This window comes from Mycobacterium sp. E136 (genome assembly GCF_001666865.1).
Classification (GTDB): Bacteria; Actinomycetota; Actinomycetes; order Mycobacteriales; family Mycobacteriaceae; genus Mycobacterium.
In genome coordinates this window covers 1-86087 of the sequence record NZ_LZJE01000318.1, presented here as the reverse complement: position 1 = coordinate 86087, position 86087 = coordinate 1, and the positions used below count along the sequence as shown (strand labels likewise).

Genomic DNA, 86087 nt, shown 5'->3' with positions numbered 1-86087 from the left:
GACGAACACACCCACCGCAACGCCGGAAATACCGACCATCGCATCGCCGCTTGACATAGGAGCAATGCACGCTCGCGCAAACGGGCGGGAAAGTCGAGTGGAAACTGGATGACCTGCGGCGTGATAGCCTCTACGCGGATGTTTATCTACATCCGTTCAGAATGAGAGAAGTTGAAAAAGTATGGCACAGGGAACTGTGAAGTGGTTCAACAGCGAAAAGGGCTTCGGCTTCATCGCTCCCGACAGCGGCGATAAGGACGTCTTCGTCCACTACTCGGAGATCCAGGGAAATGGATACCGGTCGCTGGAGGAGAACCAACGCGTCGAGTTCAATATCGAACAGGGCGCCAAAGGACCTCAGGCAGTCGGCGTAAGCGCCGTCTAAGCTTGCACGATCGACAGTGGGCTGGTGGGAATCCCCACCAGCCCACATCTCGTTTATCGGGGGAGAATAAATGAAGCGAGAGGTCGCCGCCGAACTCGAGGTCGAGGTCACCGAGCCGACGGAACTGGAGTTCCAGATCGCGGTGGCACCGCATCCGAACGCGGAAGTCTCCGAGAATCTTTCGTTCATTCTCGACGGTGAGCCCGTCGAACCGGTGGAGATCAGCGGTGTGCACGGCAACCGTCTACACACGCTGCCGGTGGACAGCGGGACACTCACCGTGAACTACGCCGCGACGATCGTCGGCCGCACCGAACCCGCGCCGGTCACCGACTACGACCGGCTGGCGTACCTGCGCCCGAGCCGATACGCCGAAGCCGACAAGTTCTACGGCTTCGCCGCAACGGAATTCGGCAGCTATGCCGACTCGACGACCCTGCTCGAGAAGGTGTCCTCCTGGGTCGGCACCCGCTTGAACTACGTCCCCGGCTCCAGCGATCCGATCGACGGCGCGGCCGACACCCTGCTGGCCGGCGAGGGCGTGTGCCGCGACTTCGCGCACCTGGTCGTCGCGCTGCTGCGGGCCGTCGGCGTTCCTGCCCGGCTGGTGTCGGTGTATGCGCCCGGACTGTCGCCGATGGACTTCCACGCCGTCGCCGAGGCCCTCATCGAGGGCTGTTGGCGGGTCGTCGATGCGACGCTGCTGGCACCCCGCCAGTCGCTGGTGCGCATCGCCACCGGTCGCGACGCCGCCGACACCGCATTCCTGACCAACCACCGGGGCGCGATCACGTTGAACACGCTCTCGGTCACCGCGGTGGTCGACGGCGACCTGCCCAACGACTCGATCGACCAGCTGGTGTCGATCGGCTGACCAGCGGCGTCGACACCGCCACCGGGCTGCCTCTACACTGGCCACAACGCCGACGCCCTGCGTCGTCTCCGTTGATTTCGGCCGGTGGTCCGTGATCACGACGGGTTCACCCACGAGCCCGCCCCACCACCCCGAACGCCCACAGGACTTCTCTTGGCCATCACCGACGTCGGTGCGTACACCCATCTGACCGCGGCGGACATCGAAGCCCTCGGCGCCGAGCTCGACGCCATCCGCAGCGATGTCGAAGACTCGCTCGGGCAGCGCGACGCCGCCTACATCCGCCGGACCATCAAGTTTCAACGTGCGCTCGAGGTGTTCGCTCGTGTGCTCATCGGCACCAGCCGGTCCCGCACCGGCTGGCTGGTGGGAACCGCCGCGCTGGCGTACGCCAAGAGCGTCGAGAACATGGAGATCGGCCACAACGTCAGCCACGGCCAGTGGGACTGGATGAACGACCCCGAAATCCATTCCGGCACATGGGAATGGGACATGGTCGCGGTCTCCGCCCAGTGGCGGTACTCGCACAATTACCGCCACCACGTGTTCAGCAACGTCGTCGGCGTCGACGACGACCTCGGCTTCGGCATCATGCGGATCACCCGCGACATCCCGTGGCGACCCGTACACCTGCTGCAACCGCTGCGAAACCTGTTGTTGGCGAGCATCTTCGAATGGGGGATCGCGCTGCACGGCGTTCACTCCGAGCGTGACCGCGCGGAGGGTGACACCGAGCAGGTGACCCGCGAGAGAAAGATATTGGGGCGCAAGATCGCGCGCCAGGCCGTCAAGGACTACGCGCTGTTCCCGGCGCTGAGCGGACGGCGATGGCGCCGCGCACTGGGCGCCAACGTGGTCGCCAACCTCCTGCGCAACCTGTGGGCGTATGTCGTAATCTTTTGCGGTCATTTTCCCGACGGCGCCGAGAAGTTCACCGCCGACGTGATCAACGAGGAGAGCCGCGCGGAGTGGTATCTACGCCAGATGCTGGGCGCCGCCAACTTCAAGGCCGGCCGGCTGCTGGCGTTCTCGAGCGGCAACCTGTGCTACCAGATCGAACACCACCTGTTTCCCGATCTGCCGAGCAATCGCCTGGCGCAGGTCGCGGTACGGGTCCGGGGCGTCTGCGAGAAGTACGGCCTGCCCTACACGTCCGGATCGCTTGTGCGCCAGTATCTTCTGACGCTGCGCACCATTCACAAGCTGGCGCTACCGGACGAGTTCCTGACGGCCACCAGCGACGACGCACCGGAGACGGCGTCGGAACGCAAGCACGAAATCCGGCGGGCGTCCTAGGCTTCAGTCGCGGCGCAAAACCCGCTGCAACAAACCCGGGCGCGCTGCGGGTGCCCGGCGCGGCGAGTACGGCCACGGGTTGTTGCGTTCGGGCACCGACTCAGCACGCGCCTGTTTGAGCTGTGTGCGTAGGTGCTGTCGCAGGTCGTGCAATTCCGGGTCGGTCCACCGGTTGCGGGCCTCGGCCGGGTCGTCGGTCAGGTCGTACAGCTCCCACTGGTCGTCGAGCGGTGACGTCCGGTAGGCCTCGCCGCCGATGCCGTTGGCCGCGAGATGACGGACCCCGGGCTCGGTCCACGTCGCGGGATCGTCGAACGTGCGGACCAGCTTCCACAGATGGCCCTGACCGCCGGCTTCGTCGACGCGAACCACGAGGCCCTCGAAGTTCGACGCGACGTGCGCCGGTATCCGAATGCGCAGCGGTGCAGGCGGATTCGTTCCTAGCTTGATCTTGCGCGCCAGACCCGACGCGCCGGTGTCACCCTCGAGCACGTTGTCGCGGGTCATCAGGTACACCGCCCGCGAATCGTCGGCCTGCGCGCCGTCCACGACGGGCATCAGGTTGCGGCCCGGCAGGTCGTGCACCTCGGAGAAGGATTCGGCCAGCTTCGCCGCAGCGGCCTCGACGTCGACACCCGCGGCGCCCAGCAGCGTCGGCACGATGTCCACGTGCGACGTCGGCGCCGTCACCGTCCGCGGTTCGGTCGCGTGCTCGCCGATCCGGGCCACCACGAACGGCACCCGCGTCGCCTCGTCGTACAGGTTGAACCACTTCTGATGCAGCCCGCCGTGCGCGCCGAGCAGGTCGCCGTGGTCCGACGTGCGGACCAGCACCGCGTTCTCCGAACCGCCCTCGGTGACCGCGCGCCGCACACGGTCGATCGGGTTGTCGACCTCGGCGTGCAGCCGGTAGTACAGGTCCCGGTAGCGCTGCGCCTGCCGCGTGTAGGTGCGGTCGATCGCCGGCGCCGGACCGTAGCCCGAGTAGTAGGCCTCGCGGAACGCGATCTGCGCGGCGGGTTTGGTGGACAGGTCCTCGTCGGCGGTCGGCGCCTGCGGCACCGACGGCGGGTCGAGCGGCGACGGGTGCACCGGGCTGCGTCGCTGCCACGCGGGGAACAGCACGATGTCGTGCGGGTTGACGAAGCTGGCCACCAGCAGGAACGGCCGCATCGCGTCGACGTCGCCCGCGCGGCGCCGGTCGTAGCGGTCCCGCAGCCAGGCCACGACCCGGTCGGCGATCAGCGGGTCGCGCCGGATCCCCGCGTTCGCCAGCGGTGCGCCGTGCGGCTCCGGACCGACCCAACCCGAAAAACCGTAGGGTGCAAGTGGATCGGCGTCGAGATAGCGCTGCACCGCCTTCGGGTCGACGACGCCCACGTCGTCGTTGGTGGCCAGCGGCTCACCGGTGGCGGGGTCGGTCAGGTCGGCATGCGAGATGTGCCACTTGCCGTCGTAATGGGTGTCGTAACCGGCCGCGCGAAACCAGTTGCCCAGCGTCGGCACCTCGTTGGGGCGGAGCCAGCGCATGCGGGAGTCGTCGGCGGTCTTGCCGATCCCGTCGGTCTGGGTGACACCGTGCAGGTCGGGGTACTGGCCGGTGAAGATCGTGGGGCGGCTCGGCACGCAGGCCAGCGAGCCCGTGTAGTGCCGCGCAAAGCTCACGCCGTGCTCCTCGAACCACTTGCGGCCGGTCAGCGTGTCCCGGCGCCAGGCGAGGACCTCGGGCGCCTCGTACGGCGGCACCGCGCGCTCCTCGTCGGTCATCACGATGATGATGTCGGGTCGGTTCGTCATCGGGTGTTCTCCAATCGCTTCGCCAACGCGGCGAGCATGGTGTCGGATCCGCGGGCCAACGCCTGACCGGTCAGGCGTTCGACGAGCTGCTGCGTTTTGCCCCTGCCCTTGCGGACGATGGTGGTGATCGTCACGATCGTCTCGCCGCCGCTCGTCGGCTCCAGGGTCCAGCGGTTGCTGATCGTGCCCAGGACCTTAGGCAGACCCTCGATCTCGTACGCGAGGACGTACTGCGGATCGCATTCGGTGATGGTCTCGACCAACGTGTTGCGGCCGATCTGCACACGCCGGGCGGTGCCGACCAGCGCGCCGTCGGGCCCGTGCGTCAGGATGCAGGAGTGGTCGACGTCGGCCCATGAGGCGATGGCGCCGAAATCGGCGAGCATTTCCCAGATCTGCGTCGGGCTCGCCGCGATCACGCGGCTGCGGTCGAGTTCGGCCACAGCCCCACCGTACGTGAAACTGACGTCGCCGTCAGGTAATCTCGCGTCGTCGCGGATTGCGGTGTGGTAACCGAACTCTCAGCCACCGTGGTCGCGCTGGTTGCACAATGTCGTACCGGCTAGCCGGAAAGAGCGCGCTTTCCTGTAGACGCGCACGTCGCGCGTCCCTACCGTCGGACGGCATGAGCAACATCCTGCAGGTCGGGCCGATGATGCCGACGCTGGCGCAGAGCCTGCGCGACGACTACGGCGCGGTCGTGCTGCTCAGCGACCCGGGAGAGCGCGAGCCGTTCCTGAACGAGCACGGCGACGAGATCACCGCTGTCGTGACGTCGGTGGTCGGCGGGGCGGACGCGGACCTGATCGCCGCGCTGCCGAACCTCGCGGTGATCGTGAACTTCGGCGTGGGGTACGACTCCGTCGACATCGATGCCGCCGTCCGGCGCGGGATCGTGGTCAGCAACACCCCTGACGTGCTGACCGACGCCGTCGCCGACACCGCCGTCGGTCTGATGATCGACACGCTGCGACAGTTGTCGGCCGCGGACCGGTTCGTGCGCGCGGGCCGCTGGCCTACGGGGATGTACCCGCTGACCCGCGAGGTGAGCAACTCCCGCGTCGGCATCCTCGGGCTGGGCCGGATCGGGAGCGCGATCGCCAAACGGCTCAACGCGTTTGGCTGTGAGATCTCGTATCACAACCGCCGTCCGGTCGCCGACTCGCCGTACCGTTACGCCGCGTCGGCCGAGGAGCTGGCGCGCGGCGTCGACGTCCTGATCGTGGCGACCGCCGGCGGCGGCGATACCGCGAACCTGGTCGACCGGGCCGTGCTCGACGCGTTGGGCCCCGACGGGTACCTGATCAACATCGCCCGCGGCAGCGTGGTCGACGAGCAGGCGATGGTCGAGGCGTTGACGTCCGGACGGCTGGGCGGGGCGGGTCTGGACGTCTACGCCGACGAGCCGCACGTCCCCGAGCCGCTGCTCGGGCTCGACAACGTCGTGGTGCTCCCGCACGTCGGCAGCGCAACGGTGCAGACCCGCGCGGCGATGGCGGCGTTGACGTTGCGCAACTTGGACAGCTTCTTGAAGACGGGCCGGTTGGTCACCCCGGTGCCCGGGTGCCGAAAGTCGTGAAAATGACGGAAATCGCCCTGATTGCATCATCTTTGCGACGCTCGACGCCGGGGGGCTACCCCGTATGCGCCGGTGGCCGCGGCAGCGCGTCGCGGTATGCGTCCTCATAGTCCTCGATGCCGGACTTGACCAACGGATCGAGCCCGCCGAAGTAGTTGCTGAGGGCGGTCCGGAAGTCGGTGAAGTTGTCCTCGAGCGGGTTGAGCCGGCCGGTGTCCGGATCGATCAGGCCTGCCTCGGTGAAAAAACGCGGATCGCCGATGTTGTTCTCGAGCAATCGCTGCGCGACGGCGTACTGCAGTGCTTCGGAACTCTCCTGCGCAATGTAGGTCGGATCGTTGGGCACCGGGGCGTCTCCGACGAAGATCTGCTGCAACGGGTCGACCGGCATCTTGCCGTTGAAGTCGAGAAGTGCTTTGACACCCGGGATTTCGCCACCGAGCGACTTGGCGAGGTCGAACCACTGACCGCGGCTCTCATACGCTTTGACGTCTTGCAGGTTGCCGTACTTGATCGCGTCGTTGTCGGCGACGTTGGCTCCGGAGTCGATGAGCCCGCGCAGCGTGCCCGCTGATTGCAGGTCCGCGGTGTCGACCGTGCCGCCGTCGATGATGGACTGCTGGAAGTTCTCCTGGTACTGCAGGCCGTTGAGGTAGGCCTGGCTGTTGAGGGTCGCGGCGGCTTGGGGATCGGTGTCGATGACCGCGAACAGGTCACGGGTGAGCGGCATTTCGGGATTCTTGAGGCTCTCGAGCGGCTCGAATCCGCGGCTGTTGTCGAGCGGGTTGCCCAACATGTCGTCGATGTAGGGCTTGTTCGCCTCGGCGAGGGCGCGGGTGAGCTCGGGGTTGACCTGTCCGAGCGACTGGCCGTCGGTGCCTGGGATGTCGAGCAATCGCGGCGAGTTTCCTCCCGCCCACTGGTCCACCGCGTGCATCGTCTGCCCGTTCTGCTCGGCCTGGAACAGCTGGGTGGGGTCGGTCAGGTCGGTCGGGACCGCACCGGTGCCGTGGAGCAGATTGCCTGCCGCCGCGCCGTTGTCGGCCCACTGGTGGGTGAACAGGTCCTCGATGAAACCGTCGTTGGCGGTGTTGCCGTCCGCCCCCGCCAGCGCGTCGTGCACGGCCATCGGGTCGCGTCCGGCCGCGCTGAGCATGTCCTGAACGGCCGGGTCGATGAGACGTTGCCCCAGGTCGATGTTTTCCTTCCAGGCGATATCGGGGGCGTCGTGCATGTTCTGCAGGATCTGCTCGGACTTGTCCAGCAGCGCATTGTCCAGCGCGGTGCCCTGCTGCAGTTTGGCGTCGCCGGCGGACACGATCGCGGCCACATCGCGGTATTCGTCGAGATGCGGGAACGGCTTGTACCAATCGGGCCACTCGAGGGTCGGGTTGCCCTCCTCGTTGGTCCCGGCGGTGGGCGCCGTCGGCCCCCGCAACGGCGCCTCGAACGCTTCTCGAATGCCCGACGGCAGGTTCTGCACGCCGCCGCGGGTGGGCACGAATCCGGCGTCGCCGGGTTTGGCGTCGGGATCGGCGCCGACGACGGTGATGTTCCCGTTGGACACCAGCTGCAGCGCGTCGGCGACGCGTCCGCCGTTCGGACCGAGCTTGTCGATCATCGCGCGAATCTCGGCCGGGCTCTTGCCATCCAGCGACCGCGACAGTTGGTTCAGGTAGTCCATCTGGCTGGCCGGCAGCACCAGCTCGCCGCGCGCCAACGCCTCCTGCTCCTGCGGGGTCAGCGTGGTGTTCTCCTCCAGACGCGCGAGCTCCTCGGGGGTGAGCTCCCCGTCCTGCAGCGACTCCCCATCGGCGCTGCCCTGCTCGGCGGGGGTGTCGGGGTCACCGCCGGTGGCCGCGGACAAGACCCGGGCGAGGTCGCCGTCGACCTCCTCAGCGGCGGCCAGCACCGCCACCGCGCGGTTCTCCACCTCGGCCATCTTCTTCTCCAGCTGCGCGATCTCCTCATCCGTCCAGCCGGTCGTGTCGGGGGGAGTGACCGTGCCGGTGTTCAGGTCGAGCTGCACCGCCGGCGCCGCGGCCGCGTAGTCGATGAGGTTGGTGAGGTCGTTCTTGACCGAGCGGGCGTCCGCGGCTGCGCGCTGAGCGCCCAGCGACACCAGGATGGCCTCTTTCTGCGTGATGTCGAGCTTGGTGGCCGACTGCGCGATGGCCTGCTGCGCGGTCTCTGCCGCCTGGCCTTTCCACGTCCCGAACACCGAGAGGTTGCGCAGCGCCTCGGCCGTCTCCCCGCTGGTGCGGGCGCGGTGGGCCGCCGCCTTGGAGACCTCGTCGATCTGCTCGGGCTGCCAACGCTGGACGTCGGCCAACGTCATCCCCACGGGTCAGAGGCCCATGGTGCCCAGATTCGATCCCGCAGAGTCGATTTCGGTGGCGGCATTGTCATCGGTGCGGACGTATTTCGCCGCCGCCGAGCTGAGGTCTTCGGCGTGTTTGACCAGCCCGCTGTAGTGCGCGGCGGACTCTTGCTCCCACTTCGCGATGGTTGCTGAGAGCCCCGCGGCGCTGGTGCCGATCCAGCCGGTCTGGGCGGTGCCCATGCGCTCGTGGGCCGTGCCATGCGCGGACCTCAGGCCGTCGGCGGCCGCGTTGACGTGGTCGGCGGCCATCCGTACCTCGAGCGGGTCGACCCGCAGTTCTTCGCTCATACACCTTTCCAAACGCTCGCAGGCGGTCCAAGTGTTTGCTGGCCAACCCTACCATCGCCGCGACACCCCCTAATGCACTAATTTCGGAGGCCCGGGGGAGTGCGCGGGCCTTTAGAGCGAGTTTGCTAGCTCAACCGAGCGACGAGCGCGTCGGTGACCTCCGAGGTCGAGGCCTGACCGCCCAGGTCTCCGGTTCGGGTCTGCGGGTCGGCCAGCGTCGCCTCGACGGCGGCCATCACGTCATCGGCGGCTTGGGTGTGCCCGAGGTGCTCGAGCATCAGCGCCGCAGACCAGACCGCGCCGATCGGGTTGGCGATGCCCTGTCCGGCGATGTCGGGTGCCGACCCGTGCACGGGTTCGAACATCGACGGGTACTGCTTGGTGGGGTCGAGGTTGGCCGACGGGGCGATGCCGATCGAGCCGGCCACGGCGGCGGCGAGGTCGCTGAGGATGTCGCCGAACAGGTTGGAGCCGACGACGACGTCGAATCGCTGGGGCTGCAGGACGAATTTCGCGGCCAGCGCGTCGATGTGCTCGCTGTCGAGCTTGACGTCGGGGTAGTGCGACGCCCTTTCTGCGACCACCTCGTCCCAGAACGGCAAGGTGTGCACGATGCCGTTGGATTTGGTCGCCGACGTCACGTACTTGCGGCGGGTGCGGGCGAGTTCGAACGCGAAGTCGGCGATGCGGCCGACGCCGTTGCGGGTGAAAACCGATTCCTGGACCGCCATTTCGTCGGGGAAGCCGCGGTTCAGCCGTCCGCCGATCTCGCTGTACTCGCCCTCGACGTTCTCGCGGACCACGACGAAGTCGACGTCGTTCGCCGTGCGCAGCGGGCTTGCGACGCCGTCGAAAACGCGGATCGGCCGCATGTTCACGTATTGGCGGAACGCGCGGCGGATCGGGATGAGCAGGCCCCACAGCGAGACATGGTCGGGCACGCCCGGCCATCCGACCGCGCCGAGGAAGATGGCGTCGAACTTGCTCAGCGTGTCGATGCCGTCGTCCGGCATCATCGCGCCCTCTTCGGCATAGCGCTGACACGACCAGTCGAACTCGGTGTAGGACAACGAAATCGCGTGCTTGCGCGTCACGGCGTCAAGCACCGCCCGCGCCGACGCGATCACCTCGGTGCCGATTCCGTCGCCGGGGATGACGGCGATTGACGATGAGCCGCTTGCGCGAAGAGCATCAGACTCGGTCATGTACCCAATCCCAGAAGGCTGATCATCAACGGCAACAGAATGATGATCAGGATAGCGCCCGCGATGTCGAAGGTGACGCCGGAGCGGATCATCTTCGTGATCGGCACGACGCCCGAGCCGTAGACGATTGCGTTCTGCGGCGTGGACACCGGCAGCATGAAGCCGAACGACGCCGCGAACGTCGCCGCCAGTGCGGGCACGAACGGGTTGACGCCCGCGGCCACCGCCACGGGGATCACGATCGGGACGACCACCGCGGCGGATGCGGTGTTGCTGGTGGTTTCGGAGACGATGATCGCCAGCACGACGGCGAAGATGGTGATCGCGATGCTGCTGGTCAGGCCGAGCGCGTCGTTGACGGAGGTGCCGATGGTCTCGGCCAGCCCGGTCGACGATATCAGCGAACCGAAGATGATGCCGGTGCCGAACAGGATGATTGTGCCCCAGTCGATTTCGGCGGCGTCCTTCCAGCGCAGCGTGAATTCGCGGCTCTTCCAGTCGGTCGGCAGCAGGAACAGCAGCGACGCGCCGAACACCGCGACGACACCCTCGTCGAGGCGGTCGCTGACGAACTCGTATGCGTTGGACTCGGTGCCGGTGATCAACGCGACCACGCCGGGCAGGATCCACAGCGTCACCGTCACGGCGAACGCGATCAGTGTGTTTTTCTCCGCCCGCGACAGCGAACCCAGCTTCTCGCGTTCGCTGGCCACATACTCGGCCACCCCGTCGATGCGTTTGATCTCGGGTTTGTTGAGCCGCAACATGATCAGCGCCAGCAGCAGGAACATCACTAGGCAGATGGGGATCGCCATCACCATCCACTGGCCGAAGCTGATCCGCTCGCCGGTGGCCTCTTCGATGAGCCCGCGCCCGATCAGGTTCGGCGGGCTGCCGACCGGCGTGAGCAGCCCGCCCACGCTGGCGCCGTAGGCGAGCATCAGCATGAGCGCGGCGCCGACCCGCAACCGTTGCGGGTCGAAGTCGGCGTCGACGTCTCCGCGCTGCTGAAGCAGTTTGGCGATGACGGACAGGATGCCGATCGCGGTCGGCAGCAGCATGGCCACCGTCGCGGTGTTCGAGACGAACGCCGACAGCAGGCATGTGATCGCGCCGAACGCGATGATGACGCCGGTGGTCGAGCGGCCCGCCCGCGGCAGGGCCAGGATGCGGAACGCGAAACGCCGCGCCACACCGTGTTTGAGCATTGCCTGGGCGAGGATGAAGGCGCCGATGAACGTGAAGATCGTCGACGACCCGAACGGGCCGAGCACGTCGTCGACCGGCGCGACTCCGAGGAACACCGCCACCGCGACGCCGAGCAGGCCGCCGATCGGGATCGGCACCGCTTCGCTGATCCACAGCGCGATCACGCCGAGCAGGACGGCGCCGAGCACCTGCTGTTCCCGCGGGATGTCGAGCGGCAGGACGAGGAAGACGACGGTCAGCAGCGGGGCGAGGAACAGGCCGATCGTGCGGCGGCCCTTCTCGAAGCGTTCCTCTCGCGGCGAGAGTCGCTGTTCGCCCAGGCTTCGGTACGTCGCGCTGCCGAGTAGTGCCTTGTCGACGTCGGTCGGCGTGACCTGGTTCTCCGCAGTCATCACAGGCTCCGTCCACCCGGGTGGCGTGTGCGCTACACCACAGTCGCTGGGAGGAGTGCCCTGGACTCAGGCGACGCTAAACATTGAGCGAAGCGGCCGGGGGCGGCCGCACCCTGGGGTGAGCGCACAGCTAGGTACGGTTTGGCACCCGAAATTTGTACAAGGATGAGCGCTCGCGGCCAATTAGGAGTTGCGGAGGCGGCGCGCCAGACCCGAGGCGCGTACCGCCCGGCGCTCGACGGCGGCGCGCACCGAGGCCGCCGGTCCGACGACGCGGATCTTCTTCTTGGCCCTGGTGACAGCGGTGTAGAACAGCTCGCGACTGAGCAGCCGCGAATCCTCCGGCGGCAGCAACACGGTGATCTCGTCGGCCTGGCTGCCCTGCGACTTGTGGATTGTCATGGCATGCATGGTTTCGACGTCGGCGAGCCGGCTGGTCGCGAACTCCAGCCGCTCGGTGCCCGCGATGACCGCGCGCAGCACGCCGTCGCGCAGCACCGTGACGCCGGTGTCGCCGTTGTAGAGGTTGAGCCCGTAATCGTTCGCCGTCACCAGGACTGGCCGCCCGGCGTACCACGTCGACCAGATCGGTTCGCCGGTCAACTCCGACAGCCACCGCTCGACCTGGTGGTTCCAGTACCGCACCCCGAACGGGCCACGGCGATGCGCGCACAGCAGCCGGTGTTCGGTCAAGATGGCCAACGCCGCGTCGGCGTCGCCGAGAATCGCCGCCGTGCGCAGCGCGATCGCGTTCGGCACCAACAACTTACGAAGGTGTTCGGACGGCTCCTCGGTGTCGACCCACTCGATGTGCTCATCGCCGGCGCGCAACACGTCGACGACGGCGTCGGCGTCGCCCGCGCGGATCGCGGTGGCCAGTCGGCCGATCGACTCGCCGAACCGGTGCGACGTCTTCAGTTCCGCGATGCGACCGGTGCCGAGACCGTCGACCAGGTCCGCCAGTACCGCACCCGCCTCGACCGAAGCCAGCTGGTCCGGGTCGCCGACCAGGATGAGCCGCGCTTCCGGCCGCACCGCCTCGAGCAGTCGCGCCATCATCGTCAGCGACACCATCGACGTCTCGTCGACGACGATCACGTCGTGCGGCAACCGGTTGGCGCGGTTGTGGCGGAACCGCGCCGACGTGTCGGGGCGGCTTCCGAGCAGCCGGTGCAACGTCGTCGCGTGCAGGCCGGACAGTGCCTCGCGGTCGGACGCGTCGAGCTTGTCGACTTCCAGTTGCACCGCCTCCTGCAGTCGCGCCGCCGCTTTCCCCGTCGGCGCCGCCAACGCGATCCGCAGCCGCGTACCGCTCGCGAGCAGGGCCAGCAGGCGCGCGACCGTCGTCGTCTTACCCGTGCCCGGACCGCCGGTGAGCACCGTCAACCCTTGCGACAGCGCGACTTCCGCGGCGGCGCGTTGCTCCTCGAAGCCCGGCGGGAACAACCTGTCGAGATCGGGCACCGGCTGGGCCGGCCGGGCGGCGGTCATCCGCAGGATGTCGTCACACACCTGCTGTTCTTCGAGCCAGTACCGGTCGAGGTACAACAGGTCACCGTCGACGTGCAGCACCGGCGGTTGCCCCGTCAGCGGGTGCTCGGCGATGGCGGCGAACCAGTCGCCGATCGCGGGCCACGGCAGCCCATCGAGGCCGACCTGCTGTTCGACGGTCCGCAGGTCCAGGCACACCGACCCGTTGCGCAGCGCGCGCACCGCGAGCGCGACCGCGAGCTCGACCCGGTCGTCGGGCGCCTTGACGAGCTCACAGAGCCGTTGCGCGACATGCACATCCGACGCATCGAGGACCTCTGCGTCGGTGAAGGTTCGCAACAGTCCGGTCGCGCTGACCGCCCGCCGCCATTCCACGCTGGTCACGCCGCGGCCCTCCCGGAGTCGAGCAGATCCGACAGCGCGGCGATCAACACCGTGGGAGGTTGCCAGCTGAACACACCGGCGGGATGCCCGTCCTCGGTCGGCGTGTCCGGCCCGCACATTCCGCGCAGGAACAGATACAACACGCCGCCGAGATGCCGTTCGGGCGCGTAGTCCGGCTGCCGCCACCTTAGGAAGCGGTGCAGCACAACGCTGTACAGCAGGGCCTGCAGCGGGTAGTCGGAGTGCAGCATGGCCTCCGCCAGCCGCGGCCGCGAATAATCCGCCGCGGTCAATGGCCGGTTCGGATCGCCGAGCCAGTTGGTCTTGTAGTCGACGACGAGATAACGACCGTCGACCCGCAGCACCGCGTCCACCGAGCCCGACAGGTATCCCTTCAGCGGCTGCGGTCCCAGGCCCGCTCCCGTCAACCGTTGCGCGTACGACGCCAGCGGATCGTCCGCGGGCAGGTGCGCACGCAGCAACTCACCCACCTGGCTCAGCCGGATGTCGGGTCCCGACGCGCGCAGATCCCCGCCCGCCAACGGGAATTCGAAGTCCATCTCCCGCATCCGGTCGCGCAATCCGATCTGACGCAGCGTCGTATCCCCGGCCAGCGGTCCCAGAGGCGTGTCGTGCATCGGCACCATTGCCGCCGCCAGCTCGGCGGCCTCGACGTCGACGGGCCACCACACCGAATGCTCACGGACCCGGGCCTCCAGCTCCGCGGCGAGGTCGGCCGCGAACGGGTCGGCCGTCTCGAGCACGGCGTGCACCAGCGAGCCGAATTTCGCGCCGGTCGGCAGCTCGGCCATCGGCGACGGCACGTCCTCCCCGACCGCCTCGGTGGTCAGCGGAATCTCGGCGACCTCGTCGTCGAGTTCGACCGTCTCGGGCTCGCTGCTGACCGGTCTGGCCTCGACCGCGCGGATCAACCCGCTGTAGGACGTCCGGCGCCACGCCGTGTCGATGGGGCGATGGAAGTGCCGGGCAGCGACCTCCGCGGGCACGGCGGGCTCTTGGGGTGCACGCCGGGGGCGCGGCGCCGAGTCCTCGATCGCGGGGCCGCCGACGGCCTCCCACTCCTTGAACCGCGCCATCGCCTCGTCGTCGGAAACCTTGCCGGGCACAACGACATCCGGCACCATCGGCTCACCCGGGCGCCGGCCGCGCAGCAGCCGCGACAGCCCGCCGTTGGGTTCGTCGCGCGACGGCGCCCACCAGGCGACCAGCTGCGACTGCGCACGCGTCATCGCCACGTACATCAGGCGGCTGTCGTCGCTGGCGTCCTCTTCGCGCCCGACCTTCGACACGGCGTGGAAGTCGGGGCTGTCGTTGCCGCCGATGTGCAGGCATCTGGTGTCGCCCTCGTGGTAGAGCACGATGTCGGGCTCCCACACATGGCGGTTGAACGCGAACGGCAGATAGACGACTGGAAACTGCAGGCCCTTCGCGACGAACACCGTCATCACCTGAACCGCCGCGGCGTCGTTGTCGAGGCGGCGGAACCTTTCCGCCGCGCCGCTGCGCTCCTCGCGCTGGCCCCGCAGCCAGTCCCGCAGCGCCGGCAACGTGAAGTGCTCGCGGTGCGCGGCCTCCTGCAGCAGCTGCGTCATGTGGGCCAGGTCGGTCATCTGGCGCTCACCGTTGCGCCAGGACAACACGCGATCGCCCATGCCGGCGAGTTGTGCGGCCTCGAAAATCGCCGCCACCCCGCGCTCGCGGGCGTGACCCGCCCACTCCCGCAACGTCTCTGCGATGCGATCGGTCAGCGGGTCGCCGCCCGCGACGAGCGATTCGGCGGTTTCCCCGAAGAACATGGTCGCGGCCGCCGCACGCACGACGCCGGGCCGGTGCGGCTGGTCGAACGCCTCGAGCAGCGCCAGCCAGTCCTCGGCGGCGTCGGAGTTGAAGATGTCGGAGTCGCCGGTGTACACCGCGGGAATGCCCGCGTCGCACAGCGCCCGGTAGCAGACCCGGGCGTCGCGGTGGTTCTCCACGATGACCGCGATGTCGCCCGCCCCGAGGCGGCGACCGTCGAACGTCGCACCCGCATCGATCAGCGCGCCGATGTCGGCCGCCAGGTCCTTGGGGATGTGGGTGCGCAGCTGGTCGATCGGAATGACGCCGGTTCCGCTGCGGCCCAGCGTATTCCGGGAGACGACGCGCAGCCGGAACGGATCGTTGCACGGCGCTCCGGTCAGCCGCGAGCCCGTGTGTCTGGCGGCGACGTCGTGTACGACGATCTTCTCGTGGCCCAGTTGGGCACCACGCAGCACCGCCTGCAATCGCGTCACCAGCGCCTCGTCGCTGCGCCAGTTGGTGGCCAACGTCTTCTGAACGTCGGCCTGGGAGGCCGCGCTCAGATAGGTGACGATGTCACCGCCGCGGAACGCGTAGATCGCCTGCTTCGGATCGCCGATGAGGATCAGCGTCGACCGTTTGGTAAACGCGCGGTCGATCACCCGCCACTGCACGGGATCGGTGTCCTGGAACTCGTCGACCATCACGATCGGCCAGCGCTGGTGCATGCGCAGCTGCGCCGCAGAGTCGTCGGCGTCCAGCGCGTCGGCCAACCGGCTCAGCAGGTCGTCATAGCCGAGGATGCCTCGCTGCCGCTTTCGCTTGTCCAGTTCGTCGAGAACGCCTTTCGCGAACCGTATGCACACGGCGGCACGGGTATCCGGTGCGGGGTCTTCCGGCCGCAGCTCCGTCGCGGGATGCTCGACGACCTGCTTGGCCAGCCGCAGCGCATCGGGATAGGTCAGCAGCGGGTTGTCGCGCTCACGGCCGAAGTGATGCAGGTAGAGATCGTCGACGATCTCGGTGACGAGTTCCTCGAGGCTCTCGACGAGCGTGACCCGCGAGTCGCTGTCACCCGCCACACCCAGCGATTTGAGCACCAGCTGGCAGAACTGGTGGGTGGTGGCGATCGTCGCGGCGTCGAACGCGGCCAGCGCATCCCGCAGACGGCGTTCGCGTTCGGCGACCTGCTCAGCGGTGCCGTCGAGCAGGTGCTCGACGATCTCGTTGACCTCGACGCTCGACGGATCGATGAAAGCCTGCACCGCGTCGACGATCTGGCGCCTCACCCGATCGCGCAGTTCCTGACTGGCCGCGCGGCTGAACGTGATCAACAGCATCTGGTCGAGCGTGGCGACGCCCTCGGCGAGGTAACGCGTGACGAGCCCGGCCAGCGCGAACGTCTTCCCGGTCCCTGCGCTGGCCTCCAGCACCGTGGTCGAACGTTCGGCGGGCAGCTCGCCCAGCAGATCGAAGGGTTCCATCACGTCTCCAGCGCCCGCAGCATCGGCAGCCACAGCCGAGCCGAGTGCGAATCCAGCCCTCGCTCGACGAGGTGCTTCAACCACGTGCCCTTGCCGAACGCCAGCTGGTATGCGGGTTCGTCCTCCTCGCCGGGGTACATGCCGGACCGCCACTTGAAACCTGCGCGCTGTTCGGGATCGCCGTGGCCGTGCACGGCTTCGGCCCAGGCGTAGGACGTTTTCACCGGCAGCGGAAGCGGTTCGCGCCGGCCCCGGTCGTACATCGCCACCAGATCGGCGAGCAACTCGCGCGCGTGCTCCGATGGCCTGCCCATCGACTCGATCCGCGGCGTGGTGCCGCGGCGGGCCCGGCCGATGCTGATCGCCTTCCACTCGCGGCCGGGGTCGTGAGCGAACAACGCCAGCAACGGAATCCACGGCTGCAGCAGATGGCGTCCGTCGAGCTTGGAATAGGTGACCGAGACCAGCCGCTCACCATAGACGGGTGTGACGGTGCCGGTGACCCGACGTCCGGCGCCGATCTCGACGTCGATGTCGACCGCGGTCGGGTCGGCGCCGCGGTATGGCCGTGCGGCGTCGGCGATCAGCGACGCCTGGTCGCAGATCTCGTTAGCGCGGCGCCAGCCGAGGTGGCCGGGCGGCAGGGTGCCGCGTCGCCACTCGGCCTGGCGGGCTTGATCGGGTTCCATACCGCTCAACATGTCTCGCAGCATGCGGTCGCCGACCGTCCACTCCTCGAGCGCATCGATGTCGACGGGCATCGCGTCCTCGACGCCGTCGACCTCCCACGGCAACGTGTAGTCCAGGGCGCGGAAGAACCCCTTCACGGGATCGCGGAAGAACGCGACCAGGTCGGCGAGCACGACGTCGTCGGGCGGGGGAGCGGGCAGCGGGCCGGAGACGAACTTCGGCCGCTCGGCCCGTTCGGCGGCGCGGGTGAGCGCCGCGCGCTTGACCGTGGAGTCGAACGTGAACGGCACGCCCGGAATCAATTCCCCGGGAATGACATTGCGGGTGTCGAACGGCTGCAGCGGATGCTTCACCATGATCGCATTGCGGACTGGGTGCTCGGTGGTGCGGTCGAGGGTGTCGAGCAGCTCTGCGAGCGGGACGGCCGGCGGCCGTTCCTGACCGGAGTACTCGTTCGCTCCGGTGTAGGTGATCACCAGTGTCTCGGTGGCCGCGCCGATGGCGTCGAGCAGCAATTGCCGGTCCTCGGAACGGATGTCACGCTCACCGGTCATCGGTTCGCGGGCGAGCGCGTCGTCGCCGTCGACCACGCCCAGCCGCGGGAACACCCCGTCGTCGAGGCCGACCAGGCACACAACGCGGTGCGGAACCGATCGCATCGGGACCATGGTGCAGACCGTCAGCGTGCCGGTGCGGAAGTTGGCGCGGGTGGGCCGGCCGGCAAGGTGGCGATCGAGCAGTGCGCGCACATCGGAGAGCCGCATCGCGGTGTGGGCGCGGGTACCCGCCGTGGCGAGCACGTCGGCGAATTCGCGTTCGAGTTGGGCGGTCTGCCAGACGTCGTCGTCACTCACGCGGGTCAACAGGCCGATGCTGTCGGTCAGCGCCTGCAGCCACTGAGCGAGCGGCCGTGTGCCGGTCAGGGATTGAACGGCACAGCGCAGGCGGTCGACGTACTCGGCGAGTTGGCCCGCCAAGTCGACCCGGTTGCTGCTCACGTCGTCGAGGGGCAGCGTGGTGTCGATCCAGGCGTGCGAGTCGTCGGACATGGCCACCCCCGCCAGCACCCGGTCGATGCCGAAACGCCATGTGTTCTGGACGAAGTCGACACCGTAGGGTTTGCGGTGCTCGGTGTCGAAGCCCCAGCGGATGTTGGCCTGCCGCACCCAGCGGGTGATGTCTTCGAGGTTGTCGTCGGTGAAGCCGAAGCGGGTCCGCACCGGCGCGGCCTGCGCGAGGTTGAGCACCTCGCTCGAGGTGGCGCGGCCACCCGCCAACGCGAGCAGCTGAGAGGCCACGCCGAGCAGTGGATTGGTCTGCACGAGCGACCGATCGGCGAGGCGGACGCGCAGCTGGTGCGCCGGATGCACCCCCGTGATCATGTCGCCGAGGCCGAAGCCCGCCACGATCAGGGGCGCGTAGGTCTCGATATCCGGGCACATGACGAGGATGTCGCGCGGTTCGAGGGTCTCGTCGTCGGCCAGCAGACCGAGCAGCACCTCGCGGAGCACGTCGATCTGGCGGGCCGGTCCGTGGCAGCTGTGCACCTGTACCGAGAGGTCGGTGGCGTTGTGCGCCCGGCCTTGCGGCCGGATCGCATTCGCCGTGATGTCGGACTGCAGCCACCCGAGGAGGGTGTCCGGGCGCTGCCGGCCGCCGAGGTATTCGTCGGTCCGCGGATCACCCGGTAGCGCGCGCTGCAGTTCGCGAAGGTCACGGCCGAGCGTGGCGAGCAGGGGATGGCCGACCCGGCGGTGGCTGTCGTCCTTGCGACGGGGGATCTGGCCGTGCGACGCCTTGAGTTGCCGCCACAGATCGTCGCTCGGGTGCGGCAGCCACAGGTGCAGGTCGTGGTGAGTGGAAAGCGCGTCGAGCAGTTCGATTTCGGTGCTGGGTAGCCGGGTGTGCCCGAACAGCGACAGGCGCTCGGGCAGGTCGGTCTGTGAGTCACGCAGCCGCGCAACGGTTTTCGCTTGCCGTACGTGCGGGGTGTCCGCGCCCACGCATTCGATGAGCGCGCGCCACAGCGGCGGCTGCCAAGCGAGGTCGGCCGGGATGTCGCCGTCGGCGCCGTTCTCCCAGTCGATCAGCAGCTGTGGACGTTGGCGGGCGTAGGAGGCGAACAGCCCCGCGAGCCTGCGAGCGACGGCGTAGCGCCGGCCCTGGCGTAATTCTCTCTCCTCGCCGGCTTCGAAGTGGCCGAGGTGCGTGGCCAGCGGTTTACACCAGTCCTCGGGGCAGGCGGCGTCGATGACCTCCATCAGCGGCCAGACCATCGCGTCGGGCGACCACACGTCCTCACGCTCGGTTCCGGTCAACTCCGCGATCAGCGAGCGCGGATTGCGGAACGCGATACCGGCGCAGACGCCGTCGGCGCCGGAGCCGCGTCCCAGCACATGGCTCAGCCGCTGGCTCAGCCAGCGCTCGACCCCCTTGGCCGGCACGATGACCAGCTCCTCGGCGAACGGGTCCGACAGCGGATGACAGAGCAGGGCGCCTAGCCCGTCGGCGAGAAGATCGGTGCGTTCGGCCCGGTGGATGTGAAGCGCCATCGCCGCCAACGATAGGTCGTGGGTCCGACGCGGACGGGGGTTTACCGTGGCGGTGGACGTTTGCAAGCGACCGAGCGAGGGAAAGCCAAGTTTCGATGATTCGTTCGATGGCCGCGATGATGACGATGGCCGCCAGCGCAGCCGCCTGTCTTCCGATGGTCGCGACACCGGTCGCGGCAGCACAGCCGACGTGTGGCCCCGACCAGGACGACGCGATACGCCTCGCGTTCGCCCAACTGCCGTTCGAACCACTCACCGGGGCCCCATGGGACAGCACACCGGTCGACAGCAACTACGACCCGTGTTCGGAACTCTCCACCATCCTCGTGACGACCGAGGGCGGCACCGGAAGCTCGCCCGTGCAGGCCCTGCTGTTCCATCGCGGCGAGTACGTGGGAACGGGGACGTCCAAGGCGTACGGCTTCACCTCACTGGACTCCGCGGCCAGCAGCGACGACATGGTCGTGCTCAATTACAAGGTGCCCGGCGAGTGCAACGCCTGTGCGCCCGCGGCGATTCACAGCGCGCGGTATCGCTGGAACGGCGACCGGGCCGTGATGCTCGACCCGCCGCCACCGACGGCTTGAGGAAGGAGCATGAGGTGAGCGAAACGACGTCACCGCGCCTGGGCCCGAACTTCCATGAGGCGCTGGGGTTCGCCGCCGAACTGCACCGCACCCAGACGCGCAAGGCCTCCGAGGTTCCGTACGTCGGCCATCTTCTGTCGGTCGCCGGGCTGGTGATCGAGGCCGACGGCACCGAAACCGAGGCGATCGCCGCTCTGCTGCACGACGCCGCCGAGGATCAGGGCGGTGACGCGACACTTGCGACGATCGAAGAGCGCTTCGGCCCAGAGGTTGCCGGCATCGTCGAAGAGTGCAGCGATACGGTCGTGACGCCGAAGCCGCCGTGGCGCGAGCGCAAGCAGAACTACATCGAACACTTGAACACGGCCTCGGACAGCACGATTCGCGTGTCGATGGCCGACAAGCTGGATAACGCCAGGGCGATCCTGCGCGACCTGCGTCGCTTCGGCCCGAAGGTGTGGCAGCGCTTCACCACCGATGACCCGCACGAGCATCTGTGGTACTACCGCTCGCTGCTCGAGGTGTACCGGCGGCGCAGCGACAGCTGGCTGGTCGACGAACTGTCCCGCGTCATCGAGACGCTGGCCGAGGAGATCGGCCCCCCGATCGCCGCTACCGTCTGAGGTATGAGCGCACGCGACACGGTGTGGATCTCGGCGGCCGAGGTGGCGCGGCGAATCGATGCGGGTGAACCGCTGACGCTGTTGGACGTGCGTTGGCAGCTCGCCGAGCCCGATGGCCGCGCCGCCTACGAACGGAGACATCTGCCCGGGGCGGTGTACGTCTCGCTCGAGGACGAGCTGAGCGATCACACCGTCGAAGGCCGTGGACGGCACCCGCTGCCGTCCGGGACCGCACTCCAGGCGGCCGCCCGTCGCTGGGGCGTGCGAACCGGGGTGCCGGTCGTGGTCTACGACGACTGGAACCGCGCCGGATCCGCACGCGCCTGGTGGGTGCTGACCGCGGCCGGCATCGACGACGTCCGCATCCTCGACGGCGGCCTGGCGGCGTGGACGAGCGCGGGCGGTGCATTGCAGACAGGGCCGATCGAACCCGAACCAGGCGACGTGACCGTCGCCCACGACGACCTGTACGCCGGTGCTCGCCGCACGGTCGCCGCCGACGCGCTGCTGGAACCGGGCAAGCTGGTGCTCGACGCGCGGGCGCCCGAACGGTTTCGCGGCGAGGTCGAACCGGTCGACCCGGTGGCCGGGCACATCCCCGGAGCGGTCAACGTGCCGAGCACCCGCCTGCTGACTGACGACGGCACGCTGCTTTCCGACGCCGACCTGGCCCGGGTGTTCGAGGATGCGGATGATGACGCCGCGGTGTACTGCGGGTCGGGGGTGACGGCGGCGGTGACGATCGCCGGCCTGGCCGCCGCGGGAGTTGACGCCGCGCTGTTTCCCGGTTCGTGGTCCGAATGGAGTTCGGACCCCTCGCGCCCGGTGGCGCGCGGATCCGACTGACGCAGACATGGGGAGGCCCTCCCGGGATACGCCGCCCGGGAGGGCCTCTGTGGAGGTGAGCGCTTGTGATCAGCGGCGGTAGTCCGGCTGGACCCGCTGCAGGTGGTTGATGCCGTGGTTGCGGTGGGCACCGGTGGGCGGGTGGGCTTTGACGTTCGGGGTGGCCACGAGGCCCGGCCGCGGGGTGGTGTCCTGCGTGTAGGTTCCGGCGTTGGCGGCTCCGGCGAAGCCGAGGGCCCCAGCCAGGATTCCGGCTACAACGACCGGCAGGGCGAAGAACTGGGCGATGCCGCGGGTGGTGTTGGTGTTCATTGCGATCTCCTCGTTGAGTTCGTCTTGTTCGTTTCTCTGCCGGTGTTCCGGCGATGACTCAAGAGTGCTGGACCGCGGGGCTTCTGTATGTCGACCGACCGGAGGTTGAACCGGACGAATTGTGTGTCCACCGATCGGGGGATACGTCCTAAGCTGCAGGAGGCGGACAGGAGCACATATGGACGTTCTGCGCACACCCGACGACCGCTTCGCGAACCTCGCCGGTTACCCGTTCGCGCCGCACTACGTCGACGTCACCGCGTCCGACACGGAGCCGCTGCGGATGCATTACGTCGACGAAGGCCCCGCCGACGGCCCGGCCGTCGTCCTGCTGCACGGCGAACCGACGTGGAGTTACCTGTACCGCACCATGATTCCGCCCCTGGCCGCCGGCGGCTTGCGGGTGCTGGCGCCCGACCTCATCGGATTCGGCCGTTCCGACAAGCCCTCTCGCGCAGAGGATTACACCTATCTACGCCACGTCGAGTGGATGACATCCTGGTTCACCGCGCTCGACCTGCGCGACACCACGATCTTCGTGCAGGACTGGGGATCGTTGATCGGGCTGCGCATCGCCGCGGAGCAGGGCGAGCGCATCGCGCGCGTCGTCGTCGCCAACGGCTTCCTGCCGGCCGGACAGAACAGCGCGAACCTTCCGTTCCGGATCTGGCGCGCATTCGCGCGTTACACGCCGGTGTTTCCGGCCGGACGCATCGTCGCGATGGGCACGGTGACAGACGTGCCGGCACGCATCCGCGCCGGATACGATGCGCCGTTCCCAAACAAGCGCTTTCAGGCCGGGGCCCGCGCGTTCCCCGCCTTGGTGCCGACGGAACCAGACGATCCCGCGTTACCGGCCAACCGCGCGGCGTGGGATGCGCTGGGGCGCTGGGAGAAACCCTTCCTGTGCGTCTTCGGCGCGAAGGATCCCATTCTCGGCCGCGCCGACCGGCCGCTGATCGAGCACGTCCCGGGCGCGTCCGGCCAACCCCATGCCCGCATCAACGGCAGCCACTTCGTGCAGGAGGACTGCGGCCCCGAGCTGGCCGAGCGAATCCTGCAGTGGCGCACCTAGCCTCGGGTGACGGTGTTCCTCGACGACACGTTCACCTCGGGGTCGCCGGAGTGGTAGATCACCTGGTTGTCGAAACCTGACGCGCCGATCTCGTCGGCGCTGTCGATGCTCACCTGATTTTCGACGCCCGACACCGTCACAGTCAGGCAGTGACCGAGCAGGGTCACCGTGTTGTTGACCCCGCTGACGGTGATGTTGCTGCCATTGCATTCGACGGTTTCGTTCCGCTGGACCCCGGAGACGCTGTAGTTCCCGCCGGCGGGCGCGACGGCGACCTTCGGTTCGTCGCTGGGCAATTGAGTGGGCAGGACGACGGTCGGCGCCCCGCGCGAGGGGCCGATCGTCACGCTGCCGCCGCGGGGATCGTCCCCGGCGGCGATGGAAATGCCGGGGCGACCAGTGATCTCCTCCGTCTTCGAGTTCAGCGTCCACACCAGCGCACCGATGCCCGCGACGATGAACACCGCCACCGCGGCGACGAGTCCGAAGATCAACCCGAGTGGTGCGCCGCTCTTCGTCGGCCCGGGCGGGAAGGACACGCCGAACGGAGGCGCGCTGTACGGCGACTGCGGGGGATAAGGCTGGTGCGGCGGTCCGTACACCGGCGGGGGCAGAGCCGACGCCTGGTAGTCGTCGGCGCTCCGCTGCGATGTGCCCAATTCGACGGCGCCGTGATCGGCCAGCGGTTGCTCCAGCTGCCGGATACGCGCCTCCGGGTCGTCCTCGGGGTTCATGCGCAGATGGTGCCATAACGTCGTTTGCGCCGCCTGGATACCGGCAACCCGGCACCCATGCTCGGAAAGCTGCGATCAACCGTCGTCGACTGCAAGGATCCGATGCGGCTCGCCACCTTCTACGCGGGCGTTCTCGGCGGCGACATCGTTAAGGAAGACGACACCTGGGTGGTGCTCACCGATCCGCAGGGCAGACGACTGGCGTTCCAATACTCACCGGAGCACGAGCCGCCACGCTTCCCCGATCCGCACGGTTCGCAGCAGTTCCACCTCGACATCCAGGTCGACGACCCGGACGCGGCCGAACACGAGGTGCTCGACCTCGGCGCCACGCGGGTGGCCGACGCCGAGGAGGATTCGAAATTCCGGGTGTTCCGCGATCCGGCGGGGCACACGTTCTGCCTCGTCTGGGGCATCTCCGACTAGCCCCGGCGGCAAATCGCCGGCGCGAGGTTATCGGAGCGCCGAAGTTGGTACTCAGGACCCGTGGTGGCTCCAGGGTTTGTAGCCGTCGGCAGCGGTCCGGCCGGGGTGAGCGCTGCGGAAACGTTCCGGAGCAAACACCCGGACATCCCGGTGCGCATCCTGACCACCGACCCGGCGCTGCCGTACGCGAAGCCGCCGCTGAGCAAGGACTTTCTCTGCGGTCGCGACACCAACCTCTCGCTGCACAGCGAGCGGTGGTTCGAACGCAACGCCGTCGACCTGATCCGGGGAATCACCGTCGACCGCATCGACGTCGACCGCCAGGAGGTGGTGACGGCGGGCGGTCAGCGTTACCCCTACTGGCATCTCGTGCTCGCCTCCGGCTCCGTCCCGGTGCGGCCGCCGATCCCCGGTGTGGAATCGACGTTGACGCTGCGCTCGTTCGCCGACGCGGTCGCGCTGAAGATGGCCGCCCGGTACTCCGACTGCGCCGTGGTGATCGGCGCCGGACTGATCGGCTGCGAGGCCGCGTCCTGCCTCGCCGCGCGCGGGGTGGCCACGATGGTCGTCGCCGCCGAACACGTCCCGCTGCAGCGCAGGTTCGGCCTCGAGGCCGGGGAACGCGTTGCGAAGCTGCTGTCGGACAACGGTGTTCGGTTCGCCGGCGAGACGACGGTGGCCGCGATCGAGGACACCCGCGTGGTGCTGGGCAGCGGCGAGGCCGTCGACGCCGACCTCGTGGTGTGCGCGACCGGGGTCCGCCCGGACATCCGCCTTGCCGAGAACGCCGGCCTGCAGGCTCGCGACGGGCGCATCGTCGTCGACGAGCACATGCACACCTCGGCGCGCAACGTGTACGCCGCGGGCGATGTGGCGCTGGCGCACAACGTGACCGCCGGCCGGCGGATCCCGGCCGAACACTGGCGTGACGCCGCGCATCAGGGCCACGTCGCCGGCCTGACTGCGGCCGGCTTCCCCTCGGCGTGGGACACCGTGCCCGGGTTCTCCTGCACCATCGGCACTTCCGTGCTCAAGTACCGCGGGTGGGGCGTCGGCTTCGACAGTGCCCGGTTCGTAGACCACCACACCGGATTCACGGTCTGGTACGAGTCGGGCGGCGACGTCGTCGGGGTGCTCACCCTCGACGCCGACGACGATCACCGCCGCGCGGGGGAACTGCTCACCGGTTCAGGCTGACGCGAGCCCGTGTTCGAGCGCGTACATGCTCGCGCCGATCCGGTTCGAGACGCCGATCTTGGCGTACACATGCTCGACGTGGTTGCGCACGGTCTTCTCGCTGAGCACCAGCTTGGCCGCGATGTCCTTGTTGCTCGCCCCCTGTGCGACCAGGCGCAACACCTCGACCTCGCGGGCGGTCAGCCCGTCGGGCCGCGGCGCACGCCTGCCCGACGCGTGCCCGGATGCCTGCAGCACCGCGTCGGCGGCGGCGGAGTCCAACTGCCCCTTCGACACCCGCTCCCGCAGTCGTCGGGCCGCGCCGGCGGGTCCCAGCGCCTCCCGGTAGGGGCGCGGTTCCAGCGCGCTCTGATAACTCACCGCGCACGCCAGCAGCCGATCGGGCATCGCGAGCTGTCGCGCGGCCAGGCCCCGCGTATACCCTGAGCCGTCGAGACATTCGTGGTGGTTGGCCGCGACTGCCGCGATCTCCTTCAGGGCCGGTACCTGCGAGAGAATTCGCTCGGTCAGATACGGGTGCAGCCGCATCCGCTCGAACTCCGCCATGCTGAGCGTGGCCGGTTTGGACCAGACCTGGTTCGAGACACCTATCCGGCCGAGGTCGTGCACGTACCCTGCGCGCCGCGTCGTCGCGACCGCCTCCGGATCGAGCCCTAGCACCTCGGCGGCGGATGCGGCCAAATCGGCTACCGCGCGTGAATGCCCGAGCGTGAACGGGCATTTGAGGTCGACGAACTCACCCAGCGCCATCAGCAGCGTGTCGAGCGCGTCGCCGTCGAGATGTGTTTCGCGATCGGGTGCATACCGCAGCGCTGTCGCCCACGCGTCTCCGGTGGACGGCACCGACAGGATGTCGTCCGGATCGGCGACGAACGCGTCGACGACCACAGGGTCGAACTGTCCGCCGCGCCTGCTGCGCGCCATCGCCACGGCACCGTCGACGCCGTACTCGCGTTGGTGTACCTCGACCATGTCAGCGACCTGAGCCACCCGCATCTCGATCGGTATCCCATCGCCGGAGGCGCCGGTCGGCAGCCCGCCGCCGTCGTAGCGTTCGAAGGTGTGGCGCAGCGCATGCTGCACGTCGGTACCGAGGCCGATGTGTTCGGCCAGCAGCCCGGCCGACGTGCAATGCGAGTGGATCAGCTGCGAGATGTGCCCGCGCGCATTGGCATACAGCGTCGCCGCCGTCTTCAGTCGGGTGAGCAGCGACTCACCGCGACCGAGGTTGGTCAGCAGGAAGCGGTGGTACGGCAGTCCGGACCAGTCGACGAGGTACGAGCTACGTCGCACCGCGATGTCATCGCCGAACCACCGGGCGTACTCATGTGAGTCGGCGTGACAGCCGATCCACATGATCAGCGTCGTGTAGTAGATGCAATCGCGCTGTTGTGCAGTCAGATTCAGGCGGTCAGCCAGCCGTGTCGCGATCAACGCGGATCGCAGCATGTGTTCGGCCGGCTGTCCCAGCCCGAGGTCGACGGCGACCGACAGCGCCGCGAGCACTTCCGCCCGGGTCGGAAGATCCTGTGGGGTGCGAGGGCCGGCCACAGCCCGATTCTGCACCGTCGGCATGGCCGGATCAGCCCGTTAGGTCAAGACGGCCGGCATCGCGGTGGCGTGCGACGTCGAACGCCTCGAACAGGCCCTGGGCCACCACGCAGATGCCGCGCTGCGGAAGCTGGAAGTCGGCCAGGTTGCCCTGCACCGGATGTGGACCGACGGGGCCGAGGTCGACGCCCTGCACGACGGCCGACGAATCGACGACCGCCCACACCCGCCGTGGCGCGATGCGGAACTCCTGACCGTTGGGCAGGTTGCCGGTCAGCCGCATCCTGCCGATGCCGAGCGCCGGTCCGACGATGCGGCTCATCACCCGCAGCATCCGACGGTTGCGGGCGGCGGCGGCAGGTATGTGCGACCCGATCGCGCTCATCAGCCGCGTGCCAGGGGTCGTGCCGATGTCGACACGCCAATCGAGCACTCCCGCAATGGAAATCGCGAGCGACCAGGGTGTCAGCCACTCGGCGTCGATGGCGCACACGACCGGATCGATCGGTGTCGCCGAGCTGAAGTACCGCGAGCAGCTCTGCGGGCCGGGTGTGGTGGCGTAGAAGGTCCACACGCCGTCCGGTGTGCGGTGCCACACCGATTTGTAGGCAGGCGAGAACGACGTCTCGGGGAAGTCGCGGTAGGCGAGGTAGTGGCCGTTGGCGAAGGGCAGTCCCATGACGCCGAAGCCGACGACGCGCTCCTCGTCCCCGTCGGGCAGGGGCATGGTCTTGGTGGCGGCCGCGAGGGCCTGTGGTGTTTTGGTCATGGTCGTCATCGTGTGGCACCCGGCCGGCCGCTCACATGGGGCAAACGCCCCAAAATCGCTAGGGGACGGGGCGCAGGCCCGCCAGCAGCGAGCGCACGCCGAGGCGCCACCGCTGTTCGATAGAGGGCGCGGACGACCCCAGCCACCGCCCGAGTTCCTGGACCGCAAGGCCCTGCGCGAGCGCCAGCAGCACATGGGCGATGTCGGCGACGTCGCCGGCCAGTAGCCCCCCGTCGACGCAGCGCTGGATGCGGCCCGTGAACGCCTCACGCACCGAGGCGCCGGCCGCCGCTTCATCGGGTCCTGGCTCGAGTTCGGCGAACGGCCGCGCGAACATCAGCTGGGCGAGCCACGGGTACGACCGGCAGAACGACCGGAACACCGGCACCAGCCGTTCCAAGTCGGCGAGCGGATCGTCGGTCAGCGGCACCGTCTCCAGCTCGGCGCCCAGCAGCCGGAACCCCTCGAACACCATCGCCCGCAGCAGCCCGGCCTTGTCGGAGAACAGCTCGTACACCGCGGGCACCGAGGTGCCCGCCCGCTCGGCGACCCGTCGCGTGGTGAAGCCGGAGATCCCTTCCTCGGACAGGGTCGCGACCGCCACGTCCAACAGGTGGTCCCTCAGTTCGGGCGTGCGTTGCTTCGCCCTCGGCATCGGACCGACCTAGCCGAGGCTGAATTCGGTTGCCAACCCGTCTATTCCGGCGCGGATGGCCTGCAGCGCGGATTCCCGGGCCTTCAGCTTGGTCCCGACGTGCGCGCCGGCGTGCACCGTGTTCGCGAGCTCCGTTGCGACCTCCTGCGCCCGCGGAAGCACACGATCGGCCTCGACGATCTCGTCGAGCCAGCCGCCGTTGACGGCCTCGTCGCCGACGAATGTCGACGCGAGCGCCGCGCCACGCTGATAGACCGCGGGGGTCAATCGGAACCGCATGATCTCCAGCGCGGCGATCGGAATCGTCATGCCGATCGCCACTTCGATCGCCTGGCAGCGGGTCTTCGGCTGGCCCACCCGGTGGTCACCGGACAGCAGCAGAAAAGACCCCATCGCGATGGCCGGACCCGTTGCGGCCATGACCACCGGGACCGGGAACGTCAGGCACCGAACCGCGAGCTCGAATCCGCCCGCGAGCATGCCGTGGGCGGCCTGCGCATCGCCGGACTGAAACACGGTCAGGTCGAACCCGCCGCTGAACACACGCCCGTTACCCGCGATCACGACCGTCTTGGCGGCGTCCTTCTCGGCGCGGTCGAGCGCCTCGTTGATCGCGGTCTGCATGGTTGGGCCGAGGACGTTGACCTTGCCGTCGTCCAGGGTGATCGTGGCGACGGAGTCGGTGAGTTCATAGCCAACGAGGTTGCTCATCGCTTCTCCTTTGAATGCGGCGGCTAATCGTATCGATGTTACGAAACCTCGCTACGAATGCCAAGACACTGGGGTAGCCCTCTACGCGCGACGTCTGGTCGCCACATTTCTACCGTGGAGACAGCCCGGCAGCGAGGGGTTGCCGGGCTCAACCGCACGGCGTGTCAGGCGATCCGGTGCCGTGCCGTATTGGTCTTGAGGATCTGCGTGTGCGCTTCCTCGAACTCGGCGTCGATGTCGACTGGTCGACCGGGCGCGACTCCGTTGCGCGGCTTCCGTTGTGGGCCTTCGGATTCCGTTCGGTACCGGTCGCGCAGTTCGTCGACCGCGGACCGCACGCGATTGATCTCTTGGCGCAGCACGTCTTCGCGGCTCTCGCCGGCCGCGTACTGGTAGTAGGTCAGCAGGTGGCGCAGCAGTTCAAGCTTCTGCTTCTCCTGGCGGGCCAGGTCGTGGGTGGTCAACAGCTCGAGTCGCTCGACCGGGTGCAGCGTGGACCAGTCCAGCACCGCTGTGGAGCGGTAGCGGTGGCGGGAATCCTTCTTCTTGGCCTGCCCGTGCCGGTCGTAGTAGGTGATGGCGCCGTCGAACCGGGACGCGATGGCCTCGCCGAGCTCGCGACGGTCCAGCGCCGAATCCCAAACGATGCGCCATTCCTGTCCCGGTGCCAGATAAGGGATTTCGGCAGGCAGGTTCAGCGGGGCGATGTCGACGTAGCGGTCGTCGTAGACGTTCTCGTACTTGGCCACTGTCGGAGGATGTGCGAAGTCGAACCGGATGTTGTAGGCCGGTGTGCGACCGAAGTTCTTCACCACGAGCTCGATGAGGTGCCAGTCGTTGGCCGCCGGTTCCATGAACATCGCCACGTTGGGCTGCATCAGCTCTTCGCTTTGGCGCCGAACCCGCTGATACTGCCGCCACGCGTACACCAGCGCGGCTATGCCCACCGCGACGGCGAGCCAGGCGGCCAGCGCCGTCCACATACCGGCCGAGAGGCCGAGAACCCCATCCGAATCCACGCACCGCTGTATATCACGCAGCAGCAGATCCCACAGCCTTTGCTAATTGGCATGGGCGTCGATTAGACGGCTGGCCGGGAACGATCGTGACCGGCGGACATAGGGTCACACCCGGGTCGCCGGGCTCAACTCTCCGATATTGCTGACCAGCTCGCCGAACGAGGCCTCGAGTGACGCGTCGGCGACGATCGGCGGCGTATGCGCGACCTGGACCAGGCGCTCACCGCGCGCCGCCCAGTCGAGGTCGGACCACGTCACGCGGGCCGGCAAGCGCTTCCAGTACTGCGGATGGTCACGCAGATACAGCTCGACGCTGGCGTGCACGGCGGCGTCCTGGGGAAGTCTGCGGATGGAAATCGTGTGGGCGGTCTCTGCGAGCGCGTCGTGCTGCCCGGGGGCGGGCAACCGGTCGATGCGCTCGTCGGACATCGCCAGACCCGCGGCGATCCCTCCGTCGACCACCCAGTCGAAACTGACTTCGGCCAACTGCCTGCAGGCTCCCGGTCCGCCGGCGACGTCACAGTGGGCGCCGCGGAACCAGACTTCCTCGACGCGTTCCGACGCCGAGGTCATCAACGGTTCACCGGGCCGCCCGTCGATCGCGACGGCGTGCCTGCCGGATTCGACGTTCGACATCGGGGCGGGCGCCGACCGGCGTGTGAAGCCGGGTATGCGCACCGCGTCCCAGAGACCCAAAAAGCGTACCGAGACGGGGATTTCGCGTTCGGGGGCAAGTTGTGCAGCGATCCGCGTGACGCGTGTCCAGTCCTGTTCGGTTCGACCCGTCCGCGGCAGCGCGTACGCGTCCAGCACGAAGTCGGCCAACTCGGGCAGGATGCCGACGGTCGCGAGCAGCCGGGTCAGGGACTGGGCGCAGTAACCGCCGCGACCGACGCCGAAGAGGTAGATCGAGTCCCCGGGCTCCCAGCGGTCGACCAGAAAGCGGTACGCCTCAGCGATGGCTCCGCGAGCGCCCTCGGCCGCGTCCTTGAAGGGGTGTAGCGGGGAGCCGTGATTTGCTGAGAGTCCCGGGTGATACCAGGCGACTTGATCGGGGCCTTCGTCGAGCGATTGGAAAAGTCGGAGCGCGTTCGTGGCGATTTTGGGTTCGGACTGTCCACGATTGCGGTCGAAACACAGCACTAGCTTCTTCATCTTGGCCCCCCGGCCCGAATATTTGACGCTAGGATTTACAAGTTTGCCCCCACGCGGCTCTCTTGTCTAGAAATTCGAGGTCCCGGTCTGGTACGCCACAGACACGTGCGAACACCTCAGGGTGCAGACCGTCGGCCGAATTCATGTCGCAGTTGCCGAACGGTGGTGCACCCTCCGGTAGTCCGCCGCCACATCCGGTGCCGTCGGTGTACTGATGGGCCACCTTGCCCGGATACGGCGGATTGCGGCCATAGGCGGCGACCACGAGGCGCAAGCCCGGTGGTTTTTGGGGCCACAAGGAGTTCAGGTCGCCGACGTTGCCGTAGCCGATCACCTTCGCGGCGCTGCCGACGAACTTCCCGACCTCGCGGTGGGTCGCGTTGATCTCCGTCGAATGGTTGCCGCGTAGCTGTCCGCCCCATGACTCCACGTCGAGCATGACCGCCATCTTCGGGTGGGGAGTGCCGACCTGATCCCGGAACGTGTCCACGGTTTCGCGCCAGTTGGGCCGCCACACGAAGTACACGATGAAAAACGCCAGGCGCCCATTGTCGGCGTTGCGGCGACACCAGTCATAGTTGTTGCGCCACCGGCGATCTCGATACGTCCCGTCGTTGGAACGGATGCACAACACCGGATACGGATAGCTGTCATCGACGCCGACCTGCCACTCCGACACGTCGGCATACAGCGTGTCTGCCACGCCCGCCAGTCTGTCGCAAAGCTACGACAGCGGGATCTGCACACCCGCGCTGAGCGGATCGGCATGAACCTCGACGAAGTCCGGCACCGTTCCCGGTGGCACGTCGTACGCGAGACCGACCTGCGCCTCGGCGCCGGACGGAATCTCGACGAATCCGCCGCCGACGTAGAACGTCGCCTCGTCGTCGATGGAGTAGACGGTGTCGGCGGCGTGCAGCTTCTGCAGGGTGCCGAGGAACTGCGCGGTGGTGTCGCTGTTGTTGACCAACGACAGGCGCACGACGACGTACTCGCCGGTCGCGGTCTTCTCGACGGGAGCCTCTGTCGACGACACCGTCGTCCCGGTCTCGACATCGACCAGCGTGAACGACAGCGCTCCGTCGACGGTCGCCGCTCGGGCCGGCGGCAACACGTCGGGGGTGGGGGCTTCGGCCGCTTCCGCCTCGTCGGCGGCAGTCGTGGTCGCTGCTGTGGTGGTGTTTGTTGATGAGGTGCTCGCGGCGCCGGCGGCGATGTCGTCGGCGTCGTTGAGGTACACCCCGTAGACCACCGCGGCGATCAAGACGAGCAGCAGCGCACCGCAGGCGGCGAGGTAGCCGGTCAACAGCCTGCGGGTGTCGTTGGCCGACGGCGGCGGGGCGGGCTGCGATCCCAGATCCGGCGAGCGCTGCTCGGTCCATGTCGAGCCGTCCCAATACCGTTGGCCGCCAGCGCCGTTGGGGTCGGGATACCAGCCGGCGGGAGTGGGTGGCGTCGTCATCGCAAGCGGTCCTCCCGGTACGCGCCGCCGGGGCGCCCAGCAAACGGGAGGATAGCGCAGCAACGCTCGGACCGGCGTCTTTTCGTCAACCGGACCCGGTGCGGGTGAAGGTCAGCCGCCCATCAGCATGCGCCACTGGTCGAGGTTGCTCGCCCGGTAGACGTAGTTGGTCTGGCGCACCTCCGACAGGTACGCGCTGGGCGCGGCGGAGTACCAGTGGCCGGGGAACACCGTGGGGTCGCCGGAAAGCTTCGCAAGGGCCTGCAAGCTGCGGAACATGTCGTCGGCGTTGCCGCCGGGGAAGTCAGTGCGACCGCACCCCTCCAGGAACAGGGTGTCGCCGGCGACGAGTCGCCCGTCGAGCAGGAAGCATTGGCTGCCCGGGGTGTGGCCGGGCGTGTGCAGTAGTTCGATGTCGATGTCGCCGACCTTGACGACGTCGCCGTGCTCATGCGCGGTCAGCTCGCTGCGGGCGATTCCGGTGACCTTCGAAACCCAGTCCGCCTCAAGCTGGTTGACGTGTACCGGCACGCTCGTGCGTTCCAGCAGTTCGGCCAGCCCCTTGAGCTCGAAGCCCATCATCGAGCCACCGACGTGGTCGGGGTGGTGGTGGGTGACGAGCACGCCGGACAGCCGCATGCCGTCGGCCTCGAGCGCATCGACGAGATCGCCTGCGGCGTAGGCGGGGTCGACGATCACGGTGTCGCCGGTCTCGCGGTCGCCGATCAGGTAGGCGAAGTTGCGCATCTGCTGGGCGATCATGTCGCCGGACGCGAAGTCGCGACCCGACAACAACTGACGGAAGTAGAGCCGATCCAAAGCCATGCCGTCAGCGTATCGGCGGCTCAGTCCTGGCTGCGCAGCCGCACCATGCGGATGGTGCTGCTCTCGTCGAGCTCGACGAGGTCGGTGTGCGAGCGGAGGAAGTCGCTGAACGAGCGGAACCCGAGCGACTTCTCCGAGAACGACGGATCCATCCGCTTCATCTGCGCCTTGACCGCCGAATTGTGCAACCAGTCGGAGTCGTCCTTGCCGTGCGCGATGCGCAGCGCCCGCTCGAGCAGCGCGGTGGCCGCGGCCTTGGGGTCGGGAGCCTCGGGCTCCTGCTCGGCGTCGGCCTTTGTCCGGCGTCGCTTCGGCGCGTCCGACTGCACCGCGGGAACGCCGGGCAGAGCGTCGTAGGAGACGTACTCGTCGCACGCCGCGGTGAGTGACCGGCTGATCGATCCGGTGATGCCGATCCCGACCACGTAGCGGCCGAGGCGCTTGCACCGCTGCGCGAGCGGGATGTAGTCGGAGTCGCCGGCCACGATCACGACGTGGGTCAGGTCGGGCAGCCGGAACATGTCCTCGACCGCGTCGACCGCAAGCCGGATGTCGGCGCCGTTCTTGCTGTACGCGGCGGCCGGAAAGAGCTGCACGAGATCGACGGCGCGGCCGACCAGCTGATCGCGGTAGTCGGCGTTGACGTCGGTCGACCAGTCGGCATAGGCCTTGGTCAGCACCAGCGTGCCGAACGACGACGCGAAGTCGATGATCGCGCCGACGTCGACGACCGCCTGCGTCAGCCTGCCCGGGTGCTTGTGGAAACCGGCGGCCTTGTCGCGTTGGAACGAGTTGCGCCCGTGGATCTGGTCGTAACGCGAGATCACGATGTTGTCGAAGTCGAGGTACACCGCCACGCGGGTCGCGCCGGGTTCGGTCACTGTTCCGTCCTATCACTCGGGGGCTAGAGTCGGGCGGTAGCGGTTGAGGTGATCAGCGGTTTGGCGCGGGAATCGGCGAGACTGTACCCTCTTTAAGGCTCGCGCCATGGTGCGCGGACCTCGAAGTAGGCAGGCCCCCTTAGCTCAGTCGGCAGAGCGTTTCCATGGTAAGGAAAAGGTCAACGGTTCGATTCCGTTAGGGGGCTCGGTGAGCGGGCGGACATCCGCCCGGATCCCGGGGCGGTGTAGCTCAGCTGGTTAGAGCGCACGACTCATAATCGTGAGGTCGGGGGATCGAGCCCCCCCACCGCTACAGGCAACATCGAACGCGTAGACGAAGGACGAAGAACGTGGCCTCCAGTACCGACGTACGGCCGAAGATCACTTTGGCTTGCGAGGTGTGCAAGCACCGCAACTACATCACCAAGAAGAACCGCCGCAACGACCCGGACCGGCTCGAGATCAAGAAGTTCTGCCCGAACTGCGGCAAGCACCAGCCCCACAAGGAATCGCGCTAAGACGAGTCACCCCGTGGGCGTCGCCCGGGTTGACTAGGTAGGTTCACTAACTGTGTCGTTGTCCGAGCGGATCGTCGGGATGCGGTATCGCTACCCCGACCACTACGTTGTTGGCCGCGAGAAAATCCGCGAGTTCGCGGTCGCGGTGAAGAACGACGATCGCGCGTTCTTTGACGAAAACGCCGCGGCCGAGCTCGGCCACGAGAGGCTGCCCGCGCCGCTGACGTTCACCAGCGTCTTCGGTTACATGGCGCAGGTGTCGTTCTTCGAGTACGCCGGAGTCGCGATCAAGGACGCAAAGATCGTGCAGGTCGACCAGGTGGTCAAGTACGCCAAGCCGATCTTCGCCGGCGACAAGCTCTACTGCGACGTGCATGTCGACGCCGTGCGGCAAGCCCACGGCACCGACCTCGTCGTGCTCAAGAACATCGTCACCAACGAAGCCGGTGACGTCATACAGGAGACATTCACGACCCTCGCGGGTCGGTCGGGTGACGGAGAAGAGGGTTTTTCAGATGCCACTGCGTGAGTTCGCCTCGGTGAAGAAGGGCGACGAGCTCCCCGAGAAGGTGATTCCGCTGACCCGGCAGGATCTCGTCAACTACGCCGGGGTGTCCGGTGACCTCAACCCGATTCACTGGGACGACGACATCGCCAAGCAGGTCGGCCTGGACACCGCAATCGCGCACGGCATGCTGACCATGGGCCTGGGCGGCGGATACGTGACCGAGTGGGTCGGCGATCCGGCCGCGGTCACCGAGTACAACGTGCGCTTCACCGCTGTCGTACCGGTTCCCAACGACGGTATCGGCGCGGAGATCGTCTTCAACGGCCGCGTGAAATCCGTTGAGCCCGAGACGAAATCGGTGACCATTGCCCTGTCGGCCACCACCGGTGGCAAGAAGATCTTCGGTCGCGCGGTGGCCGTCGCGAAGCTGGCGTAACCGTGGCACTGAAAATCGACATCAAGGGAATGGTCTGGAAGTATCCCGAGCCCTATGTGGTGGGTCACGAGCAGATCCGCCAATACGCCCGTGCCGTCAAGGCCGAGGATCCGCAAAGCCACAGCCTGGAGGCGGCCAAGGCGTCGGGTCACGATGCGCTGATCGCTCCGCCGACCTTCATGTCGATCTTCGCGGTGATGATCCAGCGCCACTTTTTCCAGCACAACGACGTGGGCTTCGAGACCATGCAGATCGTGCAGGTCGACCAGAAGTTCAAGTTTCACAGGCCGATCAAGGCCGGCGATGCGTTGACCGGCACGCTGTACATCCAGTCGGTGGACGAACGCTTCGGTGCCGACATCGTGACCACCCGCAATACGCTGGTCGATCAGCACGGCGAGCTGGTGATGGAGTCGTTCACCACGTTGATGGGCCACGAGGGCGACAACTCGATCTCGGCCGGCTGGGACCCGGAGACGGGGCAGGTCGTGCGCAAGCCCGTCGTCCATGATTCGTCGGACGATCCCGACGCGGGTGAGGTGAACGGCGCGGCGTCCGCTTAGTCAGCGGTCGCAGTGTCGGTGGATTAGTAACTCGGACGGGTGGCGCGCTACACTCGGACCTCGGGGTTTTCCCAGTCCAGCGCGCTGTCCATCGGTTTGAAGATCTGCCGATCGGGGAGCGCGCGAATTGTGTGAGCCCCGAACGGGTGGACTCTCGCAGTGTCACCCTGAAGGGGCGTAGCTCAACTGGCAGAGCAGCGGTCTCCAAAACCGCAGGTTGCAGGTTCAAGTCCTGTCGCCCCTGCTCAAACTGAATACTCGACACAGTGTGGACACTGGAAGGTGACCCACAAACCAGATGACCAGACGAGGGAGCATGCGGTGAGCGACGAGCGCGACGGTGCGGGCTCCGACACCGACAACGGCCGCGGCGCTGTCGTGACCCGGCCCGCCCGCCCGTCGGGGAAGCGAACCCGGAGGGCAGCGGTCGGTGAGGACGCCGGCGAGGCTGTCGACCTGTCGACCGGCACCGCGGCTGCACCCACGAAGAACGGCTCGGGTGGCCGCAAGAAGACCGCCAAGAAGCGCGGTGACGGTCCCTCGCGAAACCCCTTCCTGTTCGTCTGGAACTTCCTGAAGCAGGTCGTCGCCGAGCTGCGCAAGGTGATCTGGCCGAACCGCAAGCAGATGGCCAGCTATACCGGCGTGGTGCTGCTGTTCCTGGCCTTCATGGTGGCGATGATCGGCGGCGTCGACTTCGGTCTGGCCAAGCTGGTTTCGCTGGTGTTCGGCTGACGAGTACGCGCGACGGATGAGAATTCTGAGAGGACTGACAAGTGACTAGCTTCGAGGGCGATACGCCTTCGGCCGAGAGCGTTGACCTGATCGACGAGACGACTGGGGCGACGACCGACGCGACCACCGATCCCGCGACCGAGGATGCCGACGTCGCCGGTGACGCCGTCAGCGACGAGGCTGCCACCACCGGGGACGCCGCCGGTGAGGCGCCCGCCGATGAGGCGGAGGCCGAGCCCGAGGAAGAGGATCCGGCGGTCGCGCTGAAGAAGGAGCTGCGCACCAAGCCCGGCGACTGGTACGTCATCCACTCCTACGCCGGTTACGAGAACAAGGTGAAGGCCAACCTCGAGACCCGCGTGCAGAACCTCGACGTCGGCGACTACATCTTCCAGGTCGAGGTGCCGACCGAAGAGGTCACCGAGATCAAGAACGGCCAGCGCAAGCAGGTCAACCGCAAGGTGCTGCCCGGCTACATCCTGGTCCGCATGGAGCTCAACGACGAGTCGTGGGGCGCGGTCCGCAACACCCCGGGCGTGACGGGCTTCGTCGGGGCGACGTCGCGGCCGTCGCCGCTGTCGCTCGACGACGTCGTGAAGTTCCTGCTGCCGCCCGCCGCGGCGAAGAAGCCGGGCAAGGCCGCCGCCGCCTCCGGTGCGGCTGCCGCCGAGACCGGGGGCATCGAGCGCGCGCCGATCGAGGTCGACTTCGAGGTCGGCGAGTCGGTCACCGTCATGGACGGGCCGTTCGCGACGCTGCCGGCCTCGATCAGCGAGGTCAACGCCGAACAGCAGAAGCTCAAGGTGCTGGTGTCCATCTTCGGCCGCGAAACACCTGTCGAACTGACCTTTAACCAGGTCGCCAAGATCTAAGCCCGGCGATTCGTGCACGCCTAGGAGCGCCCAGCGCAACGAGATGTGCACAAATCGCAGAGAAACGAGAGAGGAAACACCACACCCATGGCCCCGAAGAAGAAAGTCGTCGGGCTGATCAAGCTGCAGATCCAGGCCGGGCAGGCCAACCCCGCCCCGCCGGTCGGTCCGGCGCTCGGCCAGCACGGCGTCAACATCATGGAGTTCTGCAAGGCGTACAACGCCGCGACGGAGAACCAGCGCGGCAACGTCATCCCCGTGGAGATCACCGTCTACGAGGACCGCAGCTTCACCTTCAACCTCAAGACACCGCCCGCGGCCAAGCTGCTGCTCAAGGCCGCCGGTGTGCAGAAGGGCTCGGGCGAGCCGCACAAGACCAAGGTCGCCAAGGTGTCCTGGGATCAGGTGCGCGAGATCGCCGAGACCAAGAAGGAAGACCTGAACGCCAACGACATCGATCAGGCCGCCAAGATCATCGCCGGCACCGCCCGGTCGATGGGCATCACGGTCGAATAAATCGACCGGATCCCGTGGGAGAGCTGGCATCGGCTCGGCATGAGCGCTCGCGCGAAGAGCGTTCAGAACAGACCACAACTCAGCAACTAGGAGATACGAATGAGCAAGACGAGCAAGGCATACCGCGAAGCCGCCGAGAAGGTGGACCGCAGTCGGCTGTACACGCCGCTGGAGGCAGCGAAGCTGGCCAAGGAGACCGGGTCGAAGAAGCAGGACGCGACCGTCGAGGTGGCGATCCGGCTGGGCGTCGACCCGCGTAAGGCCGACCAGATGGTGCGCGGCACCGTCAACCTGCCGAACGGCACCGGCAAGACCGCCCGCGTTGTGGTGTTCGCGGTCGGGGACAAGGCCGAGGCCGCCGAGGCCGCAGGTGCCGACGCCGTCGGTAGCGACGACCTGATCGAGCGGATTCAGGGCGGCTGGCTGGACTTCGACGCGGCGATCGCGACGCCCGATCAGATGGCGAAGGTCGGTCGCATCGCGCGCATCCTGGGCCCGCGTGGCCTGATGCCGAACCCGAAGACTGGCACCGTGACGCCGGACGTCGCCAAGGCCGTGTCCGACATCAAGGGCGGCAAGATCAATTTCCGCGTCGACAAGCAGGCCAACCTGCACTTCGTGATCGGCAAGGCCTCGTTCGACGAGAAGGCGCTGGCGGAGAACTACGGTGCCGCGATCGACGAGATCCTGCGGGCCAAGCCGTCGTCGTCGAAGGGGCGCTACCTGAAGAAGGTCGTCATTTCGACGACCACCGGGCCGGGGATCCCCGTCGACCCGTCGGTCACGCGTAACTTCGCCGAGGCGTAGGCGCGAGAACGTTTGCGGTGAAGCCCTGAGTCGGCGTCGGCGTCACCTAGCAGTCGATGTCGTATCGCAGCGGCTGCACGCCGCTGGGCCTTAGCGTCGGGAACGCCCGCTTCGCAGGGTGCGGTAGTCATCCTGGCATGGGTTCGATCCAATCATGGAGGACACCAGGCGTCTTGGTGGGGTAACTGCTCTGTCGGCACGTCAGCGAGCCGATAGGCGACGGCGACTCCGCGACCTGCCCCTGCCGCCGCAGCAGGTCGCGCGCGGGGAGCCGGGAGGAGGGATTTCCTCTCGCAAAAAGTTCGCTGTTCGGCCGTGACAACCGTCACAGTTTGATAAAAGTTGACCCATGCGTAAGTGTGTTCGGGTCATTTTGCTTGCATTGCTGGGCCTGCTGAGCACCGCGGTGCTCGGCACCCTGACCGCCGTGATGGCGGCCGTCAGTCTGGCCGCCACCGCGCTCATCGTGCCTGGCACTGGAACGCCGGACGCGAACCTGGTTGACAAATATCGGGAAAACTTCCGCGATTACTACATGCAAGACACGGCGTGCACCAACGACATGAACTGTGCCCCCAACAACACGGGCGATCCTGCGAACGAAGGCATGCTGGGCATCAACTATCCCGCATCATTCTGGCCGATTCCGTTGCCCGGCTGGTGTCCCAACTTGTCATGCGACACGTTCGACGTATCGGTTGGCAAGGGCGTGGACAACCTGGACGAGGCGCTGCAGGCTCTGCAGGATCTCGGCTACGACGGCGACATCGTGATCGCCGGTTATTCTCAGGGCGCCCGGGTCGCCACCATCGCGAAGATGCAGTTCGCCAGCGGCCAATGGGATGACCTGCTCGATCAGGTTGATTCGGTGGAGTTCGTCTTCATCGGCAACCCGAATCGGCCCAACGGTGGCATCCTGTCGCGATTTGGGGCCCTTGGGCACATCCCGATCCTCGACGTGACGACCGGTCAGCCCACACCCACGAATGTCGGTATCCCGACCGAGGACTGGGCGATCCGGTGGGAGGGCATCGCGGATTTCCCGCAGTATTTGCTCAACCCACTGGCGGTCGCCAACTCGCTCCTCGGGTTCTACTACGACCACGGCACGTATCTGGCGACCAACGAGGACAGCGATCCCGGAGAACTGCCAGCCGGTTATGACGTCGATACATGGCGGGAGATCACGTCGCATCCTGAGCAGTATCCGGGCATCGTCGATATACAGAAGTTCGGCGACACCACGTACTACACCGTCACGCCGAAGGTGTTGCCGCTCGTGCGGCCGCTGCATTCGATCCCGCTGATCGGCAAGCCGATCGCGGACCTGATCGAGCCTGCTTTGCGAGTGATCATCGAGGAGACGGGATACAACCGCAACATCTCATTCGGACAACCCACCGAGATCGGGCTTCTGCCGATCTTCAACCCGATCACGCTCTTCTTCAAGCTGGTCCCGGCGGTGTTCGTGGGCATCAACAATTTCCTCGCGAACTTCGGCTTGACCAAGGAGATCCCGCTCTCGCCGACCACGCCAGTGCCGGCCATCAATGGCGAGGAAGAGGACGACACCGACCTCACTCTGTTGGCCGGGGACAAGCTCGACGGATCATCCACTGCCAAGCTGGCGCTGATGCAGCGCAAGGGCGAGACTACCGGGGTCGATAACGCGAAGACGTTGATCGCCAACATTCAACCTGAGGGTGGTCTGACGCTGACCGAGGGCAACGAGTCGTTGGTCGTCGAGGGTAATGAGACCCCGGCAATCGAAGGCAACGAGTCGCCGGTCGTCGAGGGTAATGAGACCCCGGCAATCGAAGGCAACGAGACGCCGGTGATCGAGGGCAACGAGACGCCGGTGATCGAGGGCAACGGGACCCCGAGCCTCGAGGGAGCGGTCGGTTCCGAAGAGCCGCAGCAGACGGTGCTCGGGCAAACGCGAAACGGGAACGGTGAGGCTCTGGGCGAGAAGAACCTCGGCATTCTCGGCAAGGATCCCGAAGTCAAGAAGGACCCCGGCAAGAACTCGAACTCCGCGCAGAACCGCGTCGATGCCAACGGGCGTGGTGCGTCTTTGAGCTTCTCGCCGAACACCCCGGGCGTGGGTGCGAAGACTGGTGGCGAAGAAGCCAAGCAGACGGATCCCTCAGTGACTCCCGAATCTCCCAAGCCGCCCGACGGCGCAGAGAACTCCGACGACTCGCAGGACTCCCAACCGGCCGCGGCCTGATCTCGGCACGCTCAGGCATCCCGGCAATCGAGTCTGTGCGGACGCATGTTCGCTGTATGTCACGATTGGGCGCGTGAGGGGCATCATCCTGGCCGGCGGAAGCGGCACGCGTCTGCACCCCATAACTCTGGGCGTGTCGAAGCAACTGGTGCCCGTCTACGACAAGCCGATGGTGTACTACCCGCTCTCCACCCTGATGCTCGCCGGAATACGGGACATCCTGGTGATCACGACGCCTCACGACGCGGACGGCTTCGAACGTCTGCTCGGTGACGGATCGCGATTCGGCGTATCCATCTCCTACGCCAAGCAGCCGTCCCCGGACGGTCTGGCACAAGCGTTCACGATCGGCGAGACGTTCATCGGAACCGACACGGTGGCGCTCGTGCTCGGCGACAACTTGTTGTACGGCCCCGGATTGGGGAGTCAACTCAAACGATTCACCACCATTGACGGCGGCGCGATTTTCGCCTACTGGGTAGCCGAACCGTCCGCGTACGGCGTGATCGAGTTCGACGACAACGGCTTGGCGATTTCACTCGAGGAGAAGCCGGATCGGCCCAAGAGCAACTACGCCGTTCCGGGGCTGTACTTCTACGACAACGACGTCGTCGACATCGCACGGAAACTGAAGCCGAGTGCACGGGGCGAATACGAGATCACGGATGTCAATCGTTGCTATCTCGAGCAGGAACGGTTGCAGGTGCACGTGCTGCCACGCGGAACCGCTTGGCTGGACACCGGCACCTTCGACCAGATGACCGACGCCGCCGAGTACGTACGCACCATGGAGAGGCGCACCGGTCTGAAGATCGGGGCTCCCGAGGAGATCGCCTGGCTGCAGGGATGGATCACCGACGACGACCTGCGGGAGCGAGCTGAGCCGTTGGTGAAGTCGGGCTACGGCACGTATCTGTTGAGCCTCCTGGAGAGAGGACGCTGATGACGCGACTCCTCGTCACCGGTGGGGCGGGTTTCATAGGCTCGAATTTCGTGCGGTACATCATCGACCACACCGACCATCACGTCACGGTGCTCGACAAACTCACCTATGCCGGCAACCGCGCCTCGCTTGCCGGATTGCCGGATGACCGAATGACGTTCGTGCACGGCGATATCGCGGATGCGCCTCTCGTCGACGACTTGTTCACATCGGTCGATGCAGTCGTGCACTATGCGGCCGAATCCCACAACGACAGTTCGCTCGATGACCCGGAACCCTTTCTGCACACCAATCTCGCCGGTACCTTCACCCTGCTCGAGGCCGCGCGCAAGCACGGCACACGCTTCCATCACATCTCGACCGACGAGGTTTACGGAGATCTCCCTCTTGACGACCCGCGCCGCTTCACCGAGCAGACGCCGTACAACCCGTCGTCTCCGTACTCGGCGACCAAGGCTGGCAGCGATCTGCTTGTTCGTGCCTGGGTCCGATCATTCGGTGTCGCCGCCACCATTTCGAACTGCTCGAACAACTACGGCCCCTATCAGCACGTCGAGAAGTTCATTCCGCGACAGATCACCAACGTGCTCAGGGGAACCCGGCCCAAGCTGTACGGCGAGGGTCGCAACGTGAGGGATTGGATCCACGCCGACGACCATTCCTCGGCGGTACTGACCGTCCTCGAAAGAGGCCGTATCGGCGAGACATACCTGATCGGCGCCGACGGGGAAAAGGACAACAAGACCGTCATCGAGATGATCCTCACCCTCATGGGCCGACCCGCCGACGCCTACGACCGTGTCACCGATCGAGCTGGCCACGACCTGCGGTATGCCATCGACTCCACCAAGTTGCGCGAGGAACTCGGCTGGCAACCGCAATACCAGGACTTCGAAAAGGGTCTTGCCGCAACGATCCAGTGGTACCGCGACCATGAAGACTGGTGGGCACCGGCCAAAGATGCCACCGAGAGCTTCTACGCCCGGCTGGGTCAGTGAAGAAGGCTGCGAGTGACTGAATTCGGTAAACCCATGCGCGCCATTACAACTCCCATACCGGGTTTGGTCGTGTGGGAGCTTTCGGTGCACGGTGACAACCGGGGGTGGTTCAAGGAGAACTGGCAGCGTGAGAAGATGGTCGCGCTCGGGTTGCCCGACTTCAAGCCCGTTCAGAGCAACGTGTCGCTCAACGAGAGCGAAGGCACGACCCGCGGGATCCACGCCGAACCGTGGGACAAGTTCATCTCCGTCGCGACCGGTCGGATCTTCGGGGCATGGGTCGATCTGCGGGACGGCCCCACGTTCGGCACCACGTTCACGACCGAAATTGACCCGTCCAGAGCGGTTTACGTTCCTCGCGGCGTCGGTAACGCGTTCCAGAATCTGGAGCCGAACACCGCCTACATCTACTTGGTGAACGATCACTACTCGCCCGACGGGCAGTACACATCGCTCAACGTCGCAGATGAGACCGTCGCCATCGACTGGCCGATTCCGCTGGAACGTGCGGAGCTGTCTGAGAAGGACCGCGAGAGTCCCCGTCTGGCGGACGTCAAGCCGATTCTTCCGCGAAAAACCTTGGTGCTCGGTGCGGGCGGCCAGCTGGGCCGGGCACTCCGCGACGAATTCGCCGAGGCGTCCGAAGTCGAATTTGCCGAACGCGCCGACATCGACCTCACCGTCGCCGGTATCGAATCCGCACGCCGCTGGCGCGAGTACGAGACCATCATCAACGCCGCGGCCTATACGGAGGTTGACGCTGCCGAGACTCCCGAGGGCCGAGCGGCGGCGTGGGCAACCAACGTCGCGGGCGTGGCGGCGCTGGCGCGTACCGCGTCCGACAACAACATCACCCTGGTGCACATCTCCAGCGACTACGTCTTCGACGGCAGTGCCCCCGACCCTCACCGGGAGGACGACCCGGTGTCACCGCTCGGCGTGTACGGCCAGACCAAGGCCGCCGGCGACCTGGCCGTGGCGACGGTGGATCGGCACTACATCGTGCGCACTTCCTGGGTGATCGGAGAAGGCCACAACTTCGTGCGCACGATGCTGTCGCTGGCCGAGCGGGGGGTGAACCCATCCGTCGTCAGCGACCAACGGGGCAGGCTGACCTTCACATCCGAGATCGCCAAGGCGATCCGCCACCTGTTGGACAGCCGGGCGCCCTATGGCACGTACAACGTCACCGGTTCGGGATCGGTGACGTCGTGGGCCGATGTCGCGAGACGGACATTCGAACTCGCCGGTCATGATCCGAGCCGAGTCACCGATGTGACCACAGAGCAGTACTTTGCCGACGCCTCGAAGCCCGTGGCGCCCCGGCCGGCCAACAGTGTCCTCGACCTTGCGAAGATCCAGTCGATCGGTTTCGAGCCGGCCGATGCGGACGAGTATTTGGTCAACTACATCCAACGCTCCACCGGAGCTCGCTAGAGCTCAACGATTCTCGCCGAAGACACGCCCGAGCTCGGCCCGCGACCGGATTCCGAGCTTCCGGTATATCCGAGCCAGGTTGGTCTCGACCGTCTTCGGGCTGATGAACAGCGCAGTTGCCACGTCCTTGGTCGTCATTCCCGACGCGGCGAGCTCGGCGACGCGGAGCTCCGACGGTGTCAGGCCCATGCTGCCGTTGCTCGACGCGCCTGCCCGCGCGATCTCGGCGCGCGCCCGCCGCGCCCACAGCGGCGTACCCAACTCTTCGAACACACCCAAAGCCTCGGTCATCGTCGTGCGCGACGCCTCCTTCTGGCGCTGACGACGCTGTAACTGGCCGAGCAGCAACAAGGTTCGGGCCCGCTCGAACGGCATCGGCAGACGCTCGTGGTGCGTCAACGCCACCCGCGCCATGTCTGCCGCCTCGTCGACGTCGCCCCGCGCGGCCAGCCACAGACTGCGGCACCGCGCGCCCATCGCCAGCATCCACGGCCTGTCCAACAGACGGCCGTTGGTTTCCAGCGCGTCGATCATCGGCTCGGTTTCGGCGGCGCGGCCGAGCGCGACCATCGCCTCCACCGCGTCCGGCACGAAACCCACCGTGATGATCTCGGTACCGGGCAGGAACGGGAACCGGTCGACCATCGGCTGCAAGATCTGTAGCGCCTGTTCGTAGTTGCCCAGCGAGACCTCCAGGAACGCCAGGCTGATCGACGCCCAGTCCCCCAGACGCGGAGAACCACAAAGCTCGGCGAGCTCGATCGCCCTTCGTGCGACGTCGCGGGTCTCGTCCTGTCTGCCCGCGTATGCCGCGACCGCCGACTGGATGGTCTTGGCGACCACGCGCATGTGCTCGCCGCCGAGTTGTTGTGCCCGCTCGACGGTTTCCTCCGCGATACGGGTCGCGTCGTCATAGCGTCCCCGCCAGATCTCGATCAGCGCGCTGAACACCGCGACGAAGATCAGGTCGGTTTCGGCCCCCCGTTCGAGGCAACGCTGATGGACGAAGGCCATCTGTTGCATCGCCTCGTCCAACCGCCCGACGAACGCCAGCAGCAGAGCGTAATTGGCCCTGGCGCGGAACGCGATCGGCGCCTCGCTGCTGTGGTCCTGCAGCGCCAACGCCCGCCGGATGCCCGCCCAATCGACCCCTCGGCCACACATGCACGCGATGTTGGTGCGCACCGCCAGAACCTGGCTGGTGAGATCCGCGATCCCGACATCTTCGGCGTACGCCGCCGCCCGTTCCGCGCTCTGCAGCGCTGCGCCGAACTCCCCGGCGTTGAGACGCGCATAAGCCAACAACAGCAGCGTCCGCACGCGCACCTCGCGGTCACCCTCGTCGTGTTCGAGCGCCTGCTCGAGAAGGCCGACCGCATCGGTGAAGCTGTTGTGTTGAATCCGCATGGTGGCCAACAGATTCAGCGCCATGGCCCGGTGTACGCCACTTGGTACTCGCTCGGTCACACCGTCGAGCAGCGAACGGGCACGCTCCAAGTCACCCGCGTGCAGATAGTGGTCGGCGGCGCGAATGCGCCGCGGTGGTATGTCACCGCCGAGACCGATTGCCAGCTCGAGCATTTCGGCTGCCGCGGCGGGGGCACCGCGCGCACTGGCCGACTCCGCCGCGGTGTCCAACGCCTCCAACGTCACCGGGTCCGCACGAGCCGCGGCCAGCGCCATATGCCTGGCGCGCGACTCGGCGAGCACCACCGACTCCGCCATCGACCGGTGCATCGCGCGTCGCTCACCGGGTTTGGCGTCGGTGTAGACGCTGCGCGCCAGTAGCGGATGCGAGAACGCGACGGCGTCACCGTTGATCGTCACGATGCCCTTGTTCGCGGCCTCCGTCAGCAACTCGGCGGTGCGCTCGACGGTGCTGTCCGTGACGCGCGCCAACAGGTCGACGGTCGGGGCGGCCTCGCATGCGGCGGCCAGCAGCAGGACCTGCGTCTCCGGCTCGAGGCGGCCGATCCGTCTGCGCATCAACTCCGCCAGCGTCGCAGGTAGGACCGACTGCGAACCCCCCGCGTCGATTGCCCGCGCCAGCTCGAGCGCGTAGAACGGGTTGCCGCCGGAGATCTCGGCAATCCGGACCATCGTCGGTCGGGGGAATGTCCGGCCGAGCCGCGTCGAGATCAACGCGTGCAGGCCGCCGAGGCTCAGCGGGCCGACATTCACCCGGCGCACATCGGGCGAATCGCCCACCCGCAGCCAACCCGCCGCACCCGGGCCCTCGTGTTCGGCGCGTTCGGTGACCAGCACGCCCACGTGACCGCTGAAGCGTCTCGCGGCGAAGGCCACCACGGCCTGACTCGACGGGTCGAGCCATTGCACGTCGTCGAGAGCGACCAGCACCGGCCCGTCGTCGCAGAGCCGCCCGACGGCGGCGGTGAACGCCGCGGCCACCGCGCCCTGGTCCGTCGGCGGACCCTCGCTGTCGGCCCGCAAAAGCACGCGGTCGACAGCGAGACACTGCACATCCGGCAGGCCGACGAAGACATCAGAGGGAATGTCGCCAAAAAGATCGGCGACGGCCGCATACGCGAGGGTTGTCTCGGCCTGCCCGGCCCGCGCCGTCAGAATCCGGAAGCCGCGATCACGTGCCGTCGATATCCCTGCGAGCCACAGGGTGGTCTTCCCGGCTCCGGCGTCGCCCTCGAGGACCAGGGCAGAGGGTCCGCTGTCGACGGATTGCAGGAAATCGCTCACCGCCCGAGATTCCGCCGGACGCTCGATTACGCCGGACACCAATGACCACACCCCTCATCGACAGCAAATATGAGGATAGTCCGCCGGCCCGCCGGATCGTAGTCCCGGGGCCCAGGGATGTGCGGTTAAGAGATGTGCCCACCCGCAATGTCAGGTTGTGAGGGGACCTTCGGCAACGTCAGAGCGGTGACACCGGATCCGAGTCCCGACCTGAGCGGACAGCCGCTGATGCGGTGCGCCTGCAGCGAGGCAGGTCCGGGACACGAGCTCCCGCGAGCCGGCGCCGAAGACGCCGTAGAGCACCTCGTCGCTGGGAACGGACAGCGTGATCAGCAGCTCGATGGGAGTGCCCTCGTCGGTGGCGAGGGCCGCCGCGGCGTCGAGGCGCGACACCAGATCCTCGACGGACTGCTCACTGAGTTCCGGCAGGTACCATTCCGCCAGGTAGCACGCGGACTCCCCACTCCCGCTCATCTGTCGAACGGTAGCGACTCATCCCGTCGAGCGAATCGGGGATTTCCCTACGTCTTGTCCCTTAGGCGGCGACGCCGGGCTTCAGGTACGTCACGAGGCTGACGTCGATGCCCTCGTCGATGAAGTACCACTGGCAGCCCTTGAGGTACTTCATGTAGCGCTCGTAGTTCTCCTCGCCGGCGGCCGCGATTGCGGCGTCCTTGTTCCGTTCGAGGCGATCGGCCCAGATGCCCAGCGTCTTGATGTAGTGGTTGCGCAGCGAGATCGCCTCGGGCACCTGAAAGCCCGCCTTCTCGCCGTGGTCGATCATCATTTGCGTAGTCGGCAGGCGGCCACCGGGGAAGATCTCGGTGATCATGAACTTGATGAAGCGGGCCATCTCGAAGGTCAGCTTCTTACCGCGGGCGGCCAGGTCATACGGGTGGTAGCCGACGCTGCTCTGGATCGTCATCCGGCCGTCGTCGGGCAGGATGTCGAAACACGTCTTGAAGAAGTCGTCGTAGCGCTCGAAACCGAAGTGCTCGAACGCCTCGATCGAGACGATGCGGTCGACGGGGGAGTGGAACTGCTCCCAGCCCTCCAGCCGGACGTCGTAGGTGCGCTGCGTGTCGACCTTGCTCAGCAGCTGATTGCAGTAGGCCTGCTGATTCTTCGACAGGGTCAGCCCGATCACGTTGACGTCGTACTTCTCCATCGCGCGCTGCAGGGTCAGACCCCACCCGCAGCCGACCTCCAGCAACGTCATACCGGGCTTGAGGTCGAGCTTGTCCAGGTGCTGGTCGACGTTGGCGACCTGCGCCTCCGACAGCGTGGCATTCGGGCCGGTGAAGTATGCGCAGCTGTACTTGCGCGTCGGATCCTGAAAGACGCCGAAGAAGTCGTCCGACAGGTCGTAATGCGCCTGGATGTCCTCGAAATGAGGCCGCATATCCTTCGTGCCGGTTGAATTGTCAGACATATTTCCCCTGCTTGGCCTTTCCCAATGCGTGACGCGAACTCGCACGTCGTCACGTGATGATCTGGTCATACACACTATCGGTCGGTGCGAGCCAGACCCTAATTCGGCAGGCCGCCACTCCGGCGGCAATTCGCGCGGCCGATTTACTTCTGCAGCGTGAACTGGTTGACGTCGATGTATCCGACGCGGAAACCGTGCGCGCAGCCGGTGAGGTAGTGCATGTAGCGGTCGTAGACCTCTTGTGACTGGACGGCGATCGCCTCGTCCTTGTGGGTCTCCAGCGCCGCTGCCCAGCAGTCCAGGGTGCGGGCGTAGTGCGGCTGCAGGCTCTGACGGCGGGTCAGCTCGAAGCCGGCCTTCTCGGCGTGCTCCCCAACCAGCTCGATCGTCGGCAGGTAACCACCGGGGAAGATCTCGGTGAGGATGAACTTGACGAACCGGGCGACCGAGAAGGTCAGCGGCATCCCCTGTTCGGCCATCTGCGGCAGCGTGAGCGCGGTGATGGTGTGCAGCAGCATCACCCCGTCATCGGGCAGCACGCGGTGAGCCATGGCGAAGAAGTCGTCCCAGCGGTCGCGGCCGAAGTGCTCGAACGCGCCGATCGACACGATCCGGTCGACGGGCTCGTCGAACTGCTCCCAGCCCTGCAGGAGCACGCGCTTGGAGCGGGGGCTGTCCGATTCGGCGAAGACCTTCTCGACATGGGTGTGCTGGTTCTCGCTCAGGGTGAGGCCGACGACGTTGACGTCGTACTTCTCGACTGCCCGCAGCATCGTCGAGCCCCAGCCGCAGCCGACGTCGAGCAGCGTCATGCCGGGCTCGAGACGCAGTTTGCCCAACGCGAGGTCGACCTTGGCGCGCTGGGCCTCCTCGAGCGTCATGCCGTGACGCTCGAAGTAGGCGCAGCTGTAGGTCTGCGACGGGTCCAACCAGAGCCGGAAGAACTCGTCCGACAGGTCGTAGTGCGCCTGGACGTCGGCGAAATGCGGCGTCAGGTTTCGTGTTGCGGCCATCGTGTGCCTTTCTGGGCGGAATCAAAGCTCGCGTCGCCTGTGACGTGTCAAGCCCGAAGCACTCGCAACGAATGTACGCGCCGCCGTTGCCGCTGACCAGTCGAGCGAATGTTTGCGGAGGCGTCAAATAGTTGCCGCGAAAGTGGTTTTCAGCTCGCCGATGATGTCATCCCACAGCGGCTCGGGAAGTTCGTGCCCCATACCGTCGAACAGAACCAGCCTGGCGTTCTCGATGGCCTTGGCGATCGCCTGCCCGCCGGAGGGCCGCATCAGTTTGTCCGCTTTGCCGTGCAGAACCACGGTGGGCGCGGTGATCTCGCGGTCGTAGGGCAGGAGGCTGCCGCTGCCCAGGATCGCCGCGAAATGCCGGCCGATTCCCGCTGGGTAGTAGGACCGGTCGTAGCCCTCGATCGCGTCGGCACGCAGCCGCTCCTCGGACGCGGGGAACCCGGGGCTGCCGATGATCTTGCTGACCCTGACCGCGTTGTCGATGATCGCCTCGCGGGTGGAGTTTTTCGGACGCTGCAGGATCGCGAGCAGCTGGCGCGGACCCGGCGGAGGCAGCAGCGCCTGGTTGTTGCTGGAGAAGATGATCGCGAGCGTCTGGGTGCGCGGCTTGTGTCGCGCGGCGAACACCTGGGCGATCATGCCGCCCATCGACGCCCCGACGATGTGGGCGCGGTCGATGCCGAGATGGTCGAGCAGCGCGGCCGCGTCATCGGCCATGTCTTCCAGCGTGTAGCCGGCGGGGCTGCGCATTCCGAGGAACGAGCGCAGCATCCGCGGCACCAGCGGGGTGTCGGTGCGCACCCCGTGCAGCTTCGACGACAGCCCGACATCGCGGTTGTCGTACCGGATGACCCGCAACCCCTGGTTGGTCAGCCGCTCACAGAAGTCCTTGCGCCACATCAGAAGTTGCGCGCCGAGGCCCATGATGAGCAGCACCGCCGGATCTCCCGCGTCGCCCATGTCCTCGTAGTGGATGTCGAGAACTCCCGACTTGGCGACCCCGGTTCGGACCTGCATTCAGCCCCGGACCTCGCTGTCGAGTTCCTCGTCATGCTCCCTGCTGACCTCGACCATGAAGTTGGCGAAGTAGCCGGTCAGCTGCGGATCCGACATCATCTGCCAACTCGGCGCGAGCAGTTTCATGTAGCGCTCGACGTAGAGGAACTGCTTGCCGATCAGCACCAGTTCGCGCGGCAGCTTGACGTCGTAGACCTCGGCGAGCGTCGACAGTTGCTTGCCGATCTCGGCGTAACTCATGTCGCCCAGCGTCGACATCGTCAGGGGCGTCGCGAACTTCTCGAGGTCCTTGGCCGCCTGCGCCTCGGGCTTCATGGTGCCGACGGCGCCCATCAGCACGACGATCTTGCCCGCGGCGGCGTGGTCCTTCTTCACCAGCAGCGCGTACACCAGCTCGCGCAGCAGCCATCGGGTGCGCGGATCGATGCGGCCCATGATGCCGAAGTCGAAGAACACGATCTTGCCGTCGTCGTCGACGTAGAGGTTGCCCGCGTGCAGGTCACCGTGGAACAGGCCGTGCCGCAGGCCGCCTTCGAAGACGGAAAACAGCAGCGCCTTCACCAGTTCGGTGCCGTCGAAACCCTTCTGACGGATGGTCTTGACGTCGTCGATGCGCGTGCCCTGGATGCGTTCCATCGTCAGCACCCGCTCGCTGGTGAGGTCCCAATATACCTGCGGCACACGGATGTTCTTGCCCAGCGGTGAGGCGTGCATGTGCGACACCCACGCGTCCATCGACTGCGCCTCGAGCCGGAAGTCGAGTTCCTCGGCTAGGTTGTCGGCGAAGTCGGCGACGACGTCCTGTGCGCTCAGGCGCTGACCCAGCTTGGCGAACTCGACCAGGCGCGCGCCCCGCTTGAGGATCTGCAGATCCGCTGCGACCCGCCTGCGGATGCCCGGTCGCTGGATCTTGACGACGACCTCTTCACCGCTGTGCAGCGTCGCGTAGTGCACCTGCGCGATCGACGCGGACGCGAACGGCTTCTCGTCGAAGCTCTTGAAGAGGTTCGAAGGTTCGTCGCCGAGGTCCTCGACGAACAGCTTGTGCACCTCTTTGGCATCCGCGGGCGGGACCCGGTCCAGCAGGCTGCGGAACTCCTTGGACAGCGGCTCGCCGAACGCGCCCGGACTCGACGCGATGATCTGACCGAACTTGACGTAGGTGGGGCCCAGATCGGCGAACGTCTGCGGGATCTGCTTGATGATCTTCTGTTGCAACGAACCGCGGCCGGCGATCTTCGACACCACCCGGGCGCCGGTGCGGGTGACCTGCCAACCGGTCGCGCCGATGCGGGCAGCCTCGATCGGCAGCGGGACCTTGTCCAGCTTGGCTCCGTCGCGGTGCTGCGGCTTTCGCGTGGCACTCATAGGGGCCAGTGTCTCAAAATCCGCGGTGGCCCGTAAAAACGTGTGGACGGGCTCACAGTGGTCAGGCCTCGGCGAAGCTGCGTTCGACCTCTTCGCGGCTGAGGACCTCGTCGTCGCCCAAACGGTACGACGGCAGCGTGTGCGGCAGATCGGTGCCCGACGCGACCCTGGCCTGGGCCTGCTGGAACTCCGGGATCGGGCCCTGCACGAGGTGCAGCCCGTTGATGACCGACCAGACTGTCGCGCGCCTCGTGGTCTGCTCGACGATGTTGGGATCCTTGTGCTGGATCAGCTGCTTGGCCCAGCGCGGCATGGTGTCGCGGATGGCCCAGTTGATCGCGCTCTGCGCCAGTGGCAGGCCCGGTCCGGTCGCAACCGCCGTGCCGTGCGTGACGGCCAAGCGCGGCAGGTAGGACTCCAGGCACTCGGCGACCTCGGCCTTGGTCTCGGGCAGATCGGTGCCGCCCAACGCGTGGCCGACCCGCACGAACTCGCGGTAGTAGCGATCGATCTTCTTGCCGCGCAACGGGTTTGGATGGTAGAGCTCGTGTGCGGTGGCCAGCCCCCACACCACGGTGGCGTAGTTCCAGCGCAGCCAGTCCGGGTCGTCGGCGTCGTAGCGGGCGCCGTCGGGGCGGGTGCCCTTGATCGTGTGGTGCATCGAGCGCACCGCCTTCGCCAGGCGCTCGGCGGTCTCGGTCGAGCCGTAGGCGGTGCCGATGAAGAACGCGATGGAATGGCCGAGACGTACCGCGGCCCCCTTCGGGTCGATCTCCGGTCGGCCGACACCGTTCTCGTCACGTTTGACCAGCCGTGAGTGGTGCATGCCCATCCAGTAGATCGACGGGTCAAGACGTTCCATGAACGCCGCGCACTGCAGGCCGAAGATGAGGGCCTGCATGTGCGAATGCACGTGCCACACCGCGCTGCCGGGCCCGAACCAGCCTGGATCTCCGACCGGCGCGGCGAACTCCATCCCCCGGAAGTAGTTGCGGCGCACGTCCTTGTCGAAGCGCTGGTTGAGGAACTCACCGATGAACTGGTGCGGCAGCAGGATCACGTCGGCTCCTCGAGTTCCCGATTCTGGTCACGGCTGTCGCCAGAATACAGTTTGGTCACGTATGTGACCAGAGTTGGCGCGCGTCGGCCTACGCTGAGGCCGTGACCAGTCCCACGCGATGGGCCGGCGTACCGCTGACGGACCGCCGCGCCGAACGCCGTGCACAGCTGATCGACGCCGCCTTCCGGTTGTTCGGCGACGGTGGCGAGTCCGCCGTGTCGGTGCGTTCCGTCTGTCGTGAATGCGGGCTGAACACGCGCTACTTCTACGAGAGCTTCGCCGACACCGACGACCTCCTCGGCGCCGTCTACGACCGGGTGAGCGCCCAACTGGCCGAAGCGGTCGAGGCGGCCATGTCGCAGGCCGGCGATTCGCTACGGGACAGGACCCGGGCGGGCATCGCCGCCGTGCTCGGGTTCAGCTCCGAGGATCCCCGCCGCGGCCGGGTGCTGTTCACCGATGCGCGGTCGAACCCGGTGCTGGCGGCGCGCCGCGCGGCGACGCAGGACCTGTTGCGCGAGGGCGTGCTCACCGAGGGCTGGCGGCTGCAGCCGGACACCGACTCCGTGGCCGCACTGGTCGGCGCCGCCATGTACACGGGCGCGATGGCCGAGCTGGCGCAGCAGTGGCTGGCGGGCCGGCTGGGGACCGATCTGGACGCGGTGGTCGAACACGCCGTCAGCCAGGTGTTGCGGTAGCGAAGTTCTCCGTCAACGCACCGACCACCGGGGCCCACACCGGCTCGGGAAGGTCGTGGCCCATACCGTCGACGACGACGTAGCGCGCGCCCTCGACGGCCCGCGCGACCGTGCGGCCGTTGCGCGGTCGCACCATAGGGTCCTTCGAGCCGTGGACGACGACCGTGGGCGCGGTGATGCTCCGGGTGTAGCGCAGCAGGCTGCCGGTGCCGAGGATGGCGTCGAACTGACGCAGCATGCCCTGCGGGTAGTCGCTGCGCTCGCGCAATTCCCGCACCCGGCGCTGCAACTGTTCGGTCGGCGGTAAGAAGTTGGGCCCGTTGATGATTGCGACGTTGCGGACCTCGTGGGCCAGCCGCTGCTCTAACGGGGCGTCACGGGGCGGCGCGCCGAATGCCAGACGGATCACCCGCAGCGCAGGCAACGACGAAAGCGGCGTGCCCGCGCTCGTCATCACCAGCCCCAGCGACGCCACCCGGCCGGGGTGGCGGCCCGCCAGCACCTGCGCGATCATTCCGCCCATCGAAGCGCCGACGATGTGCGCGCATTCGATGCCGAGATGGTCGAGCAGGCCGCGCACGTCTTCGGCGAGGTCGACGAGCGTGTACGGCACCGGGCTGCCGCGGCCCAGCAGATACCGCAGCACCCGCGGATACACCGAACCGTCGGCGCGCTGCCCGTCGAGCTTCGTGGACAACCCGGTGTCGCGATGATCGAACCGGATCACCCGGTACCCCTGTTCGATCAGCCGGGCGCAGAACCCGTCGGGCCACATCGGCAATTGGGCGCCGACGCCCATGATCAGCAGCACCGGCGGGTCGGCGGGGTCGCCGAGGTCCTCGTAGAAGATCCCGACGTCCCCGCAGACCGCGGTGCCGCTTCGAACCTGCATGCTGTGCTTTCTACACCTGACCGCCGACCGGTTGCTTGCCCCACGGCGTCAACCACGGTGTCGGCTCCCAGTCTTCGAGGCCCGCCAGCAGCTCGTACAGCGTTGCGCCGTCGATGGTTTCGCGGATGATGTCGGCCTGTCCGGCGTGCCGGGCCAGCTCCTCGATCATGTGGAGGAACACCCACCGCACCGACCACGCCGGAACATCCTTGGGAAACCACGGCACGTGCGGCGGGATCGGCACGGCCGCACCCAGGTCGGCGGTTTCGATCAACCGGATGGTCTCGGCGTTCTGCTCGTCGAACCTGGCGAGGATGTCGGCGAGGGTCTCGTCCTCGCCCATGACGAACTCGCTCTGATAGTCGGCCTGCTGATCCGCCATCGGACGGCGGTCGCTCTCGGTCATCTCGGGCGCTGCGGCCACGCGCGCCATCCACCCGCGTTGACAGTTGGTGACGTGCTTGATCAAACCGCCGATCGACAGCGCGCTGACCGACGGTGTCGACCGCGCCTGTTCGTCGGACAAGCCGAACGCCACGGCGTGAAAGGCGTACTGCTGCGCGGCCAGGTATTCGCGCAGGCCCTCGCGCTCGTCGGCGACGGGTGGGGGCATAGCGGGCATATTCAGTTTCCTTTCGGGTTGGTGTGGGCGTAAAGGTCTCGGATGCACGCGATTTCGGCGCCGTGGTGGATGAGCTCGCGGTTGATGTGCAGGACGAGCGTGATGAGCGGATAGTCCGCGTAGGGGCCTTCGGCGGGTCCGCACGGCCGGCTCAGGTCGTCTTCGGACAACCCCCGTACGCCCTCGATCCAGGTGCTGTACTGCTCGTCGAGTTGTCCCAGCGCGGTCGGTGCGTCGGTGGCGTAGTGCCACGACTGGTAGTCGGCGGCCGGCGCGCCGAAATGGCTGTGGTTGCGCATCGCGAAGACGCCGACGATGAGGTGGGCCAGTCGCCAGGCGATCGTCGTGAACGGCGGTGGCGTCGGTTCGGGATACGCGAAGTCGATCCTGCCGTCGGGGTGGACCGTCCAGCAGTCCGCGACGGGCTGCCAGAAGTACTCGTCGTCGGTGAGCCCCTGGAACCGGGGGCGCAGGAAGTTGGTCCAGTGGAAGTCTGCCTGTTCGGCCAGCTCGTGGGTGATCGTCGTGGGCATACGATCACTTTGACAGGGTTATAGGACAGTTTCGGTCCTATGAGTGAGGCAGGCTGGGTTCATGTCGGAGACGACGAGCCGGGTGCTGCAGCTGTTGGGTCTGCTGCAGTCGCGCCGGGTGTGGACGAGCGAGGAGCTCGCCGGGCGCCTGGGCGTGACCACGCGCAGTGTGCGCCGCGACGTCGAGCGGCTGCGCGACCTCGGGTATCCGGTCCACGCCAGCAAGGGCCACGGCGGCGGTTATCAGCTCGGCGCCGGTGCGGCGCTGCCGCCGCTGCTGCTGGATCCCGACGAGGCCGTCGCGATGGCGGTCTGCCTGCGCCTGGCCGCGGGCGGGACGGTCGCGGGCGTGGGCGAATCGGCGTTGCGCGCGCTGAGCAAGCTCGATCAGGTGATGCCGTCGAAGCTGCGCTCGCAGGTGGCCGCGGTGCACGACTCGACCGTCACCCTGATGTCGCCGTCCTCGGATGCACCTGTGGCACCCGACGTATTGATGACGTTGGCGCGAGCATCCCGCGACCACGAGCACATCTCGGCCGGCTACGTCGACATCCGCGGCAATGCCACCCAGCGGCGGCTCGAGCCCTATCAGTTGGTCACCACGGGGCGGCGCTGGTACCTGCTGGCCTACGACCGCGACAAGCAGGACTGGCGCAGTCTGCGGCTGGACCGGATGAACGACGTGCGCGCGCAGGGGAGCACCTTCGCGCCCCGCGAGGCGCCCGATGCGGCGGCTTACGTGCAGCGGTCGATCAGCAGCTCGCCGTATCGATATGTCGCGCGTGTCCGCTTCGAAGCGCCGCAAAGCGTTGTCGCACAGCACTTCTCGGCGGCATCGGTGACGATCGAGCCCGATGGCCCCGACAGATGCATCGTCACCGCCGGCGCCGACGATCCCGAACGCATGGTGCTCTTCTTCGCGATGGTGGGATGTGACTTCGAGGTGCTCTCGCCGCCGGAGGTGGTGTGGGCGGCCGAGTTGGTGTCGGACCGGCTGGGGCGCAGCGTCAGCCGGTGAGCTCCAAACGGTCGGCGAGCATCAGGAACGCCGACGCGAACGGGTTGTCGGCGGTGTCGACGCGTAATTGCTCCCAGTCCAGTTGTTCGCGAACCGCGCGCACCGCGGGCAGCAGTCCGGCGAAGTCGCAGTGGTGTTCGTTGAGGGAGTTCAGTTTCTCGCGCATGACCTCGGTGGGGGCGAGCACGCGCATCCGCACCGCGAGCACGTCGTACTCCTCCGCGGCCAGGATGCTCTCCTTGTCGACCGGAACACCGTTGAGCCGGTGCAGCACGTCGATGACGAAGTCGTCCTCGACGCAGGCCTTGAACAGCCAGTCCTCCGGGGTGCGCTCGACGCGGAAACCGGCTTCCTCCAACGTCGCCGCCGCCTTCTCGGTATCGGGCTCGGCGACCACGAAATCGACGTCGTGAACGGGTTCCGGACCGCCGAACACCCACAGCGCGTAACTTCCGCCCAGGGCGAAGTCCGGGCCCGAAGCGCGCAACGCCGACGCCGCGCGCTTGAGTGCGTCGCGCAGATCATCGTTTCTCTGTGGCACTACTCTCCCGGGGCCGACTGATGGGCTGGCAGCCATTGTGGGTAGCTAGTACCCATGCAGATGCGGATGGCCACCTTCAACATCTTGCACGGGCGCAGCGTGCACGACGGGCTGGTTCACCGGGATCGCCTCGTGCAGGCCGTCCGGGAGCTCGATGCCGACGTCCTGGCTTTGCAGGAAGTCGACCTCGACCAGCCGCGTTCGGGGATGGCCGACCTGACCGCGGTCGCCGCCGAGGCGATGGGCGCGGTGAGCCACCGCTTCGTCGCCGCGATCTCGGGCACGCCGGGCGCCACCTGGATGGCGGCCACCGGTGACGAGCAGCCCGGTACCGCGGCCTACGGCATCGCGCTGTTGTCGCGGTTTCCCGCGGAGTCGTGGCAGGTGTTGCGGCTGCCGCGAATCCCGGTGCGGTTTCCGATGTATCTGCCCGGACCGAATCGGGTGAAGGTCGTCAACGAGGAGCCGCGAGCGGCGGTGGTCGGCCAACTGAACACGCCGCTGGGCCCGTTGACCGTCGCCAACACGCATCTGTCGTTCGTGCCGGGGTGGAACCGGATGCAGTTGCGGCGGCTGCTGCGCGACATGCGTGGCTTTCCGTCGCCGCGCGTGCTGATGGGCGATCTGAACATGGTGCCGCGGTCGGTCCGGCGATGGACGCGTCTGCATCCGCTCGCCGAGGCGATCACGTTCCCGTCCGACGAGCCCGACCGCCAACTCGACCACATCGTCACCGACGACCGCGGCCTGCGGGTGGAGCGGTGCTGCGCCCCGGAACTGCCGATCTCCGATCACCGTGCCCTCGTCGTCGACATCGCCAGGGACTGACCTGTATCCACACCGCGGTTTCGATCACCGCCACGTCGACCGCACGTAGGGTTTGGTTGTGCGGGTCATCTCGGCGGAGTCGACGGATCTGTTCGTCGGGCCCGCGGACGCGCCGCTGCAGATCGTGCGGGTGACCTACGCCGACGGCGCGGGCGAGGTGCGCGTCGACGGTGACGGCCTGACGGGTCACGCCCGTACCACCGCCGCTGACGGCAGCGTCGAGGTGGCGGTCGCGGTGACCGATCCGCGGCCAGGTGAGCAGCGGCCCGCGCGGGTCGCGACGGGTGATGGCATAACGCCGTTCGTGTTCACCGTCGCCGAGCCCGGTTGGGCGATGTTCATGATCAGCCACTTCCACTACGACCCGGTGTGGTGGAACACCCAAGCCGCGTACACCAGCTTGTGGAGCGAGGACCCGCCGGGCCGGTGCCGGCAGACCAACGGTTTCGATCTGGTCAGCGCCCATCTCGAAATGGCCCGGCGGGAGCCCGAATACAAGTTCGTCCTGGCCGAGGTCGACTACCTCAAGCCGTTCTGGGACACCCACCCCGAAGACCGCGACGACCTGCGCCGCTTCCTCGCCGAGGGCCGTGTCGAAATCATGGGCGGAACCTACAACGAACCGAACACCAACCTCACCAGTCCCGAAACCACCATCCGAAACTTCGTGCACGGCATCGGCTTTCAGCGCGACGTACTCGGAGCCGACCCGGCGACCGCCTGGCAGCTCGACGCGTTCGGCCATGACCCGCAGTTTCCGGGCATGGCCGCAGACGCCGGGCTGACGTCGAGTTCGTGGGCCCGTGGCCCGCACCATCAGTGGGGTCCGATGGCCGACCGCGGCGACCCCGAGCGCATGCAGTTCAGCAGCGAATTCGAATGGCTCGCCCCGTCGGGACGCGGGCTGCTGACGCATTACATGCCGGCCCATTACGCCGCAGGTTGGTGGATGGACTCGGCGCCGACGCTGCAGGCCGCCGAAGACGAGACGTATCGACTGTTCGCGTCGCTGAAGAAGGTGGCGCTGACCCGCAACGTGCTGCTGCCGGTCGGCACGGATTACACGCCACCGAACAAGTGGGTCACCGAGATTCACCGCGACTGGAACGCCCGCTACACCTGGCCCCGGTTCGTGTGCGCGCTGCCCAGGGAGTTCTTCGCCGCGGTGCGCGACGAACTGGGCGAGCGGGATGTCGATGCGTCGCCGCAGACGCGGGACATGAACCCGATCTACACCGGCAAGGACGTCTCCTACATCGACACCAAGCAGGCCAACCGGGCGGCCGAGGACGTCGTGCTCGACGCCGAGAAGTTCGCGGTGTTCGCCGGACTGCTCGGTGGCGCGACGTACCCCCAGGCGGCGTTGGCCAAGGCCTGGGTGCAGCTGGCCTATGGTGCACACCACGACGCGATCACCGGTTCGGAGTCCGATCAGGTGTATCTCGACCTGCTGACCGGTTGGCGCGAGGCGTGGGAGTTGGGCAGGGCGGCCCGAGACAGCGCACTGGCCGTGCTCTCGGGGGCGGTCGAGGAGTCGGTCGTCGTGTGGAATCCGGTCGCGCACAAGCGCACCGACGTCGTCATCGCGCGCATTCCGGAATCGATCGGGGCGGTGCGGGTGCTCGACTGTGCGGGCGAGGAGGTCCCGGCTCACGCCGAACATGGCGGTCGCACGGTCACGTGGATCGCCCGTGATGTGCCGTCGCTGGGCTGGCGGTCGTATCGGCTCGAGGACACGGATACGCCGACCGCGTGGGAAGCGGTGAGCGGTAACGAAATCGGCAACGACCATTACCGGCTGCGAGTGGACCCGGCGCGGGGCGGTGCCGTCGAGTCGCTCATCGAATCCGCTTCCGGCCGATCGCTGATCGCTGACGGTGCCGTCGGCAACGAGCTCGCGGTGTACGACGAATACCCGGCCCACCCGCAGGCGGGGGAGGGGCCGTGGCACCTGCTGCCCAAGGGGCCGGTGGTGTGTTCCTCGGCGGCGGCGGCCACCGTGCAGGCCTATCGCGGAACGCTCGGCGAGCGCCTGGTGATCCACGGCGCCATCGGCGACATGTTGCGCTACACACAGGTTCTCACGCTGTGGCACGGCGTCGCACGCGTCGATTGCCGGACGACGATCGACGAGTTCACGGGCGCTGACAAGCTGCTGCGGCTGCGCTGGCCGTGCCCGATACCCGGCGCGATGCCGGTCAGCGAGGTCGGTGATGCGGTGATCGGACGCGGTTTCGCGCTGCTGCACGAGCGCGGAGGTGATGCGGTGGACGCCGCGACGCATCCGTGGACGCTCGACAACCCGGCGTACGGCTGGTTCGGATTGTCGTCGGCGGTACGGGTGCGAATCGGCGCCGGATGTCGCGCGATGTCGGTCGCCGAGGTGGTCACGCCGACCGAAGACGCGTCCGCGGCGGCGCGGCCGCTGATGGTCGCGCTTGCGCGCGCCGGGGTCACCGCCACGTGCAGCGGTGCCGACAAGCCGCGCTACGGCGACCTCACCGTCGACTCGAACCTTCCCGACGTGCGGATCGCGCTCGGCGGTCCCGACCAAAACCGCTTCACCGCAGACCTTCTCGAAGCTGTGGACGCTGCCTACGCCGAAGAGGTGAAGCGGCAGCTCGACGCTACCGGCGCGGCCAGGGTCTGGGTCCCGGCCGCCGCACCACTGACGACGACCTGGGTGCCGAGCGCGGATCTGCGCGATGTGCGGGCGCTGCCGGTGCTGGTGCTGGCGGGGCTCGCGCTCGACGACGTCGTGGCAGGCGTGGTCGACGACCTGGCCGACTGGGAGATCGTCGTCGAGCAGACCGCGCCGGCCGACCTGCAGCCGTTCGAGAACCGGACGGTCGCGGTACTCAATCGCGGGCTGCCGGGGTTCGCGGTCGAAGCGGATGGGACGCTGAACCTGTCCCTGATGCGATCGTGTACGGGATGGCCGTCGGGCACCTGGATCGATCCGCCGCGACGCACGGCGCCCGACGGGTCCAACTTCCAATTGCAGCACTGGACACACGTATTCGACTATGCGGTGGTCTCCGGGGACGGGGACTGGCGTCGCACCGGAATACCCGCTCACAGCGCCGAGTTCTCGGCTCCTCTGCTGGCGGTGACGGACCACACGGGAGAGCCGGGCGCCCTTCCCTCGTCGGGTTCGCTGCTGGAGATCGAGCCGGCGGGATCGGTGCGCCTGGGAGCACTCAAGGCCGCAGGCAATCCATTGGCCGGCGGCAGCGCACGACCCGTTCACCCGTCGGACGGTGTCGCGATGCGACTGGTCGAAACCAACGGAACGACAACCGAAGTCACCGTCACCTCCGGGCTGCGCCGCGTGTCCGCCGCGGTTCGGGTGGACCTGCTCGAGCGCCCGCGGGTGCAGGAGGTCACTCCGGACGGGTTGTCGTTGCACGGCTTCGAGATCGCCACCGTGCTCGCGCGGTTCAACCTGCCACGGGTGCTGCAGGCCGACCATGCGGTGCTGGCGCCGGATGCCGAGGAGGCCCAGCCGCTCTACGCCCGGTACTGGCTGCACAACCGCGGTCCGGCGCCGCTCGGCGGGCTGCCCGCGGTGGCCCATCTTCATCCCCAACACGTGGAGATGTCGGATTCCCCTGTGCCGCTTCGACTCACGGTGGTCAGCGACTGCTGCGACGAGGTTCTGCACGGGCGGGTGCAGTTGCTGTGTCCGGACGGATGGACCGCGGAGCCTGCGGTGCTGCCGTTCATGCTGCCGCCCGGCGAACACCTGGACACCGGCGTGAGCGTGACACCGCCGGAAGGGGTGTCACCGGGGTTGTATCCGATACGGGCCGAACTCGCGTTGACGGGCGCGCACGTCTCGATCCCGCCTTCGTGGCGACAGGTGGTCGAGGACGTCTGCGTCATCGCGGTCGGTGCACCGCCGGACGACAGCCTGCTGCGGCTCGTCAGCGGACCCGAGCCCGTCGACGTGGTGGCCGGTCAGTCGGGACGGTTGACGGTCACCGTCGCCACCGACGCCTACGCCGACATCGCCGTCGAAGCGCATCTGATCAGCCCATGGGGTACGTGGGAGTGGTTGCGCCCCGCGGTATCCGGCGTCGAACTGGCCGCGCGCGGCACCGCCGAGATCGAGTTCGACGTCGCGCCGCCGGCTTGGGTGGAGCCGGGGGAATGGTGGGCGCTGGTCCGGTTGGCCGCTGCCGGACATCTGGTGTACTCGCCTGCAGTAAAGGTGACGGTCCGGTGAGCCACCCGTGGGCCGGCATCGCGGCGACGGTGGACGGGGTGCCGGTTTCGCTGGATGAGGTCGACGCGCGCGAGGCGTCGCTGCGTGGTTCGCGGATCGCCTCCGCGCTGCCGCGGCCCGGCACCAGCGAGGGCCGGCAGCTGCGGCGCTGGCTGACTCAGCTCCTGGTCGCCGAACGCGTCGTGGCCGCCGAGGCCGCGGCGCGGGGATTGCACGCCGACGACGCGCCCACCGAAGCGGAGGTACTGCCGGATATGCCCGTGCGGATGGAGATCGGCAGCGTGGCGGCGTCAGTGCTTGCCGACCCGGTGGCCCGTGCGGTGTTCGCGGAGTTGACGGCTTCTGTTGACGTCAGTGATGACCAGGTGGCGTCGTACCGGCAACGAAACCCGTTGCGCTTCAATACCACAGGTGAGATCGCCGAGCATCTGCGCGCCGCGGCGCGCCGTCGAGCTTTCCGGCTCTGGCTGGATGCGCGGTGCGCGGCGGACGTGCGTCTGGCGCCTGGGTACGAACACCCCGGTGACCCTCGACAACCCGACAACACCCACCGGCACTGATGGCCGATCTCACCCTCGCGCTCGATGTCGGCGGAACAAAGATCGCCGTCGGCCTCGTCGACGGCACGGGCACGCTGGTGCACCAGGTGAAGTTGCCGACGCCGCGCGGTGATGCGGAAACGATTTGGGCGGTGGCGGATTCGCTCATCACCGAGGCACTGGCCACCGCGGGTGGGCGGGTCCGTGGCGCGGGGATCGCCTCGGCCGGGCCGATCGACCTGACGGCGGGCACCGTGAGTCCGATCAACATCAACGCGTGGCAACGGTTTCCGATCGTCGAACGGGTGTCGACGGCCGTCGGCGCCCCGGTGCGCCTCGCCGGTGACGGCCTGTGTATGGCGATGGGAGAGCACTGGCGCGGTGCGGGCCACGGCGCCGACTTCCTGCTCGGAATGGTGGTCTCGACCGGCGTCGGCGGTGGGTTGGTGCTCGACGGCGCGCCCTACGACGGTCGGACCGGCAACGCCGGGCACGTCGGACACGTCGTCGTGGATCCGGATGGTGGGCCGTGCACCTGCGGCGGGCGCGGCTGTGTGGAGACCATCGCCGCGGGCCCGCGGATGGCGCAGTGGGCGCGCGAACACGGGTGGGATGCGCCCGCCGAAGCCGACGCCAAGGAATTGGCCGACGCCGCCAACGCCGGAGACGCCGTCGCCCTTCGGGCCTTCCGTCGCGGCGCGGTGGCCGTCGGCGCGATGATCGCGGCCGTCGGCGCGGTCTGCGACCTCGACCGCGTCGTGATCGGTGGTGGCGTGGCCAAGTCCGGGGCGCTGCTGTTCGACCCCGTCCGCGAAGCTCTCGCGTCCTATGCCGGGCTGGACTTCATTCGTGGGGTGCAGGTGGTGCCCGCCGAGCTCGGGGGTGACGCGGGCCTGGTCGGCGCGGCGGCGTTATTGCGCGAGCAGACGTAAACCTGCCCCTTTTCGCGGATTTTTGGGCAGTTATGCGTCTGTCCCCTACTGGCGTGTGGGCCCTCGCCGGGATATATCGCGGCGTTTTGGCTGTTGGGCGGGCGGCAGGCTATTCTGAACGGCGTTCCACCGAAGACCGTCGGTCACCGAGCAATCGGTTGAAGGTCCGGACGGGTCTGTTGTTCTTCGCGCAAGCGGCTCATCAGATACCCCGGCGGCCCACGCAGGAGGACGAGGCCAACACTATTGCTGCGCCCCGACCTGTCTGCGTCGGGGCGTTCGTCGTTTCCGGCCCGAAAGCCCTGCACTCCGGCCGATGGTCACCCATCCACGAGGAGGCATGCATGGCCAAGGCTGACAAGGCCACCGCGGTTGCCGACATCGCCGAGCAGTTCAAGGAGGCTTCGGCGACGCTCGTCACCGAGTACCGCGGGCTGACGGTGGCCAACCTCAAGGACCTGCGCCGTTCGCTCGGTGATTCCGCCACCTACACGGTCGCCAAGAACACGCTGGTCAAGCGTGCCGCGGCGGAGGCGGGCATCGAGGGGCTCGACGAGTTGTTCGTCGGTCCCACCGCGATCGCGTTCGTCAAGGGCGAGGCCGTCGACGCCGCCAAGGCGATCAAGAAGTTCGCCAAGGACAACAAGGCCCTCGTCATCAAGGGCGGCTATATGGACGGCCGCCCGCTGAGCGTGTCCGAGGTCGAGCGCATCGCCGACCTGGAGTCGCGCGAGGTGCTGCTGGCCAAGATGGCCGGCGCGATGAAGGCGAACCTGTCCAAGGCCGCCGGTCTGTTCAACGCTCCGGCGTCGCAGGTCGCCCGGCTGGCCGCCGCTCTGCAAGAGAAGAAGGCCGGCGAAGAAGCCGCTTAACCCGCCCCGACCTGCGATTTGTCGCGCACAGATCGCAACCAGATGTAAGTAGTAAGGAAAGGACCAAAAATGGCCAAGCTGTCCACCGACGAGCTGCTCGACGCGTTCAAGGAACTGACGCTGCTGGAGCTCTCCGAGTTCGTCAAGAAGTTCGAGGAGACCTTCGAGGTCACCGCCGCTGCCCCGGTCGCCGTCGCGGCTGCCGGCCCCGCCGCCGGTGGTGCCCCCGCCGAGGCCGCCGAGGAGCAGTCCGAGTTCGACGTCATCCTCGAGGGTGCCGGCGACAAGAAGATCGGCGTCATCAAGGTCGTCCGCGAGATCGTTTCCGGGCTGGGCCTCAAGGAGGCCAAGGACCTCGTCGACGGCGCTCCCAAGCCGCTTCTCGAGAAGGTCGACAAGGCTGCCGCCGACGATGCCAAGGCCAAGCTCGAGGCCGCGGGCGCGACGGTCACCGTCAAGTAACACCTCGCCGGCCAGTCCGGCGATACCACAACTGTGGGGTCGATCCAGCAAATGGGTCGGCCCCACAGTCGTTTTCCCGATGGGTCACAATCTGACCCCAGACACGTGTGGTGGCCTGCGGAGGTAGGCTACAGTGACTCAAGCCACAAGCGGGAAGACCTGTGGCGTGACGATGATTGGCGGAAGGATCTCGCGTGGGCATTGGTATCCAGATTGAGGGACTGACCAAGTCCTTCGGCCCCCAGCGAATCTGGGAGGACGTCACCTTCGACTTGCCGCCGGGTGAGGTCAGCGTTCTGCTCGGCCCCTCGGGTACCGGTAAATCCGTGTTCTTGAAGTCCCTCATCGGGCTGCTGCGCCCCGAGCGCGGCAAGATCATCGTCGACGGCACCGACGTGATCCAGTGCACCGCCAAGGAGCTCTACGAGATCCGCACGCTGTTCGGCGTGATGTTCCAGGACGGCGCGCTCTTCGGCTCGATGAGCCTCTACGACAACACCGCTTTCCCCTTGCGTGAGCACACCAAGAAGAAGGAAAGCGAGATCCGCCAGATCGTCATGGAGAAGCTCGAGCTGGTCGGTCTGGCCGGCGACGAGAACAAGTTCCCCGGCGAGATCTCCGGTGGTATGCGCAAGCGTGCCGGCCTGGCCCGCTCGCTGGTGCTCGACCCGCAGATCATCCTCTGCGACGAGCCCGACTCGGGCCTGGACCCGGTTCGTACCGCTTACCTGAGCCAGCTGCTCATCGACATCAACGCGCAGATCGACTGCACGATCCTCATCGTGACCCACAACATCAACATCGCCCGCACCGTGCCCGACAACATGGGCATGCTGTTCCGCAAGCACCTGGTGATGTTCGGGCCGCGTGAAGTGCTGTTGACCAGCGACGAGCCCGTCGTCCGGCAGTTCCTCAACGGTCGTCGTATCGGCCCGATCGGCATGTCCGAGGAGAAGGACGAGTCGACGATGGCCGAAGAGCAGGCCATGATCGACGCCGGCCACCACGACGGTGGCGTCGAGGAGATCGAGGGTGTGCCGCCGCAGATCCAGGCGACGCCCGGTATGCCCGAGCGCCAGGCCGTCTACCGCCGGCAGGCCCGGGTGCGCGAGATCATGCACACCCTGCCGCCCGCCGCGCAGGAAGCCATTCGCGAAGACCTCGAGGGCAGTAGCCAGTCTTCGTCGAATCAGTTCGGCGACGCTCCGACGACCCGGCACCGCACGGTCGACGACGAGGCGCCGACGGGCGCCATCCCGCGCGCGCAGCAGTAAGCCGCGACCGTGGACGCCGAGCCCGCGGCTCGCGTTCCGAAAGCCCGCACTCAGAAGGCCGGCCTTCAAAAAGCGACGTTCTGCCGGATCTGCGAGCCGCTCTGCGGCATGATCGCGACCGTCGAAGACGGCCGGTTGACCGAGCTGCGTCCCGATAAGGACCATCCGCTCTCGGCGGGATTCGCGTGCCAGAAGGGCATCGCGTTCGCGGAGGTGGTCAACGACCCCGACCGCGTCACCACCCCGCTGCGCAGACGCGCTCGCGCTGACGGTCTTCGCGCGAACGATCCCCCGCAAGCGGGAGGTGCCCCCACATCCGACGGCGGCTTCGACCCGGTGAGCTGGGACGAGGCGATGACCGACATCGCCGCCCGGCTCGGCGACATCCACCGCAGGCACGGCGCCGGCGCGATCGGTTGGTACTTCGGCAACCCGGGAGCGTTCAGCTACTCCTACACCCTGGCGCTCAACATGCTGATGGCCGGATTCGGGCTCGGTCTCTTCGGTCGCGGTCGGGGTCTGCACGTCTTCACCGCCGGTTCGCAGGACGTCAACAACCGCTTCGTCGCCAGCCAACTGCTCTACGGGTCGCCGCTCGCGCTGCCCGTGCCCGACGTGTTGCGCACGGATCTTCTCGTGGTCATGGGCGCCAACCCGGTCATCTCGCACGGCAGCGTGCTGACCGTGCCGCGGATCCGCGATCACATGCACGACATCGTCAAACACGGCGGCCGGGTGCTGGTGATCGACCCCCGACGGACCGAGACCGCGGCCCAGTTCGAATGGCTGGGCATCGTCCCGGACGGCGACGCCTACCTGCTGCTGTCGCTGCTGCACGTGATGTTCGGTGAAGGGCTCGTCGATCGGGCTCGACTGGAGCGGCTGGCCGACGGTGCGCGGTGGCTCGAGCGGTTGGCCGCGCCGTTCAGCCCCGAAGTCACCGAGGTGCACACCGGCATCGATCCCTGGACAGTGCGCGGCCTGGCCCGTGACCTCGTCCGCACCCAGCGAGCGGCGGTGTACGGCCGCGTCGGTACCAGCATCGGTGAGAACGGAACATTGACGACGTATCTCTTGGACGCGGTCAACCTGGTCGCGGGCAATCTCGATGTCCCCGGCGGCAGCATGTTCGGCCGGCTCGGACTGCCGGGGGAGCGGTGGCTCAACATGGCCGGCGGGGCCCTGCTGCGCACCGTCTACCGGCGCAAGCGCTCGCGCATCGGCGACTTTCCCTCCGTCCTCGGGTCCGAGCCCGCGGGAGTGATGGCCAAGGAGATCACGACGCCGGGACGCGGACAGGTCAGGGCGCTGTTTGTCGGCGCGGGCAACCCGGTGCTGTCGGTGCCCAACGGCGACGAACTGGAGACCGCTCTGCGGTCTCTGGAGCTGATGGTCGGGATCGACCTCTACGTCAACGAGACGCTCGCGCACTGCGATTACGTGCTGCCCGCGACGTCGATGTATGAGCGTGACGACTTTCCGCTGCCGTTCCAGACGCTGCAGCCCACGCCGTTCCGACAGGCCACCGAGGCCGTCATCGCGCCGGTGGGGCAGGCCCGGCGCGGAGTGGGAGATCATCGACGACCTGACCGCCAGGATGTGGCGGTCCACGCCGGGCCTGACCATGCTCGCCGTCGTCCGAAAAGCGTTGTCCATGTTCGGGGTTCGCTTCAATCCCCGGATGCTCGTCGACGCGGTGATCCGGCTGGCCGAGGGCGGCGATCGGTTCGGTCGACGGCGCGGGTTGAGCTTCTCCAAGCTCACGGCCGATCATCCGCACGGCCTCGTCCTCGCCGACCGTCTGCGCGCCGGGGTGCTCCGCGACACCGTCGTCTACCGCGGTCGTCGGGTGCGGCTGCGCCACGACGAGATCGCCGCCGAGGTCGACAAGCTGACGCGCCGCAGCGTGGCCGATGGTTATCCGATGCGGCTGATCGGCATGCGGGAGGCGCCGTCGGAGAACTCGTGGATGCACAACTCGCCGCTGCTGATGCGCGGCGAGCGCACACATCGGGCGCGCATGCACGTCGACGACGCGGCCACCCTCGGCATCGTCGACGGCGACACCGTGCGCATCTCGTCGCCGCACGGCGAGATCGAGCTGCCGGTCCTCGTGACCAAGGACATCGTCGCCGGGGTGGTCGCGGTGCCGCACGGATGGGGCCACAAGGGCACCGCCGGATGGCGTGTGGCCAACGGCGCCGGCGGTGCCAACGTCAACCGCTTGATGTCCAGCGATCCCGCCGACATCGAGAGCCTGGCCGGGATGGCCCGGCTGACCGGCGTGCCGGTGCGCGTCGAGCGCGCGGCCGCGCAGCCCGAGCGCGCGCAAACTTCCGCATAAGGCCGATTCGCGGCCAGCAAACCCGTTATCTTTCTCCCGTCGTCAAGCGGGAGAGGTCATGGTCGACCGGTTTCTGATGTGGTTGAGCGCGGGTGTCGTCACCGCGGGAATGTCGGCGGCCATGGTGGCCGGTGCAGGTGTGGCGATCGCCGACGACGGCTCGTCGTCGAACGCCGGTGGGACGAGCAGTTCCGAGTCATCGAATTCGGCTGACAGTCCGAAGGATTCGACCGATTCCCCGGCCGCCGCCGCGGCCGGTACGCAAACGCCCGGGTCGAACGCCACCCGCACGACCGGTGGCCCGCCGCGCACCCGGGTCGGCGCTCGACGCGCGGACGATGCGGCAGACGCCGCGAAGAAGTCCGACGCCACCGATGCGACGGACCGCAAGCCCGACCGGAAGCGCCCCGGTGCGACCCGCAAGAATGCCGCCACCACTACAGCGCAGGCAAACGACAGCACCCCCGCCGACAACGCCGCCAACGAAGGCCCATCGAACGAAGGCCCCGCCAACGACGGCGCCGAAACCGACGTCGACGCCGGCCAGGAGACGGAAACCGGCACCGCGATCACCGAAGAGCAGGTCACAGAGCAGACCATCGAAGAGGTCGTCGCCGACTCGCGTTCGGACCGTGACCATAGCGCCGACCAGACGACCACCGCGCTCTCGCGCAACGTCACCCGCATTGTGGCGGACGAGCACACCGTCGTCCGAATCGAAGCCGACAAGGTCGCCACGACGGCCGTCGCCGACACGACGGTCGGCACCGGCGTCCAATCCACCGAAGAGCGCACGGCGGTCGTCCTCGAGCAGCCGGAGGAGAACCTCGTCGAGCAGGAGTTCGCCGTCCAGCAGGTCGCCTACGCGACTCCGCTGACCGCGACGACGGCGACCGCGCCTCAGATTCCCACCCTCATCCGCGTGATCGGCACGATCGTGTTCGACCTGTATGGGTTGGCCACCCGGATCCTCGGCGGCCCGCCGATCCTCCCGGCGAACAGCACGGTCACCGTGCGCTCCTCGACGCTGCGGATCGACTGCGCTTGCGCCGAGGGGGAGGGCAAGGAGGTGCCCGCCGACTGGTACATCCCCAAGACCGCCGAGGACGCGCCGCCGGACCGGCTCATCTACCTCCAGCACGGCTTCCTCGCCAGCGGCCCCTGGTACAGCCACACCGCGGCGGCGCTCGCCGAACGCACGAACAGCATCGTCGTCGCCCCGACGATCACCTCGAACTTCTTCGCCCTCGACGGATGCTGGCTCGGAGGCGCGCCGATGCACGAGGCGATGGCGGGCCTGTTCAGCGAGGGGAACAACGCGCTGGCCGACAGTGCACACGCAGCGGGCTACGACGGGCCGATCCCGGATCGTGTCGTGCTGGTGGGCCACTCGCTCGGCGGTGGCGCGGTCTCCGGTATGGCGGGCCACATGGCCGGCGACACCCGCGTCGACCGGCTTGCGGGGGTCGTGCTGCTCGACGGCGTCGCCCTGGGAGATCCTGCGCAGATGACGGCGTCGCTGAAGAAGGTTCCGCTCGACATCCCGATCTACCAACTCGCCGCCCCGGTCTACATGTGGAACAACTTCGGCGCCGGCCTCGACGCGCTGGCCGCGGCGCGCCCCACCGGATTCATCGGCGTGACATTGGTCAATGGCTCGCACGTCGACTCCATGCGCGGCGGCAATCCCCTCATCCAGTTCGCCCAGGAGCTGGTCGCCGGGTTCACGCGTCCCGAGAACGCCGCGGCCGCGCAGATGCTGATGGTGGGCTGGGTCAACGACATGTTCGACCCGACGAGCTCCGAGGGGCTCTACCTCGAGCGTGGCGAGCGGTACAGCTTCGACACCCCGGCAGGGAAGGCCACCGTCGTCGCCCTGCCCAACACCTTGACCAAGCCGTACCTGTTGAACTTCCTGCGCCCGTTCATGTCGCTCGCCAACGGGCTCTTCAGCCTCGATCCGGTCTGCGTTCGCCAGTCCGTCGGATCGGCCGGGGTCGGACACTGCAGCGACACGATCGCCGCGTGAACGTAAAAGTCCACAACAACCCATGTTATCTCTTGACGGACGGCCGCCGAGGGGTCAATCTGTTGGGCAGCAATGTATGGACGGGTGAGAAGGGTTGAGTCGCCAGCCAGCGCCTCGATGCGTTCCATACATGCGGTTGGGTTGTGGATGTTGAGGAATACGCCGTCCTGCGGTACTGTTGGACGTTGCGCTGGCTGCATCCTGCCCACCTAAACCCGCACCTGACACCGAAGTCCTAGCCTGAGCCCAGCTCAGTGATCTAGTCGCGTGCCGTGCGTTCGGGAAGTTTGTGGTCGTGAGTGGCCAGCCGAACCGACGCAGATATCGCGACGAGCGGACCGGTGTTCACCGGCACGATAGTCGCATGAGGTGCTGGAAGGATGCATCTTGGCAGGGTCCCGCCCAAGCAAGACAGCAGAAGCTACTAAAAACTCCGTCCCAGGAGCACCAAACCGAATTTCTTTTGCAAAGCTCCGTGAGCCCCTCGAGGTTCCCGGGCTTCTAGATGTTCAAACCGAGTCCTTTGAATGGCTGATCGGCTCCGACGCCTGGCGTGCCAAGGCCAAGGAGCGCGGCGAGGAGAACCCCGTCGGCGGTCTCGAAGAGGTGCTCTCCGAGCTGAGCCCGATCGAGGACTTCTCCGGCTCGATGTCGCTGTCCTTCTCCGATCCGCGCTTCGACGAGGTCAAGGCCCCGGTCGACGAGTGCAAAGACAAGGACATGACGTACGCGGCCCCGCTGTTCGTCACGGCCGAGTTCATCAACAACAACACCGGTGAGATCAAGAGCCAGACGGTCTTCATGGGCGACTTCCCGATGATGACCGAGAAGGGCACGTTCATCATCAACGGCACCGAGCGTGTCGTGGTGAGCCAGCTGGTCCGTTCGCCGGGTGTCTACTTCGACGAGAACATCGACAAGTCGACCGAGAAGACGCTGCACAGCGTCAAGGTGATCCCGGGCCGCGGCGCGTGGCTGGAGTTCGACGTCGACAAGCGTGACACCGTCGGTGTGCGCATCGACCGCAAGCGCCGTCAGCCGGTCACCGTGCTGCTCAAGGCGCTCGGTTGGACCAATGAGCAGATCACGGAGCGCTTCGGCTTCTCCGAGATCATGATGTCGACGCTGGAGAAGGACAACACCGCAGGCACCGACGAGGCGCTGCTCGACATCTATCGCAAGTTGCGTCCGGGCGAGCCGCCGACCAAGGAGTCCGCGCAAACCCTGCTGGAGAACCTGTTCTTCAAGGAGAAGCGCTACGACCTGGCCCGCGTCGGTCGCTACAAGGTCAACAAGAAGCTGGGCATCACCGAGAACCCGGCTCAGACCACGTCGACCACGCTGACCGAAGAGGACGTCGTCGCCACCATCGAGTACCTCGTGCGCCTGCATCAGGGCGACAAGACGATGACGGTCCCGGGTGGCGTCGAGGTGCCGGTCGAGGTTGATGACATCGACCACTTCGGCAACCGTCGCCTGCGCACCGTCGGCGAGCTGATCCAGAACCAGATCCGGGTCGGCCTGTCCCGCATGGAGCGCGTCGTGCGTGAGCGCATGACCACCCAGGACGTCGAGGCGATCACGCCGCAGACCCTGATCAACATCCGTCCCGTCGTGGCGGCGATCAAGGAGTTCTTCGGCACCAGCCAGCTGTCGCAGTTCATGGACCAGAACAACCCGTTGTCGGGCCTGACCCACAAGCGCCGCCTGTCGGCGCTGGGCCCCGGCGGTCTGTCCCGTGAGCGCGCCGGCCTCGAGGTCCGTGACGTGCACGCCAGCCACTACGGCCGCATGTGCCCGATCGAGACGCCGGAGGGCCCGAACATCGGCCTGATCGGCTCGCTGTCGGTGTACGCGCGGGTCAACCCGTTCGGCTTCATCGAAACGCCGTACCGCAAGGTCAAGGACGGTGTTGTCACCGACGACATCGAGTACCTGACCGCCGACGAGGAGGACCGCCACGTCGTGGCGCAGGCCAACTCGCCGATCGACGAGAACGGCCGCTTCGTCGAGGACCGCGTGCTGGTTCGACGCAAGGGCGGCGAGGTCGAGTTCGTGTCGTCGAACGACGTCGACTACATGGACGTGTCGCCGCGCCAGATGGTGTCGGTGGCGACGGCCATGATCCCGTTCCTCGAGCACGACGACGCCAACCGTGCCCTGATGGGTGCCAACATGCAGCGCCAGGCGGTTCCGCTGGTGCGCAGCGAGGCCCCGTTGGTCGGTACCGGCATGGAGCTGCGCGCCGCGATCGACGCCGGCGACGTCGTCGTCTCCGACAAGGCCGGTGTGGTCGAGGAGGTCTCCGCCGACTACATCACCGTGATGGCCGACGACGGCACCCGGCACACCTACCGGATGCGCAAGTTCGCGCGTTCCAACCACGGCACCTGCGCCAACCAGCGTCCGATCGTCGACGCCGGCCAGCGTGTCGAGGCGGGTCAGGTCATCGCCGACGGGCCGTGCACCGAGAACGGTGAGATGGCGCTGGGCAAGAACCTGCTCGTCGCGATCATGCCGTGGGAGGGTCACAACTACGAGGACGCGATCATCCTCTCCAACCGCCTGGTGGAAGAGGACGTGCTCACCTCGATTCACATCGAGGAGCACGAGATCGACGCCCGCGACACCAAGCTGGGCGCCGAGGAGATCACCCGGGACATCCCGAACGTCTCCGATGAGGTGCTGGCCGACCTCGACGAGCGCGGCATCGTCCGCATCGGCGCCGAGGTCCGCGACGGCGACATCCTGGTCGGCAAGGTCACCCCGAAGGGTGAGACAGAGCTGACCCCGGAGGAGCGGCTGCTCCGCGCGATCTTCGGTGAGAAGGCGCGCGAGGTCCGCGACACGTCGCTCAAGGTGCCGCACGGTGAGTCCGGCAAGGTCATCGGCATCCGCGTGTTCAGCCGCGAGGATGACGACGAGCTGCCCGCCGGCGTCAACGAGTTGGTCCGCGTCTACGTCGCGCAGAAGCGCAAGATCTCCGACGGCGACAAGCTGGCCGGACGCCACGGCAACAAGGGCGTCATCGGCAAGATCCTGCCCGTCGAGGACATGCCCTTCCTGCCCGACGGCACCCCGGTGGACATCATCCTGAACACCCACGGTGTGCCGCGTCGTATGAACATCGGTCAGATCCTGGAGACCCACCTCGGGTGGGTGGCCAAGAGCGGCTGGAAGATCAACGGGTCGCCCGACTGGGCGAGCGCGTTGCCCAAGGAGCTGCTCGAGGCCGAGGCGGGAAGCATCGTCTCGACACCGGTGTTCGACGGTGCCCGCGAAGCGGAGCTGCAGGGTCTGCTCTCGTCCACGCTGCCCAACCGCGACGGCGAGACGCTCGTCGACGAGGACGGCAAGGCGATGCTGTTCGACGGTCGCAGTGGCGAGCCGTTCCCGTATCCGGTGACGGTGGGCTACATGTACATCCTGAAGCTGCACCACCTGGTGGACGACAAGATCCACGCTCGCTCCACCGGCCCGTACTCGATGATCACCCAGCAGCCGCTGGGCGGTAAGGCGCAGTTCGGTGGCCAGCGGTTCGGCGAGATGGAATGTTGGGCCATGCAGGCTTACGGCGCGGCGTACACGCTGCAGGAGCTGTTGACCATCAAGTCCGACGACACCGTCGGCCGGGTCAAGGTGTACGAGGCGATCGTCAAGGGCGAGAACATCCCCGAGCCGGGTATTCCGGAGTCGTTCAAGGTGTTGCTCAAGGAACTCCAGTCGCTGTGCCTCAACGTCGAGGTGCTGTCTTCGGACGGCGCCGCGATCGAGATGCGCGACGGCGACGACGAGGACCTGGAACGCGCCGCGGCGAACTTGGGAATCAACTTGTCGCGCAACGAATCTGCTTCTGTTGAGGATTTGGCCTAAGAAGGCTTTGGTTACTAATCCCGAAAGGGGAAAGGGAGTTACGTGCTAGACGTCAACTTCTTCGATGAGCTCCGAATCGGTCTCGCCACCGCCGACGACATTCGTCAGTGGTCCTACGGCGAGGTCAAGAAGCCGGAGACCATCAACTACCGCACGCTGAAGCCGGAGAAGGACGGCCTGTTCTGCGAGAAGATCTTCGGACCGACTCGCGACTGGGAGTGCTACTGCGGCAAGTACAAGCGCGTCCGCTTCAAGGGCATCATCTGTGAGCGCTGCGGCGTCGAGGTGACTCGCGCCAAGGTGCGCCGTGAGCGGATGGGCCACATCGAGCTGGCCGCGCCCGTCACGCACATCTGGTACTTCAAGGGTGTGCCCTCGCGTCTGGGCTATCTGCTCGACCTGGCGCCGAAGGATCTCGAGAAGATCATCTACTTCGCCGCCTACGTCATCACCGCCGTCGACGACGAGATGCGTCACAACGAGCTGTCGACGCTCGAGGCCGAGATGGCCGTGGAGCGCAAGGCCGTTGAGGATCAGCGCGATCTCGATCTGGCCGAGCGGTCGCAGAAGCTCGAGGCCGACCTGGCCGAGCTGGAGAAGGAAGGCGCCAAGAGCGACGTGCGCCGCAAGGTGCGCGACGGCGGTGAGCGCGAGATGCGCCAGATCCGCGATCGGGCCCAGCGCGAGTTGGACCGGCTCGAGGAGATCTGGAACACCTTCACCAAGCTGGCGCCCAAGCAGCTCATCGTCGACGAGGTGCTCTACCGGGAACTGCAGGACCGCTACGGCGAGTACTTCACCGGTGCGATGGGTGCCGAGGCGATCAAGAAGCTCATCGAGAACTTCGACATCGAGGCCGAGGCCGAAGAGCTGCGTGAGATCATCCGAAACGGCAAGGGGCAGAAGAAGCTCCGCGCGCTGAAGCGGCTTAAGGTGGTCGCCGCGTTCCAGCAGTCGAGCAACTCCCCGATGGGCATGGTGCTCGACGCGGTTCCGGTGATCCCGCCGGAGCTGCGCCCGATGGTGCAGCTCGACGGTGGCCGGTTCGCCACGTCGGACCTCAACGACCTGTACCGCCGCGTCATCAACCGCAACAACCGGCTCAAGAGGCTGATCGACCTCGGCGCGCCCGAGATCATCGTCAACAACGAGAAGCGCATGCTTCAGGAGTCGGTGGACGCGCTGTTCGACAACGGCCGCCGCGGCCGCCCGGTCACCGGACCGGGCAACCGTCCGCTCAAGTCGCTGTCGGATCTGTTGAAGGGCAAGCAGGGTCGGTTCCGCCAGAACCTGCTCGGCAAGCGTGTCGACTACTCCGGCCGTTCGGTCATCGTGGTCGGCCCGCAGCTCAAGTTGCACCAGTGCGGTCTGCCGAAGCTGATGGCCCTCGAGTTGTTCAAGCCGTTCGTGATGAAGCGTCTGGTGGATCTCAACCATGCGCAGAACATCAAGAGCGCCAAGCGGATGGTCGAGCGCCAGCGCCCGCAGGTGTGGGACGTCCTCGAAGAGGTCATCGCCGAGCACCCGGTGCTGCTGAACCGCGCACCGACGCTGCACCGCCTCGGCATCCAGGCCTTCGAGCCGCAGCTGGTGGAGGGTAAGGCCATTCAGCTGCACCCGCTGGTCTGCGAGGCGTTCAACGCCGACTTCGACGGTGACCAGATGGCCGTGCACCTTCCGCTGTCGGCGGAGGCGCAGGCCGAGGCTCGCATCCTGATGCTGTCGTCGAACAACATCCTGTCGCCGGCGTCGGGTCGGCCGTTGGCCATGCCGCGTCTGGACATGGTGACCGGCCTGTACTACCTGACGACGATGGTCGAGGGCGACAAGGGCGAGTTCGCCCCTGCCGCCAAGGATCAGCCGGAGACCGGTGTGTACAGCTCGCCCGCCGAGGCGATCATGGCGATGGACCGCGGTGCGCTGAGCGTGCGCGCCAAGATCCGCGTGCGGCTGACGCAGTTGCGCCCGCCGGCCGACATCGAGGCCGAGCTGTTCCCGGACGGCTGGAAGCTGGGCGACGCCTGGACCGCGGAGACCACGCTGGGCCGGGTCATGTTCAACGAGCTTCTGCCGCACGGATATCCGTTCGTCAACGAGCAGATGCACAAGAAGGTCCAGGCGCGGATCGTCAACGATCTCGCCGAGCGCTTCCCGATGATCGTGGTTGCGCAGACCGTGGACAAGCTCAAGGACGCCGGCTTCTACTGGGCCACCCGCTCGGGTGTCACTGTGTCGATGGCCGACGTGCTGGTGCCGCCGCAGAAGCAGGAGATCCTGGACCGCTACGAGAAGGAAGCGGACCAGATCGAGAAGAAGTACCAGCGCGGTGCTCTCAATCACGACGAGCGCAACGACGCCCTGGTCAAGATCTGGCAGGACGCCACCGAAGAGGTCGGCGAGGCCCTGCGGGCGCACTACCCGAAGGACAACCCGATCATCACGATCGTCGACTCGGGTGCCACGGGTAACTTCACGCAGACCAGGACCCTGGCCGGCATGAAGGGTCTGGTGACCAACCCGAAGGGTGAGTTCATCCCGCGCCCGATCAAGTCTTCGTTCCGCGAGGGCTTGACGGTGCTGGAGTACTTCATCAACACCCACGGCGCCCGAAAGGGTCTGGCGGACACCGCTCTTCGTACGGCCGACTCGGGTTACCTGACCCGTCGTCTGGTCGACGTGTCGCAGGACGTCATCGTTCGCGAGACCGACTGCGAGACCGAGCGCGGCATCAACGTCACGCTGGCCGAACTGCAGGGCGACTCCTTGGTGCGCGATCAGCACATCGAGACGTCGGCCTACGCGCGGACGCTGGCGCAGGACGCGGTCGACAAGGACGGCAACGTCGTCGTCGAGCGCGGCCACGACCTGGGCGACCCGGCGATCGAGGCGCTGCTGGCAGCCGGCATCACCGAGGTGAAGGTCCGCTCCGTGCTGACCTGCGCCACGGGCACCGGCGTGTGTGCGATGTGCTACGGCCGTTCGATGGCGACGGGCAAGCTCGTCGACATCGGCGAGGCCGTCGGTATCGTCGCCGCGCAGTCCATCGGCGAGCCCGGTACGCAGCTGACCATGCGCACGTTCCACCAGGGCGGCGTCGGTGAGGACATCACCGGTGGTCTGCCTCGCGTGCAGGAGCTGTTCGAGGCCCGTATCCCGCGGAACAAGGCGCCGATCGCCGACGTCACCGGCCGGGTGCGCCTCGAAGAGGGCGAACGCTTCTACAAGATCACCATCGTTCCCGACGATGGTGGCGAAGAAGTGGTGTACGACAAGCTCTCTCGTCGTCAGCGCCTGAAGGTGTTCAAGCACGACGACGGCACCGAGCGCCTGCTCGCCGACGGCGACCATGTCGAGGTGGGCCAGCAGCTGATGGAAGGTGCTGCCGATCCGCACGAGGTGCTGCGTGTCCAGGGCCCCCGCGAGGTGCAGATCCACCTCGTCAAGGAGGTCCAGGAGGTCTACCGCGCTCAGGGCGTGTCGATCCACGACAAGCACATCGAGGTCATCGTCCGGCAGATGCTGCGTCGCGTCACGATCATCGACTCGGGTTCGACGGAGTTCCTGCCCGGCTCGCTGACCGAGCGTGGCGAGTTCGAGACCGAGAACCGTCGGGTGGTCGCCGAGGGCGGCGAGCCCGCGGCCGGTCGTCCGGTGCTGATGGGTATCACGAAGGCATCGCTGGCCACGGACTCGTGGCTGTCGGCGGCGTCGTTCCAGGAGACCACGCGCGTGCTCACCGATGCGGCGATCAACTGCCGCAGCGACAAGCTGCAGGGTCTGAAGGAGAACGTGATCATCGGCAAGCTGATCCCGGCCGGTACCGGTATCAACCGCTACCGCAACATCCAGGTTCAGCCGACCGAGGAAGCACGGGCCGCGGCGTACACGATCCCGTCCTACGAGGATCAGTACTACAGCCCGGACTTCGGCCAGGCCACCGGTGCCGCGGTGCCGTTGGACGACTACGGCTACTCGGATTATCGGTAACTAGTCACGGAGATGCCCCCGGGTTCGCCCGGGGGCATTTTCGTTGGCCCGGGCCGTCCCCCGGGTGCGAAAGTGTCATCATTCGACCTGATGCTGGCGAATATCGGGTGGTTCCTCGCCGGGCTGGCCGCGTTGATCGTCGGTGCCGAGGTGATGGTCAAGGGCGGGTCCCGCCTGGCCGCCCGGCTGGGCATCAGCCCGATCGTGGTGGGCCTGACCGTGGTGTCGATCGGCACCAGCATGCCGGAACTGGCCGTCGGCGTGACGGCCGCCGGTCAAGGTAGCGGGGCGTTGGCGGTCGGCAACATCGCCGGGACCAATGTGGTCAACCTGTTCCTGATATTGGGGTTGAGTGCGGCGATGGTCCCGTTGGTCCTGCAGTTGCGGACCATTCGCCTGGAGCTGCCGATGATGGCGGTGGCCGCGCTGTTGTTGTTCGTGCTCGCGGCCGACGGTGTGTTGACGCGTACCGACGGCGGCATCCTGTTTGCCGGTGCGATCGTCTACACCGTCGTGGTGATCCGGTCGGCGCATCGGGAATCGCACGCTGTCGTCGGCGAATTCGCGCAGGCCTATACCGAGGATGCGGCGGAAGAGCCCTCCGGCGGTCGCCGTCAGACGCTGCGTGAGGCCGCGATGCTCGTCGGCGGCATCGCGCTGGTGGTGGTCGGAGCCGAATGGCTCGTCGACGGTTCGGTCGGAATGGCCCGCGAGTTCGGCGTCTCCGATGCGCTGATCGGACTTACCGTGGTGGCCATCGGAACCTCGGCGCCGGAACTGGTGACCACGGTGATGTCGACGCTGCGCGGTGACCGCGACATCGCAATCGGAAACCTGGTGGGCAGCAGCATCTACAACATCGCGCTGATACTCGGCGTCACCTGCCTGGTGCCCGCGCACGGCCTGGAGTTGCCGTCGAGCCTGGTGCGTATCGACATTCCGATCATGGTGATTGTCGCGCTGCTCTGCATTCCGATCTTCATCACCGGTCGACGTGTCAGCCGCACCGAGGGCGTGCTGATGGTGACGGCATATCTGGGATATCTGACCTTCCTGCTCGCCACCCAGAGCTGACCTATGCCGGCCGGCGCTCGGGGGCGGTGAACGCCTCCAGATTGTCGTGCAGGAACTCGCGAAGGGTGATCGGTTCGCGGCCGATGAGTTCACCCAACGCCTCCCGGTCGGCGGGAAGCGTGCGTCCGCTCGTGGCGACCATGTGGCCGACAGCGGAGATATGCTGTGCCATCGCCGGATTGACGACGTGAGCCGACTCGGCCAGCTTCTCGAGATCGGAGCGCCACTCGTCCCGAGTGACGGCCTCGTAGCGGATGGGACGGCCGGTCATGTCCTCCAGCGCCGCGGCGATGTCGGCGTGGCTGAACACCTCCGAACCCTTGACGTAGTAGACGGGCTCGGGGAAGCGGTCAGGATGCAGTAGTGCCATCAGCCCCAACTCGGCAGCGTCGCCACCGCTGACCCAGGCGACCTCGTTGTCTCCGAACGAGTTCCGGATCAGCCCGTGGTCGCGGACGGAGTCGCTGTGCGGAACGGCGAGGTTTTCGTGAAACAGCGCCGCGACCCGCAGGATGACCAAATCGAGGCCGGCCCATTCCAAGATCTGCTCGGCGAGCCACTGCGCGCGGCCGAGGTCGCTCGGGCTGTCGGGGTGGGCGGGGCCCATCGACATCACCACCGTGCGGGGTCGCCGCCCCACTTCGCGCACCGCCGCGGCGTAATTGGCGGCGGCCGCAACCACTCCGGCATCGATCGGGTACGTGAAGTACGCCAGGTCCACGTCCGTCAACGCGGGTAGCAGGCTGGGGCGATCGTGAAGATCGCCGACCACGACCTCGGCGCCCAGGCCGGCAAGGCGGTCGGTGCGCTCGCTGAGTGTGCGCACGAGCACCCGGACCGCATGGCCCTCGTCCCTGAGCCGACGCACGAGATGCTCGCCGGTGTTGCCGTGGCGTCCGGTGGCACCGGTCACCAGAATCGGGTTGTCTGACATCAATTGGGTCCCTTTCGGATCAGTCGAACGTGAACAGCACCTTGCCGCCCCGTTCGGGCGTCTCGGCATGGGCGAAGGCCTTGGCGTACTCGTCGAGGTGGTAGGTCCCCTCGACCGGTACCGACAGCTCGCCGTCGGCCACCAGGCTGGCGAGGTGGGTGAGCGTGTGTTTGATCTCGGGCCGCGGCGCGCGCGAATACCAGTTGCCGAGCCAGAACCCGGTGAAGGTCACCTCTTTCGCGAACAGCGTCGCCGGCGACGGTCCGGTCGGCGCTCCGGTCAACGAGCCGTAGGTGATCGCCGTTCCGCGGAACTTCAGCGCGGCGACCAGTTCTGCGGCGAGTGTGCCACCCAGCGGGTCGATGACCAGGCTCAGTTCCTCGCCGCCGAGTTCGCGCTTGATGTCGGACGCCAGGTCGGGTCCGCTGACGAGTACGACGTCACCACCGGCCAGACGGATCTCTTCGGCGGCGTCCTCGCGGCGAACCACGTTGAGCGTCTTCAATCCTCGCCGTTTGGCCAGTGCTACCACGAGGCGACCGACCGCTGAGTTCGCCGCGGTTTGGCCGACCCAGTCACCGGCCTTGAGGTTGATGCGCTCGAGCAGCAGATGCGCGGTCGGGGGATTGATTGTCAGCATCGCCAATTGCAGCGGGTCGGTTTCAGCGGGCACCTCGACCACGTCGTCTGCGGCCACGGAGATCTGTTGTGACCAGGTGCCGTATTCGTACGTGGGCAGCACGATCACGCGCTTGCCGATGATGGCGCGGTCCACGCCGGGGCCGGCTTCCGTGACGAGGCCGACGCCCTCGGCGCCGACGGTCGCAGGCAACTCGGGGCGGACGAGGTACTTGCCGCGGACCAGTAACAGGTCCGACGGGTTGATCGCGGCGGCCTCGAGACGGACCGAGACCTGGCCATGGGCGGGGGGCGCTGGCGGTTCGTCGACGAGCTGGACGGAATCCTCGGGGTCGCCGAACTGGGTCAACACGAGATGCTGCATCAGAAACCTCCGTACTTCGACGCTGTGGCATCAAAGTACACCGATCGGTTTCCAACATGCTAGATGTTGTGATGCTTCAGATATTCGGGAATACCGCGCGGCGTGATGCGTTCGCGCGGAGAGCATCTGTCCTAGACGGTCTGGTCGAAGTACCTCAGGCGCGGCGTGGGGCAGGATACCGATCGGTATACTGGGGCGATGACTGAGCAGGCTCCGGTGCGCGGGGGCCGGGGCGCGCGAGAGCGCCTGGCCGCCACCGCGACCAAGCTGTTCTACCGCAACGGCATCAACGCCACCGGTATCGAGGCGGTGATCCAGCACGCCAAGGTATCTAAACGCACGCTGTATCAACACTTCTCGAGTAAGGGCGAGCTCGTCGAGGAGTACCTGCGGAGGCTCAACGAGTCGGGCACCCCGATGGAGCGTCCGCTGGACCGGTCGGACTTGGCACCTCGGGAGCGGCTGCTGGCGATTTTCAACGCTCCACCGGTCGAGAAGTTTCGCGGCTGTCCGTTCCACAACGCAGCGGTGGAGTCGGCCGGAGCGTGGCCCGAGATCGACGACCTGGTGCGTGCGCACAAGAGGCGTTTCGCCGAGCGGCTCATCGCCGTCGCCGACGAGGCCGGCGCCCGCGACGCCTATGCGCTCGGTAACCAGTTGATGGTGCTGTTCGAAGGCGCCACCGCCCTGGCGACGTCGCTAGACGACACCGCGGCGCTGCTGCATGCCCGCTCGGCGGCAGCCCAGTTGATCGACGACGCCACTGACGGTGTCGGGCATCCCGCGTGAGTTGGTGAGGCGGGCTCCTCAACGCGGCTCGTCCCTCGCCGCTTGATTGTCGCCCGCCTAGACTCGGCCACGTGCTCATCGGTTCGCATGTACACGGAGACGACCCCCTGGCCGACGCCGCCGCTGACGGTGCCGACGTCGTGCAGTTCTTCCTTGGCAACCCGCAGACCTGGAAGAAGCCCAAGCCGCGCGAGGACGCCGACGTGCTCAAGGCGTCCAGCATCCCGCTCTACGTCCATGCGCCGTACCTGATCAACGTCGCCTCCGCCAACAACCGCGTGCGTATCCCGTCGCGAAAGATCCTGCAGGACACCTGCGACGCGGCCGCCGAGGTCGGCGCGACGGCGGTCATCGTGCACGGCGGTCACGCCGACGACAAGGACTGGGACGCCGGTTTCGAACGCTGGGTCAAGGCGCTCGACTACCTCGAGACCGAGGTGCCGGTGTACCTGGAGAACACCGCGGGCGGCGACCACGCGATGGCCAGGCACTTCGACGTCATCGCCCGGCTGTGGGACCACATCGGAGACAAAGGCATCGGGTTCTGCTTGGACACCTGCCACGCCTGGGCCGCCGGCGAGGCGCTGGTCGACGCCGTCGACCGCATCAAGGCCATCACCGGGCGCATCGACCTGGTGCACTGCAACGACTCGCGTGACGCCGCCGGTTCCGGCGCAGACCGGCACGCCAACTTCGGCACCGGTCAGATTGACCCGCAGCTGCTCGTGGCGGTCGTCAAGGCCGCCGACGCCCCGGTGATCTGCGAGACCGCGGACGAAGGGCGCAAGGATGACATCGCGTTTCTGCGCGAACACCTCGACTAGCTCGCTGGTCACGATCCGCTAACCGAACGGTCCTCGAACCGTGGGTGACGTCGGGGTGAACTAGATTCATCCGAGTGGCCGCGGTCGACCAGTCATCTGTCGCGGTGTCGAGCGCTGCTGAGCGGTCCGACGCCCGCGCACGTCGGCTCGCCATCGTGCGATGGGTCGCAATCCTGACGTGGGCCACCGCCATCGTCTACCGGACCGTCACGTCCGGATTCGCCTTCAATCGCGAACTCGTCCTGCTCTACATCGCGACCGGGCTGCTGGCCGCGAGCATCGGGCGGGGACGCCGCATGCTCTACGTCATCTGGGACTGGCTGCCGTTCGCGCTGATACTCATCGCCTACGACCTGAGCAGGGGCGCGGCCGACATGGTCGGTCGACCGACGCTGTGGGAGTGGCCGGCCGACGTGGACCGTTGGTTGTTCAGCGGCACCGTGCCCACGGTGTGGCTGCAGGAGCAGCTCAAACAGGCTCATCCTCCATGGTGGGAGGTCGTGGGCAGCTGCGTGTACATGTCCTTCTTCATCCTTCCCTACGTGGTCGCCGGAGTGCTGTGGCTGCGCAATCGGGACGAGTGGAAGGCGTTCGTGCGGCTGTTCGTCGGGTTGAACTTCGCAGGCCTGCTCATCTACGCCCTGGTGCCCGCCGCGCCACCGTGGGCGGCGGCCCGCTGCACTCCGGCCGAGATCGAGGGCGGACCGGCCGACGCCCGCTGCATGTTCCGCTCCGCGCGCGGAGTGCCCGACGGTGGTGTGCTCGGGGCGATGCAGTCCAGTCAGGACGGCGCGAACCAGTGGATCGAGCGAATCGTCGGAAGGGGCTGGGGCAACCTCAACCTGCACTCGGCGACCGCACTGCTCGATGCGGGCCAAGCCAGCGTCAACCTGGTAGCGGCGATCCCGTCTCTGCATGCGGGGATGACCGCGGCCATCGCTGCCTTCCTGTGGCACCGCGTCCACGGAGCCTGGCGTCCACTGCTCGCCGCCTATGTACTCGTGATGGCGTTCACGCTGGTGTACACCGCCGAGCACTACGTCATCGACATCCTGTTGGGATGGGCGCTCGCCGCCGCGGTGATCTTCGTCCTCAACCGCTACGGGAAACGTCGCCGGGCCAGGACCTCGCAGGCGCCGGACCCGTCGGCGTCGGCAGTGGTCGGACCCGATGAACCCGACGCAGCGGCGGAGCCCGCAGGAACCGAACCCGTCGAGCCCGAACCCGTCGAGGCCGAGTCCCTCGTCGTGGCCGAGCCGAGCCGCCGCGTGGTCGCCGAGCTCGACAGCCGCTGAGCGACAGCCACAGCAGTATTACAGCTATTGTGCAGTTGTTGGTGAAAGTGTAATAGTGGTCGCATGGCAGATACGCATGTCGTCACCAACCAGGTCCCTCCGCTGGAGGACTACAACCCGGCGACCTCGCCGGTCCTCACGGAGGCGCTGATCCGCGAAGGCGGCGAATGGGGGCTCGACGAGGTCACCGAGTTGGGCGCGTTGTCGGGCTCGCAGCAGGCGCAGCGCTGGGGTGAGCTGGCCGACCGCAACCAACCGATCCTTCGCACACACGACCGCTACGGCCACCGCGTAGACGAAGTCGAGTACGACCCCGCCTACCACTCGCTGATGAAGGTGGCCATCGGGCACGGGCTGCACGCCGCGCCGTGGGCCGACGATCGGCCGGGCGCCCACGTCGTGCGCGCCGCCAAAACGTCGGTGTGGACCCCCGAGCCTGGCCATATCTGCCCGATCTCGATGACCTACGCCGTCGTCCCCGCCCTGCGAGCCAACCCCGAACTCGCCAAGGTCTACGAACCACTGCTGACCAGCCGCCAATACGACCCCGAACTGAAGGTGCCCACCACCAAGGTCGGCATCACCGCGGGTATGTCGATGACCGAGAAGCAGGGCGGGTCCGACGTGCGCGCGGGCACCACGCAGGCGACGCCGAACGCCGACGGCAGCTACAGCCTGACCGGCC

72 protein-coding genes, 3 tRNA genes and 2 pseudogenes are annotated in these 86087 nt (G+C 67.1%); 43 read left to right on the top strand and 34 right to left on the bottom strand.

Features of this window, described 5'->3' with window-relative positions; all coding sequences use genetic code 11:
- The first annotated feature begins 181 nt into the window (after window positions 1-181).
- The 3 genes from A5698_RS21235 (at window position 182) to A5698_RS21225 (ending at window position 2555) form a co-directional block, all read left to right on the top strand.
- A complete protein-coding gene (locus A5698_RS21235; RefSeq protein WP_068300746.1) occupies window positions 182-385 on the top strand; it encodes a cold-shock protein in 204 nt (67 codons plus the stop codon).
- Window positions 386-455: 70 nt separating this feature from the next.
- A complete protein-coding gene (locus A5698_RS21230; RefSeq protein WP_068300744.1) occupies window positions 456-1259 on the top strand; it encodes a transglutaminase-like domain-containing protein in 804 nt (267 codons plus the stop codon).
- A gap of 153 nt (window positions 1260-1412) precedes the next feature.
- Window positions 1413-2555, top strand: coding sequence for a fatty acid desaturase family protein (locus tag A5698_RS21225; protein ID WP_068300740.1), 1143 nt, complete (start codon window positions 1413-1415; stop codon window positions 2553-2555).
- A 3-nt stretch (window positions 2556-2558) separates the two neighbouring features.
- Here A5698_RS21225 and A5698_RS21220 read toward each other — a convergent pair whose 3' ends face one another.
- The gene (locus A5698_RS21220) at window positions 2559-4352 is read right to left on the bottom strand and encodes a sulfatase-like hydrolase/transferase (RefSeq protein ID WP_068300738.1); all 1794 of its coding nucleotides are present in this window, start codon (window positions 4350-4352) and stop codon (window positions 2559-2561) included.
- Window positions 4349-4795, bottom strand: coding sequence for an SRPBCC family protein (locus tag A5698_RS21215; protein WP_084792551.1), 447 nt, complete (start codon window positions 4793-4795; stop codon window positions 4349-4351). Before A5698_RS21215 ends, A5698_RS21220 begins: the two co-directional genes overlap by 4 nt.
- Before the next feature lie 182 nt (window positions 4796-4977).
- On the opposite strand from A5698_RS21215, the gene A5698_RS21210 reads away from it, so the two are divergent.
- Window positions 4978-5931, top strand: coding sequence for a 2-hydroxyacid dehydrogenase (locus A5698_RS21210; RefSeq protein WP_068300736.1), 954 nt, complete (start codon window positions 4978-4980; stop codon window positions 5929-5931).
- Between the two features lie 55 nt (window positions 5932-5986).
- Here the strand turns inward: A5698_RS21210 and A5698_RS21205 are convergent, their stop codons facing one another.
- The 7 genes from A5698_RS21205 to recC form a co-directional block, all read right to left on the bottom strand.
- On the bottom strand, window positions 5987-8269 hold the full coding sequence (locus tag A5698_RS21205) for a TPR repeat domain-containing protein (protein WP_068300734.1): 2283 nt from the start codon (window positions 8267-8269) through the stop codon (window positions 5987-5989).
- A gap of 9 nt (window positions 8270-8278) precedes the next feature.
- Window positions 8279-8602: a WXG100 family type VII secretion target gene (locus tag A5698_RS21200; RefSeq protein ID WP_068300732.1), complete on the bottom strand. Its 324-nt coding sequence runs from the start codon at window positions 8600-8602 to the stop codon at window positions 8279-8281.
- A 125-nt stretch (window positions 8603-8727) separates the two neighbouring features.
- A complete protein-coding gene (locus A5698_RS21195; protein WP_068300730.1) occupies window positions 8728-9807 on the bottom strand; it encodes a tartrate dehydrogenase in 1080 nt (359 codons plus the stop codon).
- The gene (locus tag A5698_RS21190) at window positions 9804-11408 is read right to left on the bottom strand and encodes an SLC13 family permease (RefSeq protein WP_068300728.1); all 1605 of its coding nucleotides are present in this window, start codon (window positions 11406-11408) and stop codon (window positions 9804-9806) included. Before A5698_RS21190 ends, A5698_RS21195 begins: the two co-directional genes overlap by 4 nt.
- Before the next feature lie 183 nt (window positions 11409-11591).
- On the bottom strand, window positions 11592-13241 hold the full coding sequence (gene recD / locus A5698_RS21185; protein WP_068300758.1) for an exodeoxyribonuclease V subunit alpha: 1650 nt from the start codon (window positions 13239-13241) through the stop codon (window positions 11592-11594).
- 38 nt (window positions 13242-13279) lie between these two features.
- Window positions 13280-16567, bottom strand: a complete 3288-nt coding sequence (recB, locus tag A5698_RS21180; RefSeq protein ID WP_068300725.1) for an exodeoxyribonuclease V subunit beta — start codon at window positions 16565-16567, stop codon at window positions 13280-13282.
- Window positions 16567-19809, bottom strand: a complete 3243-nt coding sequence (gene recC / locus A5698_RS21175) for an exodeoxyribonuclease V subunit gamma (RefSeq protein WP_068300723.1) — start codon at window positions 19807-19809, stop codon at window positions 16567-16569. Before recC ends, recB begins: the two co-directional genes overlap by 1 nt.
- Window positions 19810-19916: 107 nt before the next feature.
- Here recC and A5698_RS21170 point away from each other — a divergent pair, with 107 nt between their 5' ends.
- The 3 genes from A5698_RS21170 to A5698_RS21160 are packed head-to-tail and all read left to right on the top strand — an operon-like array spanning window position 19917 to window position 21865.
- Window positions 19917-20396, top strand: a complete 480-nt coding sequence (locus tag A5698_RS21170; protein WP_068300721.1) for an LppP/LprE family lipoprotein — start codon at window positions 19917-19919, stop codon at window positions 20394-20396.
- Window positions 20397-20410: 14 nt separating this feature from the next.
- Window positions 20411-21019, top strand: a complete 609-nt coding sequence (locus A5698_RS21165; protein WP_068300719.1) for an HD domain-containing protein — start codon at window positions 20411-20413, stop codon at window positions 21017-21019.
- 3 nt (window positions 21020-21022) lie between these two features.
- The gene (locus A5698_RS21160; RefSeq protein ID WP_068300717.1) at window positions 21023-21865 is read left to right on the top strand and encodes a sulfurtransferase; all 843 of its coding nucleotides are present in this window, start codon (window positions 21023-21025) and stop codon (window positions 21863-21865) included.
- Between the two features lie 69 nt (window positions 21866-21934).
- Here A5698_RS21160 and A5698_RS21155 read toward each other — a convergent pair whose 3' ends face one another.
- Window positions 21935-22177, bottom strand: coding sequence for a hypothetical protein (locus A5698_RS21155; RefSeq protein WP_068300715.1), 243 nt, complete (start codon window positions 22175-22177; stop codon window positions 21935-21937).
- A 178-nt stretch (window positions 22178-22355) separates the two neighbouring features.
- Here A5698_RS21155 and A5698_RS21150 point away from each other — a divergent pair, with 178 nt between their 5' ends.
- Window positions 22356-23252 (top strand): haloalkane dehalogenase, encoded by an 897-nt coding sequence (locus tag A5698_RS21150; RefSeq protein ID WP_068300713.1) that lies wholly within the window; start codon window positions 22356-22358, stop codon window positions 23250-23252.
- On the opposite strand, the gene A5698_RS21145 is transcribed toward A5698_RS21150, so the two are convergent.
- A complete protein-coding gene (locus A5698_RS21145) occupies window positions 23249-23986 on the bottom strand; it encodes a DUF3060 domain-containing protein (RefSeq protein WP_068300711.1) in 738 nt (245 codons plus the stop codon). The genes A5698_RS21150 and A5698_RS21145 overlap by 4 nt on opposite strands.
- A 57-nt stretch (window positions 23987-24043) precedes the next feature.
- Between A5698_RS21145 and A5698_RS21140 the strand changes: the two genes are divergently transcribed.
- A complete protein-coding gene (locus A5698_RS21140) occupies window positions 24044-24412 on the top strand; it encodes a VOC family protein (RefSeq protein ID WP_068300708.1) in 369 nt (122 codons plus the stop codon).
- A 60-nt stretch (window positions 24413-24472) separates the two neighbouring features.
- A complete protein-coding gene (locus A5698_RS21135; RefSeq protein ID WP_068300706.1) occupies window positions 24473-25609 on the top strand; it encodes an NAD(P)/FAD-dependent oxidoreductase in 1137 nt (378 codons plus the stop codon).
- Here A5698_RS21135 and A5698_RS21130 read toward each other — a convergent pair.
- From A5698_RS21130 to A5698_RS21085, 10 genes are all read right to left on the bottom strand, one after another.
- The gene (locus A5698_RS21130) at window positions 25601-27184 is read right to left on the bottom strand and encodes an HD domain-containing phosphohydrolase (protein WP_068300705.1); all 1584 of its coding nucleotides are present in this window, start codon (window positions 27182-27184) and stop codon (window positions 25601-25603) included. The genes A5698_RS21135 and A5698_RS21130 overlap by 9 nt on opposite strands.
- A gap of 7 nt (window positions 27185-27191) precedes the next feature.
- Entirely contained in the window at window positions 27192-27929 is a 738-nt protein-coding gene (locus tag A5698_RS21125; RefSeq protein WP_502688968.1) for a hypothetical protein, read from the bottom strand.
- Between the two features lie 58 nt (window positions 27930-27987).
- On the bottom strand, window positions 27988-28584 hold the full coding sequence (locus A5698_RS21120; RefSeq protein ID WP_068300703.1) for a TetR/AcrR family transcriptional regulator: 597 nt from the start codon (window positions 28582-28584) through the stop codon (window positions 27988-27990).
- A gap of 9 nt (window positions 28585-28593) precedes the next feature.
- A complete protein-coding gene (locus tag A5698_RS21115) occupies window positions 28594-29295 on the bottom strand; it encodes a crotonase/enoyl-CoA hydratase family protein (RefSeq protein WP_068300700.1) in 702 nt (233 codons plus the stop codon).
- Between the two features lie 164 nt (window positions 29296-29459).
- Window positions 29460-30278, bottom strand: a complete 819-nt coding sequence (locus A5698_RS21110; protein ID WP_084792550.1) for a DUF8453 domain-containing protein — start codon at window positions 30276-30278, stop codon at window positions 29460-29462.
- Window positions 30279-30419: 141 nt separating this feature from the next.
- A complete protein-coding gene (locus tag A5698_RS21105; protein ID WP_068300696.1) occupies window positions 30420-31469 on the bottom strand; it encodes a phospholipase effector Tle1 domain-containing protein in 1050 nt (349 codons plus the stop codon).
- 28 nt (window positions 31470-31497) lie between these two features.
- A complete protein-coding gene (locus A5698_RS21100) occupies window positions 31498-32172 on the bottom strand; it encodes a glycoside hydrolase family 25 domain-containing protein (protein ID WP_068300694.1) in 675 nt (224 codons plus the stop codon).
- A gap of 21 nt (window positions 32173-32193) precedes the next feature.
- Complete coding sequence (locus A5698_RS21095; protein WP_068300692.1) at window positions 32194-32931, bottom strand: DUF2510 domain-containing protein; 738 nt, start codon at window positions 32929-32931, stop codon at window positions 32194-32196.
- A 111-nt stretch (window positions 32932-33042) separates the two neighbouring features.
- Complete coding sequence (locus A5698_RS21090) at window positions 33043-33756, bottom strand: MBL fold metallo-hydrolase (protein WP_068300690.1); 714 nt, start codon at window positions 33754-33756, stop codon at window positions 33043-33045.
- Between the two features lie 20 nt (window positions 33757-33776).
- Window positions 33777-34637 carry an NYN domain-containing protein gene (locus A5698_RS21085; RefSeq protein WP_067090827.1) on the bottom strand — a complete coding sequence of 287 codons (861 nt, stop codon included), beginning with the start codon at window positions 34635-34637 and terminating at the stop codon, window positions 33777-33779.
- A gap of 133 nt (window positions 34638-34770) precedes the next feature.
- Between A5698_RS21085 and A5698_RS21080 the strand changes: the two genes are divergently transcribed.
- The 15 genes from A5698_RS21080 to A5698_RS21010 all read left to right on the top strand — a co-directional run bounded on the left by A5698_RS21080 (window position 34771) and on the right by A5698_RS21010 (window position 45200).
- A tRNA-Thr gene (locus A5698_RS21080) sits at window positions 34771-34843 on the top strand.
- Window positions 34844-34876: 33 nt separating this feature from the next.
- A tRNA-Met gene (locus tag A5698_RS21075) sits at window positions 34877-34950 on the top strand.
- A 37-nt stretch (window positions 34951-34987) separates the two neighbouring features.
- Window positions 34988-35155: a 50S ribosomal protein L33 gene (gene rpmG, locus A5698_RS21070; protein ID WP_059101288.1), complete on the top strand. Its 168-nt coding sequence runs from the start codon at window positions 34988-34990 to the stop codon at window positions 35153-35155.
- Window positions 35156-35207: 52 nt separating this feature from the next.
- A complete protein-coding gene (gene hadA / locus A5698_RS21065) occupies window positions 35208-35684 on the top strand; it encodes a (3R)-hydroxyacyl-ACP dehydratase subunit HadA (protein ID WP_068300689.1) in 477 nt (158 codons plus the stop codon).
- Window positions 35671-36099, top strand: coding sequence for a (3R)-hydroxyacyl-ACP dehydratase subunit HadB (gene hadB, locus A5698_RS21060; protein ID WP_064345531.1), 429 nt, complete (start codon window positions 35671-35673; stop codon window positions 36097-36099). The genes hadA and hadB overlap by 14 nt, the downstream gene beginning before the upstream one ends.
- Window positions 36100-36101: 2 nt before the next feature.
- Window positions 36102-36662: a (3R)-hydroxyacyl-ACP dehydratase subunit HadC gene (hadC, locus tag A5698_RS21055; protein ID WP_068300687.1), complete on the top strand. Its 561-nt coding sequence runs from the start codon at window positions 36102-36104 to the stop codon at window positions 36660-36662.
- 171 nt (window positions 36663-36833) lie between these two features.
- Window positions 36834-36906: transfer RNA gene (locus tag A5698_RS21050), tRNA-Trp, on the top strand.
- 77 nt (window positions 36907-36983) lie between these two features.
- Entirely contained in the window at window positions 36984-37397 is a 414-nt protein-coding gene (gene secE / locus A5698_RS21045) for a preprotein translocase subunit SecE (RefSeq protein ID WP_067090833.1), read from the top strand.
- 41 nt (window positions 37398-37438) lie between these two features.
- Complete coding sequence (nusG, locus tag A5698_RS21040; RefSeq protein ID WP_068300684.1) at window positions 37439-38269, top strand: transcription termination/antitermination protein NusG; 831 nt, start codon at window positions 37439-37441, stop codon at window positions 38267-38269.
- An 87-nt stretch (window positions 38270-38356) separates the two neighbouring features.
- Window positions 38357-38785 carry a 50S ribosomal protein L11 gene (gene rplK / locus A5698_RS21035; protein ID WP_059101294.1) on the top strand — a complete coding sequence of 143 codons (429 nt, stop codon included), beginning with the start codon at window positions 38357-38359 and terminating at the stop codon, window positions 38783-38785.
- Window positions 38786-38884: 99 nt separating this feature from the next.
- Entirely contained in the window at window positions 38885-39592 is a 708-nt protein-coding gene (rplA, locus tag A5698_RS21030) for a 50S ribosomal protein L1 (protein WP_064400457.1), read from the top strand.
- Between the two features lie 406 nt (window positions 39593-39998).
- Complete coding sequence (locus A5698_RS21025; protein WP_231967481.1) at window positions 39999-41822, top strand: PE-PPE domain-containing protein; 1824 nt, start codon at window positions 39999-40001, stop codon at window positions 41820-41822.
- A 73-nt stretch (window positions 41823-41895) separates the two neighbouring features.
- Complete coding sequence (gene rfbA / locus A5698_RS21020; protein ID WP_068300678.1) at window positions 41896-42765, top strand: glucose-1-phosphate thymidylyltransferase RfbA; 870 nt, start codon at window positions 41896-41898, stop codon at window positions 42763-42765.
- Window positions 42765-43763, top strand: coding sequence for a dTDP-glucose 4,6-dehydratase (rfbB, locus tag A5698_RS21015; RefSeq protein WP_068300676.1), 999 nt, complete (start codon window positions 42765-42767; stop codon window positions 43761-43763). Before rfbA ends, rfbB begins: the two co-directional genes overlap by 1 nt.
- Before the next feature lie 12 nt (window positions 43764-43775).
- Window positions 43776-45200 (top strand): sugar nucleotide-binding protein, encoded by a 1425-nt coding sequence (locus tag A5698_RS21010; RefSeq protein WP_084792548.1) that lies wholly within the window; start codon window positions 43776-43778, stop codon window positions 45198-45200.
- 3 nt (window positions 45201-45203) lie between these two features.
- Here the strand turns inward: A5698_RS21010 and A5698_RS21005 are convergent, their stop codons facing one another.
- From A5698_RS21005 to A5698_RS20975, 7 genes are all read right to left on the bottom strand, one after another.
- Window positions 45204-47951 carry a helix-turn-helix transcriptional regulator gene (locus A5698_RS21005; RefSeq protein WP_068300754.1) on the bottom strand — a complete coding sequence of 916 codons (2748 nt, stop codon included), beginning with the start codon at window positions 47949-47951 and terminating at the stop codon, window positions 45204-45206.
- A gap of 111 nt (window positions 47952-48062) precedes the next feature.
- Entirely contained in the window at window positions 48063-48386 is a 324-nt protein-coding gene (locus tag A5698_RS21000) for a hypothetical protein (RefSeq protein WP_068300672.1), read from the bottom strand.
- Window positions 48387-48447: 61 nt separating this feature from the next.
- The gene (locus tag A5698_RS20995; RefSeq protein ID WP_068300670.1) at window positions 48448-49344 is read right to left on the bottom strand and encodes a cyclopropane mycolic acid synthase family methyltransferase; all 897 of its coding nucleotides are present in this window, start codon (window positions 49342-49344) and stop codon (window positions 48448-48450) included.
- 143 nt (window positions 49345-49487) lie between these two features.
- Window positions 49488-50357 carry a cyclopropane mycolic acid synthase family methyltransferase gene (locus A5698_RS20990; protein WP_068300667.1) on the bottom strand — a complete coding sequence of 290 codons (870 nt, stop codon included), beginning with the start codon at window positions 50355-50357 and terminating at the stop codon, window positions 49488-49490.
- 123 nt (window positions 50358-50480) lie between these two features.
- Window positions 50481-51383: an alpha/beta fold hydrolase gene (locus A5698_RS20985; RefSeq protein WP_067090865.1), complete on the bottom strand. Its 903-nt coding sequence runs from the start codon at window positions 51381-51383 to the stop codon at window positions 50481-50483.
- Window positions 51384-52751, bottom strand: a complete 1368-nt coding sequence (locus A5698_RS20980; protein ID WP_068300664.1) for an ABC1 kinase family protein — start codon at window positions 52749-52751, stop codon at window positions 51384-51386. It abuts the gene before it with no gap.
- A 61-nt stretch (window positions 52752-52812) separates the two neighbouring features.
- Entirely contained in the window at window positions 52813-53808 is a 996-nt protein-coding gene (locus A5698_RS20975) for an oxygenase MpaB family protein (protein WP_068300752.1), read from the bottom strand.
- Window positions 53809-53912: 104 nt separating this feature from the next.
- Here A5698_RS20975 and A5698_RS20970 point away from each other — a divergent pair, with 104 nt between their 5' ends.
- Entirely contained in the window at window positions 53913-54509 is a 597-nt protein-coding gene (locus A5698_RS20970) for a TetR/AcrR family transcriptional regulator (protein ID WP_068300663.1), read from the top strand.
- Here A5698_RS20970 and A5698_RS20965 read toward each other — a convergent pair.
- From A5698_RS20965 to A5698_RS20955, 3 genes are read right to left on the bottom strand one after another with little or no spacing between them, the layout of a single operon-like run.
- Window positions 54490-55401, bottom strand: coding sequence for an alpha/beta fold hydrolase (locus A5698_RS20965; RefSeq protein WP_068300662.1), 912 nt, complete (start codon window positions 55399-55401; stop codon window positions 54490-54492). The two genes, A5698_RS20970 and A5698_RS20965, sit on opposite strands and share 20 nt — an antisense overlap.
- A gap of 10 nt (window positions 55402-55411) precedes the next feature.
- The gene (locus tag A5698_RS20960; RefSeq protein ID WP_068300660.1) at window positions 55412-56023 is read right to left on the bottom strand and encodes a DinB family protein; all 612 of its coding nucleotides are present in this window, start codon (window positions 56021-56023) and stop codon (window positions 55412-55414) included.
- A 2-nt stretch (window positions 56024-56025) separates the two neighbouring features.
- Complete coding sequence (locus A5698_RS20955; RefSeq protein ID WP_068300658.1) at window positions 56026-56556, bottom strand: DinB family protein; 531 nt, start codon at window positions 56554-56556, stop codon at window positions 56026-56028.
- Window positions 56557-56617: 61 nt separating this feature from the next.
- Between A5698_RS20955 and A5698_RS20950 the strand changes: the two genes are divergently transcribed.
- Window positions 56618-57574, top strand: a complete 957-nt coding sequence (locus A5698_RS20950; RefSeq protein WP_068300657.1) for a helix-turn-helix transcriptional regulator — start codon at window positions 56618-56620, stop codon at window positions 57572-57574.
- Here A5698_RS20950 and A5698_RS20945 read toward each other — a convergent pair.
- Entirely contained in the window at window positions 57564-58115 is a 552-nt protein-coding gene (locus A5698_RS20945; protein WP_156614132.1) for a hypothetical protein, read from the bottom strand. The genes A5698_RS20950 and A5698_RS20945 overlap by 11 nt on opposite strands.
- A gap of 60 nt (window positions 58116-58175) precedes the next feature.
- Here A5698_RS20945 and A5698_RS20940 point away from each other — a divergent pair, with 60 nt between their 5' ends.
- The 12 genes and pseudogenes from A5698_RS20940 to A5698_RS20885 all read left to right on the top strand — a co-directional run bounded on the left by A5698_RS20940 (window position 58176) and on the right by A5698_RS20885 (window position 80557).
- Window positions 58176-58943, top strand: a complete 768-nt coding sequence (locus tag A5698_RS20940; RefSeq protein WP_068300750.1) for an endonuclease/exonuclease/phosphatase family protein — start codon at window positions 58176-58178, stop codon at window positions 58941-58943.
- A 58-nt stretch (window positions 58944-59001) separates the two neighbouring features.
- The gene (locus tag A5698_RS20935; RefSeq protein WP_068300654.1) at window positions 59002-63171 is read left to right on the top strand and encodes a glycoside hydrolase family 38 N-terminal domain-containing protein; all 4170 of its coding nucleotides are present in this window, start codon (window positions 59002-59004) and stop codon (window positions 63169-63171) included.
- A complete protein-coding gene (locus tag A5698_RS20930; protein ID WP_231967479.1) occupies window positions 63168-63731 on the top strand; it encodes a DUF7158 domain-containing protein in 564 nt (187 codons plus the stop codon). Before A5698_RS20935 ends, A5698_RS20930 begins: the two co-directional genes overlap by 4 nt.
- The gene (locus A5698_RS20925) at window positions 63731-64642 is read left to right on the top strand and encodes an ROK family protein (protein WP_068300652.1); all 912 of its coding nucleotides are present in this window, start codon (window positions 63731-63733) and stop codon (window positions 64640-64642) included. The genes A5698_RS20930 and A5698_RS20925 overlap by 1 nt, the downstream gene beginning before the upstream one ends.
- 344 nt (window positions 64643-64986) lie before the next feature.
- Window positions 64987-65514, top strand: a complete 528-nt coding sequence (gene rplJ, locus A5698_RS20920; RefSeq protein WP_059101516.1) for a 50S ribosomal protein L10 — start codon at window positions 64987-64989, stop codon at window positions 65512-65514.
- A gap of 69 nt (window positions 65515-65583) precedes the next feature.
- Entirely contained in the window at window positions 65584-65976 is a 393-nt protein-coding gene (gene rplL, locus A5698_RS20915; RefSeq protein WP_064345556.1) for a 50S ribosomal protein L7/L12, read from the top strand.
- 194 nt (window positions 65977-66170) lie between these two features.
- Window positions 66171-67250 carry an ABC transporter ATP-binding protein gene (locus A5698_RS20910; protein ID WP_067090896.1) on the top strand — a complete coding sequence of 360 codons (1080 nt, stop codon included), beginning with the start codon at window positions 66171-66173 and terminating at the stop codon, window positions 67248-67250.
- A gap of 108 nt (window positions 67251-67358) precedes the next feature.
- Window positions 67359-69594 (top strand): annotated as a pseudogene (locus tag A5698_RS20905) (molybdopterin-containing oxidoreductase family protein).
- A gap of 58 nt (window positions 69595-69652) precedes the next feature.
- Window positions 69653-71623 (top strand): alpha/beta hydrolase, encoded by a 1971-nt coding sequence (locus A5698_RS20900; RefSeq protein WP_068300650.1) that lies wholly within the window; start codon window positions 69653-69655, stop codon window positions 71621-71623.
- A gap of 387 nt (window positions 71624-72010) precedes the next feature.
- Window positions 72011-75496 carry a DNA-directed RNA polymerase subunit beta gene (rpoB, locus tag A5698_RS20895; protein ID WP_082964051.1) on the top strand — a complete coding sequence of 1162 codons (3486 nt, stop codon included), beginning with the start codon at window positions 72011-72013 and terminating at the stop codon, window positions 75494-75496.
- Between the two features lie 42 nt (window positions 75497-75538).
- Window positions 75539-79483 carry a DNA-directed RNA polymerase subunit beta' gene (locus A5698_RS20890; protein ID WP_068300648.1) on the top strand — a complete coding sequence of 1315 codons (3945 nt, stop codon included), beginning with the start codon at window positions 75539-75541 and terminating at the stop codon, window positions 79481-79483.
- 90 nt (window positions 79484-79573) lie between these two features.
- The gene (locus tag A5698_RS20885; RefSeq protein ID WP_068300646.1) at window positions 79574-80557 is read left to right on the top strand and encodes a calcium/sodium antiporter; all 984 of its coding nucleotides are present in this window, start codon (window positions 79574-79576) and stop codon (window positions 80555-80557) included.
- A gap of 1 nt (window position 80558) precedes the next feature.
- Here the strand turns inward: A5698_RS20885 and A5698_RS20880 are convergent, their stop codons facing one another.
- Together A5698_RS20880 and A5698_RS20875 are read right to left on the bottom strand one after the other, a co-directional pair.
- On the bottom strand, window positions 80559-81491 hold the full coding sequence (locus A5698_RS20880) for an NmrA family NAD(P)-binding protein (RefSeq protein ID WP_068300643.1): 933 nt from the start codon (window positions 81489-81491) through the stop codon (window positions 80559-80561).
- A 19-nt stretch (window positions 81492-81510) separates the two neighbouring features.
- Window positions 81511-82494 carry a zinc-dependent alcohol dehydrogenase family protein gene (locus A5698_RS20875; RefSeq protein ID WP_068300641.1) on the bottom strand — a complete coding sequence of 328 codons (984 nt, stop codon included), beginning with the start codon at window positions 82492-82494 and terminating at the stop codon, window positions 81511-81513.
- A gap of 198 nt (window positions 82495-82692) precedes the next feature.
- Between A5698_RS20875 and A5698_RS20870 the strand changes: the two genes are divergently transcribed.
- The 4 genes and pseudogenes from A5698_RS20870 to A5698_RS20855 form a co-directional block, all read left to right on the top strand.
- Window positions 82693-83283 (top strand): TetR/AcrR family transcriptional regulator, encoded by a 591-nt coding sequence (locus A5698_RS20870; protein ID WP_068300639.1) that lies wholly within the window; start codon window positions 82693-82695, stop codon window positions 83281-83283.
- Window positions 83284-83354: 71 nt separating this feature from the next.
- The gene (locus tag A5698_RS20865; protein ID WP_068300637.1) at window positions 83355-84107 is read left to right on the top strand and encodes a deoxyribonuclease IV; all 753 of its coding nucleotides are present in this window, start codon (window positions 83355-83357) and stop codon (window positions 84105-84107) included.
- 74 nt (window positions 84108-84181) lie between these two features.
- Complete coding sequence (locus A5698_RS20860; protein WP_068300635.1) at window positions 84182-85402, top strand: phosphatase PAP2 family protein; 1221 nt, start codon at window positions 84182-84184, stop codon at window positions 85400-85402.
- 63 nt (window positions 85403-85465) lie between these two features.
- Window positions 85466-86087, top strand: a pseudogene (locus A5698_RS20855) (DNA alkylation response protein); the annotation flags it as partial.

Coding starts and splice junctions, on each gene's coding strand:
- A5698_RS21235 (WP_068300746.1), top strand. CDS start 182: ATGGCACAGGGAACTGTGAAGTGGTTCAACAGCGAAAAGGGCTTCGGC.
- A5698_RS21230 (WP_068300744.1), top strand. CDS start 456: ATGAAGCGAGAGGTCGCCGCCGAACTCGAGGTCGAGGTCACCGAGCCG.
- A5698_RS21220 (WP_068300738.1), bottom strand. CDS start 4,352: ATGACGAACCGACCCGACATCATCATCGTGATGACCGACGAGGAGCGC.
- A5698_RS21210 (WP_068300736.1), top strand. CDS start 4,978: ATGAGCAACATCCTGCAGGTCGGGCCGATGATGCCGACGCTGGCGCAG.
- A5698_RS21205 (WP_068300734.1), bottom strand. CDS start 8,269: ATGACGTTGGCCGACGTCCAGCGTTGGCAGCCCGAGCAGATCGACGAG.
- A5698_RS21200 (WP_068300732.1), bottom strand. CDS start 8,602: ATGAGCGAAGAACTGCGGGTCGACCCGCTCGAGGTACGGATGGCCGCC.
- A5698_RS21195 (WP_068300730.1), bottom strand. CDS start 9,807: ATGACCGAGTCTGATGCTCTTCGCGCAAGCGGCTCATCGTCAATCGCC.
- A5698_RS21190 (WP_068300728.1), bottom strand. CDS start 11,408: ATGACTGCGGAGAACCAGGTCACGCCGACCGACGTCGACAAGGCACTA.
- recB (WP_068300725.1), bottom strand. CDS start 16,567: ATGGAACCCTTCGATCTGCTGGGCGAGCTGCCCGCCGAACGTTCGACC.
- recC (WP_068300723.1), bottom strand. CDS start 19,809: ATGGCGCTTCACATCCACCGGGCCGAACGCACCGATCTTCTCGCCGAC.
- A5698_RS21170 (WP_068300721.1), top strand. CDS start 19,917: ATGGCCGCGATGATGACGATGGCCGCCAGCGCAGCCGCCTGTCTTCCG.
- A5698_RS21160 (WP_068300717.1), top strand. CDS start 21,023: ATGAGCGCACGCGACACGGTGTGGATCTCGGCGGCCGAGGTGGCGCGG.
- A5698_RS21155 (WP_068300715.1), bottom strand. CDS start 22,177: ATGAACACCAACACCACCCGCGGCATCGCCCAGTTCTTCGCCCTGCCG.
- A5698_RS21150 (WP_068300713.1), top strand. CDS start 22,356: ATGGACGTTCTGCGCACACCCGACGACCGCTTCGCGAACCTCGCCGGT.
- A5698_RS21145 (WP_068300711.1), bottom strand. CDS start 23,986: ATGAACCCCGAGGACGACCCGGAGGCGCGTATCCGGCAGCTGGAGCAA.
- A5698_RS21140 (WP_068300708.1), top strand. CDS start 24,044: ATGCTCGGAAAGCTGCGATCAACCGTCGTCGACTGCAAGGATCCGATG.
- A5698_RS21130 (WP_068300705.1), bottom strand. CDS start 27,184: ATGCCGACGGTGCAGAATCGGGCTGTGGCCGGCCCTCGCACCCCACAG.
- A5698_RS21125 (WP_502688968.1), bottom strand. CDS start 27,929: ATGACCAAAACACCACAGGCCCTCGCGGCCGCCACCAAGACCATGCCC.
- A5698_RS21120 (WP_068300703.1), bottom strand. CDS start 28,584: ATGCCGAGGGCGAAGCAACGCACGCCCGAACTGAGGGACCACCTGTTG.
- A5698_RS21115 (WP_068300700.1), bottom strand. CDS start 29,295: ATGAGCAACCTCGTTGGCTATGAACTCACCGACTCCGTCGCCACGATC.
- A5698_RS21110 (WP_084792550.1), bottom strand. CDS start 30,278: ATGTGGACGGCGCTGGCCGCCTGGCTCGCCGTCGCGGTGGGCATAGCC.
- A5698_RS21105 (WP_068300696.1), bottom strand. CDS start 31,469: ATGAAGAAGCTAGTGCTGTGTTTCGACCGCAATCGTGGACAGTCCGAA.
- A5698_RS21095 (WP_068300692.1), bottom strand. CDS start 32,931: ATGACGACGCCACCCACTCCCGCCGGCTGGTATCCCGACCCCAACGGC.
- A5698_RS21090 (WP_068300690.1), bottom strand. CDS start 33,756: ATGGCTTTGGATCGGCTCTACTTCCGTCAGTTGTTGTCGGGTCGCGAC.
- hadB (WP_064345531.1), top strand. CDS start 35,671: ATGCCACTGCGTGAGTTCGCCTCGGTGAAGAAGGGCGACGAGCTCCCC.
- rplK (WP_059101294.1), top strand. CDS start 38,357: ATGGCCCCGAAGAAGAAAGTCGTCGGGCTGATCAAGCTGCAGATCCAG.
- rplA (WP_064400457.1), top strand. CDS start 38,885: ATGAGCAAGACGAGCAAGGCATACCGCGAAGCCGCCGAGAAGGTGGAC.
- rfbB (WP_068300676.1), top strand. CDS start 42,765: ATGACGCGACTCCTCGTCACCGGTGGGGCGGGTTTCATAGGCTCGAAT.
- A5698_RS21000 (WP_068300672.1), bottom strand. CDS start 48,386: ATGAGCGGGAGTGGGGAGTCCGCGTGCTACCTGGCGGAATGGTACCTG.
- A5698_RS20995 (WP_068300670.1), bottom strand. CDS start 49,344: ATGTCTGACAATTCAACCGGCACGAAGGATATGCGGCCTCATTTCGAG.
- A5698_RS20990 (WP_068300667.1), bottom strand. CDS start 50,357: ATGGCCGCAACACGAAACCTGACGCCGCATTTCGCCGACGTCCAGGCG.
- A5698_RS20985 (WP_067090865.1), bottom strand. CDS start 51,383: ATGCAGGTCCGAACCGGGGTCGCCAAGTCGGGAGTTCTCGACATCCAC.
- A5698_RS20980 (WP_068300664.1), bottom strand. CDS start 52,751: ATGAGTGCCACGCGAAAGCCGCAGCACCGCGACGGAGCCAAGCTGGAC.
- A5698_RS20965 (WP_068300662.1), bottom strand. CDS start 55,401: ATGCAGGTTCGAAGCGGCACCGCGGTCTGCGGGGACGTCGGGATCTTC.
- A5698_RS20960 (WP_068300660.1), bottom strand. CDS start 56,023: ATGCCCGCTATGCCCCCACCCGTCGCCGACGAGCGCGAGGGCCTGCGC.
- A5698_RS20955 (WP_068300658.1), bottom strand. CDS start 56,556: ATGCCCACGACGATCACCCACGAGCTGGCCGAACAGGCAGACTTCCAC.
- A5698_RS20950 (WP_068300657.1), top strand. CDS start 56,618: ATGTCGGAGACGACGAGCCGGGTGCTGCAGCTGTTGGGTCTGCTGCAG.
- A5698_RS20940 (WP_068300750.1), top strand. CDS start 58,176: ATGCGGATGGCCACCTTCAACATCTTGCACGGGCGCAGCGTGCACGAC.
- A5698_RS20925 (WP_068300652.1), top strand. CDS start 63,731: ATGGCCGATCTCACCCTCGCGCTCGATGTCGGCGGAACAAAGATCGCC.
- rplJ (WP_059101516.1), top strand. CDS start 64,987: ATGGCCAAGGCTGACAAGGCCACCGCGGTTGCCGACATCGCCGAGCAG.
- rplL (WP_064345556.1), top strand. CDS start 65,584: ATGGCCAAGCTGTCCACCGACGAGCTGCTCGACGCGTTCAAGGAACTG.
- A5698_RS20900 (WP_068300650.1), top strand. CDS start 69,653: ATGGTCGACCGGTTTCTGATGTGGTTGAGCGCGGGTGTCGTCACCGCG.
- A5698_RS20885 (WP_068300646.1), top strand. CDS start 79,574: ATGCTGGCGAATATCGGGTGGTTCCTCGCCGGGCTGGCCGCGTTGATC.
- A5698_RS20880 (WP_068300643.1), bottom strand. CDS start 81,491: ATGTCAGACAACCCGATTCTGGTGACCGGTGCCACCGGACGCCACGGC.
- A5698_RS20875 (WP_068300641.1), bottom strand. CDS start 82,494: ATGCAGCATCTCGTGTTGACCCAGTTCGGCGACCCCGAGGATTCCGTC.
- A5698_RS20870 (WP_068300639.1), top strand. CDS start 82,693: ATGACTGAGCAGGCTCCGGTGCGCGGGGGCCGGGGCGCGCGAGAGCGC.